This is a genomic window from Rhodococcus sp. M8 (genome assembly GCF_015654185.1).
Classification (GTDB): domain Bacteria; phylum Actinomycetota; class Actinomycetes; order Mycobacteriales; family Mycobacteriaceae; genus Rhodococcus; species Rhodococcus aetherivorans.
In genome coordinates this window covers 4,059,206-4,174,548 of record NZ_CP064065.1, presented here as the reverse complement: position 1 = coordinate 4,174,548, position 115,343 = coordinate 4,059,206, and the positions used below count along the sequence as shown (strand labels likewise).

Below are 115,343 nucleotides of genomic sequence, written 5' to 3'. Positions count from 1 at the left end.
CCGCAGCCCACGTCACGCGCGGCAGCAGCAGGAAGACGACACCCGCGAGCACGCCCAGCCGCCGGTCGGCGAGTTTCCAGCCGAGCACGACCACACCCCCGGCCGCGGCGCCCACGGCCAGGACGCTCGGCAGCCGCGCCGAGAATTCCGAAGCCCCGAAGACGGCGAACCAGTACCGCATCGCCACGTAGTAGAGGCCGTGGACGATGTCGACGTTACCGAGCACCCGGTCCAGGTCGACGCGGGAGCGCTGCGCCACCGAGAGGGTGGCCAGCTCGTCGTACCAGAAGGAGGGCCGCCCGGTGCCCAACGCTGCGACGATCGAACCCAGCAGTGCGATGAGGACAGCATCCCGCGCGCACGCCGTGGTCCGATCGGCCATCGGCTACTTCCCGTACAGGCGGGCCCAGTTCTCCCGGCTGGTCAGCTGCGGCATGGCCTCGCGATACCGCAAGGACACCGCGGGGGTCTCCTTCTTCAAGGCCTGCAGCGCGCGCACACCGCGCCGGAGCAGCGCGACGGCCCGCTCCTTGTCCCGCTTGCGCACGCGGACCCCTTCCTGGGACGCGTCGGTGACCACGGCGTGCGAGAACAGCGACACGTGCCACCAGTGCGCATCCGACGACGGGATGGCGACCGGATGCGCCGGGAGGCGACCGCGCCACTGGTTGAGGGTGCGCTTGGCCAGTACCGCCCACTCGAGGCTCTTGCGCGGGTACGGGCCGGCCGGGGTGATGAACATGTCGGCCGGACGCAGGCCCGGCACGTTGTTCGCGTTGTGGCGGATGGTCTCACCGTATTCCGCGCGCTCGCGCCGGATGGCGGCCGCCGCCTCCATGCCGCCGTCGTGCAGGAACTCGGGCCCCCGCAGGAAGTCCTCGACGGCCTTGATCAGGGTGAAGGCCATCCCGTACTGCATCGAGACGAGGTACCGGAACAGGTCGGTCCGCAACTGCTTGGCGAGTGCCTTGCCGTCGAGTTCGGTGTGCAGGGCCGCGGTGATCATGGCGTTGCGGAGGTTGAAGTAGCGGTGCCACTCGTCCCAGTCCTTCCACGCGAAATCCGCGTGCCACACCGCGGCACCGGGCAGCGTGACGGTCGCGACGCCGTTCGCCCGCGAGCGGTAGCCGTACTCGATGTCGTCCCACTGGAAGAACAGCGGCAGCGGATAGCCGACCTTCTCCACGACCTCCGACGGGATCAGGCACGACCACCACCCGTTGTAGCCTGCGTCGACCCGGATGTCCTGCTGCTTCTTCAGCGTGCTCTTGTCCGCGAGCGCGTTCTTCACCTCCAGCCCGGCCTGGAGCCGCTGCAGGTCTGCGACCTCGGCCCCGACGTGGACCCGGTCGGGATGCAGCAGGTACAGCATCTGCGCGCCGACGATCGCGGGCTCGACGGTGCAGTTCGCGAACATGTTGAGCCGGACCACCGCCTCCGGTTCGCACAGGACGTCGTCGTCCATGAACACGATGTTGGCTCCGGGGTTCCGCGCGGAGCCGGCGACCTCGTACAGGCCGCGGGTGAATCCGCCGGCGCCGCCCAGGTTGGGCTGTGTGATGTAGACGAGCTTGTCGCCGAGTTCGGAGGCGACGCGCTGGAACTCCTGCCGGGTCTCCACCCGGTCGTTGCCCTGATCGATCACGTACACCGACTGCACGTCGGCCAGCGCGATCGGGTCGTCCGCCATGGCGGCCAGCGTCGCCGCGCAGTCGTCGGCGCGGTTGAAGGTGCAGATGACGACGGCGGCCGGCCGCAGGGACTTCGGTGCCGGCACCGTCCACCGGGCGTTCTCGACGGCCAGTTCGCCGGAGCCGGTGGAGATCCGTGCGAACAGGGCACCGCCGTCGACGAACCGGTCGATCGGGGTGGACACCGTCACCGTCGCGGGCGCGCCGTTCGACGACACGGCGGTCGTGGCGACGATCCGTCGCCGGCCCCGGGCATCGGTGGCGACCAGTTCGATGCGGCCGTCCCCGTCGACCTCGGCGACGAACTCGACCTCGGTGACGGCGGTCCAGCGCTGCCAGTAGCTGGCGGGGAATCTGCCGAAGTAGGTGTCCGTTTCGACACGGCTCCGGCGGCCGAGACGCACCCTGGTCCGCTCACGGTCGACGGTCCCCTTGACGGTGACGTACATGTCGTCGCTGACCAGCGGAGACGGCCCCGCGAACAGCGCACGCTGAGCGGTCGGACGGGTTGCGGGGCGCCCCGTGACGGACGAACCGTCAGCTGCGGTGCCGACCCCTCCCGTCGGTTCGATCGCAGCGAATTCGGCCTTGTCCATCCGTCGAAACACCTTTCGGAACCTTGCTGCCCCCCAGGACACAACTCGTCCCAGGCTACCAACGGACCGGGGACCGGCCGACGTCCCCGCGGATCCACCCCCGCGCCCGGCCGGTCGTCGCCCGGCCCACCCCCGTTATCCTTGGCCTCTGGCCAGCCTCGTCCCTGGCCTCCGGCCAGCCCCGTCCCCGACCTCTGGAGCACATGTGACCTCCGCCGTCGTGCCCGCGGTGACGACGCGGCGGCAGCGCCGGACGTGGGGTGCCGCAGTGGCAGCGATGGTGACGGTCACCTACCTGGTGATCCTGGCGGCCGACGATCGATGGTTCTACACCGACGACACGGAATCGGGTGCGGTACCGAACTGGATCTTCCTCGGCCGGATCCTGCGGACCGGACAGCTTCCGAGCCTCGTGCCGGAACAGTGGATGGCCGGGAACTACCCGGTCGAGGGGCAGGGCGGCCTCTGGAATCCGCCGCAGCTGCTCGTCAACCTGATCGCGCCGTCCGTGGACAACATGGTGCTGCTCTCGACTGGCGTGAAGTGGGCGTTCTCCGTCGTCCTGGCGCTGGGCGTGTACCGGATCTGCCTGGAGTACGGCGCTCGCGCGACGTGGGCGGCGGTGGCCGGCGCCGCCGTCCCGTTCACCGGGTTCGCGCTCTTCTTCGACCAGGCGACCTGGGTCACGGCCCTCACCGGCTCGGCGTGGGTGGCCCAGGCGTGGGCCAGTTCGCTCCGCTACCTGCGCGGACGCTCCGGTCCCCTGCCGGCGTTCGTGTTCCTGTACCTCGCCGTCAGCGTCGGCTACGTCTTTCCCGCGCTCGTCGCCGGGATCCTCACGGGCTGCCTCATGATCGGCGAACGGATCCATCGGCACTCGTGGCGGCCCTCGCTGCGGCTGGCGGTGGTCGCGAGCTGCGCCGCCGCGGGCGGGTTGATCACCTACCTGCCCGGGGCGCTGTCCAGCTCCGTCACCTGGCGCTCCGACCAGGGCTTCCAGAACGACAACTTCCTCACGGCACCTTGGTCGGACACCCTCAACTCCGGCATCCCCTCCGCGCTGCCGGGCATCGAAGCCTGGTTCGGGGAGGTGCAGCCGTTCCCCGTCACCTACATCGCCTGGTTCGCCGTCCCCGCGCTCGCCTTCGTGGACTGGAAGACCGTGCACCGGTCCGTGCGCAGCCTCGCCGGCGCGCTGATCTTCCTCGTCGCCATGCTCATGGCGACGGCCGGCCCCAGCGTGATGGGGCCGTTGCGCTGGCCGGCGCGGCTGCTGCCGATGTTCGCTCTCGCGACACTCGTGGTGGTGTGCGTGCTGATCAGCCGCCACGGCACGCTCCGCAGGATGCGGGTGCGGGCGGGCGCGGCGGCCACGCTCGTGCTGCTGATGACCCTGCGCTCCGGGTCTTCGTCCCCCGAGTTCATGAACCGTCACCTGCTGTGGGCGGGCGCCGTCCTCCTCGTCGGGGCCGCCGTCCTGTGGGTCGCGCTCCGCGCCGGTGAGCGGGCGGTGGCGGCGATCCTGCTGCTCTCGGCGCTGCCCGTCGTGTACTTCCAGGTGGCGTCGACGACCCCGCACCCGCTCGCGTGGGATCTGCCGGCCCGGCAGTCGGTCGCGAAGGAGAACTTCCCGGACCGGCCGGGCACCACGCTGCAGCTCGCCGACCGCGAACTGGTGCTGCCGTGGACCGCGAATCCGCAGGGCGTCTACCGCTCCCTCGTGTTCGGCAATTTCGCCAAGTCCCTCGACGAGACGTACGTCAACGCCTACACCCCCATCGGCTTCGAGGAGTTCGCCTTCCACCTGTGCATGCGGCACGACGGCTCGAGCTGCGACGACGCGTTCGGCGCCGCGTTCGCCACCGAATCGAGCACCGACCGGACGTACGTGGACCTGATGCTCGTGGATCGGGTGGTGCTGCAGCGCCGGCAGTACCCGGACGCCGACTCGGAGCCGGCGCCGCCCGGCTGGCGGTGGGTGCAGTCGCCGTCCGGGTCCGCGGACGCTGTGGACGCGGTGATCCTCGAACGGCTCGCCGGACCGATCAGCGGCCGGAACGGACGCATCTCCTTCACGGAGGGGGTCACCGCCACCTCGGTCTCCGAGGACTACGCGACGAGCCGGGTCCGCGTGAACTCGGTGGACGGCGGACGCGTCGTCTTCGGACGCCTGAACTGGCCCGGCTACTCGGCCACGCTGGACGGCCGGCCTCTGGAACCGCGCTCGGTGGACGGCATGTTCCTCGCGGTGGACATCCCCGCCGGCACCGAGGACGGCGAGCTCGTCGTGCGCTGGACACCGCCGGGCCAGGGAGCCGGGTTCGCCGGCCTGGGCCTGGGCATCGCGGGCGCCGCGGCGATGCAGCTGCTGTACCTGAGAGACCGGCGGAAGGCGCGACGGGAGAATCCGGAGGAGGCCGCGGCGCCCGTACCGGCGGCTACCGTGGGCTGAGACGCGACCGGAACACGGTGTAGAACACCCGCCGCTGAAGCGCGGCGAGTTCGGCGCGGCGATTCCCCTGCCACACGTCGGCCGCCCGGAGCCCGCCGGGCAGTTGTTCGGACACCCACCGGTGATAGGCCTTCGCCTGCCGGGCCTGCTCGGCGACGAGGGCCACGCTCCACTGACCGGCACTGACCCGGAAACCGCCGACGACCTGCCGCAGGGCATACAGGTCGCCGTGGAACAGCACCTTCGTGTAGGAGGCCATGTCGATCAGGTAGGGGAAACGACCGTCCCATCCGCCGGCCCGCTCGAGGGCATCGCGGCGCATCATCACGCACATCGGCTCACCGAACACGTTCGTGCCCAGCCGCACGGTGCGCCGGATCGCCTCCCCGCCCGGCACCAGGCCCGACAGTCCCTGGAGACCGCGTCCACCGATCATCTTCGCGCCTCGCGCGTCGAGAATGTCCCGCTGCGACGCCACCGCCACCGCCGACGGGTGCGCGTCCAGGGCCGCCACCTGGGCCGACAGGGCCCCCGGATACAGCAGGTCGTCGCCGCACACCAGCTTGACGTACTCGCCCGTGGCCTCGGCCGTCACGCGCTGCCAGTTCCGGGGCGCACCACCGCCCGTCGGAGTCGACAACAGGGTCACGCGCCGGTCGCGGGCGTACTTGCCGAGCAGGTCGGCGGTGCCGTCGGTCGAACTGTGGTCGGCGATAATCAGTTCGAAATCCTCGAAGTCCTGCCCGAGCACGGACTCGACCGTCGCCTCGATGAACGGCGCATTGTTGTAGGCCGGAATCACCACGGACAGTTTCGGCCTCGTCACTGCTGCTCATCCCGTCCTCGAACGCACGCCCGGCGCTCGTGGCGGGCCGACTGACGGCGCCACCGTACATCGGCACGGCCCGCACCCGAAAACAGCCCCACCCGGCGTATACACTCCCGACTTGTGAGCAGCGACGACCGGCCGGGGGTGGGCACGCCACACCGCGTGTCGGTCGTCGTGCCGGTCTATCAGGGCGAACACACCCTGGGTGACCTGCTCGAGCAGATCGTTCCGTGGACCGAGGTGACACTGACCCCCGGCGGCCGTCCCATGGTGGTCGAGGAGGTCCTGCTCGTCCACGACAACGGCCCCGACGACTCGGCCCGCGTCATCCGGGAGCTGGCCGCGAAGTACCCCTTCGTCGCCGGGGTGTGGCTCAGCCGGAACTTCGGCCAGCATCCGGCGACGCTCGCGGGCATGGCGTCGAGTGGCGGCGAGTGGATCGTCACCCTCGACGAGGACGGTCAGCACGATCCCGCCGCCATCGGCGGGCTGCTCGACACCGCGCTCGACGAGGGCGCGACCGTCGTATACGCCAAACCGACGAACGCGGCACCGCACGGCCTGCTGCGCAACGTGGCCTCCAAGGGATCCAAGTGGTTCCTGGCCCGGGTGCTGTCCGTGCCCGACAGCCCCGATTACCAGAGTTTCCGTCTGGTGCTGGGCGAGGTGGGACGTTCCCTCGCCGCCTACGCGGGTTCCGAGGTCTACCTCGACGTCGCGCTGGGGTGGATCGCAGGCAAGGTGAGCACGAGCCCGGTCGCCCTGCGGGAGGAGCAGGGACGTGCGTCCGGCTACCGGCTGCGCACGCTGCTGTCGCATTTCTGGCGGATGGTGCTGTCGAGCGGAACCAAGGGCCTGCGGATGGTGAGTCTGCTGGGCGTGGTCCTGGCCGTGGGCGGGATCCTGTGGGCGGTGTGGGTGCTGGTGTCCTACCTGTTCCTCGGCAACCGTTTCCCGGTGCAGGGCTGGGCCTCGACGACGGTCATCCTGCTGCTGGGATTCGGCGCCGTCCTGTTCTCCCTCGGAGTCATCGCCGAGTACGTGGGGGTGGCGGTGAAGACGGCGATGGGCAAACCGCCGTACCTGATCGTCAGCGATCCCGGCTCCGGTCCGCTGGCCCGCACACAGCGGTATCCCGACCTCGAATCGTTCCGGAGCGGGTAGCCGTGCCGGCGCCGACGTGGGTCGTCGGAAGTGGCGGACTGCTCGGCTCGTGGGTGACCCGGGAGCTGCACCGCCGCGGCGTCCCGGTGGCGACGAGCGTGGTGCCTTGGGAGGAGCCGGAGCAGGCCCGCGACGTGCTGCTGGCCGACGCGGACCGGTTCGTCCGCGCCACCGGTGGTGGGCCGTGGCGGGTCGCGTGGTGTGCCGGCGCCGGGGTGAACGGCACGACGGCGGAAGCATTCGCGGCCGAGAACGCTCTGCTGCGCGACGTGCTCGACGGACTGGCGCACGCAGCCGGCGGCAGCGCCGAGCACGGGACGGTGTTCCACGCCTCGTCGGCAGGCGGTGTGTACGCGGCCGCGCCGGGCGCACCCCACTCCGAGCACAGCCCCACGGCCCCGCTCGGTCTCTACGGACACGCCAAGCTGGCCGCCGAGGCCGTCGTCACCGACTTCGCCGGGGCGACCGGCGCCACCGCGGTGATCGGCCGCTTCGCGAACCTCTACGGGCCGGGGCAGAATCTCGCCAAGCCGCAGGGTCTCATCTCCCACCTGTGCCGCGGCTATCTCACCGGGGCACCGGTCTCGATCTACGTCTCGATGGACACCCTGCGGGACTACCTCTACATCTCCGACGCGGCGGAGATGGTTGCCGACGCCCTGGCGCGGGCGGAAGCCGAATCGGGCGGGGTGAGCACCAAGATCTTCGCGTCCGGCCGGTCGGTGACGATCGGCGCGATCCTCGGCGCGTGCCGGACCGTCTTCCGCCGCCGCCCCAACGTCGTGCTCGCGTCCTCACCGCTCGCGTCGGTGCAAGGGCGGGACCTGCGGTTACGGTCGCTCGTGTGGACCGAGCTGGACCGCCGCAGCCATCGGCCCCTCCCGGCCGGCATCGCCGCCACGCTGGAAGCGACCCGGCGCACGATGGGTCATTCGGCTCGGCCGAGTGTCCGCTCCCCGGAACGGGCGTAGGCCTGCTCGGTGGCGTCCTTCTGCGGTCGCCACCAGTGCTCGTGGGTGCGGTACCAGTCGATGGTCGCGGCCAGGCCCTCGCGGAAGTCCCGGTAGCGGGGGGTCCAGCCGAGCTCGGTGCGCAGGCGGGTGGCGTCGATGGCGTAGCGCAGGTCGTGGCCGGGGCGGTCGGTGACGAAGTCGAAGTCGCCCCGGTCCTTACCGCACAGCTCGAGGATGGTCTCGACGACGGTGCGGTTGTTCGTCTCGCCGTCCGCGCCGATCAGATAGGTCTGGCCGATCTCGCCCTTGTCGATGATCGTCCACACCGCCCGGTTGTGGTCGTCGACGTGGATCCAGTCCCGCACGTTCGCCCCGGTGCCGTACAGCTTGGGCCGGATCCCGTCGAGGACGTTGGTGATCTGCCGCGGGATGAACTTCTCCACGTGCTGATAGGGGCCGTAGTTGTTCGAGCAGTTCGAGATCGTCGCGGCCACCCCGAACGAGCGCACCCACGCGCGCACCAGCAGGTCCGAGCCGGCCTTGGTCGACGAGTACGGGCTCGACGGGTTGTAGGCGGTGGCCTCGGTGAACCGGGCCGGATCGTCGAGCTCGAGATCGCCGTACACCTCGTCGGTGGAGATGTGGTGATACCGCACCGAATGCCGGCGCACCGCCTCGAGCAGGGTGAACGTGCCGATCAGGTTGGTCTGCACGAATGGCGACGGATCGGCCAGGGAGTTGTCGTTGTGCGACTCGGCGGCGAAGTGCACCACCAGATCCGACTCGGCGACCAGCGCGTCGACCAGGTCCGCGTCGGCGACGTCGCCGCGGACGAAGCGGATCTTCTCGGCGACCGGGTCGAGGGAGGCCGGGTTGCCGGCGTAGGTGAGCTTGTCGAGCACGGTCACCCGCGCCTCGGGGCGGTCGGCGACGGTCCGATGCACGAAGTTCGCACCGATGAAACCGGCACCGCCGGTGACGAGCAGCCGCATGCGGCAACCCTACCGGCGGTGCGTTCGCTGGTCCGCGTCCACCCCGGATGGGAGACTGCCCGTCATGCGCGGAATCATTCTCGCCGGCGGCACCGGGTCCCGCCTGCACCCGATCACCCTGGGAGTGAGCAAGCAGCTCGTACCGGTCTACGACAAGCCGATGATCTACTACCCGCTCTCGACCCTCATGCTCGCCGGGATCCGCGACATCCTGATCATCACCACGCCCGAGGATGCTCCACAGTTCCAGCGCCTGCTCGGCGACGGGTCGCGCTACGGGGTGAACCTGACCTACCGGGTCCAGCCGGAGCCGAACGGGCTCGCCCAGGCGTTCGTGCTCGGCGCCGAGCACATCGGCACCGGCAGCGTCGCCCTCGTCCTCGGCGACAACATCTTCTACGGCCCCCGCCTGGGCACCCAGCTCACCCGGTTCGCCGACCTCGACGGCGGCGCGGTGTTCGCCTACCGCGTCTCCGATCCCAGGGCCTACGGGGTGATCGAGTTCGACTCCGAGGGCCGGGCGCTCTCGCTCGAGGAGAAGCCGGCCACCCCGAAGTCGAACTTCGCGGTGCCCGGGTTGTACTTCTACGACAACGACGTCGTCGCCATCGCCCGCGGCCTGCGCCCGTCGGACCGCGGCGAATACGAGATCACCGACATCAACCGCACCTACCTCGAGGCCGGCCGGCTCCAGGTCGAGGTCCTGCCGCGCGGCACCGCCTGGCTCGACACCGGCACCTTCGACTCGCTGCTCGACGCCGGCAACTACGTCCGTACCATCGAACAACGCCAGGGCCTGAAGATCGGCGCCCCCGAGGAGGTCGCGTGGCGGCGCGGCTTCATCACCGACGACGACCTGCGCGCCCTGGCCGCGCCGCTGGTCAAATCCGGCTACGGCAGCTACCTGCTCGACCTGCTCGACCGGGAAGGACACTGACGGTGCACTACCGCGAACTGAAGATCCCCGGCGCCTACGAGATCACCCCCCGACAGTTCGGCGACGACCGCGGCGTCTTCTACGAGTGGTTCAAACAGCCCACCTTCACCGACGCCGCCGGACGCGCCCTCGACCTCGCCCAGGCCAACTGCTCGGTCTCCGCCGCCGGGGTGCTGCGCGGCATCCACTACGCCGACGTCCCCCCCGGGCAGGCCAAGTACGTCACCTGCCCGGCCGGCGCGGTGCTCGACGTCGTCGTCGACCTGCGCGTCGGCTCGCCCACCTTCGGACAGTGGGACGCGGTGCTGCTCGACGACGTCGACCGCCGCGCGATCTTCCTCCCCGAGGGCCTCGGCCACGCCTTCTGCTCCCTGGCCGACGGCTCGACCGTCGTCTACCTGTGCTCGACCGGCTACAACCCCGACCGCGAACACGAGATCGACCCCCTCGACCCGCAGATCGGCATCGACTGGCCCACCACCGGCCGCGACGGGGCGCCCCTGCACCACCAGCTGTCCGACAAGGACCGGGCGGCCCCCTCGCTGGCCGACGCCGTCGCGGCCGGGTCGCTGCCGCGGTACCTCGGGTGAGCGCGCAGCCGGTGCCCTCCCCCGATCCCGTCACCGAACCCGCCGGCGCACCCGGCGGGATGTCGGGGGCGCCGGGCCCGCTCATGCGCCTGTTCAAGAACCAGGCCGTGGCGTTCCTGCTGGTGGGGGCCTTCAACACCGCGCTGGGCACCGCTTGGTTCATCGTGTGGCAGCTCGCCGTCGGCGACACCCTCGGCTACCACGTCGCGATCATGGCGGGCTACGCCTCCAACGTGCTGTGCGCCTTCTCCACCTACCGCTACCTCGTGTTCCGCGTGCGCGGTCACTTCCTGCGTGACCTGTGGCGGTTCGTGACCGTCAACCTGAGCGCGTTCCTGCTGAACCTCGCGCTCATGACGCTGGCGGTGTCCGTCCTCGGATTCCCCCCGATCCCCGCGCAGATCGTGATCACCTTCGTGACCGCGACGGCGAGTTTCTTCGGCTACCGGGACTTCTCCTTCCGCCGCGCCAAGCACGACTGAGCGACCCGAGCGAATGGACCATTTCGTCGGACCACGGAGGTGAGCGGTACATTCGCTCGCCCCCACGGCCGACCGATCAGCGCAGGCGGAAGATCACGGCGCGCTGCACCACGAAGTTGATCACGGTGGCCGTGCCCTGCGCGACGACGAATGCGAGCGGCACGCGCCACCACTCGGCGGGCAGCGCGTCGTACAGCACGTAGTTGATGCCGACCTGCACGGCGTAGGTGACGGCGTACAGGATCACCACCGCGACGAACCGGGCCCGGCTCGGTTCCGCCCTGAAGGTCCAGCGCCGGTTGATCAGGTAGGCGGTGGTGGTGCCGGCGACGAACGACAGCGACTTCGCGACGTTGACGTGCAGCCCCACGGCCAGCAGCAGCACGTAGAGACCGAAGTCCACGATCGCGGACAGCCCGCCGGTGAGGACGAACCGCACGATCTGCGTCTTCAGGTCGAGCGCCTCGTCGGCGGTGCTGTCGGTGAGGGGGATCTCCACCGGCAGGGGGGCGTGGTGCTCCGGTTGCGTCTGCCAGTGCGGGTGCTGCGGGTGCTCGGACACGGCGACAGCCTATGCGAGCGGCGCGAGCGCTCCCGCTCCGCGACGGAACGCACCGGGACGGTTCCGGCAATCCGGACGCCGGGGCGGGGACGTCGCCACCGACACACTCTCGCTGCTGCGACCGGCGGGTAACCTGTACGGCGATGTCCACGACAGCTGCAGAGCCGGCCGCCGCGCCGCTCCCCACCCAGACCCGCACTCTGACCGGCTGGGGGCGCACCGCCCCGACCACCGCGGAGGTGCTGTCCACTCCCGACGTCGAGGTGATCGCGCAGGCGGTCGCCCGGGTCGCGGAGCAGAACGAGTCCAAGCCGTCGCATCTGCGCCGCGGTGTCATCGCCCGCGGCCTCGGCCGCTCGTACGGTGACCCGGCGCAGAACGCGGGCGGGCTCGTCGTCGACATGACGGCGCTGGACCGGATTCACACGATCGACCGCGAATCGCGTCTGGTCACCGTCGACGCGGGCGCCAACCTGGACCAGTTGATGCGCGCGGCGCTGCCGTTCGGCCTGTGGGTGCCGGTGCTGCCGGGCACCCGGCAGGTGACCGTGGGCGGCGCCATCGGCGCGGACATCCACGGCAAGAACCACCACAGCGCCGGCAGCTTCGGCAACCACGTCCGGTCGATGGACCTGCTCACGGCCGACGGCCAGGTGCGCACCCTCACCCCGAACGGTCGCAACTCCAAGCTGTTCTGGGCGACGGTCGGCGGCATGGGCCTGACCGGCATCATCCTGCGCGCCACGATCGAGATGACGCCCACCGAGACGGCGTACTTCATCGCCGACGGCGACGTCACCAGCACCCTCGACGAGACGATCGCGCTGCACAGCGACGGCAGCGAGGCGAACTACGACTACTCGAGCGCCTGGTTCGACGCGGTCGCACCGCCGCCGAAGCTCGGCCGCGCGGCGGTCTCCCGCGGTTCGCTCGCGAAGCTCGACCAGCTGCCGAAGAAGCTGCAGAAGAACCCGCTGAAGTTCGACGCGCCGACGCTGCTGACGTTCCCGGACATCTTCCCGAACGGCCTGGCCAACAAGTACACCTTCAGCGCCGTCGGCGAGCTGTGGTACCGCAAGTCCGGCACCTACCGCGGCAAGGTCCAGAATCTGACGCAGTTCTACCACCCGCTCGACATGTTCGGTGAGTGGAACCGCGCCTACGGTTCGAACGGCTTCCTGCAGTACCAGTTCGTGGTGCCCACGGAGGCCGTCGAGGAGTTCAAGAGGATCATCGTCGACATCCAGAAGTCGGGGCACTACTCGTTCCTCAACGTCTTCAAGCTGTTCGGCCCGGGCAACAAGGCGCCGCTGAGCTTCCCGATCCCGGGGTGGAACATCTGCGTCGACTTCCCCATCAAGGCGGGCCTGAACGAGTTCGTCCGCGAACTCGACCGCCGCGTCCTCGAATTCGGCGGCCGCCTCTACACCGCCAAGGATTCGCGCACCTCCGCCGAGACGTTCCACGCGATGTACCCGCGCATCGGCGAATGGATCAAGATCCGCCGCTCGGTCGATCCCACCAACGTGTTCGCCTCCGATATGTCCAGAAGGTTGGAACTCCACTGATGATCAACGCCGTCGGCAACCCCCAGACCCTGCTGCTCCTCGGTGGCACGTCCGAGATCGGCCTCGCCATCGTCGAGGAGTACCTGCGCAGGGCGCCGGCCCGCGTGATCCTCGCGGCGCTGCCGAACGACCCGCTGCGCGACGACGCCGTCGCGCAGGTGAAGGCCGCCGGGGCCACCAAGGTCGACGTGATCGACTTCGACGCCCTCGACACCGGCAGCCACCCGAAGGTGATCGACCGAGCCTGGGACCTCGCCGGAAACGGTCGCTCCGCAGGCTCCGCTCCTGCCGGCGACGTCGACGTCGCGATCGTCGCGTTCGGACTGCTCGGCGATGCCGAGGAGCTGTGGCAGAACCAGGCCAAGGCCGTGCAGATCGCCGAGATCAACTACACCGCGGCCGTGTCCGTCGGCGTGCTCGTCGGCGAGAAGATGAAGGCGCAGGGCTACGGCCGCATCATCGCCATGTCCTCCGCCGCGGGTGAGCGGGTGCGCCGCTCCAACTTCGTGTACGGCTCCACCAAGGCCGGTCTCGACGGCTTCTACCTCGGGCTCGGCGAGGCGCTGCGCGAGTACGGCCCCCGTGTCCTGGTGATCCGGCCGGGGCAGGTCCGCACCCGCATGTCCGCCGGGGTGAAGGAAGCCCCGCTGACGGTGAACAAGGAGGACGTCGCCAAGCTCGCCGTCTCCGCGTCCGAGAAGGGCAAGGAACTCGTGTGGGCTCCGGGCGCCTTCCGCTACGTGATGATGGTGCTGCGGCACGTCCCGCGCGCGATCTTCCGAAAGCTGCCGATCTAGGCTGCCGGGGTGTCCGACCCAGCCGTACTCTCCTCCGACGTGGCCCCCTTCCGGCGTGCGCTCCGCACCGCCGGCGAGGGGGCCGCTGCGGTTCTCGTCGCCGCGATCGTCGCCGCCGTCGGCCTGTTCGCGTTCGCGCGCGTGCAGTGGCCCGCCTTCAACTCGTCGAACGTCACGCAGGCCGTCACGACGGTGCTGCAGGTGGGGGCGCTCGCCGTGCTCGCCGTCTCCGTCGTGCTGCACCGGCGGCGACGGTGGACGCCGTTCGCGCGGGTGCTGTCGTGGGCCGGCCTGTCGGGCCTGGTCACCGTCACCCTCGGGATGCCGCTGGCCGCGACGAAGCTCTATCTGCACGGCATCTCCGTCGACCAGGAGTTCCGCACCGAGTACCTGACACGGCTCACCGACTCCCCGGCCCTGCGGGACATGACGTACGCGGACCTGCCGCCGTTCTATCCCGCCGGCTGGTTCTGGGTGGGCGGCCGCTTCGCGAACCTGCTCGGCTTGGACGGCTGGGAGGCGTTCAAGCCGTGGTCGATCGTGTCGCTGGCCGTCGCCGCCGTCGGCGCGCTCGTGTTGTGGACCGCGCTGGTGCGGGTCGATCTGGCCGTGCTGGTCGCCACCGCGACCACCGCCGTCGTCCTCGCCTACGGCTCCCCCGAACCGTACGGCGCCGTCATCGCGCTGCTGCTCGCGCCCGCCCTCGTCATGGCGTGGGGGGCGCTGTCGCGCCCGGTGCGTCCTTCGGGCGGCTGGAGCAGCCCAAAGGGCGCACCGGGCGGCGGAGCCGCCGTCGGGACCGGACTGTTCCTCGGGCTGGCGGCCACGTTCTACACGCTCTACCTGGGCATCGCCGCGTTCGCCGTCACCGTGATGGCCGTCGTCGCGGCGGTGCTGGCGCGACGCGCGGCCGGCACGTGGCGCGCCGCGGTCCCGGTGCTCGTGCGGTTCGTGGTGATCGGTGCGATCGCGGCACTCGTCGCGCTGATCGTGTGGGCGCCGTTCGTGCTCGAGGTGCTGCGGGGCGGGTCCACCGCCGGATCCGGCACCGCGACGCACTATCTGCCCGAGACCGGGGCCCGGCTGCCGCTGCCGATGTTCCACGGTTCGCTGATCGGGCTGCTGTGCCTGCTCGGCACGGTGTGGCTGGTCGGACGGGCCACGTCGTCGCGGCGCGCGCAGGCTCTCGGACTCGGCGTCGTATCCGTGTACCTGTGGTACCTGGCGTCGATGGCGCTGACCGCGCTGGGCAACACCCTGCTCGCCTTCCGCCTCGAGGTGATCCTGCTCGTGCTGCTCGCGGCCGCCGGCACGTTCGCATTCGTCGACTTCACCCGGTGGATCGTGCTGGCCACCAGCGAGAACCAGCGGGTGCGGTGGTCCCTGATCGCGGTCGGCGCGCTGGGCGCGGTTGCGTTCACCCAGAACATCCCGCAGGTCCTCGCGAGCGAGATCACCGTCGCCTACACCGACACCGACGGCGACGGTGACCGCGCCGACCAGCGTCCGCCCGGCGCCGGCGCCTACTACGCCGAGCTGGACGAGGCGATCACCGCGGCGCGGGACCTGCCCCGCGACGAGATCGTCGTCCTCACTGCCGACACCACCTTCCTCGCCTATCACCCCTACCTCGGATTCCAGGCGCTGACGTCGCACTACGCGAATCCGTTGGCGGACTTCGAGGCTCGCGCCGCCGCGATCGAGGACTGGGCGTCGCTCGAGACGGCCGACGAGCTGCTCGCGGCGTGGGACGAGTCGCCGTGGCGGGGCCCCGACGCGATCGTGTTCCGTCAGGGCGCCGAGGGTTACACGCTCCGGCTCGCCGAGGACGTGTACCCCAACGACCCCAATGTGCGCCGCTACACGGTGACGTACCCGAAGTCGCTGTTCGACGATCCGCGCTTCACGATCTCGGAGATCGGGCCGTTCGTCGTCGTCACCCGCACCGGATAGCCGCAGTCGTCCGCGAACCCGACGGTGTTCGCGGACGACCGGCAACGGTTGCGAGGGGGCTCAGGCGCGGCGCAGCGGCATCACCGACCGCACCACCGGATCGCGCAGGTACAGCCCGGCCCACACGAGGACACCGACATACACCGGGAAGAGGATGGTGCTGAAGAGCGGCATCTCGTTCAACATGTTCGTCGCCACGGCGCCGCCGAGGTAACCGGTCAGCAGCACCGCCCCGAGGATCGACGTGGCCGGGACCAGGTACAGCGCCAGGCACACGAGCAGGACGACACCGATGACGTAGTTGAGATCCGGGTCGAAGCCCAGATCGATCATCGCCTCCCGGGCCTGGTCGACGTTGAGGATGTGGATCGTGACGTCGAACAGCAGGAACAGCACGACGAGGCCGGTGAGCACGAGGCCGGCGATGCGGAACTTCCGGTCGGTGGTGCGCTCGGCGGGGCGGGTGGTGGTCGAGATCATGACGGGCTCCTGGGGTCGCGGGGTGGTCTCGCTACGGACTGACCGGCCGGCCCGGAAAAACTCATCGCCGTGGATCGTCGGCTCACAGCCTGGACGCGAGCAGCTGCGCGAGGTGTACCCCTCGCCGGTCGGTGAGGTCGGCGATCTGGGTGCGGCAGGAGTAGCCGTCGGCGAGCACGACGTCGTCCGGGCCCGCGGCGGCGATCGCGGGCAGCAGCTGGTGCCCGGCGACGGCGACGGAGACGTCGTAGTGCCCGGGCACCACGCCGAAGTTGCCGGCGAGACCGCAGCATCCGCCGAGCCGGGTGACCGTCGCGCCGGCCCGGCGCAGCAGCGCGGCGTCGGCGCCCCACCCCATCACGGCGTGGTGGTGGCAGTGCGGCTGGGCCACCACCGTCGTCCCGGACAGCGACGGCGGCTCCCAGTCGCCGAGCAGCTCGGCCAGCGTCACCGTCGACTCGGCGACGACGCGCGCCGGCTCGAACCCGAGCAGCTCGACGGCGTCGGAGCGCAGGACCGCGGTGCACGACGGTTCGAGCCCCACGATCGGCATGCCGGCCGGGAACAGGGCGGAGAGGGTGCGGCCCAAGATCTTCCGGGCGGCATCCAGCTGACCGGTGGTGATCCACGTCAGGCCGCAGCACTGTTGCCGGTCGGTCACGCACACCCGTCGGCCTGCGGCCTCGAGCACCCGCACCGCGGCGATCGCCACCTCCGGGGTGAAGTACTCGGTGAAGGTGTCGACGAACAGCAGGACGGGCTCGCCGTCCGTGCGACGCTCGGCGGCCGTGTCTGCGAACCAGCGGCGGAACGTGCGCGACGCGAACTCGGGCACGCGGCGGCGCCGGTCCACTCCGGCGAGGGTCAGCCCGGCGGCCGCCACCCCCGGCACCTTGCCCAGCGCGTTCACCGCGCGCGGCGCCCGGCTCGCCAGCGCCGCCCAGCGCGGCAGCCGCCCGAGGGTGTAGTGCGTGACGGGCCGCACGCGGCCCTGGTAACTCTGTTGCAGCACTTCGGATTTGAAGGTGGCCATGTCCACACCGGTCGGGCAGTCGGAGGCGCAGCCCTTGCACGCCAGGCACAGTTCGAGCGCCTCGTGCACCTCCGGTGAGCGCCAGGATCCGGTGACGAGGGTGCCGTTGAGCATCTCCTGCAGGACCCGGGCCCGGCCGCGGGTGGAATCCTTCTCCTCCCGCGTCGCCAGGTACGACGGGCACATCACCCCACCGAGGCCGGCGGTGTCGGCGCGGCACTTGCCGACGCCGGTGCAGCGGTGCACGGCCTGCGTGAAGTCGCCGCCGTCGCCGGTGTACCGGAACGCCAGGCCGTCCTGGACCCGTTGCGCGGCCGGGACTCTGAGGTCCCGGTCCGAGGGGACGGGATCGACGAGCACGCCGGGATTGAGCAGGCCCTCGGGGTCGAACACCGCCTTGACCGCCCCGAACAGCCGCAGCGCGGTCGGCGAGTACATCAGGGGCAGCAGTTCGCTGCGCGCCCGGCCGTCGCCGTGCTCTCCGGACATCGAGCCCCCGAACGAAGCCACGAGTTCACCTGCCGCGAAGAGGAATTCGCGGAATATCCCGGGGATCTCGAGCGGCACGTCGAGGCGGATGTGGATGCAGCCGTCGGCGAAGTGCCCGTACGGATAGCCGGTGACGCCGTAGCGGGTCAGCAGCGACTCGAACTCGCGCAGGTACTCCCCCACCCGCTCCGGCGGGACGGCGGCATCCTCCCAGCCGGAGTGGGCGGGCAACCCGGCGGGGCTGCGCCCGGACAGCCCGGCCCCGTCCTCCCGGATCCGCCACAGTTGCGCGGCCTTCCCCGGATCGGTCACGATCAGCGAATCCACCGCCGAGACGGCGTGTTCGAGAGACGACGCCCGGGCGAGCACCTCGCTGGCGTCGTCGCCGGACAGTTCGACGAACAGCCACGCCGCCCCGCGCGGCAGCGGCGGCACCGCCGCCGGGCCGCGCCGCGCACGCACCACGTCCACGATCCGCGAGTCGAGTCCCTCGCACGCGGTCGGGGTGAAGCCGAGCAGCGCGTGGGCGGCGTCGCCGGCCGTCGCGATGTCGGGGTAGCCGAGGGCCACCAGGACGCGCACCGCGGGATCGGCGACGAGCCGCACCGTCGCCTCGGTGACGACGCCGAGCGTGCCCTCGCTGCCGACGAGGAAGCGCAGGACGTCGAACCCGTTCTCCGGCAACAGGTGTTCGAGGGCGTAGCCGGACGCCTGCCGGCCGAACCGGCCGAACTCGGTGCGGATGGTGGCGAGGTGGTCGAGCACGAGGCGGCGCAGCGATTCCAGGACGGGGGCGTCGTCGGGCAGCGACAGGTGCCGGCCCGCGCCGGTGAGCACCTCGAGGCCGAGGACGTTGTCGGAGGTGCGACCGTAGCCGAGGGTGCGGGCACCGCAGGCGTTGTTGCCGATCATCCCGCCGACGGTGCAGCGGTTGTGGGTGGACGGGTCGGGCCCGAAGCGCAGTCCGTACGGGGCGGCCGCGCGCTGCAGTTCGGACTGGACGACGCCGGGCTGCACCGTCGCGGCGCGGGCCTCGGGGTCGATCTGCAGGACACGGCCGAGATGACGGCTGAAGTCGAGCACGACGCCGGGGCCGACGGCGTTGCCGGCGACAGACGTTCCGCCGCCGCGCGAGGTGAACGGAACGCCGTGCCGGCGGCACACCTCGAGCACGGTGGCGACCTCGTCGATCTCACGGGGCCGCACCACCGCCTGCGGGGGCACCCGGTAGAGGGAGGCGTCGGACGAGTACAGGGCCCGGGTGGTGGTGTCGTCGAGCACGTCGGAGATGCCCGCGCCACGCAGGGCCTCGCCGATCGCCGTCGCCCTGGCCATAGGCCGATGCTAGTGCCTACCGGGGTCGCTTCGTCGCGGGTCGGACCGGCGCACCCGCGGATCGATACGTCCTCAGCGCTGGGTGAGGACGACCGGTCCGTCCTCGGTGATCGCGACGGTGTGCTCGCAGTGCGCGGCCCGGCTGCCGTCGGCGGTGCGCAGCGTCCACCCGTCCGGGTCGTGCCGGTAGGCGTCGCCGCCCCCGGCGTGCAGCATCGGCTCGATGGCCAGCACCAGCCCGGGCCGCAGCCGCATCCCGCGCCCGGCCCGGCCCTCGTTGGGCACGTGCGGGTCCTCGTGCATGCGGCGGCCGATGCCGTGGCCACCGTGGTCGGCGAGCATGCCGTAGCCGCGGGAGCGGACGTAGCCGCCGATCGCCGCGCCGATGTCGCCGAGGCGGTTGCCCGGCACGGCCGCGGCGATGCCGCGCGCGAGGGCCTCGCGGTCGGCGGCGCCGACGGTGAAGCTCACGGCGGCGTCCCCGCACCAGCCGTCGAGCACGGCCCCGCAGTCGATGCTCACCAGATCGCCGTCACGCAACCGGTAGCCGCCGGGAATGCCGTGGACGACGCCGTCGTCGACGCTCGCGCACACGACTCCGGGGAACGGCGACGGAGCCCACTCGGGGTGGTAGCCGAGGAACGGGGAGGTCGCGCCGGCGTCGCGGACGACCGCCGCGGCGACGTCGTCGAGTTCCTTCAGGGACACCCCGATCGCCGCGTGGGCCCGCACGGCCGCGAGCGCGTCCGCGACCACGGCGCCGGCGGCCCGCATCGCCTCGATCTCGCCGGACGTCTTCAGTTCGACCATGTCGCCTCCCAATAGAAATACCGGTATTACTATACGGGCATGGTGCGCGAACCGCTGACCCCCGTCCAACTCGAACGCGGCCGGCGGCTCGGCGAACGTCTGCGCGCGGCGCGCGGCATCGCCAGCATGGCAACGGTCGCCGGCGACGCCGGCATCTCCGTCGAGACACTCCGGAAGATCGAGACCGGCCGCATCGCCACGCCCGCCTTCTTCACCGTCACCGCGCTCGCCCGGGTCCTCGGGCTCTCCCTCGACGACCTGGCCGGCGACCCGGCGGGCGACCCCGTCGAGCACGGGGCCGCCTCCTGACCGGAGGTGCTCACCCCCGGCACCACCCTCCCTCGCCTAGCATCGATCCTTGTGCCCGTCGATGTCCTTTCGCCCGAAACGCCCGCTTACGCCGATACGAAGGCCCGCGTGCGCACGGCCAGGATCGTCGCGACGGTCACCGGACTGCTCGGCATGGTGCTCGCCCTGGCCGTGCCGTTCCTGCCGGTCCGGCAGGAGGCCGCCACCGTCAGCTGGCCGCAGGGCACCGACCTGACCAACATCGAGGCGCCCCTCGTCTCCTACACCCCCCTCGAACTGCGGGCGAGTGTGCCGTGCTCGGCCTTCCCCCTGCTCGGCGACGACGGCGGCACCCTGGTGTCCACCGTGCCGCCGGGCGCCCCCGACGCCACCGAGAACGCCCTCGTGATCCGGACCGTCGCCGGCACCGACGGCGGCTCCGCCACCGTGGAGGTGGTGCTGCGCAACTCGGTGGTCGTGTCGGCACCGATCGACGACGAGCACCGGTGCACAGCCGTCACCGTCGCCACCAACGCCGACCGCACCGCCGCCGAGATCGTCGGCCTCGAGCAACACGACGACGGGCACCACGTCGCCATGCTCGACGGCGATCACCGGCCGCAGATGGTCGGGGTCTACTCCGATCTGCAGGGCTCGGTGGAGGCCCTCAACTCCGGCCCGAACGCCGAGCGGCTGTCCGTCCGCGCCGCCCTCGACTCGCGGTTCACCTCCACTCCGACGCTGGTCAAACTCGTCGCGATGGTCGCCTGCCTCCTTGCGACCCTGCTGTCACTCGTGGCGCTGCACCGGCTCGACGGCGTCGACAACCGCCGCGCCCGCCGGGTCCTGCCCGCCCACTGGTGGCGGTTCACCGCGGTGGACGCGGTCGTCGTCGGCACGCTGCTGCTGTGGCACGTCATCGGCGCCAACACCTCCGACGACGGCTACATCCTCACCATGGCCCGCGCCTCCGACGGCGCCGGCTACATGGCCAACTACTACCGATGGTTCGGCGTCCCCGAGGCCCCGTTCGGCTGGTACTACGACGTGCTCGTCCTGCTCGCGAAGGTCTCCACCGCCAGCATGTGGATGCGGCTGCCCGCCCTGCTCGCCGCCGTCGCCTGCTGGATGGTCATCAGCCGCGAGGTCATCCCCCGGCTCGGAGTCGCCGTCCGCCGTAACCGCATCGCGCTGTGGACGGCGGGCCTGGTGTTCCTCGCCTTCTGGCTGCCCTACGACAACGGCCTGCGGCCCGAGCCCATCATCGCGCTCGGCGCCCTGCTCACCTGGTGCTCGATTGAACGCGCCGTCGCCACCGGCCGCATGCTGCCCGCCGCGATCGCCGTGCTGCTCGCCGCCTTCTCCCTCGCCGCGGGTCCCACCGGGCTCATCGCGGTCGCCGCGCTCGTCGCCGGAGCCCGGCCCGTCGTCGTCCGGCTGGCCGGTCGCCGCCGGCTCGTCGGGGTCCTCCCGCCCGTGGCTGCCATCCTCGCCGCGGGCACCGTCGTCCTCGTCGTCGTCTTCGCCGACCAGACCCTCGCCTCGGTGCTCGAGGCGACCCGGGTGCGTTCCGCCGTCGGACCCAACGTGCCCTGGTTCGACGAACGGCTGCGCTGGGACGCGCTGCTGACCGTCTCCCCCGACGGCTCCCTCAGCCGCCGCTTCGGCGTGTTCGTCATGCTGCTGTGCCTGGTGGTGTGCGTGATGCTGATCCTGCGCAAAGGCCGCATCCCCGGCACCGCCCTCGGTCCGTCGCGCCGCATCCTCGGCATCGTCTTCGCGTCGCTGCTGCTGATGATGCTCACCCCGACCAAGTGGACCCACCATTTCGGCGTGTACGCCGGACTGGCCGGGTCCGTCGCCGCGCTCGCCGCGGTCGGCGTCGGCGCCGTCGGCATCCGCTCCGCGCGCAACCGCGCCCTCTTCACCGCCGGGGTGCTGTTCGTGCTGGCGCTGGCGTTCACCGGCTCCAACGGCTGGTGGTACGTCTCCAGCTACGGGATCCCGTGGTGGGACAAGCCGCCGTCCATCTCCGGACGCGCCTTCTCCACCGCCCTGCTCGCGCTGGCCCTCGTCGCGCTGGCCATCGCCGCGTGGTTCCACCTGCGCGAACCGTTCGCCACCCCGAAACCCGACCGCAACGGCCGGGTCAGGGCGATCGCCTCGGCGCCGCTGACCGTCGTCGCCGCGGGCGTCGTCCTGTTCGAGGTGCTCTCGCTCGTCAAGGGCGCGGTCGCGCAGTACCCGGCGTACTCGATCGCCCGGTCGAACGCGGCCGCCCTCACCGGCAGCAGCTGCGGCCTCGCCGACGACGTCCTCGTCGAGACCGACCCCAGCGCCACCGCGCTGGCCCCCCTAGACGGCGACGTCGCCGAGGCGCTCGGCGCCGGCGCCGCCGACGGCTTCACCCCGAACGGCGTCGCTCTCGACCTCACCGCCGACGAGGAGATCTCCACCACGGGCGGCGCCAACACCGTCGACACCGACGGGGGCGGCACCACCACCTCCACGGGCGCCGGCACCGGCGGCGGCCGCGGCGCCGCCGGCATCAACGACAGCACCGTCGCGCTGCCGTTCGGCCTGGACCCCGCCCGCACCCCCGTGCTCGGCAGCTACCGCACCGGGGCGCAGCAGGAAGCCGACCTCGAGTCCGGCTGGTACGCGCTGCCCGAACGCACCGACGCCACGCCGCTGCTGGTCGTCACCGCCGCCGGCCGCGTGCACTACGTCGACCCCGACGGCGTCCTCACCCCGGGCGCGGACGTGCTGCTCGAGTTCGGGCGAACCGGCGGCGATTCGAACGTCGAACCGCTGGCGCGCGTCGCGCCCGTCGACATCGGGCCGTCCCCGTCGTGGCGCAACCTGCGGGTGCCGAGCGACCGGATCCCCGCCGACGCCGACGCGGTCCGGCTGGTGGTGACGGACGGCAACCTGGCACCCGACCAGTGGGTGGCCGTCACCCCGCCGCGGATGCCGCGCCTCGAGACGTTGAACACCCTCGTCGGCTCCACGGCCCCGGTCCTGCTCGACTGGTCGGTGGGCCTGGCGTTCCCCTGCCAGCGTCCGTTCGATCACCGCTACGGCGTCGCCGAGGTCCCCGAGTACCGGATCCTGCCCGACCGGGTCGGCGCCGACTCCACCAACGGCTGGCAGGACGACATCGGCGGCGGGCCGCTCGGCTGGATACCGCTGCTGCTCACCGCCGAGACGATCCCCACCTATCTGAACCACGACTGGGACCGCGACTGGGGCTCGCTGGAGCGGTACACGCCCATCGACCCGGGCGCGACGACCGCGGAGATTGCCACCGAGAACGTCGTCCGCTGGGGCTGGTGGTCGCCCGGACCGATCCGCGACGGAGTGCCCGTAATGCGTGAATAGGGTCCTACGCGGTGGTAGGGACGGTGCGTCCACTCAGCTGCGCCCGATACCATCGACAATCGTGCCCGACGACGTGACCACAGTTCCCGCCCCCTCCGCAGCCGTTCCCCGGCCGCCGGTTGCCCGGGATCTGCGGGCGCAGTACCGCACCGCCCGGCTCGTCGCCGCGGTGGCGGGTCTGCTCGGTGTGCTCCTCGCCGTCGCGACCCCGTTCCTGCCCGTCAAGGTCACCGAGGCCACCGTCACGTGGCCGCAGAACGGCTCGACCGGGCCGGTCGAGGTGCCACTCATGTCGCAGGTGCCGCGGCAGCTGAGTGCGACGGTGCCGTGCACCGCCGTCGCCGGCATGCCCCCGGGCGGCGGCCTGCTCCTCGCGACCGCACCGGCCAGCGGTGAGGGCGCCGCGCTCAACGCGATGTTCGTGCGAGTGGGCGCCGAGAACGTCGACGTCCTCGACCGCAACGTCGTCGTGGCCACCGCCCCGCGCAGCGACGTCGAGTCCGCCGCGTGCACCGAGATCAGCATCTTCTCCGACGTCGACCGCACCACCGCGGAGTTCGTCGGCCTCAGCGACGAGAACGGCAACCCGCGCGCCGGTGAGCTGACCGGCGACCTGCGTCCCCTCGTCGTCGGCGTGTTCAGCGACCTCGACACCCCGGTTCCCGGCATGTCGGTGACCGTCGACGTCGACTCCCGGTTCTCGTCGTCGCCGACGCTGGTCAAGCTCCTCGCGATGATCCTGGCGACGCTGTCGACCGCGCTGGCGGTCGCCGCGCTCGCCAAGCTCGACGGCACCGACGGCCGCGGGCACCGCCGCTTCCTGCCGTCGCACTGGTGGAAGTTCACCGGCGTCGACGCCGTCGTCGTCGGCACCCTCGCCGGCTGGCACTTCTTCGGCGCGAACACCTCCGACGACGGCTACCTGCTGACCATGGCCCGGGTCTCCGAGCACTCCGGCTACATGGCCAACTACTTCCGCTGGTTCGGCGTCCCCGAGGCCCCGTTCGGCTGGTACTACGACGTCCTCGCCGCGTTCGCCGAGGTCTCCACCGCCAGCGTCTGGATGCGGCTGCCCGCCCTGCTCGCCGGCATCACCTGCTGGATGGTCATCAGCCGCGAGGTGGTGCCCCGCCTCGGCCGCGCCGTCCGGCACAACACCGTCGCCCTGTGGACCGGCGGCCTGGTGTTCCTGGCCTTCTGGCTGCCCTACAACAACGGCCTGCGCCCCGAGCCGATCGTCGCGCTCGGCGCGCTGCTGACCTGGTGCTCGATCGAACGGGCGATCGCCACCGGCAGGCTGTTGCCGGCCGCGACGGCGGTCATGATCGGCGCGTTCACCCTCGCCGCCGCCCCGACCGGCCTGATGTGTGTGGCCGCGCTGCTCGCCGGCATCCGGCCCATGACCCGCATCGTCGTCCGCCGCCACCGCGAGGTCGGGACGCTGCCGCTGCTCGCACCGATCGCCGCCGCGGGCACCCTCGTGCTCGTCGTCGTGTTCTCCGACCAGACCCTCGCCGCGGTGCTCGAGGCCACCCGCGTGCGCACCATCATCGGCCCGAACGAGGAGTGGTGGAACGACTTCCTCCGCTACTACTACCTGTTCGTGCAGACCGTCGACGGCTCGCTCGCGCGCCGGTTCGCGTTCCTCGTCATGCTGCTGTGCCTGTTCACGTCGCTGCTGGTGCTGCTGCGCCGCCGCCGCATCCCCGGCGTCGCGACGGGCCCGTCGTGGCGGCTGATCGGCATCGTCTTCGGCACGATCTTCTTCATGATGTTCAACCCCACGAAGTGGACCCACCACTTCGGGGCGTACGCGGGCATCGCGGGTTCCCTCGCCGCGCTCACCGCGGTCATCGTCTCCGCGAGCGCGCTGCGGTCGCGGCGCAACCGCACCATCTTCCTCGCCGGGCTGCTGTTCGTGCTGGCCGTGTCGTTCGCGGGTATCAACGGCTGGTGGTACGTGTCGAGCTACGGCATCCCGTGGTTCGACAAGACCGTCTCGCTGAGCGGCAACCAGTCCAGCTCGCTGTTCCTGCTCCTCTTCGGGCTCGCTCTCGGGCTCGTCGCGTGGCAGTACCTGCGTGAGGGCTACGCGCCGCCGCAGCCCAAGCCCACGACCCGCAAGGGCCGCCGGATCCGCAAGTTCGCGGCGGCGCCCCTGACCGTCGTCGCCGGAGCGATGGTGCTCTTCGAGGTGCTGTCGCTGCTCAAGGGCGCGGTGTCGCAGTACCCGGCGTACTCGCTCGCCCGGTCCAACGTCGGCGCGCTCGCCGGCCAGACGTGCGGCCTGGCGAACGACGTACTCGTCGAATCGGACCCGAACTCCGGCCGGCTCGCGCCCATCGTCGACCCGGACAACCCGCCGCTGAACGGCGACGCCCTCGCCGGCGCCGCCCCCGAGGGCTTCAGCCCCAACGGCATCCCGTCGGACCTCACCGCCGACTACGTGGAGGTCAAGCCCGGCCAGGGCAACACCGACAACCAGAGCGTCGGGCCGACGTTCGAGACCGGCGCCGGCGGCGGCACCACGGGCGGCACCGGCGCCCGCACCGTCAACGGCTCCGAGGCCAAGCTGCCCTTCGGCCTCGACCCGGCCGTCACCCCGGTGCTCGGCAGCTACCAGGAGGGTGTGCAGGAACCGGCGCTGCTCACGTCGAGCTGGTACGGGCTGCCCGAGCGCAGCGACGACGCGCCGCTCGTCGTCATCTCGGCGGCCGGCCGCATCTGGTCCGTCGACGACACCGGCGCCACCACCTACGGCCAGTCGCTGCTCGTCGAGTACGGCAGGCGCCTGCCCGACGGCACCGTGGAGCCGCAGGGCACCTACCTGCCGCGCGACATCGGGCCCGCACCGTCGTGGCGGAACCTGCGGATCCCGCTGTCCGAGCTCCCCGCCGACACCGACGCCGTCCGGATCGTCGCCAACGATCCCAACCTCACCGGCGACCAGTGGCTGGCGTTCACCCCGCCCCGCGTGCCGAAGCTCGACACGCTCAACACCGTGATCGGCTCGGAGCAGCCGGTGCTGCTCGACTGGGCGGTCGGACTGCAGTTCCCGTGCCAGCGCCCGTTCGACCACCGCTACGGCATCGCCGAGATGCCGGACTACCGCATCCTGCCGGACCGTCCGCTGGCCGTATCCTCCACCGACACTTGGCAATCCGCGGACAACGGCGGCCCCCTCGGCTTCACCGAAGCCCTCGCCCGCCCCGAGCAGATCCCCACGTACCTCGAGAACGACTGGGCCCGCGACTGGGGCTCGCTCGAGCGGTACGTGCGGTTCTACCCGAACGCCGTGCCGGCCGAGCCGCAGACCGAGGCGATCACGCGCTCCGGCCTGTGGAATCCGGGCACGCTGCGCGTATACGAGTAGGTCCGTCGGCGAGGCCCGTCCGCGTGCCGCGCGTGCCTTCCGGCCGAATGTCACATATGTTCGCTTCGATCGACCGAACGTGACATCCGGCCGGCGGGCACGGCCGGCAACGAAAGGACCTGAATGTCGAGGAAGTTCGCCGCCCGGACCACCGCCGTGGCCGCATCCGCTGTGGTCCTGGCGCTGCTGAACGCGCCGGCCGCATCGGCGCAGACCGTTCACGCGGCGACGTTGGGACCGGTCGTCGGATCGACCGGCGTGGGAACCGGATCCGCCGCTCCCACCGAGGCGCTCGTCCACGACTACGTGAATGTCTACACCAACGTCAACACGCCCGGCGTCACGCACTTCGGTGGGAGCGTCAAGTGCTTCTGCCTCGTCACGTGGGTGAACGAGGACACGGGCACGACGGGCGTGAACGAACTACCGGACTTCCCCGAGATCGGCGAGGAGCAGGTCCTCAGCGGTCGAGCCGAGACCGGCCCCGGACGGGTGCGGGCGACGGTGACCGTCCCGGACGGCACGACCTGGGTCTCGGCGTCGGGCAACTGGGTCGTTCCCTGACCCACTCCCGCACGCAATACCCCCGCATGCGCCTCCACGTCTCCCGGCCGAATGTCACATACCGTCACTTACATTGAACTCATGTGACATTCGGCCACCACAAGGTTATCCACAGGCCGACAAGACGGTCTTTCGTAGGACACCATCCCCCTGCAGGCTGTAGCCATGAAACGGGGGACATGGGGAGACGATCCCGAAGAGCTGTTCGCACTGAGCACCAACGGCGTCATCCGGACGGCAACGCTGTTGAGGCACGGCGTCGCCGGCGGCACGATCGCCGGCCGATGCCGTAAGGGTGGTCCGTGGCAGCGCGTCCTGCCGGGCGTGGTGGCGCTGCACAACGGGCCGCTGTCCGTGTTGCAGCGCAACACGGCCGCGCTGCTGTACGGCGGCGATTCGGCGCTGATCTCAGGTCATGCCGCGCTCGGGATACACGGCTACACCAACTCGGCGACGAAAAGTGATGTGCTGCTACTCATTCCGCATACCCAGCATCGGCGCAACTTCTCGTTCGTCGCCGTCGAGCGGAGCTGGCGGATACCCGAGCCCATCATCAAAGGCACGCTGAGAATTGCTCCGGTGGACCGCTGTCTGCTCGATGCGGCACGCAGAATGTCGCAGCTCGATCCGTGCCGTGCCCTGCTGGCGTCGGGGATTCAGCGCGGAGACGTGACCGTCGACGACCTGGCACACGAACTGCGCGCCGGCAGCTGCCGCGGTAGCGCCGTGCCGCGCACCGTGGTTCGAGAGCTCTCGCACGACGCGCATTCCGTGGCCGAGATCGCAGCACAGAAGCTGTACGCGACGAGCGGGTTGCCACCCATGGCCCACAACGTCGACGTCGAGACCGACGACGGTACGTGGATCGCCCGCCCCGACGGGTGGCTCGATTCGGTCGCAGTGGCATGGGAGATCGATTCGCTGAAATACCACTTCTCACCGAAGGCGCACGAGGCGACGCTCGTCCGACGGGCCGCGATGCAGCGCAACGGCATCATCGTGGTGTCGCACCTACCGAGGCAGATCCGCGACGACCCGGCCACGGTGCTCGCGGACCTGGAAGCCGCCTACCACCAGGGCACACAGCGCCCGCGTCCCCCGGTGCGGTCACGCGCGGACTGACCCCGGACACCGCTGTGGGCCGAATGTCACATGCATTCATTTCCATTGCATGCATGTGACATTCGGCCCGCCCGAACAGAATTCGGGTGTTACGAACTAGAGCGGAAGCAGGTGGTGCTTGCGCGGGTTCTTGAACACCGTCTTGTCGCGCAGCAACGTCAGCGCCTTGCGGATCTCGAGGCGCGTGGTGTGCGGCTCGATCACCGCGTCGATGTAGCCGCGCTCGGCGGCGATGTACGGCGTCGCGATGTGCTCGTTGTAGAAGTTGATCAGCTGCTGGCGCACCGCGGGAGCGTTGTCACCGGCGGCCTCGATCTGGCGGCGACCGATCACCGCGACGGCACTCTCGGCACCCATCACCGCGATCCGGGCGGTGGGCCAGGCGAAGTTCACGTCGGCGCCGAGCTGCTTCGACCCCATCACCGCGTAGCCACCGCCGTAGGACTTACGCACCACCACGGTCACCTTCGGTACCGACGCCTCGACGAACGAGAACAGGAACCGGCCGCCGCGCTTGATGACGCCGATCTTCTCCTGCTCCACACCCGGCAGGAAGCCCGGGGTGTCGACGACGAACACGAGCGGAATGTCGTACGCGTCGCACACCCGCACGAAGTGGGCGGCCTTGTCCGAGCTGGCGGCGTCGAGCGCCCCCGACAGGTACAGCGGCTGGTTGGCAACGACACCGACGGGCCGGCCGTCGACGCGGGCGAATCCGGTGATGATGTTCGGCGCGACCTGCGAGCGGATCTCGAAGAAGTCGCCGTCGTCGAAAATCTTGAGCAGGATGTCGTGCATGTCGTAGCCGGAGTTGTCGGCGTCGGGCATGAACGTGTCGAGCTCGAGATCGTCCTGCGTGATCTCCGGCTCGAGCCCCGGGTTGACGATCGGGGGCTTCTCCTGCGCGTTCGACGGCATGTAGCTCAGGTACTTGCGGGCCCACTCGAACGCGGCCTTCTCGTCCGGCGCGACGTGGTGCACGTTGCCGTACTCGGCCTGCTTGCGGGCGCTGCCGAGTTCCTCGAGGCTGACGTCCTCCCCGGTGACGGACTTGATGACGTCCGGTCCGGTGACGAACATGTACGCCTCCTCGGTGGCGATGACCACGTCGGTGTTGATGGGGGCGTACACGGCGCCGCCGGCGCACTTGCCGAGGATGATCGACACCTGCGGGCACAGACCGGACAGCGGCTCGTGCCGCTTGCCCAGTTCGGCGTACCACGCCAGCGACGTCACGGCGTCCTGCACGCGGGCGCCGCCGGAGTCGTTGATGCCGACGACGGGGCAGCCGATCTTCAGCGCGAAGTCGAGGATCGCGGCGACCTTGCGGCCGAACATCTCGCCGACGCTGCCGCCGAACACGGTCTGGTCGTGCGAGAAGACCGCGACGGGCCGGCCCTCGACGGTGCCGTGACCGACGACGACACCGTCACCGTAGAGGGCGTCGTCGCGGCCGGGCGTCTTCATCAGCGCACCGATCTCGACGAAGCTGCCCGGGTCGAGCAGCATGTCGATGCGCTGCCGGGCACTGGGGATGCCCTTGGCGGCGCGCTTGGCGAGCGCGGCCTCCCCGGCCGGTTCCTTCGCGATCGCGAGATTCTTGCGCAGCTCGGCCAGCTTCCCGGCCGTCGTCGTGGTCACTACTCGATCAGCTCCTCGTGGCCTCGATGTCGGCCAGCTTGCGTGTCAGGTCGGCCCCCACCTTCCCGATGTACGGCTCGTCGACCACCTGGAGGTGGTCGCCGCCGACATGGATGACCTCCAGATTACGGACCGCCTCGCCCCAGCCGCCGTCGGGCTGCCGGGTTCCGAACGCGGGCTCGAGTTCGATGGCGTCGTCGTGGTAGCGGTCCGCCATGTACAGCACCACGTCGCCGTCGTACGGCTCGAGCTTCGCGGTCTGGATGGCCCGGTTGTCCAGCCACGACGTGCGCTGGTGCTCGATGATGCCGCCGGGGATCCTGGTACCGCTCATCCTGAGCAGGTCCATGAGGATACGCACCTGGCCCTCGTCGTCCGTCGCGGCGAGCTTGTCGTACGGCAGCGGTGCGTCGACCCCGTACGTCTTCTTCGCGAACCTCGCGTACCGCTGCCAGCGTTTGGTGATCTCCTCCGGGGTGTCCTCGACCTTCTCCCCGGCCATGACCGTGTCGATGAGGCCGACGAGCCGCACGTCCTTGCCCTCCGCGCGCAGCAGCTTGGCGACCGCGTAGGCGAGCACGCCGCCCAGCGACCAGCCGTACAGCACGTACGGACCGTCGCCCTGGATCTCCTTGATCTGCGGCAGATATTCCTGGGCGCGCTTCTCGATCGGGCCCTCGGTGCGTTCGAAGCCGTACATCGGGGTGCCCTCGGGCAGCCGGCGCAGCAGCGGTTCGTACACGACGGTGGAACCGCCGGCCGGATGGAACACGAACACCGGGACGGCGTCCGACCCCTCGGGGCGTGGGCGCAGCGTACGGACGAGCCCGTCGATGCGGTCGGCCGACTCCAGGTGCCGGCGCACGCTCTCGGCGAGCTGCTCGATGGTCTCGGCGTCGAGCACGTCGTCGACGGTGATCTCGCCGTTCGCCCGCTCGGTCAGCCGGGCCGCGAGGCGCTCGGCCGTCTCGTCGTCGAGGATCGGCAGGGTGTTGAAGATGCCCTTCGCGGACTGTCCGGTGATCACGGCCCAGGTCGCGAACGTGAGCCGCTCGGCCGCGTCGCGCGGGGGCACGTCGGTGCCGGATGCCTCCGCAACCGCCTGCCGGTCGGTCACGTCGGTGGCCTTGTCGGCTTCGGTGCTCGCACCGGCCTCCGCGGCTTCAGCGGCCTCGGCGGCTTCGAGGATCGCCTCCGCCTCGTGCACCACCCCGGTGTCCTCCACGGCCGAGATCGGAGGCAGCTCGAGCATCGTGTCCTCCCGCTCGGCGGTTTCGCGGTCGGCGGCCTGCTGTGCGGCGAGGGCGGCGACCTCCTCGCGGTTCTCCACGGCGTACCGCAGGTACTTCGCGACGTCGCGCAGGCTGGCGTCCTTCACCGCGGCGAGCTGCAGCTGCGGGATGTCGAACTCGTACTCGACGCGGTTCTTGATCCGCACCGCCATGAGCGAGTCCAGACCCAGTTCGATCAGCGGGATCTCGACGGGCAGGTCCTCGGGCGCGTAGCCCATCGACTCGGCGACGATCAGCGCCAGCCGATCCTCGAGGGTCTGCGACCCGGCCGGGTTCCACTTGTCGCCGAAGGTCTCGACCACCTCGGGAAGCGTCTCGACCGGCCCGCTGGACCGCTCGGCCGGCGCGGGCGCCGCGGCGGGGGCGGGCAGCGCTTCGCCGGAGGCCACGACCGCGTCGAACAGCAACCGGAACTCGCCGCTCGCCGCATCGCGCCCGTGCACGTGCAGCGACGCGCCGCCGGGGTGCCGGGTCAGGGTGGTGGTGAGGGTGCCGCTGGTGGGGACGTCGCCGTGCGGGACGGACGCGGTGAGGGTGACGTCGGCGAGCGTCTGCGACGCGGCGGCGACGACGAGCTCGCCCAGGTCGGTGACGGCGTCGGCGCGCACCTCCCACACGTGCCGGCCGTCGGGCAGCGCGACGTGCGCGCCGGGCACGCGGGCGTTGCCGCCGGTCCCGATGCGGGTCTCGAGCCAGAAGGGCTTGCGCAGGAACACCGTCCGCGGCAGGTCCGCGTACTCGCCGGCCGGAAGCAGGCTGCGCAGGTCCACGGCGTGTCCGTGCACGTACAGCTGGGCGAGGGCGGTGAGCACGCCGAGCGGCTCGTCCTCCTTGCGCTTGAGGGTCTGGATCAGCTGGGTGTCGATCACGCCGACGGCGTACGCCGTCGCGGCCACGGACATCAGCGCGACGGGGTTGGGTGCCAGCTCGACGAACGTGGTGTGCCCGTCGGTGACGGCGAGCTTGACCGCGTTGGTGAAGTACACGCTGTGCCGCAGGCCCTTGGTCCAGTACTCGACCTGGTGGATGGGGTCGTGGCCGGCGCGGTAGTGGGTGTCCTGGTCGACCGACGAGTACACGTCGACCTTCGGTTTGTGCGGCTCGATGCCGGCGAGTTCGGCGGCGAGCTCGCCGAGCAGCGGATCCACCTGCGAGGTGTGGCTCGCGCCCTTGGTCTGCAGGACGCGGGCGAGCTTCTCCTCCGACTCCGCCCGGGCGACGATCGCGTTGACCTCGTCCTGCGGTCCGCCGATGACGGTGTGCGTCGGCGCGGCGTAGACGCAGACCTCGAGGTGCGGGTAGTCGGTGAGGACCAGCTCGATCTCCGCGGCGCTGTACTCGACGAGCGCCATGAGCCGGATGTCGTCGCCCTCGAGCAGCGCCTCGGCCTCGCCCATCAGGCGGGAGCGGGCGCAGATGACGCGGACGGAGTCCTCGAGCGACAGACCGCCGGAGATGTACGCGGCCGCGGCCTCGCCCATGGAGTGGCCGACGACGGCGGACGGCTCGGCGCCGTGGTGGCGCAGCAGCTTCGCGAGGGCGACCTGGATGGTGAAGATGCCGACCTGCGAGGTCTCGACGTCGTAGTCCTGGCCGTCGTCGAGGAACTTCTCCTTCATGGAGTAGCCGGCCTCGTCCTCGATCAGCTCGTCGATCTCGTCGACGGCCGCGGCGAACACCGGGTTCTCGAGGTACAGCTGCTTGGCCATCTTGCGGTGCTGCGAGCCGAAACCGGACAGCACCCACACCGGCCCGTTGGCGGCGGGGGCGTCGGCGGAGAACACGCCCTGCGCGGGCTTGCCGGCGGCGACGGCGCGCAGCCCGGCGATGGCCTCGGCGCGCGTCTTCGCGATCACGACGGCGCGTGAGCGGCCGTGGTTGCGGCGGGAAAGGGTGCGAGCGACGTCGGCGAGCGGCGTGGTGCTGCCGGCCTCGGTCTCGAGCCAGTCGGCGAGATCGGCGGCGGCCCGGCGACGACGCGACGGCATCGCCGCGGACACCGCGAGCAGCACCGCGTGCTCCTCGCCCTGCTCCGAGCGAATGTGCCCTTCAGCTCCTTCAGCCGACGGAACGATACGTTCGCTCGACTCCGCGTCCGCTTCGGGTCCGGTGTACTCGCGGACCACGACGTGCGCGTTGGTGCCGCCGAAGCCGAAGCCGGAGACGCCGGCGATCGCCTTGCCGGTGTAGCGCGGCCACTCGGCGCCCTCGGGGATGACCTTCAGGCGGGCCTGCTCGAACGGGATGTACGGGTTCGGCGCGGTGTAGTTCAGCGTCGCCGGCAGGTGGTTCTCCTGCATGGCGAGGACCACCTTGATCAGGCCCGCCGCGCCGGCGGCCGCCTCGAGGTGGCCGAAGTTGGTCTTCGCCGAGCCCAGCAGCACCGGCTTGTCGGCGTCGCGGCCGCGGCCGACGACGCGGCCGAGGGCGTCCGCCTCGATCGGGTCGCCGAGCACGGTTCCGGTGCCGTGGGCCTCGATGTAGTCGACGCCGGACGGCAGGATGCGCGCGTCCCGGTAGGCGCGGCGCAGCACGTCGACCTGGGCCTCCGGGTTCGGGGCCGCCAGGCCGTTGGAGCGGCCGTCCTGGTTGACGGCGGAACCGGCGATGACGGCGAGCACGGTGTCGCCGTCGCGTTCGGCGTCCTCGAGCCGCTTGAGCACGACGAGGCCGCCGCCCTCGGCGCGGACCATGCCGTCGGCGTCGGCCGAGAACGCCTTGATGCGGCCGTCGGGGGCCTGCACACCGAGCTGGTCGAAGCCGAGGGTCGCGGCGGGCGCGACGAGCATGTTCACGCCACCGGCCAGCGCCACGTCGGCGTCGCCGTCGCGCAGGGCGCGCACCGCCTGGTGCACGGCCACGAGCGACGACGAGCATGCGGTGTCCAGGGCGACGGACGGGCCACGGAAGTCGAAGAAGTACGAGACCCGGTTGGCAACGATCGACGTGGCCGTGCCGGTCAGGGCGTACGGGTGCGCGGCGGACGGGTCGCTCACCGCGAGGAGCTGGTAGTCGTTGGCGGAGCTGCCGATGAACACACCGACCGGGCGGCCCTTGAGGTCGCTGGCCGGGATGTGGGCGTGCTCGAGCGCCTCCCAGGTGAGTTCGAGGGCGAGGCGCTGCTGCGGGTCGACCATCTCGACCTCGCGCGGCGACATCGCGAAGAACTCCGCGTCGAAGCCCTTGACGTCGTCGAGGTAGCCGCCGCGGGTGTTGGCTGCAGCGATGGCCGACGAGATCTGCGGATCGTCGGCGAATTCGGACCAGCGACCCTCGGGGAGGTCGGTGATGCCGTCGCGGCCCTGGGCGAGCAGCTCCCACATCTCCGCGGGGGTGCTCACGTGCCCGGGCAGCCGGGCGGCGAGACCGACGATCGCAACATCGTGCGTCCTGCCGGCCGGACCGGCGGCGTAGAAGGCGCTGTCGTCGCCCTCCGGGAGCTCGGGTTCGCCCTCGATGATGCGCGTGGCCAGCGACGCGATGGTGGGGTGCTGGTAGGCGATCGTGGCGGTGAGGGTGACGCCGAGCAGTTCCTCGACCTCGCCGCTGAGCGCCACGGCGTCGCGGGACGAGAGGCCGAACTCCTCCATCGGGCGATCGTCGGAGATCTGCGCCACCGGTTGCCCGGTAGCCTCGGCGATCCAGTTCCGCAGCCACTCGCGCAGCTGCGCGACGGTCATTTCAGTGTCAGCCATCAACCCACCACGCTACCCGGGAAAGAGAACAATTTTTATACGCTATCGGGGAATGCCTGCTGGGTGTAACCACCGCGCAGGGTTCCCTCGATGTAGGCGGCCTTGCAGGCGCGCCGCGCGATCTTGCCACTCGACGTGCGCGGGATCGACCCGGCAGGCACGAGCAGCACGTCGCGCGCGGTCACCCCGTGCCGTGCCGAGATCGCCGCGCGAACGGTGTCCGCGACGGGTTGCGGATCCGCCTTGCCCGCGCCGGGCGCCCGCTCGGCGACGATGACCAGCTGCTCCGAGGCGTCGTCGGGATCGAACTGCAGACCCGAGTGCGAATTCTCGAACACCACCTGCGGCAGCTGGTTGGCCGGCACGGCGAAGGCGGCGACGAAGCCGGGACGCAGCGCGGAGCTGGCCTCCTGCGCCGAGAACTCCAGGTCCTGCGGGTAGTGGTTGCGGCCGTCCACGATCACCAGGTCCTTGACGCGGCCGGTGATGTACAGCTCGCCGTCGACGTACACGCCGTAGTCGCCGGTGCGCAGCCAGTGGGCGTCCGCGGGCGTGCCCTCGGCGTGGCTGCTCGCGGGCAGGCGGTCGACGAGCTTGTTGTGGAAGGTCTCGTCGGTCTCCTGGGTGCGCCCCCAGTACCCGATGCCGATGTTCTCGCCGTGCAGCCAGATCTCGCCGACGTGCCCGTCCGGCACCTCGGTGGCGGTCTCCGCGTCGACGATCGCGGCCCACTGGCTGCGCGCGACGTAACCGCAGGAGACCTGCGCGATGGCGTTCGGCGCCTCCTTGTCGACCTTGACGATGCGGCCGGCGTTGAGCTCGTGACGGTCGACGTAGATGACCCGGGCCTCGTCGGTGTGCCGCGTGGACGAGACGAACAGCGTCGCCTCGGCCATGCCGTACGACGGCTTGATCGCGGTCTTCGGCAGGCCGTACGGCGCGAACGCGTCGTTGAACTTGCGCATCGAGGACGTGGTCACCGGCTCGCTGCCGTTGATCAGGCCGATCACGTTGCTCAGGTCGAGGGTCTCGCCCGGCTTGGGCAGGCCCCGCGCGGCGGCGTGCTCGAACGCGAAGTTCGGCGCGGCGGCGAACGTGCCGGCCCCGTCGGAGACGGCGGCGAGTTCCTTGATCCACCGGCCCGGCCGCTGCACGAAGGCGCGCGGGCTCATGATGGTGATGTACTTGCCACCGATCGCCGGCAGGATGACGGTGAGCAGGCCCATGTCGTGGAACAGCGGCAGCCACGTCACGCCGCGCGAACCCTCGTTGAGTTCGATGGAGTCGGCCATCTGGATGCAGTTGGTGAGCACACCGCGGTGGGTGATCTCCACGCCCGCGGGCACGCGCGTCGATCCGGAGGTGTACTGCAGGTAGGCGATGTCGTCGGTGCCGATGTGGGGCCGCGTCCACGAGCCGGCGACGGTGTCGGGGATCGCGTCGACCGCGATGATGCGGGGCCGCTCCGCCGCGGGCAGCGGCCGGAAGAACTGCCGGACCCCGGCCGCCGAGGAGGTGGCGGTGAGGATGGCGCTGGGCGTGCAGTCGCCGAGCACGGCGTGCAGCCGGTCGGTGTGGCCGGGCTCGTCGGGGTCGAACAGCGGGACGGCGATGGTGCCGGCATAGATGGCCGCGAAGAAGGAGACGACGTAGTCCAGGCCCTGCGGGGCGAGGATCGCGACGCGGTCACCGGGCTTGGTGACCTGCTGCAGCCGGGCCGCGATCGCGCGCAGGCGCACCCCGAACTGCTGCCAGGTCAGCTCGTGGACCTCGCCGTCACGTTCCCGCGAGTAATCGATGTAACGGTACGCAAGATCGTCGCCGTTCTCGGCGAAATGCTGCTCGAGGTGGTCGAGCAGAGTGTTGCCCTCGGGCAACACGATCTGTCCGTTCTCATCGATGAACTCTTCGAACCCGACGCTCATTCCTTCTCCCTGTCGAAGCGATCCCACAACCACTCGACATGGTTGCGCCCCGCACTTGTCTTCGCGCTAGCGGATCGTCGTACCTGTACAGCTCAACAGCATCCGGCCGTGCATCTCACGAATCTGTCCATCGATCCGAAATCACGATTATGTTACAGATCCGCATCGGTCATTCCCCCGCCAACAGCGGAATCACCGGTGCGAACGCCTCCATCTGGGTGGGGAAGACCCCCACGTAGGACATCCCGGTCTTCGCCCGCACGTTGCGGATCTGCTCGGCGATCTCCTCGTAGGAACCGATTGCGAGATATGGCGATTCGAGGATCTCGTCCACCGTGAGCTTGACGTCCACCTCGATGTTCGGGGGGAATCCCTGGTCGAGGGCGGCCAGCGCCATCTCGGCGGTCTGCTCGCGATCGTCCGTGACGAGAATCATCGTGATGGTCCAGTTCAGCTCGATGTCATCGAACCGATCCCCCGCCGCGCGACGGATCACGTCCACCCGCTCCACAGTCTTGTCCATCGTGATCCCCGACAGCAACAACCGGCCGTCGCGGTTCGTGGGAGTGGCCACCGAGATGATGTCGGCGTACTTCGCCGCCAGCGCGAGCATCTTCGGTCCCCCGCCGCCGACCGCGATGGGCGGTCGCGGGCCCTGGCGCGGCCGCGGGCTGCCCTTGAGGCCGTCGATGCGGTAGTGCTTGCCCTCGAAATTGCACTCCTGGCCGCGCAGGAGCACGTCCAGGATCTGCAGTGTCTCCTCGAGCTTCTCGATCCGGACGCCGGGGCGCTCGTAGGCGATGCCCGCCTTGTCGAACTCCTCCTTCATCCATCCCGCGCCGATCCCGAGTTCGAGCCGGCCGCCCGAGAGGACGTCGACGGTCGCGGCGTCCTTGGCCAGGATCGCGGGATGGCGGAAGCCGTTCGCGAGGACGGCGGTGCCGAGGCGGATCTTGTCGGTGGCGACGGCGAGCGCACCGAGCGCGGCGATGGGTCCGACCTGGTTGCCCAGGTGGTCCGGGATCATGAAGCTGTCGTAGCCGAGCTCCTCGGCCTTCTGCGCCAGCTTGACGAAGCGCCGGGCGCCGCCCTCCTCGGCGTTGCCCTCGCCACCCGCGGCGAAACGAAACTTCCGCGGTTGCGTGGCAGCCGAGCCGTCGGTGGCGCTCATCGAACCTCTTCTCGTGTGGCGGTGGTCGCGCGTCACCGACCCGGAGAGCTTCCCGGGTCAGGACCGAAGGTCGAGTCTAAGCGCCGACCGAGGAACGATTGTATCGGGTGGTGATCCCCGACACTACCGGCCGGTAACAACGGGGAGGGATCACTCCTCCGGTGGTTTCGGCGCCTCCTCGATCTTCTCGATCGCCCAGTTCGCCACCCACTGCGTCGCCGTCGTACCCGAATCGTCCACGACGAACGAGTTGTACAGGGCGTGCACGGGGTTGTTCGCGTACTCGAGCAACCGCGGCGCGCTGGCGAGCCAGTTGCCGGGGTTCAGCGCGTTCGGCGGCGCGTCGCAGATGCCGTCCGTCGGTGCACAGATGTCCACCACCTTGTCCTCGAGCTCCCCGAACCCGCCGGGCCGCGCGCCGGTCATGGTGATCCCCGGCAGCCGCAGTCCGTCCAGGGACAGCTCGGCGCCGACGCCCGCGACGGGCGGGCCGATCGTCTCGGCCGTGCCCGGGTCGCGACGGCCGTCGGCGATGAGCGCCACGCCGAGCACCCGATCCGCCGGAACCGGCCCGTCACCGGCGCCGATGCGCGCCGCGACGTCGCCCGCGATGACCGCACCCTGCGAGAAGCCGGTCAGGACGTAGTTGGTCAGCGGGCACTCGGCGAAGCGGCGCGCGAGGATGTCCTCCGTCGCCGCGGTGCCGGCGGTGCGGCTGTTGTTGTAGGACTGCTGCCCGTCCGGCGGGAGCGCCACCGGATTCGAGAACTGGGCGACGTACGGAACGGTGTACACGTCGGCACGCTGCGCGTCGAAGCGCTCCTGCAGCGGACGCGTGACGTTCAGCATCAGCGACAGCGGATTGAACGTCGGGTTGTACGGATCGTCCCAGGCCGCCGACTCCCACGTGCCCGGTACCGCCACCACCTGGACGTCCGGGCACGATGCGGGCTGCGCCTCCGGCTTCTCGGGCCCGAGGGGCCCCGGCGGCCCGGGCACCGGGAGCCGGCCCGCGAGGATGTACCAGAGCGCGAGCACGGCCGCCAGGACGACCAGGATCCCGAGGACGAGGATTCCCCGCCTCCGGCGTCGTTGCTTCGCTCGGGCCGTCATCATTGCCGCTCCTAGCAGAAGGTGTCGCGTGCGACGGTGATGTAGACGTCGGCGGTCGTCGCGGCGTCGGCCTCGGAGATCTCCTTGCCGGCGGCCGCGGCCTCGCTGCCCACCGATGCGGTCACGATCGTCTTGATCTCCTCGGGCGAGCTGCCCTGGGCGGTCGCGGCGCAGATGTAGTTGGCGGTGTTGATCGCGATGCTGCCGTCCGCGGCCGGCTCCACGCCCTGCTTCCGCAGCCCGTCCAGGAACGCCTGGCCGCGGTCGTCCACCGGCACCTCGGTCGGGCCCGGGAATCCGGGCTCGGTCTCCGGCTGCGCCGGCGGCGCGGTGGCGGCCTCGCCCGGGCTCGTGGTGGCCGTGTCGCCGGGGGCTGTGGTGGTCGCTTCGCCGGAGGTGGTCTCCGCGGCGGATGTCGAGGTGGTCGCCGACACGGACGTCGACGGGGTGCTCGTCGCCGTGGAATCGTCGCTACCGCAGGCGCCCAGGAGGGCGGCGGCGGCGAGCGCCGCGGCGCCGGCGCCCAGGACGCGGGTCAGGCTCGAACGGGTCCGTGCAGGCATGTGGTGGTGTCCTCGCATCCAATCGTCGGAAATGGGCAGTGCCCAGGCTACAGATGAGGATCGGGCGGTGACCGGACCCATGGGTCGCGGTCACCGCCCGATCCGGTGGTCGCGGGGCCGCCGTGGCGGCACCGGGTGTGCGAGGGCCGATCCTAGGGGCGGACGGTGGCCACGTTGTCGACGACCGTGACGAATCCGCCCTGGAAGTTCTGCTGGACACCGCCGGGGATGGGGAACTCGTCCCCGACGGGGAAGCCGAGGCGACCGTTCTCGTAACCGGCGCTCTTCCACGCGTCGAAGACCGGCCCGGTGCGGACCGACCACGCCCCGCTCAGCGGGCTCCAGTAGATGTTGCCGCCCTCGAACTCGTTGAACCGGCCACCGTCCTTGACGGGGATCTCGCTGGTCTTCGGGAACCCGAGCCAGCCGTTCTCGTAGCCGAGCTCGGCGTACTTGCCCATGATCATGCCCTGTACGGCGTGGGCCCCGAACGGCTCGCTCCAGTAGAGGGCGCCGATCTCGAAGCCCTGCACCACGCCGGGCTTGCCGGGGGTGGCGACCTCGTCGGCCACCGGGTAGCCCAGCGGGCCGCCCTCCCAGCCCTGCCGCGCCCACTCGTCGCGGATGGCGCCGCGCACGGCGTGCGCCCCGGTCTGCGGGGTCCAGTAGATCGAGCCCTGCTGGAAGTGGTTGAACCGGCCGCGGCCGTCGGGGGTGCCGCGTTCCTCCGTGGTCGGGTAGCCGAGCGGGCCCCCCGGGCCGCCCGCGGCCTGGTAGGCCCCGCCGATCGCACCCGCCACCGGGCGGGCCCCGCCGTCGGTGGAGGAGAAGATCCGGCCGAAGCGGAAGTCCTGGACGCGCCCGCCCGCGACGGCGTACTCCGGCGTGAGGCAGTCGCCGATCCAGGGACCGGCGGCCGCTGCGTCGCCGATCGCGCCGGCGGCGCTGCAGTTCGGCTTCGTGACCTCCACTCCGAGGGCGTTGGCCAGCTGCGGCCACAGCTGGTGCAGCTCGAACTCCCAGTACGGCCACGAGTGGGTGCCCGACGGCCGGTAGACCACCTGCGCAGGGATGCCGATCTTGTTGAGCTTGGTGGCGAACGCCTGCGAGGTGAGCCGCGACAGGATCTCGAGGCCCATGCCGGCGTAGTTCGTGCTCACGCCCGGGATACCCGACGGCTGGTCGTACGGGCCGGTGCTGCCGCTGCCACTGGAGACGTACAGGCTCACGCCCTCGAGCTTGTCCGCCAGCAGGTACGGATCGTGGGCGGCCCACTGCTCGCCGCCGGGGGTACCCCACATGGCCGACGAATCGAAGCCGCCGGCGTCCTGCATCGCGTACTGGATGGCCTGCGGCATGCCCAGGGTGGTGGTGGTGAGGATGCCGGAGAGCGACCCCGCGAACTTGAAGAAGTCGGGGTTGCGCGCGGGCAGGAACATCGCAGCGGTGCCGCCCATCGACAGGCCGACGACGCCGCGGTCCTTCGTGGTGCGCCAGTTGCCCTCGAGGATCGGCGGGAGCTCCTTGGTCAGGAACGTCTCCCACTGGTAGTTGCGCCCGTTGTTCTGGTCCATCCAGTCGGCGTAGAAGCTGGACTGCCCGCCCACCGGCAGCACCACGTTGACGTTCTTGTCCGCGAAGAAGGCCTCGGCGTCCGTCTCGATCGTCCAGCCGCTCTCGTCGTCGCGGGCGCGCAGGCCGTCGAGCATGTAGACGGCGGGGAACCGCGCCTCGGGTTCGATGTTCCAGTCCCGGGCGAGCAGCAGCTGCACCTGAATGGGGGTGCCCATGGCCGGCGAGTTCACCCACAGGGCCACGCGCCGGTCGGTCAGCCAGTCGACGCGCTGCACCGTGACCCCGGCCGGGGCCTGCACGGCGGTCGGCTCGCTGCGGTCCACCGGCTCCGCATGCGCGGCCCCGGCCGCGAGAGTTCCGGCGACGAGGGGCGCGACGAGCGCGGCGGCGACCGCCCCGAGGACCCGCCGGCCCCGGCGGGCACGCGGCGCCGGCTGCTGGGCGCGCACGGTTCGACGTCCGCCAAGCACTGTTCGCATCGGCATCGCTCACTTTCTGCGTTGCTGGGGCGTCGGCGGGCGACCGGGCCCCGCGTCTCGAAGACTGTTTCTACACGTGAACGGGCGCCGGGTGGGGGCGCCGCGCTGTGACGGGTGTGGTTTTTGTCAACGATCCGCGAAACGGCGCATGCCGCCCCTCGTCCCTCGCGGGTCGTGGGGCGGCATGCGTACCGTCAGTGTGCGCCGGGGAGTTCGGCGCGATCAGTAGGCGTTCAGTGCCTCGAGGATCTGGGGGCGAGCCTTCCACAGCTCCTCTTCCCAGTACTTCCAGGAGTGCGTGCCGCGCGCCGGGAAGTCGAAGCGGGCCTGGATGCCGAGGGTGGCCAGCTTGATCTGGAAGGCGCGGGTCTGGGCGAGCGCGAGCGCCTCGAGGCCCATGGCGTTGGCCGTGTTGTAGACACCGACCAGGCCCTGCGGGTTGTCGTGCTGGCCGGGCAGGCCGCTGGCGGCCGAGATGTACATCGACAGGCCGGCGAGCTTCGGCGCGAACACGAACGGGTCGTTGCGCAGCCACGCCGGGCTCCACGGCGGGCCCCACATCGAGTCGACGTTGAAGCGGCCGGCGTCGAGCATCGCGACGCGGATGGCCTCACGCATGCCCGGGGCCGACAGGTTCAGGTAGCCGGAGAGCGACGAGGCGAACTTGAACTGGTCGCGGTGGTAGGCCGCCAGGGTCAGCGCGGCGCTGCCGCCCATCGAGAGGCCGAGGATGCCGTTGTTGCTGCGCGAGACGCCGCGGGTGGCGAGGTAGTCCGGCAGCTTCTCCGTCAGGAACGTCTCCCACTTGTAGGTGACGTCCTGGCCGTTGAGATTGCTGGGCGCGTACCAGTCCGTGTAGAAGCTCGACTGGCCGCCGACCGGCATCACCAGGGTGACGTTGTCGTTGGCGAACTGGTCGCGGGCGTTGGTCTCGAAGCTCCAGGCGTTCGCGTCGTCGCGGGCACGCAGGCCGTCGAGCAGGTACAGCGCCGCGTCACCGCCGCGGGCGGCCCACTGGATCTGCACCTTGATCGGGCCCATGTCGGAGTCGACGAAGACTTCCTCGAAACCGCCGGCCGGTGCCCGATGCGAGATCGGGGCGGCGGCTGCGGGAGCGGCGAGCGCGGCGGTGCTTCCGGCGACGCCGGCGGCAACCGGCAGAACGAGGGCTGCGGCACCCACGCCGAGCACGCGCCTGCGGAGGCGCTGCGACAACCTCGGGACAAAACGCATGAACAATGCTCTCTTTCTCGATCTGCGGCGTCCGCGTGCGCGTCCCCCGTCGGATACCGGCGGCGACGACCGAGCGGGCCGTCACAAGTCACACTGCGGTCAAGACTGTAAAGGACACCGTGAGCTCTGACAAACCCCCGGTAACCCAGGTCAACGAACCGTGTGTCGGCTTCGATATCGGCCTGCACCCCCGATGCGTTACACATCCGTTATCGACTGTGATCATACCGAGATACGCCCGGCGGACCGCACGGGCCCACCGGGGCGAAAACGACATCGATGTAATTCGCGGGCCGGACGACCGCGTCAGCCCCCGTCGCGCGGGGGCGGAAGCGCGAGGCCGCAGCGCTGGATCTCGTATTTCGGCACCCGGTCGAAGCGGTAGTCCGCATAGTCGAACGCGTTGCGGAAATTCCGCTTGAACAGTGGCCACGTCAGTTCCGCGCGGGAGGACGCGAGCAGTTCCTGCGTCTGCGGGCACGTCAGCGCCACCTGCGCCTGCGCCACCCAGTCCTCGTCCAGATAGGCCGGCAGCCACGGGTGCACGTCCACCATTCCCGTGTCGGCGACGACCCAGTCGGGGTAGAGCAGCTTGTCGTGCCCGATGCGCCCGTCCTCGAGCCGCTCGGTGTGCGCCGCCAGCGGGTACGCCAGCCCCATCTGGTCGAGCACCTGCACGTCGAGCCCGACGTTCATGCTGGTCATGCCGAGGTTGAGGAAGTAGACCGTGTGGCCGGCTCCGCCCGGCGGCACCGGCCCCGGCGGCGGCACGACGTCCCATGCGTCGAACGACGGTGTCGGCAGCAGCAGCCCGCCGTCGGGGGTGTTGGAGATCGCCTCGACCATCGCCCGCATGCGCGGGTAGTCCAGGTAGTCCTCGGCCCGGACGGGATGCAGGTGGCCCGTGTTGAGGGCGTAGAACGCCCGCTCGTCGACGATCCCGGAGCGGCCCACCACCGCACCCTCGGGCATGCCGGTGGTGTTCGCAGCGATCGCCGACCACACCACCACACCGAGCCACAGCACCCCCGCCGCCCCCGCGACGGCCGTCGCGCGAGTGCGGCCGATCTCGGCCCGCTGCGGAACCCGCAACGGAATCACGGCGACGGGAATGAGCAGACAGAACAACGGCGGCAGCAACACCCGGCCGTGCATGAAATCGCCGCCGACGCGAAGGGCGTACAGCGTGAGCAACAATGCGGCGCCGAGCATGAAGACGACCACGGCCGCGGGGGTGCGCAGCGCGCGCTGTGCGCGCGCCGGAAAGGACCCGTCCCTGTGACGGAATTCACGTTTCGGCGCGTCCTTTTCGCGGGGTCCCCGGTACCGCCACGCGAGCGCGGCACCGAGCAGCAGGAGCAGCAGCGGCAGCCACAGCAGGTACGGGCTCACCAGGTTCCCGAGGTACTCGAAGCCCTGCGCCCACTTCGCCCCGCCCGCGTCCTTGGCCACCGCCGTGTTCGGATAGGGCAGACCGTAGTAGCCCATCCGCCAGATCTGATAGCCCACCGGCACGGCACCGGCCACCGCCACCACGGCGACCCGCACCCGCCACGTGAGTCCGGCCGCGAGGAACAGCATGAGCAGGGCCGGAAGAGCGAGAAGCGCCAGTTCGGGGCGCACGAGCGGCCCGAGACCGGCGACGAACGCCGTCGCCAGCACCGACGGGGTCGACGGCAACCCCGGCACCGTCGCCCACCGCACGAGCAGCAGCCACAGCAGGGCGATCCAGCAGATCACCAGCCCGCTCTCGAGTCCGGAGGTGGCGAAGTCCCGGGCCGGGGGCACCGCGATGTAGACGAACATGCCGGCGGGCACCAGCAGGAACGTGGCACCACTGCCCCGCAGCCGCCCCCGGTACAGCCGGCCAGTGCCGAGCATCGCCAGCACCACCGCCGCGGTCGACAGCACGAGCGCCGTGGCAAGCACCACGTACTCGAGCCGCACCCCGCTGAGCCGGCCCGCCCCGTACACGAGATACGTCCACAGGGTCGACGTGTTCGCCTCGACCCGGTCGCCGGCGTTGAACACCGGGCCGTTGCCGGCCAGCAGGTTGCGCACGGTGCGCAGCACGATCAGGCCGTCGTCGGCGATCCAGCGACGCTCCCACGCGCCCCAGAACATCAGCAGGGCCGTCAGCGCGACTCCGCCGGAGAACACCGCGGTCGGCACCCACGGCCGCATGCCGCCCCGGCCCGCCGGCCGGGGCCGGCGGGCCGGGGCGCCGAGATCCTCGTCGAGGTCAGAAGAGGTAGACAGCACCGCCGACCGCCCCGATCCAGGCCAGCGCGAGGAGTTGCAGCACCCGGTCCTTCAGGGCGATCTCCTCCGGTTCGCCGGCCTCCCCGCCGTCCACGTCGACCGCGTACCGCAGGATCGCGATCACGAACGGAATCATCGAGATCGCGAACCAGTTGGTGTCGTTGGCCTGGTCGCGCTCGAACGCCCACAGGCCGTAACAGATGACGACCGCCGTCGCCGACAGCGTCCACACGAACCGCAGGTAGGTGCCCGTGTAGTACTCGAGCGACTTGCGGATCTTCGCGCCGGTCCGCTCCGCGAGCCGCAGCTCCGCGTACCGCTTGCCGGCCGCCATGAACAGCGAGCCGAAGGCCATGATCAGCAGGAACCACTGCGACAGCAGGATCTCCGCGGCCACGCCACCGGCGATCGCCCGGATGAGGAACCCGGAGGAGACGATGGCGATGTCCAGCACCGGCTGGTGCTTGAGCCCGAAGCAGTAGGCCAGCTGGACGGTGATGTACACCGCCATCACCACCGCGAGCTGCCAGTTCGCCAGGAACGACAGGCCGATCGAGCCGACGAGCAGCACCACCGCCATGCCGTAGGCCAGGTTCACCGGCAGCACGCCGGCGGCGATCGGGCGGAACCGCTTCGTGGGATGGGCGCGGTCGGCCTCGACGTCCATCGCGTCGTTGACCAGGTAGATGCCCGACGCGGCCATGCAGAACACCACGAAGGCCAGGGCGACCGGGATCAGGACGTCCAGCTCGGTCGCCGAGCCGGCCGCGAGGGGCGCGGCCAGCACCAGCACGTTCTTCACCCACTGCCGGGGGCGAACCGCCTTGACGATGCCCTCGGCCAGATTCTTCGGAGGCGCCGCGACGGCTACCGGTTCCTCGCTCATCTCTCTCCAAACTTCTTCTCGGCCCGCACGACGGCCGCGGCGGACGCGGCGCCGAGCGCGGCGCCCGCCAGCACGTCCGTCGGATAGTGGACGCCGAGCACGAGGCGGGACAGCAACATCGGCGGGACCAACACCGCCGGTAAGGGTAGCCCGGTCAGCCGACCGAGCAGCACGGCAGCGGCCGTCGTCGAGGTGGCGTGCGAGGACGGGAAGCTGAGCCGGCTCGGGGTCGACACGTTGACCCGGATGGTCGGGTCCACGGGCCGGGGACGCCGCACGACCCGCTTGACCACGATGGACGCGGCGTGGGCGCCCACGGCGCCGACCGCGACCCCGGCCCACCGCCGCCGGCGCGGGCGGTCGACCAGTGCGCCGACGCCGCCGATCACCGCCCAGCCGAGGGCGTGCTCACCGAAGTGCGACAGCCCACGGGCCGCGGCGATCGCTCCCGGCCGGGAGCCGACCGTGGCCTGCACGGCCTGCAGCACCTGGATCTCCGCCTCGGTGGTCGGCCATTCACGACTCGAAGACACGCTCCCACTCCTCCTTGCTCGTCAGGGCGGGAACCGCGGCCTGGTACTCGTTCTTCAACTCGGGGAACCTGCGTGCCAGCTCGCGGCGCAGCCGCACGGCCTCGGACAGCAGAGCCTGTGCCTGCCGAGGGTCGCGCTTACGGTAGACGACGCCGCGCCCGTCCGCGGTGGTCACGGTCACACCGTCCACCTGCGACAGCAGGAACCAGCGGGCGTCGAGGGTCGGCACGTTCAGCTGCGGACGCTCGTGGTGTTCCGGATGCGCCGGCCGCACGTTGTGCACCAGGCCCTTGGCGAGCCGCACCATCTTGCGCACCGCCCCGCGCGGCTCGCCGACCGCCCCGACCTCGGCGCCGGACGGCAACGGCAGCTCGGTCGACGACGGCAGCACCACGGCGTCGGAGAACCGCTTGCGCAGCGCGTGCACCTCCCCGAGAGCGGTGGGCAGGAGTTCGAACAGGCGGTCCGGGCCGGCGAGGAAGTCCTCGATCGCCTTGTTCTGGATCGCCACCGTCGAGTACTCGAGGCACAGCAGGTGCTTGAGCGTGGCCTTGACGGTGTCGAGCACCAGGCCGCGTCCGTCGCCCGGCATGTGCAGGGCCGCCACGACGAGGCGGTTGCGCAGGTGGAAGTACGCCTGCCAGTCGATGGCGTCGTCCTTGTCGCTCCACGCCATGTGCCAGATCGCGACGCCCGGCATAGTGACGGTCGGGTAGCCGGCGGCGCGGGCCCGCAGCCCGTACTCGGCGTCGTCCCACTTGATGAACAGCGGCAGCGGCTGACCGATCTCCTCGGCCACCTGCCGCGGGATCATGCACATCCACCAGCCGTTGTAGTCGACGTCGATGCGCCGGTGCAGCAGCCGCGACTGCTCGCGGTCGCGCAGCGGCTTGGTGGAGAAGTCGTGGTCGTACTCGACGTTCGGCGCGGCCGTCCACATGAAGTCGGCGCGGTTGATCACCTCGCCCATCGTGTGCAGGTGGCTGCGTTCCTGCAGGTTGAGCATCTGGCCGCCGACGAGCATCGGGCTCTTGGCGAACCGGGACAGCGCCAGCGCGCGCAGGACCGAGTCCGGTTCCAGCTCGATGTCGTCGTCCATGAACAGGATGTACGGGCAGTCGGTGGTCTTCAGCGCCTCGTACATGATGCGGCTGTAGCCGCCCGAACCGCCGAGGTTGCCCTGGTCGTGGATGGCGAGCCGGTCGCCGAGCGCGGCCGCCGCCGCGGTGAAACCGGGCTCGTCGCGAACCTTCCGGGTGCCCTGGTCCGGGATGATCACGGCGTCCACGACGTCGAGGACCAGCGGATCGGAGGCGAGGGCGACGAGGGCTTTCACGCAGTCCGTGGGGCGGTTGAAGGTGGGGATGCCCACGGCGACGGACGCCTCGCCGGGTGCCTCGACCGGCGCGTACCAGCCCGCCGAGCGCAGCGTGACGTCCGAGTCGGTGGTGATGTCGAACCAGATCCAGCCACCGTCCTCGAACGGGCCGAGATCGATCTCGAACTCGACCGTCGCGGCGTCGTCCCCGGCGGGGGCGCCGCCGGAGAACTCGCGGCCCTCGACGTGGATGCGGCTCGCGTCGGCCTTCGAGCGGTACACGTCGGCCCGGCCGTGGCCGGTGAGCTCGAGCCGCAGCACCACGGAGGTGAGCGTGCTCCACCGTCGCCAGTAGCTCGCCGGGAAGGCGTTGAAGTAGGTGCACATCGACACTTCGGACTCGGCGCCGATGTTCAGCGACGTCCGGCCGACGGCGTGCGCGCGCCGTGCGTTGGTCGGCGATTCCTCCAGGTAGAGGGTGCGCACGTCGAGCGGTTCACCCGGGCGCGGCAGGATCACCCGCTGCAGCAGTGCCCTGCCGAGCAGCTCGGATACCGGCGCGACGGGCTCGGCCAGCTGGTGCCGGGCGCTCACGAGGCGTCCCCCGCCAGAGGCGTGCCCGACTCGAAGTACGGGAGGAGGGCGTTGTCGAACATGCTCAGCGCGCTCGCGATGGCCATGTGCATGTCGAGGTACTGGTAGGTGCCGAGCCGGCCGCCGAACAGCACCTTGTTCTCCGCGGCCTCCCGCTTGGCCCGCTCCCGGTAGGCCGAGAGCGTGGCCCGGTCCTCCGGGGTGTTGATCGGGTAGTACGGCTCGTCGTCGTTGCCGGCGAAGCGCGAGTACTCGCGCATGATCACCGTCTTGTCCGTGGGGTAGCCGTCCCGCTCGGGGTGGAAGTGCCGGAACTCGTGGATGCGGGTGTAGGGCACGTCGGCGTCGTTGTAGTTCATCACCGGGGTTCCCTGGAAGTCGCCGGTGGGCAGCACCTCGGTCTCGAAGTCGAGGGTGCGCCAGCCGAGGCGGCCCTCGGCGTAGTCGAAGTAGCGGTCGAGCGGCCCGGTGTAGACGACGGGAGCGCCGGGGCTCGCGGCGCGGATCTCGTCGCGCACCTCGAACCAGTCGGTGTCGAGCCGCACCTCGATCTTCTCGTCCTTCGCCATGTTCTCGAGCCACGCGGTGTAGCCGTCGACGGGCAGGCCCTCGTAGGTGTCGTTGAAGTACCGGTTGTCGAAGGTGTAGCGGACCGGCAGGCGGGTGATGTTGCCGGCGGGCAGTTCCTTCGGGTCGGTCTGCCACTGCTTGGCGGTGTAGTCGCGCACGAACGCCTCGTAGAGCGGCCGGCCGATCAGGGAGATGGCCTTCTCCTCGAGGTTCTGCGCGTCCGCGGTGTCGATCTCGGCGGCCTGCTCCTTGATCAGGGCACGCGCCTCCTCGGGGCTGAAGTACCGGCCGAAGAACTGGGACACCAGCCCGAGACCCATCGGGAACTGGTAGGCCTGGCCCTTGTGCATCGCGAACACGCGGTGCTGGTAGTTCGTGAAATCGGTGAACTGGTTCACGTAGTCCCACACCCGCTTGTTGGAGGTGTGGAACAGGTGGGCGCCGTACTTGTGGATCTCGATGCCCGTCTCGGGTTCGGGCTCCGAGTAGGCGTTGCCGCCGAGGTGGTGGCGGCGCTCGACGACGAGAACGCGTTTGCCGAGTTGCGTGGCGGCACGCTCGGCGATCGTCAGTCCGAAGAACCCGGAGCCGACGACGATCAGGTCGTACTCACGGGTGGCAGGCTGGGGCGAGGGTGCAGCAGTCACGGAAGACCAGGGTAGGCGACCCGCGGGGCCGTGCGCGTTTCCGGTAGCGGGAGCGACCGGAAACGCGCACGGGTCAGGCCAGGTGGGCCCGCAGGGCGGACCGGACGAATTCCGCACCCGCCGGGCCGCCGTAGTTCGCGGCGAAGCGCTCGTCCGCGACATACATCTCTGCCAGCCCCAGGACGTACTCCCGGTTCGGCTCCTCCCCGTGGCCCGGGGTACCGGGGATGCTGCCGAGCCACGCGACGTGGCGACGGGCCAGGTCCTGCCCCTCCGGGCCGGCCGGATCGAGACCGGCGGCCGCGGCGGCCGTCCAGTCCGCGCCCAGGCGGGCGGCGACGGACTTCCAGTCGTCGCGCTCGGCCTCGCTCATGCCACGCCACCAGCGGTCACTGCTGTCGTAGGCGTCCTGGCCCCAGCGTTCGATCACCTCGTCGCGGTACTGCGTGTGGTCGAATCCGTCGAACACTTCGTTCGCCATCAGTTCCTCTCCTCTCTCGGTTCTGCGGATGGTGGTGCGCACCGACTCGATCTGCCGGGCCAGCCGCCGCTGCTCGTGCTCGAGCAGTTCCAGATGCACGCGCAGCGCCGCGGTGGCGTCGCGATGGCCGTCGAGCACCTCGGCGACGGCCGGCAGTCCCAGGCCGAGGTCGCGCAGCAGCAGGATGCGCTGCAGCCGGACCAGGGCGTCGGCGTCGTAGAACCGCATGCCGCCCGGGCCGGTGCGGCTGGGCTCGAGCACGCCCACGTCGCCGTAGTGCCGCAGGGTGCGGCTGGTGACGCCGGCCGCGCGGGCCAGTTCCTGGATGGACCATTCGCCTTTCATCGCGGGCCTCTCTCGTCGGGTACGCCCAGGATGCGTCTTGACGTCGCGTCAACGTCAAGCCCGTTCGGATCCCGTTCGTCCGGATCGGCGCCTACGGTTTCCCTGGACGCTCCGGCCGGAAGGAGAAACGGTATGACGCTGATCGGCGGACTGCCCGCTCACCCGCTGCTCGTGCACGCGGTCGTCGTGCTGGTGCCACTGGTGTCGGCGGGGCTGATCCTGTGCGCGCTGTGGCCGGCCGCGCGCCGGCACCTCCTGTGGCCGGTCGTGGTGCTGGCGGCCGCGGCGCTGGTGCTGACGCCGCTCACCGCCGAGACCGGCGAGCAGCTCGCCGGCGCCCTGGGCGAGACCCCGCTGATCGAGGCCCACGAGGAACTCGGCGAGACCATGACCCTCGTCGTCGCGCTGTTGTTCGCCGCGACGGCGCTGCTCGCGGGGGCGCACGTGCTGCGCGGCCGCGGCGACGGCGGCGGGCGACGAGCCCTGACCGTCGTCGCGGCGGTGCTGGCCGTCGTCGCCGCGGTGGGTGCGACGGTGCAGACCGTCCGGGTCGGCGAGTCCGGCGCCGAGGCCGTCTGGACCGGACGGGTGCCGTAGCGACGGTGCGTCAGACCGTCGCCCGTGCCGCTGCGTCCGGGGTCGCGACCGGGGTGCGTGCCGGTCGCAGCAGCAACAGCGCCACCGCGGCCAGGACGACCACGCCGGCGACGGCGAAGTACAACTGCGCCGGCGACCAGCCCGCGTCGAGCAGCATGCCCGCGGCGGTGGGGGCGAGGATCGCGCCGGCGCGGCCGACGCCGATGGCCCAGCCGACGCCCGTGCTGCGCACCCGCGGGCCGTAGAGGGACGGGGCGAGGGTGTACAGACCGGCGATGCAGCCGTTGATCAGACCGCCGATCACGATTCCCAGCGCGAACGCGACGGCGAGTACCGAGATCGAGGCGATGAACACGGCCATGGCCGCAGCCGACAGGCCGGTGAAGGTGATCAGGACGGACCGAGTCGACCACCGGCTGGCCAGGACGCCGAACAGCACGGAGCCGACCGTGCCACCGAGCGTGAGCATCATGCCGGCGGTCGCGCTCTGATCCTTGGTCAGCCCGGCCGTCTCGAGCAGCGACGGGGTCCAGGAATTGACGAAGTAGAAGCCGAACATGGTGGTGAAGAACGCCGCCCACAACAGCAGGGTCGGACGGGCGCGGCTTCCGGTGAACAGATCCGCGATGCGGCCGGCCCCCGCCCCGGCGTCGCGGGTGGAGCCGTCGAGCGAATGGATCGGGTCCTGGCCGATACGACGGGCGATCCGGTTGATCGAGGCGAGGTCGCCGTCTCGGCCGCGGGCGCCGAGGAACTCGATCGATTCCGGCAGCAGCACAGCCAACAGCACCAGCACCGTTCCGGTCAGCACCGCACCGACGACGAACACTGCCCGCCAGCCGTATTCGGTCTGCAGGCCCACCGCGGTCAATCCGCCGAGGGTGGCGCCGACGCCGTACCCGGCGGTGTAGATGCTGATGGCCAGGCCGCGCCAGCGCGCCGAGGAGTATTCGCTGGCGATGACGGTGGTGCAGGCGAGTATACCGCCGATGCCGAGACCGGTGAGCACCCGCCAGGTACCGAGCTGCCATGCCGATCCCGCGGTGGCGGACAGCGCCATACCGGCGGTGGCGAGTGCGACCGACAGGAGGATGAGCGGCCGGCGGCCGATCCGGTCGGCGACCGGGGCGAGGGTGACCGCGCCCACGGCCATGCCGATCAGTCCGGCGCTGAGGAGCACACCGATCGCCGAGCCGCCGAGCGCGAAGTCGGCGCCGATGCTCTTGGCCGTGAAGGCCAGGGCCATGACGTCGTAGCCGTCGAGGATGTTGAGCACTACGCACAGGGCGACGATCAGCCACTGATAGGGGCGCATCGGCGACGTGTCGATGCGAGCACGAAGGTCCATGCCGAATTCCTTTGAGGGAGAGTGTATCCGATGACCAGGCCGTCAGCGGACGGCGAGGGTGACGGTGCCGGGCACGGCCGGGGCGCCGGGACGGCGCACCACTCGCGACACGCAGGCACACAACTTCGTCGCGGCCGTCTTCTGCTCTTCGCTGTAGAAGACGTCGCGGTGGTCGACGGTGCCGTCGACCGCGGCGATACCGACCTGACACAGACCGCATTCGCCCTTGCGGCAGTCGAACATCATGTCGACGCCGGCACGTTCGAGTGCGTCGAGCAGGGACTCGTCGGTTCCGACCGTGGTTTCGACGCCGAGGTCGGGAACCTTGACGACGAACTCTTCGGCGTCGAACCAGCCACTGTTGCCGAAGGTTTCGTAACGGAGGTTCGGCAGCGCGAGCTCGCGGTCCACCCAGGCGCGACGGACCGCGTCCATCAGCCGGATCGGCCCGCACATGTACAACTCGGTGTGGGCATCGACGCCGTCGACCAGGGTGCCGACGTCGAGGCCGGTGCCTTCGTCGTCGATGTGCAGCTCGAGCCGGTCCCCGTGGAGCCCGGCCAGTTCGGAGAGGAAGGCCGTCGCCGAGCGGGTGCGGGCGACGTAGACGAGGCGGTAGTCGGCGCCGACCCGCTTCAGCGCCGTGCCCATCGCGGAGATCGCCGTGATGCCGATTCCGCCGGCGAGCAGGATGTAGCGCTGTGCGCCGATCCGCAACGGGAAGTTCTGCAGCGGTGCGGTGACGTCGAGTTCGTCGCCTGGTCGCAGCGCGTGCATGAATCGCGATCCGCCCCGCGAGGTCGGGGACAGGTGCACACCGAGGGTGACGGTCCGGCCGTCGGCGCCGGCGGAGACGACGGAGTAGGACCGCACCTCGCCGGTGTCGAGGCGCACGTCGACGTGGGATCCGGGTTCGGCTCGGACCGGTGTGTCCAGGGCGAGGACGATCCGGGCGATCGCGTCGGCCGCAGGGTCGATCGAGACGACGCGGCCGCGCTGCCAGGAGGGCTGGTTGGTGGCACTCATCTCAGCGCACCGCCTCGGGGATCGAGGTGCCGGCAGCGAGGATCCGTTCGGCCTCGATCATGCGCTGGATGATCCTGCGCACCCACATGCCGCCGGCGTCGATGTTGAGGTTGTAGAACTCGTGGCCGGGGTTCGCCTCGATCGCCTTCTGCTGGGCGGTGAGCATCGCCTCGTCCTCCCCGAAGACGCCGTGCACACCCTCGCGCAGTTGCGTGGTGATGAGCTGGCTGTCGAGTCGGTAGTTGCGCATGAACGCCCAGAAGTAGAGGGCGGTGCGTTCGTCGACCGGCGAGATGGTGTTCATCACGAATCCGTTGACGCCCTGGCTGCGGTCGCCTTCGGGGGCGCCTGTACCGGCCTTCGCCACCCCGACGTCGATGCGGATGGTCGACGGCGCCTGGAATTCGATGATCTGCCAGCGATCGACCTTGCCCTCGAAGCCGGGGAACTTGTCGCGCATGTTCTTCAGCCAGAACGGGGGCGCGTCGATGTCGTGCATCCACCGGGTGACGGTGACGGTGCGATCGTCGTGGGTGACGACGAAATCGGATTCGCTGAGTTCGTCCTGCCCGATCGACGACGAGTGCACGAATTCCTCGTGGGTGAGGTCCATGAGGTTGTCGAGCACGAGCTGGTAGTTGGCCTGCACGTCGATGGTGCGCCCGTCGCCGGCCCAGTCGGGTGAATCCATCTGGAACATGTCGGGGATGGTGCTGGGATCGGCGAGCATCGGATCACCGGGCCACACCCACACGAAGCGGTGCCGCTCGACGACCGGGTACGAGGCCACCATCGCGGACGGGTTGATCGTCTGCTGGGCGGGCATGTGGGTGCACCGTCCGGCGGAGTTGAACTGCAGGCCGTGGTAGGGACAGCGGATTCCGTCGGCGCCGACGAGGGTGCCCATCGACAGCGGGGCGAGGCGATGCCAGCACGCGTCGGCGAGGGCCACCGGCCGGCCGTCCTCGGTGCGGTAGAGCGCGAGCGGTTTGCCCGCGATGGTGCGGGCCAGGATCTCGCGTCTGCCGACCTCGTGGTCCCAGGCTGCGACGTACCAGGCGTCGAGGGGGTAGGCCATGTTCTTCGCGGTCGCCCCGGCGGGCCCCAGATCGGTCATGTCGTTCCTTCGGGATGAGCGGAAAGACTACCTATCGACATAGATAGTTGGTGACGTGAACCACACACTAACTATCGATATAGTGGTTGGCAAGACCTGCTTCCGAAACGAGAGGTGAGGACGAGATGAGCCTCCGCTATGCCCTGCTGGCGCTGCTCACGGCCGAGCCCCTCACCGGGTACGACGCCGCCAAACGCTTCGGCGGCTCGGTGGGCTTCGTCTGGCACGCCCCGGACTCGCAGATCTACCCCGAACTCCGCCGGATGGAGAAGGAGGGCCTGATCGAAGGCGAGCAGGTCCGCTGGGGACCGAACAGCACCAAGACCCGCTACTCGATCACCGACGACGGCATCCGCGCGTTCCGGGACTGGATCAACGCCCCGATGGACTACGGGCCGATCCGCGACGCCCCGCACATGCGAGCGGCCTACTTCGAGTGGGCCGACCCCGACTGTGCCCGCGAGAACCTACAGCGGCACATCGACTACTACACCGAACAGCGGGCTCGATGGGCCGCCATGCGCGCCTCGATCCTCGACGCCTCCCACCCCACCATCGCCACTCGCATCGAGAAGTACCCCGCGCAGGAACACGAACGGATCATCGCCTACAAGGCATTCGCCTACCAGGGGCTCGTCGACCGCGCGACCGCCGAGATCGAATGGGCGCACGACGGCTTGGCGCTCGTCGACAAGCTGTCCCCCCCGTCGCCCTGATCCCGAACCGTCGCGGGCGGGTGGGAACTGCCACCTCGGGGGCGCACGTTCCGGAACCACCGCAGCGGCGCGGGAGGTTTCCGCGGACGTTCACCGCGCCGCCCGGCGTCGTTGGCGCGCCCGTCGCCGCGGTGCGGCTCACTGAGAACGGTGCGCATCGTTCAGCTCGCCAACTTCTACGGCCCCCGGTCCGGCGGCCTGCGCACCGCGCTGCACCAGTGGGGCGGCGGGTACGTCGCGCGCGGACACGAGGTCGCGCTGGTGGTGCCCGGCGCCCGGCGCGGCGAGGAACTGCTCGGGAACGGGGTCCTGCGGATCACCGTTCCGGCGCCGGTCGTGCCGTGGACCGGCGGGTATCGGGTGGCGGACCCGCGGCGTGTCGCGGATGTGCTGCGCGGCCTGCGGCCCGACGCCGTGGAGGTGTCGGACCGGCTGACCCTGCGCGGGTTCGGGCGGTGGGCGCGACGCCGCGACGTCCGCAGCGTCGTCGTCTCCCACGAGCGGCTCGATCGCCTGCTCGGCCAGGTGCTGCCGTCGCCCGCCGCACGCCGGGCCGCGGACCTGGCCAACCGCCGGATGGCCGCGGACTACGACACGGTGGTGTGCACGACGGAGTTCGCGGGTGCGGAGTTCACCCGCATCGGAACGCCGAACCTCGTGCGGGTGCCGCTCGGCGTCGATCTCGACCGCTTCCATCCCGACCGTCGCGATCGGAGCCTGCGCGAGCGGTTCGTCCCGGGCTCGGTGCGGCTGTTGCTGCACTGCGGCCGGCTGTCCGTCGAGAAGAAGGTCGAACGCAGCATCGACGCGACGCGTCTGCTGCGTCGTCGCGGGCACGACGTGCACCTCGTCGTCGCCGGTGACGGGCCGAGACGACATGCCCTGGAACACAAAGCCAGAGGACTTCCGGTGACGTTCACCGGATTCATCGGGGACGCCGGCCGGCTCGCCGCGCTGTTCGCCACCGCCGACGTGTCGCTGGCCCCCGGCCCGCACGAGACGTTCTGCCTGTCGGCGCTCGAATCGCTGGCCGCCGGCACGCCGGTGGTGGCCTCGCGCTCGTCGGCGTTGACGGAGATCCTCACCCCCGAATGCGGCGCCCTGTCGGCCGATCGCGGACCCGCGTTCGCCGAGGCCGTCGACGAAATACTCTGCGGCCCCGACGATGTCCTGCGCCGCTCCGCCCGTCGTCGCGCGGAGCAGTTCGGCTGGGCGGCGTCGGTCGACGGGATGCTCGCGGCGCTCGGCGCCTGCGGATAGCTTTCCCCGACCCGGGGGTGTTGGACCGAATGTCACTGTGAGGATGAAACGGTCCGGTTGATACTGGACAGGTCCGGTGCGGTGGGTCTGACCCGGAATGTCACTGACGTCGTGAGACTGTCCTGCCGATGATGTGTCGTCCCCCTCGCACCGGCCGCCGACACACACGCGACCGGTCGGGCGGGGTGACCTGATAGGAGCCTGACACCAACAGTCCCGTCACAGTGCTGTCCGCCGTCCCGGCCGGGTGCGTGGCCACCATCGGAAGGGATGACCTGTGTCCAGCATGACCGAAACCCCCGCCGCTGTCAGCCTCACCGTCTACGCCGGCATCGACACCCACAAACACACCCACCACGTCGCGCTCGTCGACGCCCTCGGTCGCCGCCGCGGCGACCGCGAGTTCCCCACCACCGCCACCGGGCACCGGCAGCTGCTCGCCTGGATCACCGGCGGCGGCACGGTCGCCCGCGTCGGGATCGAGGGCACCGGCAGCTACGGCGCGAGCGTGGCCACCACGCTGCGCACCGCCGGTCTCGAGGTCGTCGAGGTCGACCGCCCGGATCGCCGCGCCCGCCGCACCCACGGCAAATCCGACCCGCTCGACGCCTACGCCGCCGCGACCGCGGCGCTGACCGGACGCGCGAGCACCGTCCCGAAAACCCACGACGGGGATGTCGAGGCAATCCGCTTCCTGCGCAACGCCCGTCGCTCGGCGGTCAAGGCCCGCGCCGAAGCGCTCACCCAGCTCAAGGCCACCGTGGTCACCGCCCCCGAACCGGTGCGCGACCGGCTGCGGACCCTGCCGACCACGGCGTTGATCATCACCTGCGCCGGGTTGCGGCCGGGACCGGTCGTCCCCGGCGATCCGACCGCGGCCGTGGAGACCGCGCTGCGCTCGCTGGCCCGCCGGATCCTCGACCTGACCGGCGAGGAACGCACCCTGCACACCCACCTCGAGGCCCTGGTGGCGCACACCGCCCCCGACCTGCTCGACCGGATGGGCATCGGCGTCGAGACCGCCGCCCAGCTGCTGATCACCGTCGGCGACAACCCCCACCGGATCCGCAGCGAGGCCGCCTTCGCGCATCTGTGCGGAGCCGCCCCGATCCCGGCGTCCTCGGGCCGGACCCACCGGCACCGGTTGCACCGCGGTGGCGACCGGCAGGCCAACCGGGCGTTGTACATCATCGTCATCACCCGGCTGGCCCACGACCGCCGCACCCGCGACTACGCCGCCCGCCGCACCGCCGAAGGCAAAACCAAACGCGAGATCATCCGCTGCCTCAAACGCGCCGTCGCCCGCGAAGTCTTCCGACTGCTCACCACCACCGGGGACCCCGCGAGCTCTTGACAGAACATAGGAGCATCATCGGGTCGATCGGATCGACCCGATGTGACATTCGGCCACGAAACCGGGTGCTACTCGGCGCTTCCCGTCCCCGGCAGCCACTCGCGCATGATGCCCGAGTCGATCACCTGCGCGCCGAGATCGGGGGTCCAGACGATGATGCCGCCGGTGAAGACGCGGAACTTGCCGCGTTCGTCGGGCAGCATCAGCTCCGGCCCCACCGGGGTGCCCAGGGCCCCGTCGTGCCCGCCGAGCTCGAGGTACTTCTGCTCGATGGGCGAGCCCTGGCCGGTCTCGAAGGGTTCGTCGCCGACCTCGGGACCGGGCTCGGGTGCGGGGGTGGACGGCGGAACCGCGGCCTCCGCACCCTCCTGGACGGTGAACCAGTCGGAACGCAGGCCCAGCTTGGCGCGCGCCTCGGCACCCGTGGTCTCGACCGTGCGGTCGGCACCGATGATGCGGACGTGGGTGACGCGGCCGCCCTCGGCACCGAGGTTGTTGCGGCCGACGATCTCGAACGCCTGCAGTTCACCGACCCCGAAGGCCGTGCCGATCTCCCCGGCGGTCATCGTCTTCGCCCACTGCCGGTTGGGGGCGACGGCGTCACCGAGGTCCTCGACGGAGGGGAACACGCCCCCGGCCGAGTAGCCACCGGTCGAGGCCGAGAACTCACTGGCGACGACCTTGCCGTCCTTCATGAGGACGGTGCCGCGGGTGGAGTTCACCGCCTCGTTCGTGCGGGGGTCCTCCTTGCCCGACCCCGCGTACACCTGACAGTTCTGACTGTCGCACGTCTGCCACAGCGGCGAGCGGTTCTCCGCCGCGGCGTAGGAGCGGGCGGCGATGGCCTGCGCGCGCAGCGCCTCGGCGCCGCCGGTGTCGGCCCAGCTGGGCAGCGACTCGGCCGGGACGACACTGAGCAGGTAGTCCTCCATCGACAGCCGGTTGACGGTGCGCGGCGCGGAGCCGTCGAGGACGACACCGAGGGAGCCGCGGTAGGGCGCGCTGTTGCCGCAGAGCTTGAGGTGTTCGGCGACGGGCCGGGCCTCGCCCATGTCGACGGGGTCCACCCACGGCAGGTCGGCGCGGCCCTGCCACAGCACCTCGCCGGAACAACCGGCGGTGACGACGACGTCCGCTCCCCCGTCCGCGGTGGGCGTCAGGTGGGCGGCCTCGCCCGGCCCGGTCTGCCGGCCGGCGACGGTCATCCCGGTGTCGGAGTACACGTCGAGGGGCGCGTCGTCCTGCCCGACGAGCCGGACCGCGATCATCGTGTTCTCGGGAAGGGCGCCGAGGGTGGTGCCGCCGTAGTAGTGACCGAGGATCCGGTCGGCGGACCAGCCGTGCTCGGTGGCGTAGCCGTAGGCGCCCCACTGGCCCATGCCGCGACCGTGGCCGTGACCGAAGCCCACGAAGGTGAAGGGGGTGTCGGCGGCCACGGCCTGGGCGACCTCGGGTTCGGCGTGCACGTGCAGCACCCCGCCGATTGCGGCGCCGACCAGCAGCGCGGGGGCGAGGCCGATCGCCGCGGCGCGGGCCGTGGCGGGCCGCCAGCCGTTGCGGAGGGGGCGCCCGACGACGAGACGCCGCCGGCGATGGGTCCGGCGGATGGACTTTCGTGGCATGCGCTGCACTCCCTCGTTCTCGCACCGTGTGCCGCCCGGACGCAGGTCCGCGCGTATCGGACATTCGAGACGGATCCTCAAGCTCAGGTTGAGGCTTAAGGTTGTCTGCGACTAGTGTGGCAAGAGTGACTGAATGAAGCAACAACAGCCACACTAGTAACACCAGAATCACAAGTTGCACACGATTCTCGGCCGTTCCGCACTTCGGGTCGTCCGGATGACGGAGGATTCGGTTCGATTCGAGCCGGCTCCTCGGCCTCGGCCGAGCGCCGCCCGGCCGCCGAGGACCGCCGCGAACACCGACAGGGAGAAGCACCGTGCCGCATCGCCGACCGAAGCCGTCGATCGTCCTGGGTGCCGTCGCCGCCCTGGCCGTCGCCAGCCCATTCGCCGTCTACGGCGTCACGAGCACCACATCGGACGTCCGCTCCACCAACGAGTCCGTCCCCATCGTCGTACCGCCCGAGATCGCCGAGGTCGTCCTCGCCTCGGTGCCCGACATCGTGATCCCGATCCACGAACTCACCGGCCTGAACCTGCCGGACCTGAGCCTGAAGGAACTCGCCGCGGGCCTGCCGGAGATCACCGCGCCCGCCCCGTCGACCACCCCGGCGCCCGCACCCGCAGCCGCCGACGTCGTCGATCGCATCGGCGCCACCGTCAAGCAGCTCACCCGCGACGCCCCGTTCAGCATGATCGCGCTGGCCGCGAAGGACGTCGCCGACACCGACGCACGCATCCGGGCCCAGCGCGACGACGGCAGCTGGGGACCGTGGACGGCCACCGAACCGATCGACACGAGCCGCTCCGACCGGACCCCCGACGAGCGGGCCGGCACCGAACCGATCTACGTCGGTGCCACCAAGGCCGTGCAGGTGCTGCTTACTCCGCGCCCGGCGCCCGAACCGACGCTCGCCGGCGCCGAGATTCCCGCCCCGGCCGCGCCGCCGGCCGCACCCGCCCCTGCACCGGCGCCCGCTCCGGCTCAGCCGGAGCTGGGCTATGCGCCGGCGTCGTCGTCACGGCCGTTGCACGCCCAGGAACCCGCGCGGGCCGCCGCCGACGACGTCAGCGCCGTGCTCATCAACCCAGGATCGAGCAGCGCCGACGCCGCGCTCGAGGACATCGCCGGTCCGGTCGGAGGGTCCGGGCCGAAGGTGATCACCCGAGCGCAGTGGGGCGCCGACGAGTCCATCCGCTGCCAGGACGCCACCTACGACGACGAGCTCGGCGGCGCCACCGTGCACCACACCGCCGGCAGCAACGACTACTCCAAGGCCGAATCGGCGGAGATCGTGCGGGCCATCTACGCCTACCACGCCCAGACCCTGGGCTGGTGCGACGTCGGCTACAACGTGCTCGTCGACCGCTACGGCCAGATCTTCGAGGGCCGCGCCGGCGGCCTGGACAAGCCCGTGCAGGGCGCGCACGCCGGCGGCTTCAACGAGAACACCGTCGGCATCGCGATGATGGGCGACTTCTCCAACGTCGAACCGCCGAAGGCCACGGTCGACGCGGTGGGCCGCTTCCTCGGCTGGCGGCTCGCCAAGGCCGGTCTCGACCCCAAGGGCGAGACCACCATGTACTCGGAAGGCACGTCGTTCACCCCGTACCCCCAAGGCGCGGCCGTGGACCTGCCGATCATCTTCGCGCACCGCGACGTCGGCAACACCAGCTGCCCCGGCGACTCCGGTTACGCGAAGATGGACGAGATCCGTGACATCGCCGCGGCCACCGCGGCCGGACAGAGCACCACGCCCAGCACCCCGAGCGACGACTCGTCCGACCTCGTCACCGACAGTCCGCGCGCGCAGCTGCCCGACGTCGACGCGGGGGCCCCGGCCACCGGATCGGCGGACCGCCTGCCCGACACCGGCTCGGCCGAGAAGGTCACGGACCTGGTCGGAGAGCTGATCCGGCTCACCGACAACTCGCCGCTGGCGCAGAAGTGGATCGCCGAGGGCGGCGAGACCGGCCGCTTGGGGACCGCCGTGTCCGGGATCCTGCCCGCCAAGGCAGGCTACGAGCGCGCCGAGTTCGTCAACGGCGCCATCTACACCTCGCCGAACGGCGGCGTGTGGACGGTGCTCGGCGAGATCTACAAGACGTGGCAGCGCAGCGGCCTCGACGCGGGCGAGCTCGGCCTGCCGACCAGCGACGAGTACCGCGTGCCGGACGGCTGGCGTTCGGACTTCGAGTTCGGCTCGCTGATCTTCAACGAACTCACCGGTGCGGTGACGAAGGTGCTGCGCGCCTACAACGACGCGTACGAACAGGCGGCGCCGCAGCCCGCCGGCGCGCCCGCCCCCGCCCCCGAGACCCCGGCACCGGCACCCGCTCCCGAAGCGCCGGCACCGGCACCCGCTCCCGAAGCGCCGGCACCGGCGCCCGTGCCCTAGCCGGCCGCCGGTCCCCTCGCCGGGGCCGTCACCGCCACCAACGCTCGAGGATGCGGGCTACCCCGTCCTCGGTGTTGGTGGCGGTGACCTCGTCCGCGGCCGCCTTCGTGTCCGGGTGCGCGTTCTCCATCGCGACCCCGTGGCGCGCCATCGACAACATCGGGATGTCGTTGGGCATGTCCCCGAACGCGACGATCCCGTCGGCCGCCACCCCCAGGTGCTCGGCCATCAGCTGCAGGCCCGACGCCTTCGTCACCCCCGAGGCGGAGATCTCGATCAGGCCGTTGTCCGTGGAATAGGTGACGTCCACCAGGCCGCAGAGCTGCGGGGCCAGCGCTTCGGCCATCTCGTGGCTCGTCGCCGACGCCATCCGGATCAGCAGCTTCACCGCCGGCTCGGCGATCACCTCGTGGTCGGCGAGCTCGGTGTTGTCCGGATTCAGCCACGCATGCTCGTAGCCGGGGGCGCTGACGAACTGCGGCGTCGCGGCGTCGTGGGCGCTTGCCCCGATCCGCTCGGCGGCCAGACCGCAGCCGGGCAGCACGCTGTTGGCGACGTCGGCAACCCAGGCCAGCTCGTCCGCGGAGAGCACGGCGGCGCTCAGGACCCGGTCGGCGGCGCTGTCGTAGAGCACCGCGCCGTTGGCGCACACCGCCATGGGCGCGAAACCGAGTTGCTCGATCACCGGCGGAATCCATCGCGGCGGACGGCCGGTGGCCAGGACGAACGGCGTCCCGGAGGACACCACGGCCTGCACCGCCGCGCGGGTACGGTCCGATACGCGCTCCTCGTCGTCGATGAGGGTGCCGTCGACGTCGGTGGCAACCAGGCTCGGCAGATCTCGGCTCACTTCGCCATTGTGCCGGTCCGCCGCGACACGGCGCATCCGGACGACCCGGGCGTCACCGCGCCGCGGGCCTCACCGCGGCTGTCGTCGTCACCGGTCGGTGCCGGCATCCTTCTGCGCCCGGCGGGCCTTGCGCGCGGCGGTGTCGGCGTCGTCGAGCGCCGTGGCCTCCGCGAGCGTGGGCGCGGTGCCGCCGAGCCGGGCGGGCACCCAGTACGCACCGGCTTCGTGGACGTAGCTGCCCTGCAGTTCCCGCAGCATGCGCTCCATCGTCTCGTGCAGCTCCGCGGTCAGCTCCGACGCCGACGCGTTCGGCGCGATGGGTTCGCCGACGGCGATCGAGATCGGCGTCTTCGTGCGGCCGAGGCGCTTGGGGTGCCCCTTCGTCCACACCCGCTGGGACCCCCACATCACCACGGGGATGATCGGCACGTCCGCCTCCAGCGCCATCCGCGCGGCACCCGTCTTGAAGCCCTTGATCTCGAAGCTGCGGCTGATCGTGGCCTCGGGGAAGACCCCGACCAGCTCGCCCGCACGCAGCGCCGCCACCGCCGCGCGGTAGGAGTCGGCGCCGTCGGCCCGGTCGACGGGGATGTGCTTCATGGCCCGCATCAGGGGACCGGAGATCTTGTGGTCGAAGACCTCCTTCTTCGCCATGAACCGGATGTAGCGCTTGGAGGTGCGGGCGGGCAGGCCCGCGTAGGTGAAGTCCATGTAGCCGACGTGGTTCATGGCGATCACGGCGCCACCGACGGCGGGGATGTTCTCGGCGCCGGTGACGGTGAACTTCAGTCCCTGCGCGGCGAAGACGGTCCGGGCGAGGCCGATGACGGTCCGGTAGAAGGGTTCCACAGTCGGTCAGAGTAGCCGGATCGGCGGCTGCGGGCTCCGCCCGATGTCCGCCGCCCGCCCGATTCGGGATCAAAGGCCCGTATCCGGCCCGGGTTCACCGCCTGGGCGCGGCGCCGCACCGGCGTCCCCCTACGCTGGGTGGTACGTCGGTCAGCACGTCAGGAGGCAACGAAGTGCAGATCACCAGCGTCGGACACGCCGGGTTCCACATTCAGACCGCAGCGGGATCGATCCTGTGCGATCCGTGGGTCAACCCCGCGTACTTCGCGTCGTGGTTTCCCTTCCCGGACAACACGCAGTTGGACTGGGACAAGCTCGGCGACGTCGACTACCTGTACGTCTCGCACCTGCACAAGGACCACTTCGACCCGGAGAACCTGAGCAAGCACGTCAACAAGGACGCGACGGTGCTGCTGCCCGACTTCCCGGTCCCGGACCTGCGCCGCGACCTCGAGCAGCTCGGGTTCACGAAGTTCCTCGAGACGACCGATTCCGTCAAGCACACCGTCAGCGGCCCCAAGGGCGAGCTCGACGTCATGATCATCGCCCTGCGCGCGCCCGCGGACGGGCCGATCGGCGACTCCGGCCTCGTCGTCTCGGACGGCGAGACCACGGTGTTCAACATGAACGACGCCCGCCCGGTCGAGATGGACTCGATGCTCGAGGCGTTCCGTCGGATCGACGTCCACCTGCTGCAGTACTCGGGCGCGATCTGGTACCCGATGGTCTACGACATCCCCAAGCGCACCAAGGCGAACTTCGGCAAGCAGAAGCGCCAGCGCGGCATGGACCGCTGCCGCAGCTACATCGACCAGGTCGGCGCGACGTGGGTGGTCCCGTCGGCCGGGCCGCCGGTGTTCCTCGATCCGGCGCTGCGCCACCTCAACGACGACCACGGCGACGAGGGCAACATCTTCCCCGACCAGATGGTCTTCCTCGAGCAGATGCGCCTCCACGGCAACGACGGCGGCGTGCTGATGATCCCCGGTTCGGTGCTCGAGGTGCACGGCAGCACGTCGATGACGCTGACCCACCCGATCCCGGACGCCGACGTCGAGCGGATCTTCACCGACAAGGCCGCGTACATCGAGGAGATGGCGCAGCGCCTGGCCCCCGTGCTCGAGGCCGAGAAGGCGACGTGGGCCCCCGCCGAGGGCGAGCCGCTGCTCGGCCCGCTCAAGGCGAAGTTCGAGCCGATCATGGCGCAGTCCGATCTGATCTGCGACGGCATCGGCTACCCCGTCGGCCTGGTGATGGGCGAGGAGACGGTCGTGCTGGACTTCCCCAAGCGGGTCGTCCGCGAACCTATCGAGGGAGAAGGCAAGTACCGCTACGGTTTCCGCATCCCGCCGGAGCTGGTGCGCACGGTCCTGCGCGACGACGAGCCGGACTGGGTGAACACCATCTTCCTGTCCACCCGCTTCGAGGCGTGGCGTGTGGGCGGCTACAACGAATTCCTCTACACGTTCTTCAAGTGCCTCACCGACGAGCGGATCGCCTACGCGGACGGCTGGTTCGCGGAGGCCCACGACGATTCCGCGTCGATCGAGCTGGGCGGGTTCGAGATCCAGCGCCGCTGCCCGCACCTGAAGGCCGACCTGTCGAAGTTCGGTGTCGTCGAGGGCACCGGCCTCACCTGCAACCTGCACGGCTGGCAGTGGGACCTCGTGACCGGCCGCTGCAAGACCTCCCGCGGTCACGAGCTGCGCTCCCGCAAGCTCTGACCCCCCGTCGCGTGGGTGTGGCCGAATGTCACATGGGTTCAGTTCGATCGAACGCGTGTGACATTCGGCCGCAGCACGTTCGGCAACAGTGCCGGCACGGCGAGCACCAGCGCCCCCAGCGCGACGAGCGCATACGGCCACCACTGCCGCTCGGCGGTCGTCTCCGCCGCCGCCGCGACGTCGCCCGACGACGCCGGGGCCGGCGACTTCGGCAGCGCGGCCGTCGCTTCCCGCACGTTGTCCGAGACTCCCTCGATCACCCCGGTGACCGGGCCGACGCCGTCCACGAGCTGTCCGGTGCCGTCGACGAGCTGCCGGCCGCCGTCGTCGAGGAGCATCAGTCCGTCGCGTAGCTGCCGCGAGCCGTCGGCGGCCTGCACCATGCCGGCGACGAACTGCGCGTCCGGGTCGCTCAATTCGTAGGCGAGCTGCCGCGCGCCGCCGCGCAGCTGCTCGAGCTGCGCGAGCGTCTCCGGGCCGAGCCCCTCGGTGTTCAGCCGTCCGACGAGCCCGTCGAGCCGGGCGGCGGCCTCCTGGGACACCGGGTCGGGCGACTGCCGCAGGGTGCCGGCGACGACGGTCAGCTGCTCGGTCACGCCCGCCTGCATCTCCCCGAAGCCGGTGAGCCGGTCGACGACCTGGTCGACGCCACCGCTGACCTGGGTCGCACCGTCGCCGAGCAGGTCCACCCCGCCCTGGAGCTGACCGAGCCCGTCGGCGAGCTGCTGCCCACCCGCGCTGGCCTGCGCGAGCCCGTCGGCGAGCTGATGGGCGCCGTCGTCGAGCTGGTGGCTGCCGTCGGTGAGCTGCCCGATCCCGCCGCCGAGAAGCGCGAGCGGCAGCCCGGCCTGCTGCAGGTTGTTGCGGGTGTCGGAGAGCGGGTCGCCGGTCGCGGCGGGCGGTGCGACGGCCGTCGTCGCGACGGTGGGCGCGTCGGCGTAGGCGAATGCGGAGCCGGTGCCGATCAGGCCGAGACCGGCGGCGACGAACAGGGCGGGGACGAGACGGGCACGCATGGCGGAGGACGTTAGTCCGGCGAATTAAGAGGCGACTGAGACGGCGGCAGCCACCGCACCGCCGCGACGGCCAGGCCGAGCAGCGGCACCGCCCACGCGGCGAGCACCGCCGCCAGCGGCAGCCAGACCGTTCCGAGCGCGAAGCCGGCGTAGACCGCCACCGACGCGACCTCGCCGACGAGGCCCGACACCGACGTCACGGTCGCGCGGGCGGTCCCGCTCATCGCGTCCTGCATCCGCGCCTCGGCGACGATCATCCCGTTGTGCAGGGCGCCGTAGCCGATCCCGATCGCCACGAATCCCGCCACTCCGCCGAGCGCGGCACCCGCCGCCAGCAGCACACCCCCGGCGGCGATCACCGCCCCCATGGCGCGACCGGTCGTCGCGGCGGTGCGTCCGGCCGTCGCGGCGCCGAGCACCTGTCCCGCAACGGTGATCGCCACCAGCACCGGCGCCGCGGACGTGCTCGCGCCGCCCTCGCGCGCCAGCAACGCGAAGTACTCCTCGAACGCGAGGCACGCCGACAGCAGCGCCGCGAGCAGCACCGCGCGGCGCACCACGGCGCTGCGTCGTGCCTCGCTCGTCCCGGCGTGCAGCACCGCCAGATAGCGAGTCACGAAAGCGCCTGGAACGGCGCCTGTCTCGTCCGCCGAGGCGTGACGAGGGGCGGCCGGCAGGGTGAGGACGAGCAACCCGTTGCCGACGGTGATCGCCACCGACAACCACCCCACCGTCGCGTAGCCGCCCACCGCGAACAGCGGCGCGGCCGACAGCGTCGCGACGAGGACGCACAGCGTCTCGCCGGCGTTCGCGTAGCCCAGTACCGCCGGATACCGGTGCGCCGCCCCGCGTGCGGACAGTTCGTCGTACACCAGGGCCTCGAACGTCCCGGACTTCAGCGACTCGCTGATCCCCCACGCCACGAAGCCCGCCGCGAACCCCCAGTAGCCCGGGAACAGCAGCCACAGGGCGAAGCCCGCGGTGAACAGGACGGCGCTGAGCAGCAACAGGCCCCGGCGGGACACCGTGTCGGCCCACGCGCCCGACGGCACCTCCGCGACGAACGCCACGACGGACCACAGCACGAAGAGCGACGAGATCTCGCCCGCACCGAGGCCGTGGTCCTCGAACAGCAGGGCGTACAGACCGTAGAGCGGCACGAGTTCGCGGGTGGCCGCGTACGCCACCACACGAACGGTCAGGGAAGAGGCGGATCCGGATCAACATCGGTGTCGCATGGCTCCAGGGTGGCACGCGCGGACGGGATTGTCACCGCGCGATACGGTCGGCTGGTGACCGAACGCCAGCGCACCTACACGTGGGACGACCCCGCCCCGACGTCCGCCGCGAACCGCGACATGCAGGGCCTCGACTTCCTGCGCGGCCTGATCGACGGCTCCATCCCGCACCATCCGACGTCGCGCACGCTCGGCTTCCGGGTGACCGACGCACGCGAGGGCTGGGTGGAGGTGAGCATGGAACCGCAGGAGTTCCACGCCAACGCGGTGGGCAGCGTGCACGGCGGCGTGATCGCGACGATGTTCGACACCGCCATGGGGTTCAGCGTGTCGAGCACGCTCGAGGCCGGTGTCGGGTACACGACCCTGGACCTGCAGGTGCGGTATCTGCGGCCGGTCCAGGCCGGCAACGGCGTCGTCCGCGTGCACGGCATCTGCGAGTACAGCGGCCGTCGCACCGCCACCGCCCGCGGCGAGGCCCGCGACGAGAACGACCGGTTGCTCGCGACCGCGTCGACCACCTGCCTGATTCTGCGCTGACAACCGTCGCCGGACCCGCACACTGAAATGCATGAGCGTGGAACGCATCGCACTGGACCGCTTCTTCACCCTGTACGGAGAGGCGCTCGCCGGGTTCGACGCCGAGGCCTCGGCCGCGCTGTGGGGTGAACCGGGCACGATCCTGACGGATTCGTTCGCCGGATCGCTGGCGAGCCGGAAGGAGATCACCGAGGCGCTCACGCAGAGCAACGAGACCTACCGGAAGCACGGCCTCGCCGGTGTGGGGCACGAGTTGCTCGACCTCTCCCCGGTCACCGACAAGATCGTGCGGGCCCGGGTGCGCTGGTCGTTCCGCGACGCGAACGACGCCGTGATGGGCACCAGCGACTACGAGTATCTGCTGCGCGACGACCCCGACGGCCTGCACGCGTACGTGGCCGTCGGCTGCGACCCGGGCAGCTGACGGCGTCGGCCCTCCCGGGCGGGGTGACCGAATGTCACATGCGTTCGATCCGAGCGAACCCATGTGACATTCGGCCGCCACCCCACGCGGCGGAACGTCTCAGGCCGGCGGTTCGAGCACCTCACGCCCGACGAACGGCACGAGCGCCGACGGAACGCGCACGGACCCGTCGGCCTGCTGGTGGTTCTCGAGGATCGCGACGAGCCAGCGGGTGGTGGCGAGCGTGCCGTTGAGGGTGGCGGCGATCTGCGGCTTGCCGTTCTCGTCGCGGTAGCGCACGCCGAGGCGACGAGCCTGGAAGGTGGTGCAGTTCGACGTGGAGGTCAGTTCCCGGTAGCGCTCCTGCGTGGGCACCCACGCCTCGCAGTCGAACTTGCGGGCCGCCGACGAGCCGAGGTCACCGCCCGCGACGTCGATGACCCGGTACGGCACCTCGATCGCGGCGAGCATGTCGCGCTCCCACGCGAGCAACCGCTGGTGTTCGGCGGTGGCGTCCTCGGGCTTGCAGTAGACGAACATCTCCACCTTGTCGAACTGGTGGACCCGGATGATGCCGCGGGTGTCCTTGCCGTAGCTGCCGGCCTCGCGGCGGAAGCACGACGACCAGCCCGCGTACCGCTTCGCGCCGCCCGACAGGTCGAGGATCTCGCCGGAGTGGTAGCCGGCGAGCGGCACCTCCGACGTGCCGACAAGGTACAGGTCGTCGTCGGCGAGGTGGTAGATCTCGTCGGCGTGGGCGCCGAGAAAGCCGGTGCCCTGCATGATCTCCGGCCGCACGAGCACCGGGGGGATCATCATCTGGAAGCCGTTGGCGACGGCCCGCTGGGCGGCGAGCTGCAGCATGCCGAGCTGCAGCAGCGCGCCGTAGCCGGTGAGGAAGTAGAACCGGGCGCCGGAGACCTTCGCGCCGCGCTCCATGTCGATCAGTCCGAGCGATTCGCCGAGGGTCAGATGGTCCTTCGGCTCGAAGTCGAAGGTGGGCAGCTCACCGACGGTCTCGAGGGTGACGAAGTCGTCCTCCCCGCCGGCGGGGGCGCCCTCCTGCACGATGTTGGAGATCGCCAGGTGCGCGCGCCCGAGCGCCTCCTCGGCGGCCTGCTGCTCGGCCTCGAGCTTCTTGACCTTCGCGGCGAGTTCCTTCGCACCGTCGAGCAGCGCGGGCCGTTCCTCCGGAGACGCCTGCCCGACCTTCTTGCCCAGCGCCTTCTGCTCGGCGCGGATGTTGTCGCCGGCCAGCACCGCGGCACGGCGGGCCGCGTCGGCCTCGAGCAGCGCGTCGACGAGACCGGGGTCCTCGCCTCGGGTGCGCTGCGAGGCACGGACGGCGTCGGGGTTCTCGCGGAGGAACTTGAGGTCGATCACGGGGTCACAGCCTACTCGGCGCCGCCTGCGGCCGATTCCGACCTACTGTGCCCACAGTTGCAGGCAGTCCTCGCGTTGGAACATCTTCGCCGAGTCCACGGCGTTCGGATGTCCGGCGTAGGGGTCGGCTCCGGCGTCGGTGAGCACCCGCACGACGTCGATCGCCCCTTTGAACACGGCGCCGGCGATCGGCGACTGCCCGCGGTCGTTGAGCCGGTCGACGTCGGCGCCCCGTTCGATCAGGGTCCGCACCGCGTCGGCGTGACCGTGGTAGGACGCCAGCATCAGCAGGGTGTCGCCCTTCTCGTTGCACAGGTTCACCGGCACCCCGGCGTCGACGTAGGCGGCGAGCGTCTCGACGTGCCCGGCGCGGGCGGCGTCGAACAGGCGCTGCGCGATCTCCTGGACTTCGGGATCGATGGGCTCCGTCATGTGCACCGAAGTTACCCGGGGCGCCGCGCACAGGCATGATGGACGGTGATGGCCGAGGAGAGTGAGCAGCAGTCCGATCGGACGACACCGTCCGCGTCGCGGGTCCGGGGCGCCCCGTCCGCGAAGCTGACCCGTCGCGCCTTGATGCTGGTTGCGGCGGGCGCGGTACTCGCGGCGCTCGTCACCGCGGTGGTGGCGGGATTCGGCGGGTCCGACGACGAGCCCGGCGGTTCGACGAGCGCCGTCGTCACCACCGGCGCCGTGGCCGGCGAGGCCTTCGGCACAGCCGTCGCAGGCGACTGCCTGACCTGGACGGAGATCGATGCTAGCGACCTCGCGAAGGTGGACTGCGCCGAGTCGCACCTGTTCGAGGTGGTGAAGGACATCGACCTGAGCGTCTACCCGGGCGCCGAGTGGGGCCCCGGGTCGCGCTTCCCGTCGGTGCTGCGTTTCACCGAACTGCGCGACGAACTGTGCGCACCTGCCGCGATGAACTACCTCGACGGCCGGTTCGACCCGCACGGCAAGTTCAGCGTGGGCCTGATCAACCCCGGTGAGGCGGGCTGGGCGGCCGGTGAGCGGACGCTGCGCTGCGGCCTGCAGTTCTCCTCCACCACAGGCAACCTGCTGCCGATCAAGGGCACGGTCGCCGACCAGGACCAGTCCAAGGTCTGGGACGTGGGCACGTGCATCGGCATCAACAACGGGGTGCCGGCGGACCCGGTGGACTGCGCCCAGCCGCACGCCTTCGAGGTGATCTCCGTGGTGGACCTGTCCGGCCAGTTCCCCGGCGGTCTGCCGAGTGTCGAGGACCAGGACAAGTACCTCGAGGGGACGTGCACCGAGAACGCCAACGCCTCCCTGGGCAGCCCCGACGCGCTGCGCAACAAGACCCTCACACTGTTCTGGGACAACCTGGACTTCGACAGTTGGCTGGCGGGCAGCCGCAAGGTCAACTGTTCGGTCGGCAAGCAGGTCGAGGGCGGCGGATTCGCGTCGGTCACCGGCGCGGCCGCGGGCGACATCCTCATCGACGGCCAGCCGCCGGTGCCGCCGCCCGCCGCGCCCGAGGGCCGCTCGCTGCCGACCCCGCTGCCGGGGGCGGCGCCCGTTCCGGGCGCCTGAGGTGGCCGCACGGATGGGCGACGAGCGGTTCGACGAGCTCGTCGGAGAGGCCCTGGATCTGATCCCACCGGAACTCGCCCGGGCCATCGACAATGTGGTGGTGCTGGTCGAGCCCAGAAACGAGGAAGAGCCCGATCTGCTCGGGCTCTACCACGGGATCGCGCTCACCGAGCGCGACAGCCACTATGCGGGTGCGCTACCGGACACCGTGACCATCTATCGCGACGCCATCCTCGACATCTGCGACTCCGACGACGACGTGGTGCACGAGGTCGCGGTGACGGTCATTCACGAGATCGCTCACTACTTCGGAATCGAGGATGCTCGGCTGCACGAGCTGGGCTGGGGCTAGTGGACCCGTAACGGGGTCCGGTCGCGCCGTACTTCGGCTTGCGCTGCAGAAAGTGCGGACTGATCGTCGAAATGATCAGCAGGGCGAGCGTACCGATGATCACCTCTGCGACGACGATGTAAACGAAAGCAATACCGACGATCTTTGCGATCTCTTCCATGTCGATCACCTCCGGTCCGACCGTACCGCGGGACGGCCGTCCGGACGGGGTAACCGGGACGGCCGTTGCCGGGCGGCGTCACGGCCGCCCGGCAACGGTGTCCGGTCACTCGATGCGGTCGAGATCGATGCCCTTGGTTTCGCGGCTGCTCAGCACCGCGACGACGGTGATCATCATGGTCACCACCAGGTACGCGATGACGGTCCCGACGCCGAAGCGGTCGATGAGCCAGACGGCGATGAAGGGCGCGGGCGCGCCGGCGATGATGGACGACCCCTGGAACACGAGCGACGAGCCGGCGTACCGGTAGCGGGTCGGGAACAGTTCGGTGATCCAGGCCGCCTCCGGGCCGGCGAGAGCACCGTGGAAGAAGGCACCGACGCACACACCCACCCACAGCAGCGGCACGCTCTGCATCTGCACGAGCCAGAAGAAGACGGGCGCCCACACCACGAGCACCACGGCGGGCACCAGCATCGCGATGCGGCGGCCGACCCGGTCGGACCACCGGCCGCCACCGATCATGCCGACGAACTGGAACACCGACGCGAAGGTCACGGCCAGTATCACCTCGCCCCGCGCGAAGCCGTGGTAGGTGGTGGCGTACGCGATGACGAAGACGGTGTAGACGTAGAAGGCGATGTTCTCGCCGAGCCGCATGCCGATGCCGAGCAGCACCGGGCGCGGACGGGACAGCGCTTCGACGATGCTCGACCGGGACTCGGTGCGGCCGGCCGCGGAGGCCTGCGCCGCCCGGAACACCGGGGACTCCTCGACGCCGTGCCGGATCCAGAAGCCGATGATCAGGAGCGGAATCGCGAACAGGAACGCGATCCGCCAGCCCCATGCGTCGAACGAGTCGGCCGGGAGCAGGAACACCAGGGCCGAGACGACCACGGCGGCAAGCACGGTGCCCGACGGTGCGCCCGCCTGCGGCCAGGACGCCCAAAAGCCGCGGCGCTTCGGCTCGCCGTACTCGCTCACCAGCAGCACGGCCGCGCCGAATTCACCGCCGAGCGCGAAGCCCTGGATCATGCGCAGCGCGACGAGCAGGACGGTGGCCCAGATGCCGATCTGCTCGTAGGTCGGCAGCAGCCCGATCGACGCGGTGGCGGTGCCCAGCATCACGAAGGTGATCACGAGCATCGGCTTGCGGCCGAACCGGTCGCCGAGATGGCCGAAGACGATGCCGCCGAGCGGCCGGGCGATGAAGCCGAGGCCCTGGGTGGCAAGGGCGAGAAGCAACTTGGTGATGCCGTCGGATCCGGGGAAGAACAGCGGGCCGAGGACGGTGGCGGCGAGAATGCCGTAGATCGCGAAGTCGTACCACTCGAGCACGGCACCGGCCATGCTTCCGGTGAGGACCCGTTTGAAGCTGCTGCGTGGCACGTCCGGCGCGGTGGGCGCGGTGCGCACGGCGATCGGGTCGAGCGTAGATCCCATGACGGATCCTCTCGAAGGTCGGTGATTCAGAGTCGCAGGGCCAGCCGGTCGCCACAGGCACGCGAGCAGCAGGTCATCATCTGCCGGTTCGCCGCCCGCTCGGCCTTGGTCAGCACCGTGTCGCGGTGGTCGACCTCGCCGTCGAGGACGGCGACCTCGCACGAGCCGCAGAGGCCTTCCTCGCAGTCGCTGGGTACGTCGATGTTGTTGGCGCGCAGCGCGTCGAGGACGGTCTGGGTGGGTTCGACCCGCACGGTCAGCCCCGAGTCACGCAGTTCGAGGTCGAAGGCGTGCTCGACGTCCGGATCGAGCGCCGCGAGGGACGAGGTGAAGTGCTCGACGTGCAGCGCCCCGTCGGGCCAGTTCCGGCTCGCGTCCTCGAGTCCGGCGAGCAGCCGCCCGGGCCCGCACGCGTAGATCTGGACGCCGGGGGCGGGCTCGGCGAGGAGGGTGGCGAGGTCGATCCGGGTGCCTTCCTCGGACACGTGCAGGGCGGCCCGGTCACCGTGCCCGGCGACACGCTCGAGATAGGCCATGCCGGAACGGTTTCGGCCGCAGTAGTGCAGTTCGTAGCTCCACCCCCGGGCGCGGGCGTGGTCGGCCATGGCCAGGACGGGGGTGATGCCGATGCCGCCTGCGACGAACACGTAGTGCTCGGCGCCGGGGTCGAGCGCGAAATGGTTGCGAGGGCCGCGCATCCGGAGCGGGCTTCCCACCTCGAGCTGTTCGTGGATGTAGCGCGAACCGCCGCGGCTCTCGGGATCCAGGTGCACGGCGATCTCGTAGCTCGGCGCATCGGGCGCGCCGCACAGGGAGTACTGGCGCGACAGCGCGCCGAGGTCGAGGTCGATGTGGGCGCCGGGAGTCCACGTGGGCAATGTCTTTCCGCCGGCGTCGCACAGGACGAGGCGCAGCACGTCGTCGGCGATCCGGTCCAGGCGCTCGACGGTGACGGTGCGGGACACCGCCCGGGCGGCGGGTTCTCCGATGGTGACCGGTTGATGCCGTTGCAGCACAGCAGGATCGGTGCGCTCAGGATTCGCCTGCGGATCCCACTGTACCCACACGTGGTCGGGTCCGCGGAAGGACGTATTCGGCAGGTAGGTGAACTCCTGGTCGGGTACGAGTTCCATGTGGGGAAGCCGCGTGGTGAGTTCCTCGAGGAAGATCTGCATCTCCATGCGGGCCAGGTTCTTGCCCATGCACTGGTGGCTGCCGTACCCGAAGGTGAGATGGTCGCTCGAGTTCGGGCGCCGGATGTCGAACTCGTCGGGGCGCTCGAAGTGGCGCTCGTCGTGGTTGGCGGACGCGTTGACGACGAGCAGCTTGGCGCCGGCGGGGATGTCGACGTCGCCGATGCGGGTGTCGGCGGTGGCCACCCGTCGCCACGCCGCCACGGACCCGGAGTGGCGCAGGCACTCCTCGACGGCGTTGGGGATCAGCGACGGATCCGCGCAGATCTCCTCCCACACCGCGCGGTTCTCGAGCAGCAGCTTGAACGCGTTCGCGGACGCGTTGGCCGTGGTCTCGTGCGCGGCGACGATGCCGGCCATCATCATCGAGTGCAGGTAGGAGTCGGTGACGACGTCCGGCATCTCCCGCTGCTTGCGGATCCCGTAGGGCATCCAGCCGTGTCCCGACGGGTCCTGCCGCATCTTCTCGAGCACCGTGCCCGCGTACTGCCAGAACCTGCCGACCGCCTCGGCGACGGCCACCTGCTCCTCGGGCGCGGGGCGGCCCCAGGTGTTCACGGTGTGCGCGATCGAGTACTTGCGCATCGTCGCCATGTCCTCCTCCGGCACGCCGAGGAAGTGCAGGGCGACGGTGAGCGGAACCTCCCACAGCATCTCGTCCACCAGGTCGGCCTTGCCGGATTCGACGAAGCGGTCGACGTATTCGCGCGTGAGCCGTCGCACCATCGCCTCGTGGTGCGCCAGTTCCTTCGGGGTGAACGGATCCATGAGCGCGCGGCGGCGCGGCATGTGGGCGGGCTCGTCCTCGTTCACGAGGGTCCGGGCCATGGCGTAGTCGTACCGGGCGAGGGTGGCGGTGGCCTCCGCCGAGACGGGAGTGATCTTCTCCAGCGCGATCGCCGGCGAGAACAGGATGTTGTCGCGGAACACCGCCTTCACATCCTCGTACCGGGTGACGACCCAGTAGCCGAGTTCGGGGCTGTAGAACACCGGCTCCTTGTCGCGGGACCAGCGCAGCGACTCGGCCGGATCGGTCTGGTACGCGGAACCGAACGGATCGAACGCCGCGGCGTTCGCCGACACCGGGCAGCCGCCCGCCAGGGCCGCGTGGTCGACGGGACAACCCGGCGCCGACGCCGGAACTGATGCACTCATGCTGACACCGAAAACCTCTCCAACAGCACTGTTACTTTTATCGAACAGTTTCGTCCTATATACGGACATGCAGCAGAGTAAGCGGCGTCACAGGAGAGGTCAAGCGGGATCCGCGGTCACAGCAGCCGGGCCCACGTCCGCAGGACTCCCCGGCACCCGCGCGGCCGCCGCCACCGAGCATCAGGACCGGACGTCACGAGCCGGTACCCGAGGCAGGTCCTGCCCCTTCGAGCACCTCCGCGCGCTCAGCCGGCGGCAGCGCCGAACCACTGGGTCAGCCGGCCGAGCAGATCCTGTTGATCGTCACCGGCCCACGCCACGTGGCCGTCGGGCCGCAGCAGCACCGCGGGCACGTCCAGTTCCTCGCTGACGTCGACGACGTGGTCGACCCGGTCGGCCCAGCCCGCCACGGAAAGCCGTCCGGTCTGGTCGAGGAGCAGTCCGCGGCCGCCGTGCATCAGTTCGTAGAGGCGACCCTGCTTCAGCCCCACGTCCCGCATCCGCCGGCCGAGCAGGTCGTGGCCCTCGCCGAAGTCGTAGCGGACCCCGACCGCGGTGATCATCTCGGTGACGTACCGGTTCACCTCCTCGAAGTCCATCAGCTTCGAGAACAGCTCCCGCAGCGCGATCACACCCGGATCGATTCCCATCAGCGTGATCTGTGCGCGGGTGTTCTCGAGCACGCGGGCGCCCACCGGGTGCCGTTCGGCGTGGTAGCTGTCCAGCAGTCCCTCCGGAGCCCAGCCGCCCACTTCGGCGGCCAGTTTCCAGCCGAGGTTGAACGCGTCCTGGATGCCGAGGTTGAGTCCCTGCCCGCCGGTCGGCGGATGGATGTGTGCCGCGTCGCCGGCCAGCAGCACCCGCCCGACCCGGTAGCGCTCGGCCTGCCGGGTGGCGTCGCCGAACCGGGAGAGCCAGCGCGGCGAGTGCGCGCCGAAGTCGGTGCCGGCGATCGCCCGCAGCTGCTGGGTGAACTCGTCGAGGGTCGGTGCGGCCGCCCGGTCCTCGGCCACCCCGTCGGCGGGCACGATGACGCGGTACGCCCCGTCCCCGAGGGGTACCGCGCCGAACCGCAGATGGGTCTTGTGGACTTCCGCGACCACGGCGGCCACCGTCGCCGGGTCCTCGGTCAGCTCCATCTCACCGAGCAGCGTCTCGACCTTGCTGGGCTCGCCGGGGAAACCGACGCCGAGCAGCTTGCGCACCGTGCTGCGGCCGCCGTCGCAGCCGACGAGGTAGCGCGAGCGCAGCCGGGTACCGTCGGCCAGCTCGGCGCTCACCCCGTGGTCGTCCTGGCTCAGCCCGACCAGTTCGCAGCCGCGCCGGATCTCGGCGCCGAGTTCGAGGGCGTGCTCGTTGAGCAGCCGTTCGGTGACCGGCTGCGGAGTGGCGAGGCCGTACGGGTGCGCCGTGTCCACCCGGTCCGGCCACGGCTTCATGATGCCGCCGAAGAGACCGCCGACCCGGAACTTCTCACTGACCGCGAGAAACCGGTCCAGCAGGCCGCGTTGGTCCATCATCTCGACGCTGCGCGCGTGCAGGCCCTGTCCGCGGGACTGCGCGGTCGGCTCCGTCGCCTTCTCGAGCACGAGCGTGTGCACGCCGTGCAGCCGCAACTCGGCGACCAGCATCAAACCGGTCGGCCCGCCGCCGGCAACGATCACATCGATCATGAAAACCCCGCTCCAATGGTTGTATTGCGGCCGGCCCTTCACGCAAACCGGTAGCCCGCCCACCCGGCACCGAGCGCCCGCAGACTCCTATCGGCGGTGCGATTCCCCGGAGACCCGTACGTGGGCTGGTCACGCCTACTTCGTGCCCCCGGTTTCCGCAGGTCCCGGCTTCGACTGGCGATTCTGCAGCACGACGGGGGCCTTGCGGCAAGGCCCCATGCGCGATATACGTTGAAAGGGGCAGGGAGGGGAACACCCCCCTGCCGTTGTCTTTTCAGCGCCGCCCATTGAGCGCCGCCTCGAGCGCGGACCGGAGTTCCGTCGATCCCCGGACCCGTGTGCGGGTGACGGGAGTGTCAGTCGGTGAGCAGAGCGCTCAGCCGTGCCGCCGCGGCACCGACCGCGAGGGCCGCGGCATCGACGTCGAGACCGGCGATGGCCACCACCCCGACGCTGCACTCGAGGCCGGCCCCCCGCGGCGCGCGCACCCCGGCGGCGACGCCCACGGCGCCGCGCTCGAGCTGTCCGCGCGTGACGCTGTAGCCGAGCGCCCGGGCCTGCTTCACCGCTTCGGGGTCCCGCTCGTCCTCGGGCCGCAGCGCGAGGATCGCGATCCCCGCCGCGCCGCGGTCGAGCGGGTGCCGGTTGCCCACCCGGTACCCCACGTGCAGGAGCGCCCCTTCCGGCTCCGCGACGAGGATGACGATGCACTCGTCTCCCTGCGCGGCGGACACGAAAGCCGTCGCCTGCGTGCGCTCGGCCAGGTCGTGCAGCACCGGACCGGCCGCATGCTGAAACTGGGGCACGAACCGCGACGCAAGAACGGCGGCACCGGCGCCGAGCCGGATCCGGCCGTCGTCGGCCCGCACCACGAGCGAGTGCGATTCGAGCGTTGCAACGATCCGATAGGAGATCGCCCGCGCGATCCCGAGTTCCTTGGCGAGGTCCGCGACCGTGATACCGGCGGGCGAACGGGAGATGATGTCGAGCGCGCGCAGACCACGATCGAGGGTCTGCAGCGTGCTCATGGGTTCCTCCGTCCGTCGTGCCGGATCCGACCCTACCGGCGCGGGCGCCACCCCCGATGCAGCGCATTGCAACGCTTGAGCACCCCCCGCCGCACTGGTTCCCTTCGAGTGACACAGGTCACTATGGACGGGAGCCGGTATGAGCATCGAAGGCAAGGTCGCGCTGGTCACCGGCGCCGGGCAGGGCATCGGACGGGCGATCGCGCTGCGGCTGGCGGCGGACGGTGCGGACATCGCACTGCTCGACGTCGACGGCGGCAAGCTCGCCGCGGTCGAGAACGAGGTGCGGGCCGCCGGCTCGAAGGCGATCTCCGTCGTTGCGGACGTGACCGACCGCGAGCAGATCCGAGCCGCCGTCGACCGGACGGAGACCGAACTGGGCGGGTTCGACATCATCGTCAACAACGCCGGCATCGCACAGGTGAACCCCATCGCCGACGTGACACCGGAGGAGGTGTCCCGGATCATGGCGGTCAACGTCGAAGGCGTCCTCTGGGGCATCCAGATCGCCGCCGCCAAGTTCCGCGAGCGCGGCCACGGCGGCAAGATCGTCAATGCGTCCTCGATCGCCGGCCACGAGGGCTTCGCGATGCTCGGGGTGTACTCCGCAACCAAGTTCGCCGTCCGGGCGCTCACCCAGGCCGCGGCCAAGGAGTACGCGTCCGACGGAATCACCGTCAATGCCTACTGTCCCGGCGTCGTCGGCACCGACATGTGGGTCACCATCGACGAACGCTTCGCGGCACTGACCGGGGCTCCGAAGGGTGCGACGTTCGAGAAGTTCGTCGGCGGCATCGCGCTCGGCCGCGCGCAGACGCCGGAGGACGTCGCGGCCTACGTCTCCTACCTGGCAGGCCCGGACTCCGACTACATGACCGGCCAGTCCGGGTTGATCGACGGCGGCCTGGTGTACCGGTGAGCCGAACCCGCTGCACCGGAAGGAGACTCCGTTGTTGACCAGAGCGGTACGGGCACTGGCGGTTCCCGTGCTCGTGTTCCTCGACCACGTGATGGCGCCGAAGTACTCCCCCGAGCTGTTCGCCCTCTCCGAGCAACTCGCGGACAGCGTCGACTGACCCGGCGCACCCGCTCCGGCGGGGTCGTCGGCCGGTTCATCGGCCGGGACCCTGCCGCTCGGATACGCGGCGGTCGCCCTCGATACCCCTGGGGATCGTTGCACTGTGTAGACCCGGTGCAATGAACGTGCACGTCGTGCGACGCCCTCAGGTCCGGCAGATCTCGCTGCGGGGCGGACCGGTCGCGCTGCGCAGGATCGCGGGCGTGGCCTGCGCCGACTTGCCCCCCGAACGGCCTGGAACGGGTCGCCTCACCGGCGTGGCCGATCGGAACCCACCGCAGTAGTGCCGACGACCGGCACGGCAGCGGACCCGGCGAGCGAAAATGCCGCGGACGAGCCCCAGCTGCGCCCCGCGACGCGCCCACCCGCACGACGCCACCAGACCGGCCGAGTAAACAGTCGGTTGGCTGAACTTCCAGACAGGGAAGGAGGCGGCCCAGGCCGCTCCGCCGCCCCCGGTCCCCCGCCGCACCCCCGGGCGACAGGCGGTTCCCCCCGCGCGGACGGGAGGATCGGGCAGGTGGCGCACGATCCCCTCAGCGCTGCACTCTTTGCATCTGCCCAGTTCGGAGCCGTGAGGGGCGCATGCTTGCCGGCACCGATCCGCCCAGCCCTCGGCGGAGCGTCCCCGCCGGGACCGCGTCCCCGGCGCGCGTTTGACTTTGTGCGGCACGTCACATAGCTTATCGACTGCTAACCGAACGATCGATTGGCTACATACGTTCGCAGGAAGGGCAGCCATGGCCACCCCCTCGGTTCCACAGGCGCAGGAGACGGCGCCCAGCTCTCCGCCACTCGCCGCCCCGCCGCACTCGCGCCGGGCGGCCCGCAAGGCCGCGTTCGCTGCCGCGGTGTCGACGTCCCTCGAGTGGTACGACTTCTTCATCTATGCCACCGCCGCGGCGCTCGTGTTCAACAAGACGTTCTTCGCCACCGGCAGCGAGGTCGTGGCCGCGCTCAATTCGTTCGCCACCGTCGCGGTCGGCTTCGTCGCCCGCCCCATCGGCGGGATCGTCTCGGGCCACTTCGGCGACAAGTACGGGCGCAAGCCGGTACTCGTGACCGCAATCCTGCTCATGGGTGTCGCGACCACCCTGATCGGCTTCGTGCCGAACACGTCGATCACCTGGCTCGCCCCCGCGATGCTCGTCCTGCTGCGCATCTGCCAGGGACTGGCGGTCGGGGCGCAGTGGGGCGGCGCGGTCCTGCTGGCCACCGAGTACGCCCCGGCCCATCGCCGCGGCTTCTACGGAAGCTTCGCCCAGCTCGGCATCCCGATCGGCGTGGTGATGGGCAACGCGGTCTTCCTGGCGGTGGCGTGGGCGGTCTCGCCCGAGGCGTTCACCTCGTGGGGCTGGCGCGTGCCGTTCTGGATCAGCCTGTTCATGCTGTTCGTCGCCTTCGCCATCCACCGCTACCTCGAGGAGACCCCCGAGTTCCAGCAGGTGGAGGCCAAGCTCGCGGCCGCGCCGGCCCAGCGGCGTTCCCCGGTCCTCGAAGTCCTCCGGCACAACAGCGGCACCGTGCTCATGGCCGGCGGCACCTATCTCGTCGGCATCGTGATGTTCTACATCACCATCACCGGCTCGGTGCAGGTGGCCACGACGAACCTCGGCATCGCGCGTTCGGACGTGCTGGCGATCATCCTGATCGCCGCGGGTGTACTCGTGCCGATGGTGCCGCTGACCGCCTACCTGTCGGACCGCTACGGCCGCAAGCTGATCTACGGCATCGGAATCGTCGGCATGGGCCTGTGGGCCGTGCCGATGTGGCTGCTCATCGGGGCGTCCTCGTCGGAGGACATCCGGCCGCTGGCCGTCGCGCTGATCGTCTCCTGCGTGGTGATGTCGTTCCAGACCGGGCCGCAGGCCGCCCTGTTCGCCGAACTCTTCCCCCCGGAGATCCGTTACTCCGGAGCGTCCCTGGGGTACCAGGCGGCAGCGATCCTCGGCGGCATGGCGCCCATGGCAATGGTCGCGCTGATCAACGGGGAGGTCGCCAACCTCTGGCGCGTGGGGCTGCTCATCGCGGCGCTCTCGGTCCTCGCCCTCGCCTGCCTGGTGGCCCTCGCCCGTCGTCGCGCCTGACCTCCCGGCGCCACTGACCCGTCGGCGCCACTGACCCGTCGGCGCCACTGCCCTCCCGGGCGCCACTGACTCTCCGCCCGAACGAACACTGGAGACCCCATGTATCCCGGTGCCTACCTCGACACCACTGCGCACAAGCCGGCCGTGATCATGGCCGACACCGGCCGGACGGTCACCTTCGCCGAGCTCGAAGCCAACTCGATCCGCATCGCCCGCCACCTCCGCACGCTGGGACTGCGCCGCGGAGACCACGTCGCGGTGCTCGCCACCAACACTCCCCGGGTGTTCGACATCTACTGGGCGGCAATGCGGTCGGGCCTCTACGTCACGATGGTGAACTGGCATCTCACTCCCGGCGAGGCCGCCTACATCGTCGACGACTGCGGCGCGAAGGCCGTGCTCGTCGACGCCGCGCTGGAGGAGATCGCCCGGGTGCTTCCCACTCTGCTGCCGAACACCGAGCACCGGCTCGCCTTCGGTGGCACGCTCCCCGGATACGCCGATCTGGACGCGGCCGCGGCCGCCGAGTCGGATGCGGCGCCCGCCGATCAGCCCCGGGGGGCGGACATGCTCTACTCGTCCGGCACCACGGGCCGCCCCAAGGGCATCAAGCCCGCGCTGCCCGACCGCCAGGTCCACGAACCCGGTGACACGATGACCGCCATGAACGCCTCGGTGTGGGGCGTGAATCCAGAGACGGTGTACCTGTCCCCCGCACCGCTGTACCACGCGGCACCGTTGCGCACCTGCGCCGCGGTGCAGGCCCTCGGCGGCACGGTCGTCGTGATGGGCCGCTTCGACCCCGAGAAGGCCCTCGAATACATCGAGCGGTACCGGGTCACCTACAGCCAGTGGGTGCCCACCATGTTCGTGCGCATGCTCAAACTGCCGGAGGACGTGCGCTCCCGCTACGACGTGTCCAGCCTGCAGGTCGCCGTGCACGCCGCGGCCCCCTGCCCGGTCGAGGTCAAGCGGCAGATGATCGCGTGGTGGGGCCCGATCCTGTCGGAGTACTACTCCTCCACCGAACTCAACGGCCTCACCCTCGTCGACACGGAGGAATGGCTGCGCAAACCCGGCACGGTGGGCCGGGCCGCGCTCGGCGTCGTCCACATCTGCGGCGAGAACGGCGAAGAACTGCCGGCGGGGCAGATCGGCACGATCTATTTCGAACGCGACCTGCTGCCGTTCGAGTACCACAACGCACCGGAGAAGACCCGCGACGCCCAGCACCCGCACCACCCGGCGTGGACGACGACCGGCGACGTCGGTTACCTGGACGAGGACGGGTATCTGTTCCTCACCGACCGTGATTCGTTCATGATCATCTCCGGCGGAGTCAACATCTACCCGCAGGAGATCGAGAACGCGCTCGTCGAGCACCCCAAGGTCCTCGACGCCGGCGTGATCGGGGTGCCCGATGCCGAGATGGGCGAGATCGTCACCGCGGTGATCCAACCGGCCCCCGGCTTCGACGGCGACGACGCGCTCACCGCCGAACTGGCCGACCACCTCCGCGGTCGCCTCGCCAAGTACAAGCTCCCGCGCCGGATCGTGTTCAGTGACGACATGCCCCGGACACCGACCGGCAAGCTGGTCAAGCGCAAGCTGAAGGAGCGCTTCGTCGACACACCGGTGTGACGCCAGGCTGGGAAACCCGGTCGACGACGAAAACGACTCGGCCTGCCGCTCGTTGCGAACGCGGCAGGCCGAATCGTCGTCGGTTCGCGGGTGCGTCCTCGCCGGTTCGGCAGCCCGCAGCCTCCCGGCCGCAGCAGCGGTTCCAGTTCGCTCCACTGCCGCCCGCAGTAGCCGCTACAGCCGATCGTGTCGGCGGCCGCCCACTGCACGGCATCCCGGTGACAGCTCATTTTGATGCGGCCGCGTCGGGGCCGCTGTCCGCGGGCGGGTCACGTCCACATCGAAATCGATGCCGGCGACGCGGTCGCCGGCGGCAGGGTCAGGCTCCGGTGGCGTGCTCACCCAGGATGGTGGTGAGTTCTTCCGCGTACGCGAGCTGCGTGCGCAGACGAGCGCAACTGTCCTCGGCCCGCCGATGGAACTCCGCCAGCACGCCGCGTGCGTCGGCGGCCCCCTGCCCGGAGGTCGCGACGGCGGCGATCCGATCGAGAGCGGCGAGCAACGCGCGCATCTCGTCGAGGGTGAACCCGAGCGGTTTCATCCGCCGGATCACCAGCAGGCGCTGCACGTCGTCCTCGGTGTAGAGGCGGAACCCGCCGGCGCTGCGGGCGGACGGGGTGACCAGGCCGACCTCGTCGTAGTGACGGATGGTCTTGATCGACAGCTCGGTGCGCGCAGCCACCTGCCCGATCTGCATATGCCCCGCATCGATAGTCACAGCCGCACCCTTTCCTCCCGGTCGCGCCTCCACCGTAGCGAGCGGCCCGACCCTCGATTCGAACTCTACCCTCACCGGAGGGTAGAGTTCTGCGGGTTCCGCGGACGAGACGATGCCGTCCCGCCCGCCCGAGTTGGCTCATTTTGTTAGTGCGTGAGTCCAGATCCTGAAATCCGGTCGAGCAGTGCTTGTAGGTCGGCGTCGACCTGCGGTGGGAACGTGTGTCGGGTGCCGTTGATCGCGATGGTCGCCGACCGCAACGGTCGCAGCAGCTTGACGACCTTGCCGATCGCGAGGCCACTGCGTTCCTGCACCACCCGGGAAACGGCCAACGCCGCGAACACCACGGTCAGGTGCGCCTCGATCGCATCGCGGGTGCGATGGAAGATCGGCCGGGCCCGCAGATCCGTCTTCGACATCCGAAACGACTGCTCGACGTGCCACAACTCGTGGTACTTCGCGATGATTTCACGCGGATCCATCAATGGGGCAGGGAGATTGGTGACGTAACCTTTCAGGCCGACGAGCATCCGTGCCCGCTCGAGCGAGGCGGTGTCCAGTCGCCGGCCCTTCGCGGTCACCGTCACGAACCGCGTGGACTTCGGAACCGTGTCCCCGTCGACCACCGCCCGGGCACGGGCCTCCTGGGCATTGAGGGTCTTCTCGTCCCGGCCGGCGCGGCTGCGTGAGTACTGCCAGATCGCCCGCCACGCGTTCGGATGCGCTGTCGCGTTCCAGATTGGCTCGGCCCGTCGCCGGGGATTGTTGACCACGGAGCGGCCGTGCCGCGGAGTGATGGTGTCGATGATCTGGCCATCGGTGAAAACGTTTCCATTCCAATGGAAGTGCGATGCAAGATCACCGGGCGCCTTCGTGGTACGGGAGCCGACGATGAACTTCAGTCCGGCCTCGTCCAACGCTGCGAGGTTGGCGGCGGACAGCATCCCGGCGTCAGCGGCCACGACCATCTCGACCCCGTCGAGGTCGTGGCGGGCCTGGAACTGCCGTACGATCGGCACGATCGTGCGGGTTTCGGCCGAATTGCCCTCGTAGCATCCGATCTCCAGCGGGAAACCGGTTCTGTCCACAAGCAACCCCACCACGATCTGCGGGTCGACCCGCCGTTCCTTCGAGTACCCGACTTTGCGCAGGTCATCTTCCTTTTCTGCTTCGAAGTACAAGGTCGTCACGTCGTACAACAACAGGCTCAAACCACCGGTTTCGGCGGCATACTCGAAACACTGCTCGGCGATGCGATCCCGGTATCTGCCGGTATTGATCTGCCCCAGGTGGCGTTTGATCGTGGCGTAGCTCGGCGGATCGGCCCCGAGGTCCTTCAGGACGCGACCGGCGTCGAGTTTCGAGCCGGGCTCGACGATGCGGGCGATCACCAGATCGCGGAAGACCGCATCGTCGACGATCCCGAACCCGAGCTGGTCGTACACATCGGTCAGCACCTGGCGCAGCAGCACCGACCCGGTCGATTCGGTGCGCCCCGGCGCGTCCACCTGCGAAGTTCGCTGAGCAGGGTCGAAAAGTGCGCTCTGGCCGCCGGCCAGGGGCTTTTCGACCGGAACCTGCGGGGTGACGCCCAGATCGAGAACCTGCTGATCGGGTTCGAGCCAGGCCCGAGCGCGTTCGAGAAGCATGCCGAGTTCGACGTCGGTATGTGCGGAACCGATGTGCTTGACGATCTCCTGCCGGCCGCCCACATATCGGGCGATCTGCACGGCCGTGGCCCCGGATTTGGTGCGCACCTTCCTGACAAACGCCACCTGCCGAGCCTAGAACCAGCGCCGTTAGTGCGTGAAATCAGACCGATCCCGACGAGAAACTGCAGGTCACAGACGTGAGCCGCTGTTCATCCCGGAAACGTGAGCCAACTCGGGAGCGAGCGGCCCGACCCTCGATTCGAACTCTACCCTCACCGGAGGGTAGAGTTCTGCGGGTTCCGCGGACGAGACGATGCCGTCCCGCCCGCGCGGGGGCGTCGCCCCCGGCTTCTCATGGAAAGAAGACACGACTGTGACAACTCCTGCCGGGACAACTCCTGCCGGCAACGCGCCGGCCGTCCACGAGGCGGACGACGATCCCGTCCTCTCGGTGCGCGCCGCCCTGCGCTCCCCGAAACGCCTGAAGACCGAGATCCTGGCCGGCCTGGTCGTGGCCCTGGCACTGATCCCGGAGGCGATTTCGTTCTCGATCATCGCCGGCGTCGACCCGCGGGTCGGGCTGTTCGCCTCGTTCACCATGGCCGTGACGATCTCCATCGTCGGTGGCCGGCCGGCGATGATCTCTGCCGCCACCGCCGCGATCGCGTTGGTCGTCGCGCCGGTGGCCCGCGAGCACGGCTTCGACTATCTCGTCGCCACCGTCCTCCTGGGCGGCCTGTTCCAAGTGGTGCTGTCGGTCCTCGGAGTGGCCAAGCTGATGCGGTTCATCCCGCGCAGCGTCATGGTGGGCTTCGTCAACGCCCTGGCCGTCCTGATCTTCACCGCCCAGCTGCCGCACCTGATCGACGTCCCGTGGTTGGTCTACCCGCTGGTCGCCGTCGGACTCGGCGTGATGGTGTTCCTCCCCAAGCTCACTTCCGTGGTCCCGGCGCCGCTGGTGGCGATCGCGGTGCTCACCGCCGCCGTGCTCGCCTTCGGCTGGGACGTGCCGAACGTCGGCGACGAGGGTGCGCTGCCCGAGTCCCTCCCGGCGCTGTTCCTCCCCGACGTGCCGCTGACCACGCAGACCTTCGCGATCATCGCCCCCTACGCGCTCGCGATGGCCCTGGTCGGCCTGCTCGAATCCCTGATGACCGCCAAACTGGTCGACGACATCACCGACACCCACTCGAACAAGACCCGTGAGGGCTGGGGCCAGGGGGTTGCCAACCTGGTCACCGGATTCTTCGGCGGCATGGGCGGCTGCGCGATGATCGGCCAGACCATGATCAACGTCAAGGTCTCCGGGGCCCGCACCCGCATCTCCACCTTCCTGGCCGGGGTGTTCCTCCTGATCCTCGTCGTCGCCCTCGGTGACGTCGTCGCCCTGATCCCCATGGCCGCCCTCGTGGCGGTGATGATCATGGTGTCGGTCGCCACCCTCGACTGGCACAGCATCGCCCCGCGCACCCTGAAGCTGATGCCGCGCAGCGAAACCCTCGTGATGCTGGTGACGGTCGCCGCGACCGTGATCACCCACAACCTCGCGATCGGGGTGATCCTCGGCGTGGTCACCGCGATGGTGCTCTTCGCCCGCCGGGTCGCCCACCTGACCAGCATCGAGAAGGTCTCCGAAGCCGACACCGACCACGACGGCGAGGTCGACACTCGCGTCTACAAGGTGCACGGCGAGCTGTTCTTCGCCTCCTCCAACGACCTGATCTACCAGTTCGACTACGTGGGCGACCCGCCCAACGTCGTCATCGACCTGACCGGCGCCGACATCTGGGACGCCTCCACCGTGGCCACCCTCGACGCGATCCGGCACAAGTACGCCAACAAAGGTAAGAGCGTCGAGATCGTCGGCCTCGACGGCGCCGGCCTCGAACGCCTCGACCGGCTCTCCGGACGCCTCGGCGAAGGTCACTAGCTGCCGGTGTGCTCGCCTCGTCCATGCGGGCGCGTGCTCGACGAGCTGCGCACCGCCCGGCCGGTGCGAGTGGTGGATCTACCGGTTCCGAAGTCGCGCGGATCGACGCCGGAGTGTGGCCGACCGAGTGCGATCCCTCGGGCGCCTGCACACCCGGTGTTGGGCGGCCGTCGTTCTCGTCGCGAATCCGGATGTCGACGGCGTGCAGGAGCGGCTCCGCCACGACGAGCACACTCCGGCGTGGATGCTCGCCGTCTCCCCTGCCGCCCCCACTCACCCTGCCGTCGTCGCCGCGGTGGGGTGTGATCCTATCCGCGGACCTCGCGCAGCACCGGAGTCGCGGCGAACTCGGCGCGAGCGAGGGACCGGCGGTGCACCTGATCGGGGCCGTCGGCGATCTGCAGGAACCGCGCCTGCGAGTACAGCATTGCGAGCGGTGTGTCCTGGGACAGGCCCGCACCGCCGAAGATCTGGATGGCGTCGTCGACGATCTTCTTCACCGTCAGCGGCACCATGACCTTGGCGGCGGCGATGTCGTGCCGGGCGGCCTTGGCGCCCTCGACATCCATCCGCCACGCGGCGCGCAGCACCATCAGGCGGGCCGCATCCACCTGGATGCGTGCGTCGGCGACGGTGGCTTGCACGACCCCTTCGTCGGCCAGCGGCCTGCCGAATGCGACGCGGGTGCGCGCCCGCTCCGTCATCAGCGCGACGGCGCGTTCGGCCATGCCGATCAGGCGCATGCAGTGATGGATCCGGCCCGGTCCCAGGCGGGCCTGCGCGACGGCGAATCCCTTGCCGCGCGGGCCGAGCAGGTTCGCCTTGGGCACCCGCACCCGGTCGAAGACGATCTCGCCGTGCCCGCCCTCGTGCCGGTCGTCGAACCCGAGCACGGACGTGGAGCGGACGATGTCCAGGCCCGGCGTCTCCATGGGGACCAGCACGATGGAGTGCCGGGATCCGGCCGGAGCGCCGGGATCGGTGACCCCCATGACCATCGCGACGCGGCAGTCCTCCCGCAGTGCGGCGGTGGACCACCATTTGCGTCCGGTGAGCACCCACTCGTCGCCGTCGTCGGCGATCTCGAGGCGGACGTTGCTCGCGTCCGAGCTGGCGACGTCGGGTTCGGTCATCGAGAAGCAGGATCGGATCTCACCTTCCAGCAGGGGGCCGAGCCACTGCTGCTTCTGGGCGTCGGTGCCGTAGCGGGCGAGCAGCTCCATGTTCCCGGTGTCCGGCGCGGCGCAGTTGAGCGCCTCCGGGGCGAGATGCGGGCTCCATCCGGTCAATTCGGCCAGCGGGGCGTATTCGAGATTGGTCAGGCCGGCCCCGCCCGCCTCGGGGAGGAAGAGGTTCCACAGCCCCTGCCGCTTGGCGGAAGCCTTGAGGTCGGCCATGATCGGCGGGGCACCCCAGTAGTCGGGCTTGCTCGCGAGCTGCTGCGCGGCGATCGGCTCGGCCGGCAGGATGCGTTCCTGCAGGAAGCCGGTGAGCCGGTCCTGCAGTTCGCGGACCTTAGGGCTGTATTCGAAATCCATTGTTGCTCCGATTCTGAGGGAGTGATCGCCTAGCGGCGCAGTTCGGGAAGGGCCGAGGTGGCAGCGAGATCGAGGGCGCGCCGGAGCAACGGCCCGACCATGTCGGCGATGCCGTCGAAGCCCTCCCCCACCGTCTCGCCCCGGTCGTGGCGGGCACCGATGCCCTCGAGGATGACGGCGATCTTGAAGTCGGCGAAGACGGTGTACCAGTCGATGTCGGCGAGATCGATTCCGCGCGCGGCGGCATAGCGCTCGAGCAGCTCCGTGCGGGTGGGGAATCCGTCGAGGGTGGCGAGGCCGCGGGTGATGGGGTTGTATGCCGCGCCGGGAACATCCCAGAAGCTCAGCATGATTCCCACGTCGGCGAGGGTGTCGCCGAGGGTGGCCATCTCCCAGTCGAGCACGGCGGCGATGCGTCCGCGATCCTGCGGCGCGGCGAGGACGTTGTCGAGCTTGACGTCGCCGTGGACGATCCCGGGGTGGCGGGTCTGCGGCAGCGCGCGACGGAGCTTGTCGAGCAGGACCGCCACCTCGGGCCGGTCGACGCGGCGGGAGGCCTCCCACTGCTTCGCCCACCGGCCGAGCTGGCGCTCGAGGTAGCCGTCCGGACGGCCGAAGCTGCCGAGCCCGACGGCGTCGGGGTCGATGTCGTGCAGCGCGGCCAGGGTGTCGGCGAGCGAGAACCCGAGGCGGCGACGCTCGTCGGCGGTGAGGGCCGAGGCCTGTTCGACGGTGCCGACGGCCACGCCGTCGACGAGTTCCATCAGATAGAACTTCGCGCCGAGGATGCTCTCGTCCTCGCACAGGTGCACCGCGCGGGGCACGGGGACGGACGTGCCACCGAGGGCGTTGATGACGGTGAACTCGCGCCGCATGTCGTGCGCGCTGGGCAGCACGTGCCCGTACGGCGGTCGGCGCAGCACCCATGTGTGCTCGTCGTCGGCGAGCCGGTAGGTGGGGTTGGAGCGGCCACCGCCGATGAGGGAGGCGGTGAGCGCGCCGGTGACCTCACCGCCGAGTACGCGCTGCAGGTGGGCGGTCAGCGCGTCGAGATCGAGGTCGGCGACGGCGCCCGCAGGCGATGCAGTCATCGCGGATTCCTTCCTGCGTCGGCCTGTTGGCCAAACGATCGTTCGGATTACCTACAGAGTCGCCGAACGAGCGTTCGGTGTCAACACGGTCACCGACGGACGGGGATTCATCTGCGATAATGCCGATGCGGGAGGAAAATGCTGCAGCACCGAAGAGGCGGCAGCCGATCAATCGTTAGGAACCGGAGAGGACGCCGTGACGGGGACGGTGCTGCACCATCGCCAGGGCCAGATCCGCGTAGCGGTCCGCGAGCTCCTCCGGCCGCAGCGGCCCGTCGGACCGCCACCAGGCGCACACCGACTGGCCCATGTTGATGATTCCGCGCACCGCATCGCGCGGGAACTCCACCTCGAAGGCCCCCTCCTCGACGCCCCGCTCGACGACGTCGCGGAACAGACCCTCCTGTTCGTCACGCAGCGCGACGACGAGCCGGCGACCGGCCTCGTTCAGGCTGCGCAGCTCCGTCGCACCGACCAGCGCATCGAGCTGCCGGGTGGTGTGGAACATGACCCACGCGCGCACCAGCGCCTGCAGCTGCGCGTCCGGCGAACCCCCCGCCCGCAGCAACGCCCCGCGGGTCATGGCGATCGCATCGTGCAGCGCCCGGGTCATGATGTCCTGCAGAATCTCCTGCTTGGACTTGAAGTGGTGGTAGATCGAGGCGACGGTGATGTCGGCGTCCCGGGCGATGTCGCGCATCGAGGTGCCGTGGTACCCGCGCTCGTTCATGTTCCGCATCGCCGAGTCGAGGATCGCCTGCCGGCCGTTGCCGGTCCCGACCGTAGCCGCCTTCGCCGCGCACATCGTCAACTCCGTCCCGCCGGTCGTGAACCGGTGACAGCGTAGTCGCAGGGCACGGGCCGGGATCGGCCGGATCCGCACCGCGAACCCCGCGGATCTGCCGTCCCCGCGTGCCGGAACGACGAATTGTCGGTCCGACCTGGCAGCATCAGCCGCGGCAGCCTCGCCCGGGGCCGCTCACCATCGGACAACACAGGGGGCCGTCATGCCAGCACCCGTTCTCACCGACGAACAGCGCACCGCCGCACTCGCCAAGGCCGCCGAAGTGCGCAAGGCCCGCAGCGAGCTGCTCGCCGCCGTCAAGGCCGGAGAGCTCGACGTCTCGGCCGTGCTCGACAAGGCGGAGACCGACGAGGTCGTGAAGAAGACGAAGGTCTCGGCCCTGATCAAGGCGCTGCCCGGCATCGGCGCGGTCAAGGCCGCCAAGCTCCTCGAGCAGCTGTCGATCCCGGACACCCGCCGCATCGGGGGCCTCGGCGCCAACCAGCGTCAGGCGCTGCTCGACGCCACGACGGCCGCCTGACCCGTCGTTCGACCCGGCGCAGGTGTTCCCACGTCCCGAAGGGGAACACCTGCGCGGGCGCGCCGTTTACGCGCTCCGCGACCACGGAGCCCGAGCTGGAGGAGTCGGATGACGACGTCGGTGCCCGAATCGCGGCAGCGGCAGGATCGGCTGCTGTTCCGTTTCATGCTGCTCTCACTGGCCGCCGCGGTGGTCACCATCGTCCTCAAGGCGAGCGCCGCGTGGGCAACCGGCTCGGTCGGGTTCCTCTCCGACGCCCTCGAATCCGGGGTCAACCTCGTCGCCGCGGTGGTGGCGCTGATCGCACTGCGGGTGGCGGCCCGACCCCCGGACGCCAGCCACCACTTCGGCCACGGCAAGGCCGAGTACGTCTCCGCCCTGGTCGAGGGTGCGATGATCTTCGTCGCGGCCACCGCGATCGTCTGGACCGCGATCGAACGCCTGATCAGTCCGATTCCGCTCGTCCAGCCCGGGCTCGGGCTGGCCCTGACGACCGTCGCCTCCCTGATCAACCTGGCCGTCGGGATCACCCTGCAGCGCGTGGGTCGCACGCACCGCTCGATCACGCTCGTCGCGGACGGCAAGCACCTGTTGACCGACGTGTGGACCTCCGCCGGAGTGATCGTCGGCATCGTGCTGGTCACCGTCACCGGCTGGGAACCCCTGGATCCGATCGTGGCCCTCGTCGTGGGTGTCAACATCCTGTGGACCGGATACCGGCTGCTTCGCGGCTCGGTCAGCGGCCTGCTCAGCGCCGCCCTCCCCCAGCACGAACAGGACCAGGTCAACGCCGTGCTGGACCGGTTCCGCGCCGAGTGCCCGGTCGAGTTCGCGCCGCTGCGCACCGTCGAATCGGGCCGGCAACGCCAGGTGTTCGTCGTCGTGACCGTTCCGGGCGACTGGACCGTGCGGACCGCCCACGACATGGCCGACCGCATCGAGGCAGCCATCGACGCGGTGCTGCCGCACACCGAGACCTTCATCCACGTGGAACCGGCCACCGCCGGACCCGGCAACGCCTGACCTCGGTCCGCCTCGTCACGGTCGTCGGCTCGGCTCGATCGGGTTCAAGGCAACGCCGGCACCGACGGCCTCAGCCCACGGCCTTCCTCACGAGCGCACTGATGCGCTGTTCTTGGGCTGCGGTCAGCTCCTTCAGGGCGTAGGCGATCGGCCACATGGCGCCGTCGTCGAGCGCCGCCTCGTCGCTGAAGCCGAGCGTGGCATACCTCGACCCGAACTTCTGCGCGCTCTGGAAGTGGCAGAGGACCTTGCCGTTTCTGGCGTACGCGGGCATCCCATACCAGAGCTTCGGCGCGAGGTCCGGAGCGGCGGTCTTGATGATGTCGTGGATCCGCTCGGCGAGGACCCGGTCCGCTTCCGGCATCTCGGCGATCTTCGCGAGCACGTCCCGCTCCGCTGCCGCCTCCTTCTCCGCCCGCGAACCGCGCCGCGCCGCCGCCTTCTTCTGCTCCTGCGCGTGCTCCTTCATCGCGGCCCGCTCCTCGGCGGTGAATCCGTGGTACTGCTCGGTGCTCGCGCCGGAGTTCTCGGTGGACGACTTCGATTGCTGCATGGCAGGTTTCCTCTCACAACAGGGATGAGGCAGGTCAGGACTGTGCAGGCACCGCGGGCGGCGCGGGGGTGAGCGATGTGGCAGCCTCCCAGGCGAATCCGTCCGGGTCGATGAAGGGGCCGGCCGTGCTGCCGAGGACGATGCGGTGCGAGCCGGTGCCGTCGGCGGGGACGCCGAGGTCCTTGGCCAGGCCGCGACGCTTGTACAGCGCCAGCTTGACGGGGCTGGACTCGCCGGCAGTGAACTGGGCATACTTGCCGCCGAAGCTCTTGGCCACGGTCAGGCCCCGGCCGACGTAGAACTGCTTGCTGGCCTTCACGTCCGCTACACCGAGCAGCAGGACGATCTCGTCGATCTCGCAGGTGGCCGGGCCGGTGTCCTTCTTCGCCGAGGTCGCGACCTTCCAGATCGTCCCGTCCGGGGCCTGGACGACTCCGCCGTAGCCCCAGAGCGACTTCGCGGCGGGTCTGAGCACCGTGGCGCCGGCGTCCACGGCGGCGCCGAGGAAGCTGTCGACGGTGGCCGGCCGGGACACCGTGAGCGCCAGGGTGAAGCCACGGAATCCGGTGGAGTGCGACTCGGATGCCCGCAGGCGTAGGTACGTGTCCACGCCGAAGGCGGTGTAGAAGCGGTGGGCGGTCTCGGGGTCGGCCACCTCGAGGGTGACAGATGCGATGGACGTGTCGGATGCGGTGGTTGTCATGACCATCACGCTAGGGACTGCTTGCAGGCCGGGGCTTCTCGATTCCTGACCGGTCGTGCCACCTGCTTCGCCACACACGCCGGCATCCCGCCCGTCATGACCGCAGAGCCCGCATCGCGGGCCGTACCCGCAGCATCGTCATGGCCGGACGCAACATCCGCCGCCAGGCGCCGGAAGACGCCGGGCGGCATGCCGACCAGCTCGGTGAAGCGAGTGGTGAACGTGCCCAGCGACGCGCAGCCGACCGCGAAACACACCTCGGTGACGCTGAGATCGCCGCGACGCAACAGCGCCATCGCGCGTTCGATGCGCCGCGTCATCAAGTACGCGTACGGCGACTCGCCGTACGCGGCCCGGAACTGGCGGCTGAGGTGCCCGGCCGACATGTGCACGCCACGGGCGAGCGCCTCGACGTCCAGCGGCTGCGCGTACTCCCGGTCGATCCGGTCGCGGACGCGGCGCAGCCGCGCGAGATCGGTCCGGGGCTGCGCGTCGGCGCGTGCACGCCGCCATTCTGGCCGACACATGAGAGCACTCCCCTCTCCGTCTTCCGCGCGGCCCTGGTGGGCCATCGGCAGGGCGGGCACCTCTGCGACGATGCGCTGCCGCCCTTGTTGCCGGTGGTCGCCGTGCCGGCCGGCCCGGCCGCATCGACGCCCGTACGGCTCAGCGAAGCTCCTGGATGCGAACCATGTTGCCCGCGGGGTCGCGGAAGGCGCAGTCGCGGATGCCGTACGGCTGTTCGGTCGGCTCCTGGACTACCTCGGTGTCACCGGCCTGCACCTTTTCGAACGTGGCGTCGAGATCCCGGGTGGCCAGCAGGATCCAGCCGTAGGTGCCCTTCGCCATCATCTCGGCGATGGTGCGGCGCTCGTCGTCGGTGATGCCCGGGTCGGCGGCCGGCGGCGCCAGGAGGAGGGACGTGTCGGGCTGACCGGCCGGGCCGACCGTGATCCAGCGCATCCTGCCCTGCCCCACGTCGCTGCGGACCTCGAAGCCGAGGACGTCGCGGTAGAAGGCGAGCGACGCGTCCGGGTCGTCGTGCGGCAGGAAGCTCGTGTGAATGGTGATATCCATGACGAGCAGGTTAGGAGCGGCTCCGTGTCCCGCGCTTCTCGATTCCTGATCGATCCGGCCTCGTGGGGTGGGGCGGCCGGCAGCGCTGGGCAACTCCGCTGCGACGTGGCACGATCGCGTGGGTGACCAGCAGACCCGCTGACGCGCAGCGCCGGACCGATCTCGCGCGGCTGCGCCGCGTTCGCGACCGGATCGATCGGGAGTACGCGCAGCCGCTGGACGTCGAGGCGCTCGCCCGTGGCGTGCACATGTCGGCCGGGCACCTCAGCCGCCAGTTCCGGGCCGCGTACGGGGAGTCGCCGTACGCGTACTTGATGACGCGGCGCATCGAACGCGCGATGGCGCTGTTGCGTCGCGGCGATCTCAGCGTCACCGAGGTGTGTTTCGCGGTCGGCTGCGCGTCGCTGGGTACCTTCAGCACTCGCTTCACCGAATTGGTCGGTGTGCCGCCCAGCGTCTATCGGCGTCAGGCGGCGCGCACGGCGGCGGGGATGCCGTCGTGCGTCGCGAAGACGGTGACCAGACCGATCAGGAATCGAGAAGCGGGAGTCACCGAGCGGCACCTAGCCTGACCGCCATGGACGTCACCATTGACTCGAGCTTTCCCTTCCCGGCAGATGGAGACACCATGAGCATGGCCACGAGGACGGACACGCGGTCGTCTGCGCCGCACGTTGCGGACAGTCACGATCTGATCCGCGTGCACGGTGCGCGCGTGAACAACCTCAAGGACATCAGCGTCGAGATCCCGAAGCGCCGGCTGACGGTGTTCACCGGCGTCTCCGGTTCGGGCAAGAGCTCTCTGGTGTTCGGCACGATCGCCGCGGAGTCGCAGCGGATGATCAACGAGACCTACAGCGCCTTCGTGCAGGGTTTCATGCCGACGCTGGCGCGGCCCGAGGTCGACGTCCTCGAAGGATTGACGACCGCGATCATCGTCGACCAGGAGCGGATGGGCTCGAACCCCCGCTCCACCGTCGGCACCGCCACCGACGCAAACGCGATGCTGCGCATCCTCTTCAGCCGGCTGGGGCAGCCGCACATCGGCTCGCCCAACGCGTACTCGTTCAACGTCCCCTCGGTGAAGGCCAGCGGTGCGATCACGGTCGAACGCGGCGCCGGCAAGACGAAGACCGAGAGGGCGACCTTCACCCGGCTCGGCGGCATGTGTCCGCGCTGTGAGGGGATGGGCGCGGTCACCGACTTCGACCTGTCCGCGTTGTACGACGACAGTCTGTCGCTCAACGAGGGTGCGCTCACGATCCCCGGTTACAGCATGGACGGCTGGTACGGCCGGATCTACCGGGGCTGCGGCTTCTTCGACCCGGACAAACCGATCCGCAAGTACACCAAGAAGGAGCTGCACGACCTGCTGTACAAGGAGCCGACCAAGATCAAGGTCGAAGGGATCAACCTGACGTACGAGGGGCTGATCCCGAAGATCCAGAAGTCGATGCTGTCCAAGGACGTCGACGCACTGCAGCCGCATATCCGGGCGTTCGTGGAACGGGCCGTGACCTTCTCCACCTGCCCCGAGTGCGACGGCACCCGGCTCGGCAAGGAGGCACGGTCGTCGAAGATCAAGGGAAAGAACATCGCCGACGTCTGCTCGATGCAGATCAGCGACCTGGCCGTCTGGGTCCGGAGCCTCGACGAACCGTCGGTGGCCCCGCTGCTCACCGGGCTGCAACACCTTCTCGACTCGTTCGCCGAGATCGGGTTGGGGTACCTCTCACTCGACCGGCCGGCGGGCACCCTCTCCGGGGGAGAGGCACAGCGCACCAAGATGATCCGCCACCTCGGTTCCTCGCTCACCGACGTCACGTACGTGTTCGACGAACCCACCATCGGCCTGCACCCGCACGACATCGCGCGTATGAACGACCTGCTGCTGCAGCTGCGCGACAAGGGCAACACGGTGCTCGTCGTCGAGCACAAGCCGGAGGCGATCGCGATCGCCGACCACGTCGTCGACCTCGGACCGCGCGCCGGCACCGAGGGCGGCGAGGTGGTGTTCGAGGGCACCGTCGAGGGGCTGCGTGCCAGTGGCACGCTCACCGGGCGGCACCTGGACGACCGCGCGTCGGTGAAGCCCTCGGTGCGGACACCGTCGGGTGTGCTGGAAGTGCGCGGTGCCGGCACCCACAACCTGCAGGACGTCGACGTGGACATTCCACTCGGCGTGCTGGTCGTCCTCACCGGGGTAGCGGGCTCGGGCAAGAGCTCGCTGATCGACGGTTCGGTGTCCGGGCGCGACGGAGTGGTGTCGGTCGACCAGGGGGCGATCAAGGGCTCGCGGCGGAGCAACCCGGCGACGTACACCGGGCTGCTCGACCCGATCCGGAAGGCGTTCGCGAAGACCAACGGCGTGAAGCCGGCGTTGTTCAGCGCCAACTCCGAGGGCGCGTGCCCCGCCTGCAACGGCGCCGGAGTCATCTACACCGACCTGGGCGTCATGGCCACCGTCGAATCCACCTGCGAGGACTGCGAGGGGAGGCGGTTCCAGGCTGAGGTGCTGGAGTACACGTTCGGCGGCCGGAGCATCGCCGACGTGCTCGCGATGCCGGTGGCCGAGGCCGAGGAGTTCTTCGGCGCCGGCGAGGCGCGGATCCCGGCGGCCCACAAGATTCTGCAGCGGCTCGCCGATGTCGGGCTCGGCTACGTCACCCTCGGCCAGCCGCTCACCACGTTGTCCGGCGGTGAGCGGCAGCGACTCAAGCTGGCCACCCGGATGGCCGAGAAGGGCGGCGTCTACGTCCTCGACGAACCGACAACCGGCCTCCACCTCGCCGACGTCGAGCAACTGCTCGGCCTGCTCGACAGGCTCGTCGACTCCGGCAAGTCCGTCATCGTCATCGAGCACCACCAGGCGGTCATGGCGCACGCCGACTGGATCATCGACCTCGGCCCCGGCGCCGGCCACGACGGTGGCCGGATCGTCTTCGAGGGCACACCCGCCGACCTCGTCACCACCCGCTCCACCCTCACCGGCGAGCACCTCGCGGCCTATGTCGGCGCCCGGCCGGGCTTGTCGCGGACACCGTGAGGCGAGTTCGCCCCACGGGTGCGACAGCCCTCGCCGTCAGTTGGGGCGGACGGTGAGGATCTGGGACACGGTGCCGACGGGGCCGTGCGTGTCGTGGAGGACGCTGCTGGTCAGCCCCAGGCCGTCGGGACCGAACGAGACGGTGGTGTCGAAGCCGAGCCAGTCGCCGCGGGGTTCGGTGAACAGGTGGGCGGTGAGGTCGACGTTGGGGAAGGCGACGTCTTTCGGGGACACGCGTACGGTCATGCCGTTGGCGATGTCGAACAGTCCCGCGGCACCGGCCAGCGCGCTGACCTTCTCGTCGAGCACGAGGGGCAGCGGCGTGCGCACCCAGTACGCCGCCCGGCCGGGCTCGAGCTGGATGCGGCGGATCTCGGTGGAGGCGATGAACCCGCCCGGCCACACCGTCGAGGCGTCCCAGGGAGCCATGGCGTCGGGCGGGTCGATCCGCGGCAGCGACGTCGCCTCCAGCGCGGGCGTGGGGCGGGATTGCATGAGCCAGGCCCGCAGCCGTACGACGGCGCGACCGTCGTGGGCGAGGACGGCCTCGACGAGCTCGATGGTGCGCCCGGGACGCAGGACGGTGACGGTGGTCTCGACCGTGTCGACCGGGACGGTGCCGAGGATGTCGTAGGACAGGCGGCCGACGACCAGTCCGTCGTCGCGGCGTGCGTCACGGTCGCATTCCACGGCGTGCACCAGCAGACCCAGTGCGGGCGCGATGTGCTGCTCCTGCGGGTTCCAGGCACCGCTGACGTGGTGGGTCGGCCGGAACGCGGCCGGACCGATCCGTTCGAAGTAGGTCATCTGCTGCTCCTTGCGCGGGGTCGGTGACTCATCCGGGCATGATCCCAGTCGATCACGACCCTCTTCGGACCGGACGGGTGCGGCGCAGAGCGACGGCAGCCCGCCCCCTGGTCGGCCAGGGGGCGGGCTGCCGCGTATTTCGGACGGTGCGGGATCAGGCGGGGACGTGGGCCTCGGCCCAGGCGTTGTAACCGCCGAGCAGGTCCGAGACGTTGTCGAAGCCCTGCGCCCGCAGCAGCGACGCGGCCACACTCGAACGCCACCCACCGGCGCAGTGCACCACGATCGGCTTGCCGGTCGGCACCTGCCCGAGCCGGGTCCGCAGCTGCGCCAACGGGATCGGCACCGCCCCCGGAATCACCCCGAACTCCCGTTCACCGGGATTACGGATGTCGACCAGCGTCACCGCATCGGCGGCGAGCAACTCGTCGAGCTGCGCGACGGTGGTCCGCGGCGCGGTCTGCACCAGATCCGCCAGCTCCGCCGGGAACACCCCGTCGTGATCGACGGTGAGATAACCGGCCGCGTTGTCCGACCCGATCCGGGCCAGCCGCACCGCCGCGTCCTGCTCCTCCCCCGGATAGGTGATCAACACGATCTTCTCCCCCACCTCGGCGACCATCCCGCCGGTCTCGGCGAACCGGCCGTCGAACCCGACGTTGACCGACCCGCGCAGATGCCCCGCCGCGAAGTCGTCCACACCGCGCGCATCGAGCACCCGGGTCCCGGCGGCCAGCTCCGCCCGCACCCGCGCCGGGCTCAGCTCCGGGATGGTGCGCCCCCGATCGAGCAGCGGATGCACGCTCTTGTTCAACCCGGCATCGACCGAGAAGTAGGCCGGCGCGGCCGGCTGCCCCTCGGTGACCAACGCCACGAACGCCTCCTCGCTCATCGGCTGCACCGACGGATTGCTCACCCGCTGCTCCCCGATCGTCGAGGTCAGCTCCGTCGACAGGTTCTTCCCGCACGACGAGCCGGCACCGTGCGCGGGCAGCACCGTGACCGCATCGGGCAGGGTCAGCAGCTTCTCGTGCACCGTGTGGTACATCGCCCGCGCCAGATCCTCGGTCGACGAATCCCCCAGATTCACCAGGTCCGGGCGGCCCACATCACCGATGAACAACGAATCCCCGGTCAGCACCGCGGCCGGGGTCGCCCCCGGATGCTCGCGCACCAGCACCGAGATCGACTCCCAGGTGTGCCCCGGGGTGGCCAGGATCTCGAGGTCCACCTCCCCGAGGGACAGGTGCTCGCCGTCGCGCAGCCGCCGGATCGGGTAGTCCGCCTCGGCGGCCTCCCCGAACCCGATCCACGCCCCGGTCGCCTCGAGCAGCTCCAGATGCCCGGAGACGAAATCCGCGTGGAAATGCGTGTTGATCACACCCTCGATGCGCAGCCCGTGCCGCGCGGCGTCGTCGAGGTACTCGGTGACATCGCGGCGCGGATCGACCACCACCGCCCGGCCGGTGCCCTCGTCACCGATCAGGTACGACGCGTGCGACAGGCACTCGATGTAGTACTGCTCGAGAATCATCGTGGTTCCTCCGTATGGGTCGATTTCGTCCTCGATATGGACAACCCTGCCACATACCCCCTAGGGTATGTCAAGTACCCCATGGGGTATCCCTTCGAACCTCGTCCCCTACCGCAGGAAGCACAGCGATGAACACTCCCGTCGACCCCGTCCCCAGGACCGCCGTCACCCCCGAAGCCGATACGCAGGTGCTGCACCGGCTGCGCCGCGCGCAGGGGCAGCTCGCCGGCGTGATCGCCATGCTCGAATCCGGCCGCGAGTGCCGGGACGTGGTGACCCAGCTCGCCGCCGTCTCCCGGGCGCTCGACCGCGCCGGGTTCAAGATCGTTGCCGCGCAGCTTCGTCGGTGCATGCTCGACGAGGAGGACGACACGTGCCCGGACCGGCTCACCGAGGAACAGCTCGAGCGCCTCTTCCTCGCCCTGGCCTGAGGGAGACCGCCCGACGACGACGTTCGCGACGTGGTGGCGCGATCAGCGCCGTCGGGCCCTGACCACCGTGTCGTGCACGGTGACGGCGCGTCCGTCCGGGTCGGTGACCGACCGCGCGACGGCGGCCTCGGTGACGACGTCCCAGCCGTCGGGATCGAGCAGCGCCACGACGTCCGCTCCCGTGAAGAACAGCTCGGGCCGCGGCGGGCGCGGCACGGTGGTCTGCAGGTCGGAGGGGTGATGCCCGACGATCAGGAGGGTGCCGCCGGGAGCGACCGCCTCCGCGAGCCTTCGAAAGAGGACGTCGCGTCCCGGTGGCGGCAGGTGCATGTACTGCGCGGAGACCAGGTCGTACCGCCCCCGGCCGGGGTCCCACGCGGTGAGATTCTCGTGCAGCCACGTGATGCGCCCGGCGATCTCGGCGCCGGCCCGATCCGCGTGCTCGGCGGCGCGTCGCAGGGCGACGCCGGACACGTCCACGCCGTCGACCCGCCAGCCGCGCCGCGCGAGCCAGATGGCGTCCGCGCCCTCGCCGCAGCCGACGTCGAGGGCGAGGCCGGGCTCGAGTTCGGCCGCCTCCCCCACGAGGTGACGGTTCGGCTCACCGCTCCAGAGCGCGGGACGGGAACGGTAGCGCTCGTCCCAGAGTTCTTCGTCGAGTTGGTTTTCCGGCACTGCGACTCCTTCGGTCGTCGGTACGGGTGGTCGGGCGCGTCAGCCACGGAGCGGGAAGCCGATGCGGGACAACAGATTCCGGGGACGAGACACCGGCGCCGGGAGCAGTTCGCCGGCTCGCTCGGGGAGTTCCCGCTCGATCGCGGCCTCGATCTCGCGCACCCCGGGATTGACCAGGGCGACCCGTCCCACGAAGACGGTCGGCACGGTCTCGTCGCCGCCGGTGACCGCACGGACCCGCCCCGCGGCCGCGCGGTCCTGCCAGATGTCGATCTCGCGGGTGTCGATGCCGCGTCGGCGCAGGGCCCGGCGCAGCCGCGAACAGAACGGGCACCCGGGTCGCCACAGCACTTCGATCCCGTCGACGAAGTCCGCCGATGTCATCTCCTCGCTCCTCTCACAGCACGTCCCGACCAATATACCCGAGGGGGTATTTTTCCTCCGGTGTTGCGCACCGTCTCGTACGGACGCGGCTCGGAAGGTCTCGAACTCGCCGATCCGCCCCGGCGGTGACTTTCGACCCTTCCCGGCCGCGGTCCACGAGCGCACGGTGAAGGCAACCGCGACCTGCTGCGGGATGGGAGGAACGTCGTGACCACCTGGATCATCCTCGCCGCGGTGCTCCTCGTCGTGGTGATGTTCGTGTTGTCGCAGTCGGTGCACGTCATCGCCCAGTACGAGAAGGGCGTGCTCTTCCGGTTCGGCCGGCTGCTCGGGGTGAAGGAACCCGGCCTGCATCTGATCATCCCGATCGTCGACCGCCTCACGAAGGTGTCGTTGCGGATCGTCACGATGCCGATCCAGTCCCAGGGGATCATCACGCGCGACAACGTCAGCGTGGACATCTCCGCAGTCGCCTATTTCCGTGTCATCGACGCCGTGAAGTCGGTCGTCGCGATCGAGAACGTCGCCGCTGCGATCGATCAGATCGCCCAGACCACGCTGCGCAGGGTGGTCGGCCGCCACACCCTCGACGAGGCGTTGTCGGAGACCGACGTCATCAACGTCCACATTCGAGAATTCCTCGACGTGTCCACCCTCGAATGGGGCGTGGAGGTGACCCTGGTGGAGTTGAAGGACATCCAGCTTCCCGACAGCATGAAACGCGCCATGGCACGTCAGGCCGAGGCCGAGCGGGAGAAGCGCGCCAAGATCATCGCGGCGGAAGGTGAGTCGATGGCGGCCGCCGCGCTCGGAGACGCCTCCGACACGATGATGGCCCACCCCCTGGCCCTGCAACTGCGCAACCTGCAGACCCTGGTGGAGCTGGGGGTCGAGAAGAACACCACCGTGGTGTTCCCGGCCCCCATGATGAGTGCCATCGGCGAACTGAAGACCTTCCTCGAACACGAAGCCACCGCGGCAGCGGCAGCGGCCGCCCAGCGCACACCGGTGGCGCCCACCTCCGGCCTCGTCGGCAACGGCACGTCGGCATCCGTCGCGGTGGCCCCCACCGCGCCGGCGCGAGGAGGGTAGGGCCAGGACGGGACTCGACGGTGGAGCGGTGATCGTCCCCGGTGGCAGCCGCGGCATTGCGGTCGACGACGATGCCACCACGGGCGTGATTCTCGATCTCCGGCGGACCGGCATGCAGTGACCGCAGGTGAGCCCACTGCCTTCTTTCCGGCCCGGGGGGCGACACCCGGGTGCTTCAATGGTCGGGTGTGCAGATGGATGGCCTACTCGGGCGAGCCGATCCTCGTGGAGGATCTGCTGTTCAAGCCCGAGCATTCACTCATCGACCAGAGCCTGCACTCCCATCTCGGAGCCACCACCACCAACGGTGACGGATTCGGAATCGGCTGGTACGGAATAGGTTCCGAACCGGCGATGTTCAAGAGCATCGATCCGGCGTGGAACAACCACAACCTGAGGGAGATCGCCGGGCAGATCCGCACCCCGCTGCTGTTCGCGCACGTGCGGTCCTCGACCGGCACGCAGGTGCAGCGCAGCAATTGCCACCCGTTCCGGCACGAGGAATGGCTGTGGATGCACAACGGCGAGATCCTCGGCTTCCGGGACATCAAGCGGGAACTGATGATGGCCGTGGATCCGTCGCTGTACCCGGACATCGCGGGTACCACGGACTCCGAGGTGCTGTTCTTCCTCGCTCTCACGTTCGGTCTCCGGGACGATCCGTTCACCGCGGTCGGCCGTGCGATCGGGATGGTCGAGAAGGTCGCCCGCCACCGCGGGATCGACGATCCCGTGCAGATGACCGTGGCCACCACGGCCGGCGACACCATCTGGGTGTTCCGCTACTCCAGCGAGGGCCGGACCCGGTCGCTGTTCTACTCCACCGAGGTCGCCAAGCTCCGCGAGCTGCACCCCGAGGTGGAGATGTTCCATCGTCTGGGCATCGACGCCCGGTTCGTCGTGTCCGAACCGCTCCGCGATCTGCCGGGCGCATGGAACGAGATGCCCGAGTCCTCCGCCGCCGTGGTCGGCCCCGCGGGCAACGACATCCGGCCGTTCCGGCCGCTCGAGCCCGTCTGACGCGAGAGGTCGATGCATGAGTCTTGACAGTTCGCCGAAGGGTCCGGCGGTGGCCTCGGGTTCCGCACTGGTGCTCGCGGTACTGGCTGCGGGGCAGTTCCTGATGACGCTCGACAGCTCCGTGATGAACGTGTCGATGGCGACTGTGGCCGCGGACGTGGGCACCACCATCACCGGCATCCAGACCGCCATCACCCTCTACACCCTGGTGATGGCCAGCTTGATGATCACCGGCGGCAAGATCGGCACCATCCTCGGGCGGCGCCGCGCGTTCGGGCTCGGCCTGATCATCTACGGCGCCGGGTCGTTCGTCACCGGGATCGCGCCGAATCTCACCGTCCTCCTCATCGGCTGGTCCCTGCTCGAGGGCATCGGCGCCGCCCTGATCATGCCCGCGATCGTTTCCCTGGTCGCGGCGAACTTCCCCGCCGAACGCCGCCCCGCCGCCTACGGATTGGTGGCCGCGGCGGGTGCCGCGGCAGTCGCGGTGGGGCCGTTGCTCGGTGGGGCGGTGACCACGTTCGCGTCCTGGCGCTACGTCTTCTTCGGCGAGGTTGTCATCGTCGTCCTGATCCTGCTCGCGCTGCGTCGCGTGGAAGACATTCCACCGCAGCGGATCCGGCTCGACCTCGTCGGCTCGCTCCTGTCGGTCGCCGGCCTGGGAATGTTCGTCTACGGCGTGCTGCGCTCGAGCGAATGGGGCTGGATCCAGACCAAACCCGGCGGACCGGCGATCCTGGGACTGTCCCCCGTCATCTGGTTGCTGCTGGGTGGACTCTTCGTGCTCTACCTGTTCCTGCGGCGGGAGACGTACCTGGCGAAGACGGGCGGCGAACCGCTGGTCGACCCCGCGCTGCTGAGGAACAGTCAGCTCACCGGCGGTCTGAGCATGTTCTTCGCCCAATTCCTCATTCAGGCCGGGGTGTTCTTCTCCGTCCCCCTGTTCCTGTCCGTGGTTCTCGAACTCAGTGCGCTCGAGACGGGTGTGCGGATCCTTCCGCTGTCGATCGCTCTGGTCCTGGCCGCGGTCGGCATCCCCAAGCTGCGACCCCAGGCGAATCCCCGGCGCATCGTCCGGATCGGCCTCGGGATCATGGTCGTCGGCATTCTCATCCTCGTGGGTGGGATGGATCCCGGCGCAAATGCGGCGGTCGTGTCGATCCCGATGCTGCTGATGGGTCTCGGACTGGGTGCGCTGGCCTCCCAGCTCGGTGCGGTCACGGTGTCCGCGGTGCCGGACTCGCAGAGCGCCGAGGTCGGCGGTCTGCAGAACACGGCGACCAATCTCGGCGCGTCACTGGGGACCGCCCTGATCGGCTCCATCCTGATCGCCACCCTGACCACCTCCGTCATCGCCGGCATCGAGAACAACCCGGCCGTGCCGGAATCGGTGCAACAGCAGGCCACCACGGACATGGCTGCCGGGGTGCCGTTCCTGTCCGACACCCAGTTGGAGGGTGCCCTGGACGAGGCCGGGGTGGACGAGGCCACCGCGGATGCGATCCTCGAGGTCAACTCGGACGCGCGGCTCGAGGCCCTGCAGGTGGCCTTCGCCGTCACGGCACTGATCACCGTCGCCGCACTGTTCGGCACCGGATCGCTACCGCGCCGGCCGGTGGGCGCACGGCCCGGCGAGGGTCAGCGCAGGCCCGACGAGACCGACGACGAGCGCTGAGGCCGGAAGGCCAGGTCCCGGAGCCGCGCCCAGTCCCAGGTCGGTGCCGAGACCAGGGTTCCCGGACGGCGCCGGGGCACCCGCACCCGCAGCGCCTGCGGCTCGACGGTGCAGCGCACCGGCGTGGGCAGCATCAGCGCTTCCCCGTCCACCCCGACCGGAATCTCCGGTGCCTCCGCGTCGACGATCACCTCGGTGGCCACGCGCTGAACCAGCCCCCGGCTGTGCGTGCGGCGCAGCAGGTCGACCGCCTGCCCCGCGCCGGCTACCGAGATCGTCACCACCCCGAGCACCCCGCGATCCAGCCGGGGCCGTCGTCCCAGCCCCGCGAGGTCGTCGGTCGCGTACGGGTCGTTGCTCACCAGGACGGCCTGCGCGCCTTCCACCGTCGTGTCGCCGTCGATGCGGGCCCTCAGCCGGGTGGCGCTGTCGCGAGCGAGCAGGTCGGGCATCATCCGCAGGGCCGTCCCGGCCTTGTCGTCCCGGTATTCCGGGCTCTGCACCACGTCGGCGTAGACGCCGAACGAGGCGTTGTTGACGAACACCCGTCCCCCGATCCTGCCGAGATCGACGCGGAGTTCCACCCCGTCCCGCAGAGCGTCCAGGCCTGCGGCCGGGTCCTCCCGGTCCAGTCCCAGATCCAGCGCGAAGTGGTTCCGCGTGCCGGCGCTGATCACCAAGAATGGCAGCCCATGCTCGGCCGCGATCGCCGCCACCAGGGCCTGTGTCCCGTCACCGCCGGCGACACCGAGCAGGTCGGCGCCCCGCTCCACCGCCTGCCGGGCCAGGGCCTCGACGTCGACGGGCCCCGGTCCCGCGAGCAGGGCTACCTCGGCACCGAGTTCCTCGGCCTTGCGTTGCAGATCGAACTTCACGACCTTGCCGCCCCCCGAACGGGGGTTCATCACCAGGAACGGGCGGTGGACCGGCGCGGCGGGGTACTCGGGCATCCCCTGCTCTGTGTCACGGCGCAGGGCCGCCCGCGCGCACGCCAAGGCGAGCAGCACCAGCGCGACCGACACCAACGCGACCCAGAGCACGCGCTCCCGCACGAACAGCACGGGCAGCGCGAGGGGGGCGACCACTGCGAGACCCAGTGACAGCGCGCGCAGCAGCCCCCGGGTCGCGAGGAACCAGTAGAGGGCCGCGACCGTCACCGCTGCCACCGTCACGCTCACCGCCAGGAGTGCGAGGGCGCCGCGCAGGCCCGCGACGATCACCGGAACGGCGGCAGCGCCGAGGACGGCGGCGAACGCCGCACGCGCCCACCATCGGCGGGAGACCGGCACCTCGTCGCCGGGAACGGCGCCCATCGGACTCACATCCCCGTCTTCGAGCCCGGGAGTTTCTCCGTCGGCTGTTCGCCCCTCGGCGGTGCCGACATCGCGTCCTTCGTCGGCGGTGCCGACATCGCGTCCTTCGTCGGCGGTGCCGACATCGCGTCCTTCGTCGGCGGTGCCGACATCGCGTCCTTCGTCGGCGGTGCCGACATCGCGCCCTCCGCGGGCTCCTCCCAGGCTCGGGCCGGCCGGATCAGCACCTCGAGCGCGAGCAGGGCCAGCAGAGCACCGAGAACGACCCACACGACCACGAGACCGGTCGGATACCGCCAGAACATCAAGATCAGCGCGGCGATGCCGATGATTGCCAGCCGCAACGCGGTCCGAGCCCGGTACGCGCCGGCTTCCACCTGGTTCGGCGGTCGCGGCTTGCGGGCCCTCTGCAACGCGTCCATGCCTCGCCCGAACCCGCGGCGGACGGCTGCCGCGGAGGACGATCCCCCGGTCAGATACGCCCCGACCGCGATCACCAGGCCCAGGACCGCCACCGCCCGCAGCGTGGTCCGCAACGGCACCAGTACCGTGTCGATAATCGCCGTGGCGGCGTCCGGGGACAGCACGTCCGGAGGAACATTGTCGAGATAGAGCGATCGAACGACCACCAGCGCGATCGCGAGGATCAGCATCCCCACGACCAGCGCCGCGCCGACAAACGCCAGGGCGCGGCGGCGACGGCCGGGAGGAGCCACGGCCACCGCGGCCACGGCGGCGGCGATCGTGATCCACGGGAGCACGTCCGAAGCCGTGTCCAGTGTGTTGACCGCCCGTTGCGCCTTGACCAGCTCCGGCGACTGGAACAGCACGAGCTGCTTGTCGATGTCCGGGATCTTCTCGGCGAAGGTGAAGCCTCGGTCCAGCAGACGGGCCTGGACGTTGTCGATGATCGTGCCGAGGGAGATGCTGACCGTGCCGCTCTCGTCCACCGTCACCGACGAAGGACCGGCCTCGCCGGTGACCACCGCCACCAAGGCGGTGTGCGCGGCGCGGTTGGCCTGGATCCACAGATCCTCGAACTGGTCGGACTGCACCAGCGACAGCACCGTGTCGTACACGAAGTTTCGCGCCTGACCGGCGATGACCGGCGCCAATCCTTCGATCGCCCGGTCCACCCGGGGCGCATCCGCGGTCGCCGGGACCGCATCGGTCAGGGCCGTGAGCGCGTCAGCGGTCAGCCCTTCGACGTCCACGCGCGCGAAGATCTCGTCGGTGATGGTTCCCGCGATCTCGGTCTGTATCGCGGGATCGGAACCCAGCGGTGCCACCGTGGCGACGTACCGGTCGGTGTCGAGGACCTCGCTGCGCACGAACCTCGCCGCCACCGAGGTGATCGCGAGCAGAGCGACCAGCACGGTCAGGATCGCCACTGCCGTCCAGCGCAGCGCATGCCTCGGCGGACGCGATACGGGCGGGGGTGGCGGCGGGGCCTCGGGCGCGGCCTCTGTCCGCGCCCGCAGTGCGGCCACCTCGGCCCGCAACCGCTCCAGCTCGGCCCGCTCGGCGGTGTCGAGCGGAGCGGTGCCCGTGCCGCTGCGCGAAATGTCGCTGTCCATCGTCTTCTCTTTCCACTCGGTGACAGAGGCACGGCAGCACGGACGAAGCGTGCCCTCCGGCGGCACGAGTCCGAGATGCAGTTCGATGTGACTGTGTGAAATGTCTTGCTGTATGCCTCCTTTTCCCTCATCCGCCGGGTGAACGGACCGGGGACGCAGTTCGGGTCTGCGCCCAGGACTCGGGCTTCAGATCGTCGACCTGCACGCCGGGACCATAGAACTCGTGAACCAGGCCGAGGACACGGGCGAGCACCTCCGCGTCCGTGAGATCGTCGCGGAGCACCATATGCAGTTGAGCCGGACTGTCGCCGGATTCCGTCGACACCACCAACCGGCAGACCCAGTCGCTCATCTCGGCCTCCCCGCGTATCTTCTTGTGCTGCGACCGGATCGAGGAATCCTCTCCGCGCTGCCGAGCATCGCCGTGTGCGCTGCTGACCGGCCTGCAGACCCCCGGCCCGCAGACCCGGGGGCGGTCAACCCAACGTCCATCCCGGGCTCCGTCCGGTTTCGTTCCATTCGCGATCCAATGCCGACAGCCTCCGCCGCACGCCGACACGATGAACTCCGTAGAGGAGCAGCAGGGCGATGCCGGAGCCCACCCCCCACACCGTGAGTGCGGCACTGACACCGGCCACGACGCCGTCCGAGCCGGTCCTGGGCGCGGCGACGGGATCACCGGTCGAATCGATCCAGATGTCGATCGTCTCGCCCGGCTTCGCGCCGAAGGGCGTCTCCACCTTCCCCGTGCGCGTTTCGTCGGTCCCGGTCGTCCACCGCGCGGTCGCTCGGTCCGGGTCCCCCGGACCCCGGGTCGCAGTGTCCGTCATCGAACCGGTGCCCGTCGGTCCCGGCTCCTCGAGGAGGATCGCCGTCACCTGGTGGCGTTCCAGGCGTTCCTCCAGCGCAAGCTGGCCGACCCGCGCGTAGGTCGCCGTCCCGTACGCGGCGGCGAGGGGCACCATGACGAGCACGAACATCGCGACGACCAGAACGAGTGCGGATTCGACTCGCTCGGATCGTCGCATCAGCGGGTTGCCGCTCCATGGAGCGCGGCGCCATAACCGGAGGGCCAGGGGCTGCTCTGCGTTCATCTCGAAACTCCTGCAGTTACTTGACTACAGTGTTCCGCCGGCGAGGGCCTGTGGCGTAGGGCACAAGGTCATCGCTCGATTCGGGTGATCGGGGGAACGAGGACCTGAAGTCCCCCTGTCTCCCGGCACGGTCTGCACCGGTATTCGCCCGGCCCGACGCAGAGACTCTGCTCCGCCGGGCCTACACCGGTGCGAGCGGCCGGAACGGCCGGATCTCGTCCTCGCCGGGCCGGACCACGCCCGCGGAGGACTCGGGTACTTCGTTCCATGCGTCCGGCAGATCGCGCAGCGGTTCGGAGACGATGAAGCGGGTCTCGGCACCGAGCTGGTGCAGCACCTCCACCTCGGGATGCAGCTCGAGGAGCCTGGCGAGCTTGGTGGAGAAGAACAGCGATCGGCTCTTGCCTTCGCTGGAATAACGGAACACCCACATCGACTCTCCGTCCGTGGTCGCCACGGTCATCTGCACGGGATGCTCGATCGCATGGGCGTGCGCGATCTTCTCCACGTATCCGACAGCCCGGGCGACGGCAGCGAACGGGTCCTCGGTGAGCCCGAACGTCAGCGCGAGATAGAACAGCATCTCGGAGTCGGTCGAGCCCTCGATGTCGGGGTAGAGCGCCGGATCCACCGCCAGCACGAGCTCGCGTTTGATCTCCCGGAACCCGTTGAGGACCCCGTTGTGCATCCACAACCAGTGCCCGTGCCGGAAGGGATGGCAGTTGCTGCGCTGGACGTGTGTCCCGGTCGAGGCCCGCACGTGTGCGAACAGCAGCGGTGTCTCCACCTGAGCGGCGAGCTCGCGCAGGTTCCGGTCGTTCCAGGCCGGATCGATGCTCTTGAACACCGCCGGCTCCGGCCCCCTCCCGTACCATCCGATGCCGAAACCATCACCGTTGGTGGTGGTGGCTCCGAGGCGCGAATGCAGGCTCTGATCGATCAGCGAGTGCTGCGGGCGGAACAGCAGATCCTCAGCAAGGATCGGGTCGCCGGAATATGCCATCCATCTGCACATCTCACCATTGAATCACCGCTTCGACCGCGAGCACGTCTCGAAACGGACACAGGTCGCGCCGCGTTCGTGTCGGATGCGGGCCCGGCCCGCGTACGGGCGTCTTCGTGTCGAGGACACCCGGGGGGACGGTGGGTTTCAGAGTCGGGGCGGGTTTCAAGGTCTTTATCCCCTGCGGAGACGCCGGTTGGGGTGTCATTCTCGATGTGAGTCGCCCGATATCGCGGAGGTTCGGTCCATCGCCGGGTCCGCTCACAGGAGGTGCACATCATGGATTCGTTCTGGGATTACGTGTGGTACACGATCATCGTGTTCGCGTTCGTGGCGTACCTGATCGTGCTGTTCCAGATCTTGGTCGACCTGTTCCGCGATCACACCGTTTCCGGCTTCGCCAAAGCCCTCTGGGTGATCGGGCTGGTCGTCCTCCCGTACCTGACCGCGTTCGTGTATCTGATCGCCCGGGGCCGCGGCATGGCGGAGCGGTCGATGCGTGCCCAGCAGGAGACCAAGCAGGCCACCGACGAGTACATCCGGCAGGTGGCCGGCAAGTCCCCGGCCGAGCAGATCGCCGAGGCGAAGGCGCTGTACGACTCGGGAGTGATCACCCAAGCGGAGTTCGAGCAACTCAAGGCCACGGCTCTGGGACAGGCCTCCGCGGGACAGACCGGAATGCAGGTCTGACAGGCCAGGACCTGCGCGGCATCCCGAGGACCCGCTCGCAGCGAGCCGGTTCCGAGATACTCGACGCATGCAGCCAGCGGCGTCGGCGGGTCGAGCACCGAAGAAGATGACCTGGATTCCGGGCGGAACCTTCTGGATGGGGTCGGAGGAGTTCTATCCCGAGGAACATCCGGTCCACCAGGTGAGTGTGGACGGATTCTGGATGGACATTCATCCGGTCACGGTCGCCGAGTTCCGGCGTTTCGTGAAGGACACCGGTCACGTCACCACCGCCGAGGTCGCGCCCGAACCCGCCGATTATCCCGATGCCGACCCGGCGCTGCTGGTACCCGGGTCGCTGGTGTTCACCCCGCCGGCTCGGCGCGTACCCCTCGACGACTACCGCCGGTGGTGGTCGTGGGTGCCGGGTGCGGATTGGCGGCATCCCGAGGGCCCCGGAAGTTCGGCCGGCGGCCGCGAACACCATCCGGTGACGCACGTGTCCCACTACGACGCGCTCGCCTACGCTCGGTGGGCGGGCAAGGAGCTGCCGACCGAGTCCGAGTGGGAGTTCGCGGCTCGCGGCGGCCTGGATCGGGCCCGGTTCGTGTGGGGCGACGAGTACACCCCGAAGGGGCGGTACCTGGCCAACACCTGGCAGGGCGAGTTCCCGTGGCAGAACCTCGCCGAAGACGGGTACGTCGGCACGTCTCCGGTGGGCAGCTTCCGGCCCAACGGTTACGGCCTGGTCGACGTGGCAGGCAACGTGTGGGAATGGACGACGGACTACTTCACCGCTCGTCACGGGGCGGACGGACGTGACACCGCCCCTGCCACGGCGTGCTGCATTCCCGCCAACCCACGCACGCTCGCGCCGGAGACCGGTGCCGAGGCCCATCCCCGGCGGGTCATCAAGGGCGGATCGCACCTCTGCGCCCCCAATTACTGCTTGCGCTACCGGCCCGCAGCCAGGCAGGGGGAAAGCGCGGAAACCTCCACCTGCCACATCGGATTCCGCTGCATCGTGCGCGGCCGCTGAGCAGCGCCGGTCAATCGATCGCGAACCAGGCCCGCACCTGCGCCTCGTGGTCGACATAGCGTTCGCCGGAAACGTCGACGACGACCTTGTCGATCGTGCCCCCAGTGAACCGGAACGGGGACACGTAGTCCGGCGTGACCGGAGAGGCACTGTCCCGCCCGACGCAGATACCGTCACCGACGAGGCAGAACACCCCCGGCTGGGTGACGATCTCACCGGTGGCCACCTGCTGATCGTCGACGTAGAGGGTCAGGGTGCCGGCGAAGCCCGGCATCGCCGGATCGGTGTTCTTCCCGGCGACGGCGAATTCGGCGGTGCACACGTGGGCACCGGGAGTGATGTCCCGGTCGGCGACCACGGTCTGCAGGTGTGTGCCGACCCAGTTGAAGGCATAGCGCAGACGGCAGTCCTTGACGTAGAGGCTGTGGCCGCCGGCCAGGCCGCCGTGGGCGTAGAGGACGCCCTCGGCATCGGCCGAGTCCACGTGGACTCCGGCGACGATCGTGTAGGACCGTCCGGTGATGGCGACACCGGCCGCCTCGGGGACGTCCGCGCAGTCCGGGTAGTAGACGTAGCGGTCTCGCGCTTTTCCCGGGCGGGGGCGTTCGGCGAGCACCTGTTCGAGGGCGCTGCGGTCGTCCAGCGGTAGCCCGTGGTAGCGGCCGGCGTAGTAGAACCACAGGCTCTTCAGGGTTTCCAGCCGCTCGGGTTCGGCGTCGGCGAGGTTGTGCAGTTGCGCCCGGTCCTCCGCGAGGTGGTACAGCTCCCACACATCCTTGTCGAAGTGGCCCCACCCGGACAGCGGCGGATGCACGGAACAGACGAGCCACCCTTCGTGATACAGCGAGCGCTGCCCCAGCATCGCGTAGAACTGCACGGCCTTGCCCGGCGCTGCGGGATCGGTCAGCGAGGACGCGAAGCTCTCTCCCTCGAGCGGATTCTGGGTGTACCCCTTCAGGACCTCGGGCGGGGTGATGCCGAGCAACTCGTAGATCGTCGGGACGACATCGACGGCGTGGACGTACTGCGGGCGGGGCTCGGCCGAGGCGTCGATCCGCGCCGGCCACGAGAGCACGCACATGTCGGCGACGCCACCCTCGTAGCCGGCCCAGCGCTTCCAGTACGGAAACGGTGTGTCGAAGGCCCACGCCCAGCCGGTGTTGTAGTGGTTGTACGACAGCGGTGTGCCGAGCTCGTCGAGGTGCGGCAGGGTGCCCTCGGTGGTGTCGGGAACCCCGTTGAAGAAACGCCATTCGTTGAACGATCCGTTCGGCCCTCCTTCACCACTGGCACCGTTGTCGGAGACCACGACGATGAGGGTGTTGTCGAGCTCGCCGGTCGTTTCGAGCAGGTCGATCACCCGGCCGAGCTGATCGTCCGTGTAGGAGATGTAGCCGGCGAAGACCTCGGCCATCCGTACGAACAGGCGTTGCTCGTCGGCGGTGAGCGAGTCCCAGGGCCGGACGGTGTCGAGCAGCGGCCACGGCTGTCCGTCGGGTCCGGTGGTGGCCGGTTCCCCGTGCGGATTGATCGGGGAAAGCTCGGTGCCCTCGGGCAGCAACCCGAGGTCCTTCTGCCGCTGCAGTATCTCGGCACGGATGGCCTCGTAGCCCTGGTCGAACCTGCCCTTGTACCGGTCGGCCCATTCGGTGAACACGTGATGCGGGGCGTGCCCGGCCTGCGGGGCCAGGTACATGAAGAACGGTTTGTCCGGGTCGATGACCTTGGCGTCGCGGATGAATTCGATTGCCTTGTCCGCCAGGTCTTTCGACAGGTGATAGCTGTCCTCCGGGGTGCCGGGGGCGTCGATCGGATGGTTGTCGTACACCAGGTCGGGGTACCAGCTGCTCGACTCGCCGCCGAGGAAGCCGTAGAACCGCTCGAACCCGCGGCCCAACGGCCACCGGGCCTTGACCGCCGACATGTTCGTCTCGTCGCCCGGGGTCAGGTGCCACTTGCCGACGCAGTAGGTGTTCCACCCTTGCTCGGCCAGCACCTCGGAGACGAACCCGTTCTCGAAGGGAATGTGGGTGGAGATGCCCGGGAACCCGGAGCTGAACTCGGCGATGGTCGCCATGCCGTTGGTCGTCGCGTTTCGCCCGGTCAGCAGCGACGCCCGTGTCGGGGAGCACAGCGCGGTGGTGTGGAAGTTCGAGTACTTCACACCCCGGTCGGCGATGCGGCGCATGGTGGGTGCCTCGATCGGGCCCCCGAAGATGTCCATGCTGCCGTACCCGACGTCGTCCCACGCGATGATCAGGACGTTCGGGGCGCCCTCGGGCGCCTGCGCAGGCAGATACGGCACCCAGTCCGGGACGGAGTCGCGGATGTCGACGGCGATCTTTCCGTGGTGGGTCCTTGCCATGGCGACGCTCCCGATCTCGAGCAGACCTGTCGGTCTCCGGCGTCTCGAGCGTACCGACCGTCCGAATCGCCGACCATGCAAACGGCCCGATCCGCCGAAGTTCTTCGCACGATGTCTCAGATTCGGCAGAATGTGACGACGCCGCCCCTCAGGTCGAGCCGGTCCCGGAAATCCTGTGCGGCGAGGCGAGAAGGACCCGACTCATGACGTGGATCATCTTGGTGTTCCTGGGAATTCCGCTGTGGTTGGGTGTGGCAGCCCTCGTTCTGCCGCGCGGACGCCGATGGCCGGCCGACGCACCCCGCCACCGCCCTCCGCCCGCGGAGGGGGCATCGTGACCTGGGCGCTTCCGGCGATCGCCGGCATCCTGCTCGTATTCGCGGCGATCTCCGGACGGGTTGCGGGCACTTCCGTCACGGCCCCGATGGTCTTCACC

At 70.1% G+C, this 115,343-nt stretch carries 95 protein-coding genes (2 of these 95 running past the window's edge); 40 read left to right on the top strand and 55 right to left on the bottom strand.

The window, feature by feature from the left end:
• On the bottom strand, positions 1-382 hold the start of the coding sequence (locus tag ISO16_RS18895) for a glycosyltransferase family 39 protein (protein WP_072633981.1). It extends 1,130 nt beyond the left edge of the window; only the first 382 of its 1,512 coding nucleotides appear in the window; it begins with the start codon at positions 380-382; the stop codon falls past the left edge of the window.
• 3 nt (positions 383-385) lie between these two features.
• Positions 386-2,287, bottom strand: a complete 1,902-nt coding sequence (locus ISO16_RS18890) for a glycosyltransferase (RefSeq protein ID WP_072633980.1) — start codon at positions 2,285-2,287, stop codon at positions 386-388.
• Between the two features lie 205 nt (positions 2,288-2,492).
• Here ISO16_RS18890 and ISO16_RS18885 point away from each other — a divergent pair, with 205 nt between their 5' ends.
• Positions 2,493-4,739, top strand: coding sequence for a hypothetical protein (locus ISO16_RS18885; RefSeq protein WP_083662366.1), 2,247 nt, complete (start codon positions 2,493-2,495; stop codon positions 4,737-4,739).
• Here the strand turns inward: ISO16_RS18885 and ISO16_RS18880 are convergent.
• Positions 4,726-5,565: a glycosyltransferase family 2 protein gene (locus ISO16_RS18880; RefSeq protein WP_072633979.1), complete on the bottom strand. Its 840-nt coding sequence runs from the start codon at positions 5,563-5,565 to the stop codon at positions 4,726-4,728. The two genes, ISO16_RS18885 and ISO16_RS18880, sit on opposite strands and share 14 nt — an antisense overlap.
• 165 nt (positions 5,566-5,730) lie before the next feature.
• Here ISO16_RS18880 and ISO16_RS18875 point away from each other — a divergent pair, with 165 nt between their 5' ends.
• Both ISO16_RS18875 and ISO16_RS18870 read left to right on the top strand, forming a co-directional pair.
• Entirely contained in the window at positions 5,731-6,732 is a 1,002-nt protein-coding gene (locus tag ISO16_RS18875) for a glycosyltransferase family 2 protein (protein ID WP_029547039.1), read from the top strand.
• Between the two features lie 2 nt (positions 6,733-6,734).
• Positions 6,735-7,703 (top strand): NAD-dependent epimerase/dehydratase family protein, encoded by a 969-nt coding sequence (locus ISO16_RS18870; protein WP_072633978.1) that lies wholly within the window; start codon positions 6,735-6,737, stop codon positions 7,701-7,703.
• On the opposite strand, the gene rfbB is transcribed toward ISO16_RS18870, so the two are convergent.
• A complete protein-coding gene (gene rfbB, locus ISO16_RS18865) occupies positions 7,661-8,677 on the bottom strand; it encodes a dTDP-glucose 4,6-dehydratase (RefSeq protein WP_050034387.1) in 1,017 nt (338 codons plus the stop codon). The two genes, ISO16_RS18870 and rfbB, sit on opposite strands and share 43 nt — an antisense overlap.
• 64 nt (positions 8,678-8,741) lie before the next feature.
• Here rfbB and rfbA point away from each other — a divergent pair, with 64 nt between their 5' ends.
• The 3 genes from rfbA to ISO16_RS18850 are packed head-to-tail and all read left to right on the top strand — an operon-like array spanning position 8,742 to position 10,686.
• Positions 8,742-9,614, top strand: coding sequence for a glucose-1-phosphate thymidylyltransferase RfbA (rfbA, locus tag ISO16_RS18860; protein WP_006932754.1), 873 nt, complete (start codon positions 8,742-8,744; stop codon positions 9,612-9,614).
• A gap of 2 nt (positions 9,615-9,616) precedes the next feature.
• Positions 9,617-10,204: a dTDP-4-dehydrorhamnose 3,5-epimerase family protein gene (locus tag ISO16_RS18855; protein ID WP_006932752.1), complete on the top strand. Its 588-nt coding sequence runs from the start codon at positions 9,617-9,619 to the stop codon at positions 10,202-10,204.
• Positions 10,201-10,686 carry a GtrA family protein gene (locus ISO16_RS18850; RefSeq protein WP_083662365.1) on the top strand — a complete coding sequence of 162 codons (486 nt, stop codon included), beginning with the start codon at positions 10,201-10,203 and terminating at the stop codon, positions 10,684-10,686. Before ISO16_RS18855 ends, ISO16_RS18850 begins: the two co-directional genes overlap by 4 nt.
• Before the next feature lie 76 nt (positions 10,687-10,762).
• On the opposite strand, the gene ISO16_RS18845 is transcribed toward ISO16_RS18850, so the two are convergent.
• Complete coding sequence (locus ISO16_RS18845) at positions 10,763-11,185, bottom strand: GtrA family protein (RefSeq protein ID WP_006932748.1); 423 nt, start codon at positions 11,183-11,185, stop codon at positions 10,763-10,765.
• A 206-nt stretch (positions 11,186-11,391) separates the two neighbouring features.
• Here ISO16_RS18845 and ISO16_RS18840 point away from each other — a divergent pair, with 206 nt between their 5' ends.
• From ISO16_RS18840 to ISO16_RS18830, 3 genes are read left to right on the top strand one after another with little or no spacing between them, the layout of a single operon-like run.
• Positions 11,392-12,816 carry an FAD-binding oxidoreductase gene (locus ISO16_RS18840; protein WP_006932747.1) on the top strand — a complete coding sequence of 475 codons (1,425 nt, stop codon included), beginning with the start codon at positions 11,392-11,394 and terminating at the stop codon, positions 12,814-12,816.
• The gene (locus ISO16_RS18835) at positions 12,816-13,613 is read left to right on the top strand and encodes a decaprenylphospho-beta-D-erythro-pentofuranosid-2-ulose 2-reductase (RefSeq protein ID WP_043800442.1); all 798 of its coding nucleotides are present in this window, start codon (positions 12,816-12,818) and stop codon (positions 13,611-13,613) included. The genes ISO16_RS18840 and ISO16_RS18835 overlap by 1 nt, the downstream gene beginning before the upstream one ends.
• 39 nt (positions 13,614-13,652) lie before the next feature.
• The gene (locus tag ISO16_RS18830) at positions 13,653-15,566 is read left to right on the top strand and encodes a galactan 5-O-arabinofuranosyltransferase (RefSeq protein ID WP_072633983.1); all 1,914 of its coding nucleotides are present in this window, start codon (positions 13,653-13,655) and stop codon (positions 15,564-15,566) included.
• Between the two features lie 60 nt (positions 15,567-15,626).
• Here the strand turns inward: ISO16_RS18830 and ISO16_RS18825 are convergent, their stop codons facing one another.
• The 3 genes from ISO16_RS18825 to map all read right to left on the bottom strand — a co-directional run bounded on the left by ISO16_RS18825 (position 15,627) and on the right by map (position 19,713).
• Positions 15,627-16,046, bottom strand: coding sequence for a DoxX family protein (locus tag ISO16_RS18825; protein ID WP_050034386.1), 420 nt, complete (start codon positions 16,044-16,046; stop codon positions 15,627-15,629).
• Between the two features lie 82 nt (positions 16,047-16,128).
• Positions 16,129-18,903, bottom strand: a complete 2,775-nt coding sequence (locus tag ISO16_RS18820; RefSeq protein WP_072633977.1) for an FAD-binding and (Fe-S)-binding domain-containing protein — start codon at positions 18,901-18,903, stop codon at positions 16,129-16,131.
• 72 nt (positions 18,904-18,975) lie between these two features.
• Entirely contained in the window at positions 18,976-19,713 is a 738-nt protein-coding gene (gene map, locus ISO16_RS18815) for a type I methionyl aminopeptidase (RefSeq protein WP_072633976.1), read from the bottom strand.
• A gap of 39 nt (positions 19,714-19,752) precedes the next feature.
• Here map and ISO16_RS18810 point away from each other — a divergent pair, with 39 nt between their 5' ends.
• The 5 genes from ISO16_RS18810 to ISO16_RS18790 all read left to right on the top strand — a co-directional run bounded on the left by ISO16_RS18810 (position 19,753) and on the right by ISO16_RS18790 (position 28,441).
• Entirely contained in the window at positions 19,753-20,022 is a 270-nt protein-coding gene (locus ISO16_RS18810) for a helix-turn-helix domain-containing protein (protein ID WP_072633975.1), read from the top strand.
• Between the two features lie 108 nt (positions 20,023-20,130).
• A complete protein-coding gene (locus tag ISO16_RS18805) occupies positions 20,131-23,382 on the top strand; it encodes an arabinosyltransferase domain-containing protein (RefSeq protein WP_072633974.1) in 3,252 nt (1,083 codons plus the stop codon).
• Between the two features lie 61 nt (positions 23,383-23,443).
• Positions 23,444-26,755: an arabinosyltransferase domain-containing protein gene (locus tag ISO16_RS18800; RefSeq protein ID WP_050034384.1), complete on the top strand. Its 3,312-nt coding sequence runs from the start codon at positions 23,444-23,446 to the stop codon at positions 26,753-26,755.
• A 123-nt stretch (positions 26,756-26,878) separates the two neighbouring features.
• Positions 26,879-27,319, top strand: coding sequence for a hypothetical protein (locus tag ISO16_RS18795; RefSeq protein WP_072633973.1), 441 nt, complete (start codon positions 26,879-26,881; stop codon positions 27,317-27,319).
• A 165-nt stretch (positions 27,320-27,484) separates the two neighbouring features.
• A complete protein-coding gene (locus ISO16_RS18790) occupies positions 27,485-28,441 on the top strand; it encodes a hypothetical protein (RefSeq protein ID WP_072633972.1) in 957 nt (318 codons plus the stop codon).
• 96 nt (positions 28,442-28,537) lie between these two features.
• Here ISO16_RS18790 and ISO16_RS18785 read toward each other — a convergent pair whose 3' ends face one another.
• The 14 genes from ISO16_RS18785 to ISO16_RS18720 form a co-directional block, all read right to left on the bottom strand.
• Positions 28,538-30,082 carry an acyl-CoA carboxylase subunit beta gene (locus tag ISO16_RS18785; protein ID WP_006941932.1) on the bottom strand — a complete coding sequence of 515 codons (1,545 nt, stop codon included), beginning with the start codon at positions 30,080-30,082 and terminating at the stop codon, positions 28,538-28,540.
• A 7-nt stretch (positions 30,083-30,089) separates the two neighbouring features.
• Positions 30,090-35,054, bottom strand: coding sequence for a polyketide synthase Pks13 (gene pks13 / locus ISO16_RS18780; protein WP_139310977.1), 4,965 nt, complete (start codon positions 35,052-35,054; stop codon positions 30,090-30,092).
• Positions 35,055-35,104: 50 nt separating this feature from the next.
• On the bottom strand, positions 35,105-36,994 hold the full coding sequence (gene fadD32, locus ISO16_RS18775; RefSeq protein WP_006941930.1) for a long-chain-fatty-acid--AMP ligase FadD32: 1,890 nt from the start codon (positions 36,992-36,994) through the stop codon (positions 35,105-35,107).
• 169 nt (positions 36,995-37,163) lie between these two features.
• Positions 37,164-38,165: an LLM class F420-dependent oxidoreductase gene (locus ISO16_RS18770; RefSeq protein WP_029547031.1), complete on the bottom strand. Its 1,002-nt coding sequence runs from the start codon at positions 38,163-38,165 to the stop codon at positions 37,164-37,166.
• 150 nt (positions 38,166-38,315) lie between these two features.
• Positions 38,316-39,278 carry a cutinase family protein gene (locus ISO16_RS18765; protein ID WP_043801822.1) on the bottom strand — a complete coding sequence of 321 codons (963 nt, stop codon included), beginning with the start codon at positions 39,276-39,278 and terminating at the stop codon, positions 38,316-38,318.
• An 11-nt stretch (positions 39,279-39,289) separates the two neighbouring features.
• Entirely contained in the window at positions 39,290-39,841 is a 552-nt protein-coding gene (locus ISO16_RS18760) for a DUF732 domain-containing protein (RefSeq protein ID WP_050034380.1), read from the bottom strand.
• 152 nt (positions 39,842-39,993) lie between these two features.
• Positions 39,994-41,901, bottom strand: a complete 1,908-nt coding sequence (locus ISO16_RS18755) for an alpha/beta hydrolase-fold protein (RefSeq protein ID WP_230304386.1) — start codon at positions 41,899-41,901, stop codon at positions 39,994-39,996.
• Between the two features lie 216 nt (positions 41,902-42,117).
• The gene (locus ISO16_RS18750) at positions 42,118-43,128 is read right to left on the bottom strand and encodes an alpha/beta hydrolase (protein WP_043801799.1); all 1,011 of its coding nucleotides are present in this window, start codon (positions 43,126-43,128) and stop codon (positions 42,118-42,120) included.
• Between the two features lie 306 nt (positions 43,129-43,434).
• Positions 43,435-45,312 carry a flagellar motor control protein ZomB gene (gene zomB, locus ISO16_RS18745; RefSeq protein WP_072633969.1) on the bottom strand — a complete coding sequence of 626 codons (1,878 nt, stop codon included), beginning with the start codon at positions 45,310-45,312 and terminating at the stop codon, positions 43,435-43,437.
• Positions 45,313-45,370: 58 nt separating this feature from the next.
• Entirely contained in the window at positions 45,371-46,276 is a 906-nt protein-coding gene (locus tag ISO16_RS18740) for a decaprenyl-phosphate phosphoribosyltransferase (protein WP_006937150.1), read from the bottom strand.
• Complete coding sequence (locus ISO16_RS18735; RefSeq protein ID WP_006937153.1) at positions 46,273-46,809, bottom strand: phosphatase PAP2 family protein; 537 nt, start codon at positions 46,807-46,809, stop codon at positions 46,273-46,275. The genes ISO16_RS18740 and ISO16_RS18735 overlap by 4 nt, the downstream gene beginning before the upstream one ends.
• Complete coding sequence (locus ISO16_RS18730) at positions 46,793-48,721, bottom strand: glycosyltransferase (RefSeq protein WP_072633968.1); 1,929 nt, start codon at positions 48,719-48,721, stop codon at positions 46,793-46,795. The genes ISO16_RS18735 and ISO16_RS18730 overlap by 17 nt, the downstream gene beginning before the upstream one ends.
• On the bottom strand, positions 48,718-49,938 hold the full coding sequence (gene glf / locus ISO16_RS18725) for a UDP-galactopyranose mutase (RefSeq protein WP_072633967.1): 1,221 nt from the start codon (positions 49,936-49,938) through the stop codon (positions 48,718-48,720). The genes ISO16_RS18730 and glf overlap by 4 nt, the downstream gene beginning before the upstream one ends.
• A 73-nt stretch (positions 49,939-50,011) precedes the next feature.
• Positions 50,012-50,764 carry a MerR family transcriptional regulator gene (locus tag ISO16_RS18720; RefSeq protein ID WP_006937156.1) on the bottom strand — a complete coding sequence of 251 codons (753 nt, stop codon included), beginning with the start codon at positions 50,762-50,764 and terminating at the stop codon, positions 50,012-50,014.
• A 132-nt stretch (positions 50,765-50,896) separates the two neighbouring features.
• Here ISO16_RS18720 and ISO16_RS18715 point away from each other — a divergent pair, with 132 nt between their 5' ends.
• Positions 50,897-51,361 carry a DUF2231 domain-containing protein gene (locus tag ISO16_RS18715; RefSeq protein WP_072633966.1) on the top strand — a complete coding sequence of 155 codons (465 nt, stop codon included), beginning with the start codon at positions 50,897-50,899 and terminating at the stop codon, positions 51,359-51,361.
• A gap of 10 nt (positions 51,362-51,371) precedes the next feature.
• On the opposite strand, the gene ISO16_RS18710 is transcribed toward ISO16_RS18715, so the two are convergent.
• Genes ISO16_RS18710 through ISO16_RS18700 form a run of 3 tightly spaced genes read right to left on the bottom strand, consistent with a single transcriptional unit; the run spans position 51,372 to position 54,852 of the window.
• Positions 51,372-52,709, bottom strand: a complete 1,338-nt coding sequence (locus tag ISO16_RS18710; protein ID WP_072633965.1) for an MFS transporter — start codon at positions 52,707-52,709, stop codon at positions 51,372-51,374.
• A 42-nt stretch (positions 52,710-52,751) separates the two neighbouring features.
• Positions 52,752-53,735, bottom strand: coding sequence for a PDR/VanB family oxidoreductase (locus ISO16_RS18705; RefSeq protein ID WP_072633964.1), 984 nt, complete (start codon positions 53,733-53,735; stop codon positions 52,752-52,754).
• A gap of 1 nt (position 53,736) precedes the next feature.
• Complete coding sequence (locus tag ISO16_RS18700; protein WP_072633963.1) at positions 53,737-54,852, bottom strand: aromatic ring-hydroxylating dioxygenase subunit alpha; 1,116 nt, start codon at positions 54,850-54,852, stop codon at positions 53,737-53,739.
• 125 nt (positions 54,853-54,977) lie between these two features.
• Between ISO16_RS18700 and ISO16_RS18695 the strand changes: the two genes are divergently transcribed.
• The 3 genes from ISO16_RS18695 (at position 54,978) to ISO16_RS18685 (ending at position 58,182) form a co-directional block, all read left to right on the top strand.
• The gene (locus ISO16_RS18695; RefSeq protein ID WP_072633962.1) at positions 54,978-55,568 is read left to right on the top strand and encodes a PadR family transcriptional regulator; all 591 of its coding nucleotides are present in this window, start codon (positions 54,978-54,980) and stop codon (positions 55,566-55,568) included.
• A gap of 150 nt (positions 55,569-55,718) precedes the next feature.
• Positions 55,719-56,828, top strand: a complete 1,110-nt coding sequence (locus ISO16_RS18690) for a glycosyltransferase (RefSeq protein WP_072633961.1) — start codon at positions 55,719-55,721, stop codon at positions 56,826-56,828.
• A 286-nt stretch (positions 56,829-57,114) separates the two neighbouring features.
• Complete coding sequence (locus tag ISO16_RS18685) at positions 57,115-58,182, top strand: IS110 family transposase (protein WP_072633960.1); 1,068 nt, start codon at positions 57,115-57,117, stop codon at positions 58,180-58,182.
• Positions 58,183-58,250: 68 nt separating this feature from the next.
• Here ISO16_RS18685 and ISO16_RS18680 read toward each other — a convergent pair whose 3' ends face one another.
• Positions 58,251-59,804 carry a SpoIID/LytB domain-containing protein gene (locus tag ISO16_RS18680; RefSeq protein ID WP_072633959.1) on the bottom strand — a complete coding sequence of 518 codons (1,554 nt, stop codon included), beginning with the start codon at positions 59,802-59,804 and terminating at the stop codon, positions 58,251-58,253.
• 317 nt (positions 59,805-60,121) lie between these two features.
• On the opposite strand from ISO16_RS18680, the gene ISO16_RS18675 reads away from it, so the two are divergent.
• Positions 60,122-62,203 carry an N-acetylmuramoyl-L-alanine amidase gene (locus ISO16_RS18675; RefSeq protein ID WP_072633958.1) on the top strand — a complete coding sequence of 694 codons (2,082 nt, stop codon included), beginning with the start codon at positions 60,122-60,124 and terminating at the stop codon, positions 62,201-62,203.
• Positions 62,204-62,231: 28 nt separating this feature from the next.
• Here ISO16_RS18675 and ISO16_RS18670 read toward each other — a convergent pair whose 3' ends face one another.
• Both ISO16_RS18670 and ISO16_RS18665 read right to left on the bottom strand, forming a co-directional pair.
• Positions 62,232-63,053: a Cof-type HAD-IIB family hydrolase gene (locus tag ISO16_RS18670; protein ID WP_029547012.1), complete on the bottom strand. Its 822-nt coding sequence runs from the start codon at positions 63,051-63,053 to the stop codon at positions 62,232-62,234.
• Between the two features lie 87 nt (positions 63,054-63,140).
• Positions 63,141-63,902 carry a lysophospholipid acyltransferase family protein gene (locus tag ISO16_RS18665; protein ID WP_006944520.1) on the bottom strand — a complete coding sequence of 254 codons (762 nt, stop codon included), beginning with the start codon at positions 63,900-63,902 and terminating at the stop codon, positions 63,141-63,143.
• Positions 63,903-64,075: 173 nt separating this feature from the next.
• Here ISO16_RS18665 and ISO16_RS18660 point away from each other — a divergent pair, with 173 nt between their 5' ends.
• On the top strand, positions 64,076-65,626 hold the full coding sequence (locus tag ISO16_RS18660; RefSeq protein ID WP_072633957.1) for a Rieske 2Fe-2S domain-containing protein: 1,551 nt from the start codon (positions 64,076-64,078) through the stop codon (positions 65,624-65,626).
• A gap of 38 nt (positions 65,627-65,664) precedes the next feature.
• Here the strand turns inward: ISO16_RS18660 and ISO16_RS18655 are convergent, their stop codons facing one another.
• Together ISO16_RS18655 and ISO16_RS18650 are read right to left on the bottom strand one after the other, a co-directional pair.
• Positions 65,665-66,642 (bottom strand): hypothetical protein, encoded by a 978-nt coding sequence (locus tag ISO16_RS18655; RefSeq protein ID WP_139310932.1) that lies wholly within the window; start codon positions 66,640-66,642, stop codon positions 65,665-65,667.
• Positions 66,643-66,653: 11 nt separating this feature from the next.
• Complete coding sequence (locus ISO16_RS18650) at positions 66,654-67,832, bottom strand: MFS transporter (protein ID WP_072633956.1); 1,179 nt, start codon at positions 67,830-67,832, stop codon at positions 66,654-66,656.
• 168 nt (positions 67,833-68,000) lie between these two features.
• Here ISO16_RS18650 and ISO16_RS18645 point away from each other — a divergent pair, with 168 nt between their 5' ends.
• Together ISO16_RS18645 and ISO16_RS18640 are read left to right on the top strand one after the other, a co-directional pair.
• The gene (locus ISO16_RS18645) at positions 68,001-68,420 is read left to right on the top strand and encodes a PaaI family thioesterase (protein ID WP_202917463.1); all 420 of its coding nucleotides are present in this window, start codon (positions 68,001-68,003) and stop codon (positions 68,418-68,420) included.
• A 31-nt stretch (positions 68,421-68,451) separates the two neighbouring features.
• On the top strand, positions 68,452-68,844 hold the full coding sequence (locus ISO16_RS18640) for a hypothetical protein (protein ID WP_072633955.1): 393 nt from the start codon (positions 68,452-68,454) through the stop codon (positions 68,842-68,844).
• Positions 68,845-68,943: 99 nt separating this feature from the next.
• Here ISO16_RS18640 and serS read toward each other — a convergent pair whose 3' ends face one another.
• Both serS and ISO16_RS18630 read right to left on the bottom strand, forming a co-directional pair.
• Positions 68,944-70,206, bottom strand: a complete 1,263-nt coding sequence (gene serS / locus ISO16_RS18635; RefSeq protein ID WP_072633954.1) for a serine--tRNA ligase — start codon at positions 70,204-70,206, stop codon at positions 68,944-68,946.
• Positions 70,207-70,248: 42 nt separating this feature from the next.
• Positions 70,249-70,638 (bottom strand): ankyrin repeat domain-containing protein, encoded by a 390-nt coding sequence (locus ISO16_RS18630; RefSeq protein WP_072633953.1) that lies wholly within the window; start codon positions 70,636-70,638, stop codon positions 70,249-70,251.
• Positions 70,639-70,686: 48 nt separating this feature from the next.
• Here ISO16_RS18630 and ISO16_RS18625 point away from each other — a divergent pair, with 48 nt between their 5' ends.
• Positions 70,687-71,763, top strand: a complete 1,077-nt coding sequence (locus tag ISO16_RS18625) for a septum formation family protein (protein WP_072633952.1) — start codon at positions 70,687-70,689, stop codon at positions 71,761-71,763.
• Between the two features lie 13 nt (positions 71,764-71,776).
• Positions 71,777-72,115, top strand: a complete 339-nt coding sequence (locus tag ISO16_RS18620) for a metallopeptidase family protein (protein ID WP_006944538.1) — start codon at positions 71,777-71,779, stop codon at positions 72,113-72,115.
• Positions 72,116-72,380: 265 nt separating this feature from the next.
• Here ISO16_RS18620 and ISO16_RS18615 read toward each other — a convergent pair whose 3' ends face one another.
• The 4 genes from ISO16_RS18615 to ISO16_RS18600 form a co-directional block, all read right to left on the bottom strand.
• On the bottom strand, positions 72,381-73,718 hold the full coding sequence (locus tag ISO16_RS18615) for an MFS transporter (RefSeq protein ID WP_006944540.1): 1,338 nt from the start codon (positions 73,716-73,718) through the stop codon (positions 72,381-72,383).
• Between the two features lie 26 nt (positions 73,719-73,744).
• On the bottom strand, positions 73,745-76,066 hold the full coding sequence (locus ISO16_RS18610) for a cytochrome P450/oxidoreductase (RefSeq protein ID WP_072633951.1): 2,322 nt from the start codon (positions 76,064-76,066) through the stop codon (positions 73,745-73,747).
• Between the two features lie 245 nt (positions 76,067-76,311).
• Positions 76,312-77,739 (bottom strand): rifampin monooxygenase, encoded by a 1,428-nt coding sequence (gene rox / locus ISO16_RS18605; RefSeq protein ID WP_072633950.1) that lies wholly within the window; start codon positions 77,737-77,739, stop codon positions 76,312-76,314.
• Between the two features lie 356 nt (positions 77,740-78,095).
• Complete coding sequence (locus ISO16_RS18600; RefSeq protein WP_072633949.1) at positions 78,096-78,767, bottom strand: IclR family transcriptional regulator; 672 nt, start codon at positions 78,765-78,767, stop codon at positions 78,096-78,098.
• A 139-nt stretch (positions 78,768-78,906) separates the two neighbouring features.
• Between ISO16_RS18600 and ISO16_RS18595 the strand changes: the two genes are divergently transcribed.
• From ISO16_RS18595 to ISO16_RS18585, 4 genes are all read left to right on the top strand, one after another.
• Complete coding sequence (locus tag ISO16_RS18595) at positions 78,907-79,686, top strand: acetoin reductase (RefSeq protein WP_072633948.1); 780 nt, start codon at positions 78,907-78,909, stop codon at positions 79,684-79,686.
• A gap of 34 nt (positions 79,687-79,720) precedes the next feature.
• Positions 79,721-79,843, top strand: coding sequence for a hypothetical protein (locus ISO16_RS28955; protein ID WP_268256879.1), 123 nt, complete (start codon positions 79,721-79,723; stop codon positions 79,841-79,843).
• A gap of 742 nt (positions 79,844-80,585) precedes the next feature.
• Positions 80,586-81,932 (top strand): MFS transporter, encoded by a 1,347-nt coding sequence (locus tag ISO16_RS18590; RefSeq protein ID WP_072633947.1) that lies wholly within the window; start codon positions 80,586-80,588, stop codon positions 81,930-81,932.
• A 99-nt stretch (positions 81,933-82,031) separates the two neighbouring features.
• Positions 82,032-83,573: an acyl-CoA synthetase gene (locus tag ISO16_RS18585; RefSeq protein ID WP_006944553.1), complete on the top strand. Its 1,542-nt coding sequence runs from the start codon at positions 82,032-82,034 to the stop codon at positions 83,571-83,573.
• A gap of 319 nt (positions 83,574-83,892) precedes the next feature.
• Here the strand turns inward: ISO16_RS18585 and ISO16_RS18580 are convergent, their stop codons facing one another.
• Together ISO16_RS18580 and ISO16_RS18575 are read right to left on the bottom strand one after the other, a co-directional pair.
• On the bottom strand, positions 83,893-84,270 hold the full coding sequence (locus ISO16_RS18580) for a MerR family transcriptional regulator (protein WP_072633946.1): 378 nt from the start codon (positions 84,268-84,270) through the stop codon (positions 83,893-83,895).
• A 167-nt stretch (positions 84,271-84,437) separates the two neighbouring features.
• On the bottom strand, positions 84,438-86,066 hold the full coding sequence (locus ISO16_RS18575; protein WP_072634899.1) for an IS1634 family transposase: 1,629 nt from the start codon (positions 86,064-86,066) through the stop codon (positions 84,438-84,440).
• A 190-nt stretch (positions 86,067-86,256) separates the two neighbouring features.
• Here ISO16_RS18575 and ISO16_RS18570 point away from each other — a divergent pair, with 190 nt between their 5' ends.
• Positions 86,257-87,873, top strand: a complete 1,617-nt coding sequence (locus ISO16_RS18570; RefSeq protein ID WP_230304385.1) for a SulP family inorganic anion transporter — start codon at positions 86,257-86,259, stop codon at positions 87,871-87,873.
• Between the two features lie 308 nt (positions 87,874-88,181).
• Here the strand turns inward: ISO16_RS18570 and ISO16_RS18565 are convergent, their stop codons facing one another.
• From ISO16_RS18565 to ISO16_RS18555, 3 genes are all read right to left on the bottom strand, one after another.
• Positions 88,182-89,411 (bottom strand): acyl-CoA dehydrogenase family protein, encoded by a 1,230-nt coding sequence (locus ISO16_RS18565; protein WP_006944558.1) that lies wholly within the window; start codon positions 89,409-89,411, stop codon positions 88,182-88,184.
• A 29-nt stretch (positions 89,412-89,440) separates the two neighbouring features.
• On the bottom strand, positions 89,441-90,502 hold the full coding sequence (locus tag ISO16_RS18560) for a phosphotransferase family protein (RefSeq protein WP_072633941.1): 1,062 nt from the start codon (positions 90,500-90,502) through the stop codon (positions 89,441-89,443).
• Between the two features lie 175 nt (positions 90,503-90,677).
• The gene (locus tag ISO16_RS18555) at positions 90,678-91,307 is read right to left on the bottom strand and encodes a TetR/AcrR family transcriptional regulator (RefSeq protein WP_072633940.1); all 630 of its coding nucleotides are present in this window, start codon (positions 91,305-91,307) and stop codon (positions 90,678-90,680) included.
• A gap of 202 nt (positions 91,308-91,509) precedes the next feature.
• Here ISO16_RS18555 and mihF point away from each other — a divergent pair, with 202 nt between their 5' ends.
• A complete protein-coding gene (mihF, locus tag ISO16_RS18550; protein WP_072633939.1) occupies positions 91,510-91,827 on the top strand; it encodes an integration host factor, actinobacterial type in 318 nt (105 codons plus the stop codon).
• A 108-nt stretch (positions 91,828-91,935) separates the two neighbouring features.
• The gene (locus ISO16_RS18545) at positions 91,936-92,850 is read left to right on the top strand and encodes a cation diffusion facilitator family transporter (protein ID WP_072633938.1); all 915 of its coding nucleotides are present in this window, start codon (positions 91,936-91,938) and stop codon (positions 92,848-92,850) included.
• A 70-nt stretch (positions 92,851-92,920) separates the two neighbouring features.
• Here ISO16_RS18545 and ISO16_RS18540 read toward each other — a convergent pair whose 3' ends face one another.
• From ISO16_RS18540 to ISO16_RS18525, 4 genes are all read right to left on the bottom strand, one after another.
• Complete coding sequence (locus ISO16_RS18540) at positions 92,921-93,403, bottom strand: iron chaperone (protein WP_072633937.1); 483 nt, start codon at positions 93,401-93,403, stop codon at positions 92,921-92,923.
• A 34-nt stretch (positions 93,404-93,437) separates the two neighbouring features.
• Positions 93,438-94,106: a glyoxalase gene (locus ISO16_RS18535; RefSeq protein WP_072633945.1), complete on the bottom strand. Its 669-nt coding sequence runs from the start codon at positions 94,104-94,106 to the stop codon at positions 93,438-93,440.
• Positions 94,107-94,111: 5 nt separating this feature from the next.
• A complete protein-coding gene (locus ISO16_RS18530) occupies positions 94,112-94,633 on the bottom strand; it encodes a helix-turn-helix transcriptional regulator (protein ID WP_072633944.1) in 522 nt (173 codons plus the stop codon).
• Between the two features lie 139 nt (positions 94,634-94,772).
• Positions 94,773-95,183, bottom strand: coding sequence for a VOC family protein (locus tag ISO16_RS18525; protein ID WP_029546974.1), 411 nt, complete (start codon positions 95,181-95,183; stop codon positions 94,773-94,775).
• A gap of 122 nt (positions 95,184-95,305) precedes the next feature.
• Here ISO16_RS18525 and ISO16_RS18520 point away from each other — a divergent pair, with 122 nt between their 5' ends.
• Positions 95,306-95,755, top strand: a complete 450-nt coding sequence (locus ISO16_RS18520) for a helix-turn-helix transcriptional regulator (protein WP_072633936.1) — start codon at positions 95,306-95,308, stop codon at positions 95,753-95,755.
• 56 nt (positions 95,756-95,811) lie between these two features.
• Positions 95,812-98,229: an ATP-binding cassette domain-containing protein gene (locus tag ISO16_RS18515; protein WP_442800832.1), complete on the top strand. Its 2,418-nt coding sequence runs from the start codon at positions 95,812-95,814 to the stop codon at positions 98,227-98,229.
• Positions 98,230-98,265: 36 nt separating this feature from the next.
• Here the strand turns inward: ISO16_RS18515 and ISO16_RS18510 are convergent, their stop codons facing one another.
• A complete protein-coding gene (locus ISO16_RS18510) occupies positions 98,266-99,036 on the bottom strand; it encodes a thioesterase family protein (RefSeq protein ID WP_006935447.1) in 771 nt (256 codons plus the stop codon).
• Positions 99,037-99,190: 154 nt separating this feature from the next.
• Complete coding sequence (locus ISO16_RS18505; protein WP_006942079.1) at positions 99,191-100,570, bottom strand: MBL fold metallo-hydrolase; 1,380 nt, start codon at positions 100,568-100,570, stop codon at positions 99,191-99,193.
• Positions 100,571-100,698: 128 nt separating this feature from the next.
• Between ISO16_RS18505 and ISO16_RS18500 the strand changes: the two genes are divergently transcribed.
• Entirely contained in the window at positions 100,699-101,001 is a 303-nt protein-coding gene (locus ISO16_RS18500) for a metal-sensitive transcriptional regulator (protein ID WP_006940428.1), read from the top strand.
• A gap of 42 nt (positions 101,002-101,043) precedes the next feature.
• On the opposite strand, the gene ISO16_RS18495 is transcribed toward ISO16_RS18500, so the two are convergent.
• Together ISO16_RS18495 and ISO16_RS18490 are read right to left on the bottom strand one after the other, a co-directional pair.
• Positions 101,044-101,676: a class I SAM-dependent methyltransferase gene (locus ISO16_RS18495; RefSeq protein WP_050034356.1), complete on the bottom strand. Its 633-nt coding sequence runs from the start codon at positions 101,674-101,676 to the stop codon at positions 101,044-101,046.
• A gap of 39 nt (positions 101,677-101,715) precedes the next feature.
• The gene (locus tag ISO16_RS18490; protein ID WP_072633933.1) at positions 101,716-102,060 is read right to left on the bottom strand and encodes a glutaredoxin domain-containing protein; all 345 of its coding nucleotides are present in this window, start codon (positions 102,058-102,060) and stop codon (positions 101,716-101,718) included.
• A 207-nt stretch (positions 102,061-102,267) separates the two neighbouring features.
• Here ISO16_RS18490 and ISO16_RS18485 point away from each other — a divergent pair, with 207 nt between their 5' ends.
• From ISO16_RS18485 to ISO16_RS18475, 3 genes are all read left to right on the top strand, one after another.
• Positions 102,268-103,152, top strand: a complete 885-nt coding sequence (locus ISO16_RS18485) for a slipin family protein (RefSeq protein ID WP_139310931.1) — start codon at positions 102,268-102,270, stop codon at positions 103,150-103,152.
• A 198-nt stretch (positions 103,153-103,350) separates the two neighbouring features.
• Positions 103,351-104,172: a class II glutamine amidotransferase gene (locus tag ISO16_RS18480; protein WP_006940434.1), complete on the top strand. Its 822-nt coding sequence runs from the start codon at positions 103,351-103,353 to the stop codon at positions 104,170-104,172.
• 16 nt (positions 104,173-104,188) lie between these two features.
• Entirely contained in the window at positions 104,189-105,847 is a 1,659-nt protein-coding gene (locus ISO16_RS18475; RefSeq protein WP_043798327.1) for an MFS transporter, read from the top strand.
• Here ISO16_RS18475 and ISO16_RS18470 read toward each other — a convergent pair.
• The 5 genes from ISO16_RS18470 to ISO16_RS18450 form a co-directional block, all read right to left on the bottom strand.
• Positions 105,811-107,160, bottom strand: coding sequence for a diacylglycerol/lipid kinase family protein (locus ISO16_RS18470; protein ID WP_170914012.1), 1,350 nt, complete (start codon positions 107,158-107,160; stop codon positions 105,811-105,813). The genes ISO16_RS18475 and ISO16_RS18470 overlap by 37 nt on opposite strands.
• Positions 107,161-107,165: 5 nt before the next feature.
• Entirely contained in the window at positions 107,166-108,737 is a 1,572-nt protein-coding gene (locus tag ISO16_RS18465) for a hypothetical protein (protein ID WP_075288586.1), read from the bottom strand.
• A gap of 127 nt (positions 108,738-108,864) precedes the next feature.
• On the bottom strand, positions 108,865-109,089 hold the full coding sequence (locus ISO16_RS18460; protein WP_006940443.1) for a hypothetical protein: 225 nt from the start codon (positions 109,087-109,089) through the stop codon (positions 108,865-108,867).
• Between the two features lie 124 nt (positions 109,090-109,213).
• Positions 109,214-109,831, bottom strand: a complete 618-nt coding sequence (locus ISO16_RS18455) for an Rv1733c family protein (protein ID WP_029546965.1) — start codon at positions 109,829-109,831, stop codon at positions 109,214-109,216.
• 181 nt (positions 109,832-110,012) lie between these two features.
• A complete protein-coding gene (locus ISO16_RS18450; RefSeq protein WP_072633930.1) occupies positions 110,013-110,834 on the bottom strand; it encodes a class II glutamine amidotransferase in 822 nt (273 codons plus the stop codon).
• Between the two features lie 279 nt (positions 110,835-111,113).
• Between ISO16_RS18450 and ISO16_RS18445 the strand changes: the two genes are divergently transcribed.
• Together ISO16_RS18445 and ISO16_RS18440 are read left to right on the top strand one after the other, a co-directional pair.
• Entirely contained in the window at positions 111,114-111,524 is a 411-nt protein-coding gene (locus tag ISO16_RS18445; protein ID WP_072633929.1) for an SHOCT domain-containing protein, read from the top strand.
• A 106-nt stretch (positions 111,525-111,630) separates the two neighbouring features.
• The gene (locus ISO16_RS18440) at positions 111,631-112,542 is read left to right on the top strand and encodes a formylglycine-generating enzyme family protein (RefSeq protein WP_170914011.1); all 912 of its coding nucleotides are present in this window, start codon (positions 111,631-111,633) and stop codon (positions 112,540-112,542) included.
• A gap of 10 nt (positions 112,543-112,552) precedes the next feature.
• On the opposite strand, the gene ISO16_RS18435 is transcribed toward ISO16_RS18440, so the two are convergent.
• Complete coding sequence (locus ISO16_RS18435; RefSeq protein WP_072633927.1) at positions 112,553-114,907, bottom strand: arylsulfatase; 2,355 nt, start codon at positions 114,905-114,907, stop codon at positions 112,553-112,555.
• Between the two features lie 334 nt (positions 114,908-115,241).
• On the opposite strand from ISO16_RS18435, the gene ISO16_RS18430 reads away from it, so the two are divergent.
• Positions 115,242-115,343, top strand: partial view of a cation:proton antiporter gene (locus ISO16_RS18430; RefSeq protein ID WP_072633926.1) — the beginning only. It continues 1,134 nt past the right edge of the window; 102 of the gene's 1,236 nt are visible here — the first part of the coding sequence; it begins with the start codon at positions 115,242-115,244; the stop codon falls past the right edge of the window.

Bases quoted from the DNA above. Each gene is read 5' to 3' on its own strand.
- ISO16_RS18700 (WP_072633963.1), bottom strand. From the start codon at position 54,852: ATGACCGATCTGGGGCCCGCCGGGGCGACCGCGAAGAACATGGCCTAC.
- ISO16_RS18540 (WP_072633937.1), bottom strand. From the start codon at position 93,403: ATGCAGCAATCGAAGTCGTCCACCGAGAACTCCGGCGCGAGCACCGAG.
- rfbA (WP_006932754.1), top strand. From the start codon at position 8,742: ATGCGCGGAATCATTCTCGCCGGCGGCACCGGGTCCCGCCTGCACCCG.
- ISO16_RS18825 (WP_050034386.1), bottom strand. From the start codon at position 16,046: ATGATCTCGACCACCACCCGCCCCGCCGAGCGCACCACCGACCGGAAG.
- ISO16_RS18890 (WP_072633980.1), bottom strand. From the start codon at position 2,287: ATGGACAAGGCCGAATTCGCTGCGATCGAACCGACGGGAGGGGTCGGC.
- ISO16_RS18440 (WP_170914011.1), top strand. From the start codon at position 111,631: ATGACCTGGATTCCGGGCGGAACCTTCTGGATGGGGTCGGAGGAGTTC.
- ISO16_RS18610 (WP_072633951.1), bottom strand. From the start codon at position 76,066: ATGAGTGCATCAGTTCCGGCGTCGGCGCCGGGTTGTCCCGTCGACCAC.
- ISO16_RS18710 (WP_072633965.1), bottom strand. From the start codon at position 52,709: ATGGACCTTCGTGCTCGCATCGACACGTCGCCGATGCGCCCCTATCAG.
- ISO16_RS18585 (WP_006944553.1), top strand. From the start codon at position 82,032: ATGTATCCCGGTGCCTACCTCGACACCACTGCGCACAAGCCGGCCGTG.
- ISO16_RS18500 (WP_006940428.1), top strand. From the start codon at position 100,699: ATGAACACTCCCGTCGACCCCGTCCCCAGGACCGCCGTCACCCCCGAA.
- ISO16_RS18510 (WP_006935447.1), bottom strand. From the start codon at position 99,036: ATGACCTACTTCGAACGGATCGGTCCGGCCGCGTTCCGGCCGACCCAC.
- ISO16_RS18560 (WP_072633941.1), bottom strand. From the start codon at position 90,502: ATGACTGCATCGCCTGCGGGCGCCGTCGCCGACCTCGATCTCGACGCG.
- ISO16_RS18720 (WP_006937156.1), bottom strand. From the start codon at position 50,764: ATGAAAGGCGAATGGTCCATCCAGGAACTGGCCCGCGCGGCCGGCGTC.
- ISO16_RS18715 (WP_072633966.1), top strand. From the start codon at position 50,897: ATGACGCTGATCGGCGGACTGCCCGCTCACCCGCTGCTCGTGCACGCG.
- ISO16_RS18645 (WP_202917463.1), top strand. From the start codon at position 68,001: ATGCAGGGCCTCGACTTCCTGCGCGGCCTGATCGACGGCTCCATCCCG.
- ISO16_RS18705 (WP_072633964.1), bottom strand. From the start codon at position 53,735: ATGAGTGCCACCAACCAGCCCTCCTGGCAGCGCGGCCGCGTCGTCTCG.
- ISO16_RS18640 (WP_072633955.1), top strand. From the start codon at position 68,452: ATGAGCGTGGAACGCATCGCACTGGACCGCTTCTTCACCCTGTACGGA.
- ISO16_RS18810 (WP_072633975.1), top strand. From the start codon at position 19,753: ATGGTGCGCGAACCGCTGACCCCCGTCCAACTCGAACGCGGCCGGCGG.
- ISO16_RS18835 (WP_043800442.1), top strand. From the start codon at position 12,816: ATGATCAACGCCGTCGGCAACCCCCAGACCCTGCTGCTCCTCGGTGGC.
- ISO16_RS18480 (WP_006940434.1), top strand. From the start codon at position 103,351: ATGGCCTACTCGGGCGAGCCGATCCTCGTGGAGGATCTGCTGTTCAAG.
- rox (WP_072633950.1), bottom strand. From the start codon at position 77,739: ATGATCGATGTGATCGTTGCCGGCGGCGGGCCGACCGGTTTGATGCTG.
- ISO16_RS18565 (WP_006944558.1), bottom strand. From the start codon at position 89,411: ATGGATTTCGAATACAGCCCTAAGGTCCGCGAACTGCAGGACCGGCTC.
- ISO16_RS18695 (WP_072633962.1), top strand. From the start codon at position 54,978: ATGAGCCTCCGCTATGCCCTGCTGGCGCTGCTCACGGCCGAGCCCCTC.
- ISO16_RS18450 (WP_072633930.1), bottom strand. From the start codon at position 110,834: ATGGCATATTCCGGCGACCCGATCCTTGCTGAGGATCTGCTGTTCCGC.
- ISO16_RS18750 (WP_043801799.1), bottom strand. From the start codon at position 43,128: ATGCGTTTTGTCCCGAGGTTGTCGCAGCGCCTCCGCAGGCGCGTGCTC.
- ISO16_RS18535 (WP_072633945.1), bottom strand. From the start codon at position 94,106: ATGACAACCACCGCATCCGACACGTCCATCGCATCTGTCACCCTCGAG.
- ISO16_RS18600 (WP_072633949.1), bottom strand. From the start codon at position 78,767: ATGAGCACGCTGCAGACCCTCGATCGTGGTCTGCGCGCGCTCGACATC.
- ISO16_RS18465 (WP_075288586.1), bottom strand. From the start codon at position 108,737: ATGGACAGCGACATTTCGCGCAGCGGCACGGGCACCGCTCCGCTCGAC.
- ISO16_RS18755 (WP_230304386.1), bottom strand. From the start codon at position 41,901: ATGCCGATGCGAACAGTGCTTGGCGGACGTCGAACCGTGCGCGCCCAG.
- zomB (WP_072633969.1), bottom strand. From the start codon at position 45,312: ATGCGGCCGTGGGTGCCGACCGCGGTGTTCTCCGGCGGAGTCGCGCTG.
- ISO16_RS18490 (WP_072633933.1), bottom strand. From the start codon at position 102,060: ATGACATCGGCGGACTTCGTCGACGGGATCGAAGTGCTGTGGCGACCC.
- ISO16_RS18460 (WP_006940443.1), bottom strand. From the start codon at position 109,089: ATGAGCGACTGGGTCTGCCGGTTGGTGGTGTCGACGGAATCCGGCGAC.
- rfbB (WP_050034387.1), bottom strand. From the start codon at position 8,677: ATGCGGCTGCTCGTCACCGGCGGTGCCGGTTTCATCGGTGCGAACTTC.
- ISO16_RS18770 (WP_029547031.1), bottom strand. From the start codon at position 38,165: ATGAGCGCCACCGACGGCTCGGCTGCCACGCAACCGCGGAAGTTTCGT.
- ISO16_RS18685 (WP_072633960.1), top strand. From the start codon at position 57,115: ATGACCGAAACCCCCGCCGCTGTCAGCCTCACCGTCTACGCCGGCATC.
- ISO16_RS18680 (WP_072633959.1), bottom strand. From the start codon at position 59,804: ATGCCACGAAAGTCCATCCGCCGGACCCATCGCCGGCGGCGTCTCGTC.
- ISO16_RS18470 (WP_170914012.1), bottom strand. From the start codon at position 107,160: ATGGGCGCCGTTCCCGGCGACGAGGTGCCGGTCTCCCGCCGATGGTGG.
- ISO16_RS18765 (WP_043801822.1), bottom strand. From the start codon at position 39,278: ATGACGGCCCGAGCGAAGCAACGACGCCGGAGGCGGGGAATCCTCGTC.
- ISO16_RS18620 (WP_006944538.1), top strand. From the start codon at position 71,777: ATGGGCGACGAGCGGTTCGACGAGCTCGTCGGAGAGGCCCTGGATCTG.
- ISO16_RS18630 (WP_072633953.1), bottom strand. From the start codon at position 70,638: ATGACGGAGCCCATCGATCCCGAAGTCCAGGAGATCGCGCAGCGCCTG.
- ISO16_RS18790 (WP_072633972.1), top strand. From the start codon at position 27,485: ATGAAACGGGGGACATGGGGAGACGATCCCGAAGAGCTGTTCGCACTG.
- map (WP_072633976.1), bottom strand. From the start codon at position 19,713: ATGGTCGAACTGAAGACGTCCGGCGAGATCGAGGCGATGCGGGCCGCC.
- ISO16_RS18530 (WP_072633944.1), bottom strand. From the start codon at position 94,633: ATGTGTCGGCCAGAATGGCGGCGTGCACGCGCCGACGCGCAGCCCCGG.
- ISO16_RS18625 (WP_072633952.1), top strand. From the start codon at position 70,687: ATGGCCGAGGAGAGTGAGCAGCAGTCCGATCGGACGACACCGTCCGCG.
- ISO16_RS18740 (WP_006937150.1), bottom strand. From the start codon at position 46,276: ATGAGCGAGGAACCGGTAGCCGTCGCGGCGCCTCCGAAGAATCTGGCC.
- ISO16_RS18595 (WP_072633948.1), top strand. From the start codon at position 78,907: ATGAGCATCGAAGGCAAGGTCGCGCTGGTCACCGGCGCCGGGCAGGGC.
- ISO16_RS18795 (WP_072633973.1), top strand. From the start codon at position 26,879: ATGTCGAGGAAGTTCGCCGCCCGGACCACCGCCGTGGCCGCATCCGCT.
- ISO16_RS18455 (WP_029546965.1), bottom strand. From the start codon at position 109,831: ATGAACGCAGAGCAGCCCCTGGCCCTCCGGTTATGGCGCCGCGCTCCA.
- ISO16_RS18615 (WP_006944540.1), bottom strand. From the start codon at position 73,718: ATGGGATCTACGCTCGACCCGATCGCCGTGCGCACCGCGCCCACCGCG.
- ISO16_RS18475 (WP_043798327.1), top strand. From the start codon at position 104,189: ATGAGTCTTGACAGTTCGCCGAAGGGTCCGGCGGTGGCCTCGGGTTCC.
- ISO16_RS18525 (WP_029546974.1), bottom strand. From the start codon at position 95,183: ATGGATATCACCATTCACACGAGCTTCCTGCCGCACGACGACCCGGAC.
- ISO16_RS18445 (WP_072633929.1), top strand. From the start codon at position 111,114: ATGGATTCGTTCTGGGATTACGTGTGGTACACGATCATCGTGTTCGCG.
- ISO16_RS18435 (WP_072633927.1), bottom strand. From the start codon at position 114,907: ATGGCAAGGACCCACCACGGAAAGATCGCCGTCGACATCCGCGACTCC.
- ISO16_RS18760 (WP_050034380.1), bottom strand. From the start codon at position 39,841: ATGCCTGCACGGACCCGTTCGAGCCTGACCCGCGTCCTGGGCGCCGGC.
- pks13 (WP_139310977.1), bottom strand. From the start codon at position 35,054: ATGACCGTCGCGCAGCTGCGCGAGTGGCTGCGGAACTGGATCGCCGAG.
- ISO16_RS18505 (WP_006942079.1), bottom strand. From the start codon at position 100,570: ATGATTCTCGAGCAGTACTACATCGAGTGCCTGTCGCACGCGTCGTAC.
- fadD32 (WP_006941930.1), bottom strand. From the start codon at position 36,994: ATGAGCGTCGGGTTCGAAGAGTTCATCGATGAGAACGGACAGATCGTG.
- ISO16_RS18570 (WP_230304385.1), top strand. From the start codon at position 86,257: ATGCCGTCCCGCCCGCGCGGGGGCGTCGCCCCCGGCTTCTCATGGAAA.
- ISO16_RS18655 (WP_139310932.1), bottom strand. From the start codon at position 66,642: ATGCGTGCCCGTCTCGTCCCCGCCCTGTTCGTCGCCGCCGGTCTCGGC.
- ISO16_RS18545 (WP_072633938.1), top strand. From the start codon at position 91,936: ATGACGACGTCGGTGCCCGAATCGCGGCAGCGGCAGGATCGGCTGCTG.
- ISO16_RS18580 (WP_072633946.1), bottom strand. From the start codon at position 84,270: ATGCAGATCGGGCAGGTGGCTGCGCGCACCGAGCTGTCGATCAAGACC.
- ISO16_RS18840 (WP_006932747.1), top strand. From the start codon at position 11,392: ATGTCCACGACAGCTGCAGAGCCGGCCGCCGCGCCGCTCCCCACCCAG.
- ISO16_RS18555 (WP_072633940.1), bottom strand. From the start codon at position 91,307: ATGTGCGCGGCGAAGGCGGCTACGGTCGGGACCGGCAACGGCCGGCAG.
- ISO16_RS18820 (WP_072633977.1), bottom strand. From the start codon at position 18,903: ATGGCCAGGGCGACGGCGATCGGCGAGGCCCTGCGTGGCGCGGGCATC.
- ISO16_RS18590 (WP_072633947.1), top strand. From the start codon at position 80,586: ATGGCCACCCCCTCGGTTCCACAGGCGCAGGAGACGGCGCCCAGCTCT.
- mihF (WP_072633939.1), top strand. From the start codon at position 91,510: ATGCCAGCACCCGTTCTCACCGACGAACAGCGCACCGCCGCACTCGCC.
- ISO16_RS18515 (WP_442800832.1), top strand. From the start codon at position 95,812: ATGAGCATGGCCACGAGGACGGACACGCGGTCGTCTGCGCCGCACGTT.